The organism is Streptomyces sp. NPDC057445, from assembly GCF_042802855.1.
Taxonomy (GTDB): domain Bacteria; phylum Actinomycetota; class Actinomycetes; order Streptomycetales; family Streptomycetaceae; genus Streptomyces.
In genome coordinates, this window is sequence record NZ_JBHVDH010000007.1 from 184,330 (window position 1) to 295,442 (window position 111,113).

General features: G+C 71.1%; 106 protein-coding genes (2 of these 106 only partly in view). 45 read left to right on the plus strand and 61 right to left on the minus strand.

Annotation, left to right across the window (positions count from 1 at the left end; all coding sequences use genetic code 11):
* The 3 genes from ACFU5O_RS18255 to ACFU5O_RS18265 form a co-directional block, all read left to right on the plus strand.
* Positions 1–2,705, plus strand: partial view of a BTAD domain-containing putative transcriptional regulator gene (locus ACFU5O_RS18255; RefSeq protein WP_384241433.1) — the 3' portion only. 277 nt of this gene lie to the left of the window's left edge; the window shows 2,705 of its 2,982 coding nt (coding positions 278–2,982); the start codon falls outside the window, past its left edge; it ends in the stop codon at positions 2,703–2,705.
* Between the two features lie 205 nt (positions 2,706–2,910).
* Positions 2,911–3,138, plus strand: a complete 228-nt coding sequence (locus ACFU5O_RS18260) for a hypothetical protein (protein ID WP_384241435.1) — start codon at positions 2,911–2,913, stop codon at positions 3,136–3,138.
* Positions 3,139–3,231: 93 nt separating this feature from the next.
* Positions 3,232–3,417, plus strand: a complete 186-nt coding sequence (locus tag ACFU5O_RS18265; protein WP_384241438.1) for a hypothetical protein — start codon at positions 3,232–3,234, stop codon at positions 3,415–3,417.
* Between the two features lie 5 nt (positions 3,418–3,422).
* Here ACFU5O_RS18265 and ACFU5O_RS18270 read toward each other — a convergent pair whose 3' ends face one another.
* The gene (locus ACFU5O_RS18270) at positions 3,423–4,982 is read right to left on the minus strand and encodes a FadD3 family acyl-CoA ligase (RefSeq protein ID WP_384241441.1); all 1,560 of its coding nucleotides are present in this window, start codon (positions 4,980–4,982) and stop codon (positions 3,423–3,425) included.
* Between the two features lie 60 nt (positions 4,983–5,042).
* Here ACFU5O_RS18270 and ACFU5O_RS18275 point away from each other — a divergent pair, with 60 nt between their 5' ends.
* From ACFU5O_RS18275 to ACFU5O_RS18285, 3 genes are read left to right on the plus strand one after another with little or no spacing between them, the layout of a single operon-like run.
* On the plus strand, positions 5,043–6,191 hold the full coding sequence (locus ACFU5O_RS18275; protein ID WP_384241443.1) for a lipid-transfer protein: 1,149 nt from the start codon (positions 5,043–5,045) through the stop codon (positions 6,189–6,191).
* Between the two features lie 8 nt (positions 6,192–6,199).
* Positions 6,200–6,649 carry a Zn-ribbon domain-containing OB-fold protein gene (locus ACFU5O_RS18280; RefSeq protein ID WP_384241446.1) on the plus strand — a complete coding sequence of 150 codons (450 nt, stop codon included), beginning with the start codon at positions 6,200–6,202 and terminating at the stop codon, positions 6,647–6,649.
* Complete coding sequence (locus ACFU5O_RS18285; protein ID WP_384241448.1) at positions 6,646–7,419, plus strand: enoyl-CoA hydratase/isomerase family protein; 774 nt, start codon at positions 6,646–6,648, stop codon at positions 7,417–7,419. The genes ACFU5O_RS18280 and ACFU5O_RS18285 overlap by 4 nt, the downstream gene beginning before the upstream one ends.
* Positions 7,420–7,518: 99 nt before the next feature.
* On the opposite strand, the gene ACFU5O_RS18290 is transcribed toward ACFU5O_RS18285, so the two are convergent.
* Entirely contained in the window at positions 7,519–8,067 is a 549-nt protein-coding gene (locus ACFU5O_RS18290) for a hypothetical protein (protein WP_384241450.1), read from the minus strand.
* Positions 8,068–8,242: 175 nt separating this feature from the next.
* Here ACFU5O_RS18290 and ACFU5O_RS18295 point away from each other — a divergent pair, with 175 nt between their 5' ends.
* Entirely contained in the window at positions 8,243–8,968 is a 726-nt protein-coding gene (locus ACFU5O_RS18295) for a hypothetical protein (RefSeq protein ID WP_384241452.1), read from the plus strand.
* Positions 8,969–9,096: 128 nt separating this feature from the next.
* Here the strand turns inward: ACFU5O_RS18295 and ACFU5O_RS18300 are convergent, their stop codons facing one another.
* The 3 genes from ACFU5O_RS18300 to ACFU5O_RS18310 all read right to left on the minus strand — a co-directional run bounded on the left by ACFU5O_RS18300 (position 9,097) and on the right by ACFU5O_RS18310 (position 12,896).
* Positions 9,097–9,297, minus strand: coding sequence for a hypothetical protein (locus tag ACFU5O_RS18300; RefSeq protein ID WP_384241453.1), 201 nt, complete (start codon positions 9,295–9,297; stop codon positions 9,097–9,099).
* A 186-nt stretch (positions 9,298–9,483) separates the two neighbouring features.
* A complete protein-coding gene (locus ACFU5O_RS18305) occupies positions 9,484–11,919 on the minus strand; it encodes a PQQ-binding-like beta-propeller repeat protein (RefSeq protein WP_384241456.1) in 2,436 nt (811 codons plus the stop codon).
* Between the two features lie 110 nt (positions 11,920–12,029).
* Positions 12,030–12,896, minus strand: coding sequence for a VOC family protein (locus tag ACFU5O_RS18310; RefSeq protein ID WP_384241458.1), 867 nt, complete (start codon positions 12,894–12,896; stop codon positions 12,030–12,032).
* Between the two features lie 208 nt (positions 12,897–13,104).
* On the opposite strand from ACFU5O_RS18310, the gene ACFU5O_RS18315 reads away from it, so the two are divergent.
* Positions 13,105–13,752 (plus strand): TetR family transcriptional regulator, encoded by a 648-nt coding sequence (locus ACFU5O_RS18315; RefSeq protein WP_384241460.1) that lies wholly within the window; start codon positions 13,105–13,107, stop codon positions 13,750–13,752.
* 165 nt (positions 13,753–13,917) lie between these two features.
* Here the strand turns inward: ACFU5O_RS18315 and ACFU5O_RS18320 are convergent, their stop codons facing one another.
* The 3 genes from ACFU5O_RS18320 to ACFU5O_RS18330 form a co-directional block, all read right to left on the minus strand.
* Complete coding sequence (locus ACFU5O_RS18320; RefSeq protein ID WP_384241708.1) at positions 13,918–14,388, minus strand: nitroreductase family deazaflavin-dependent oxidoreductase; 471 nt, start codon at positions 14,386–14,388, stop codon at positions 13,918–13,920.
* Positions 14,389–14,459: 71 nt separating this feature from the next.
* Positions 14,460–15,671: an acyl-CoA dehydrogenase family protein gene (locus ACFU5O_RS18325; RefSeq protein WP_384241462.1), complete on the minus strand. Its 1,212-nt coding sequence runs from the start codon at positions 15,669–15,671 to the stop codon at positions 14,460–14,462.
* 71 nt (positions 15,672–15,742) lie between these two features.
* A complete protein-coding gene (locus ACFU5O_RS18330) occupies positions 15,743–16,114 on the minus strand; it encodes an iron chaperone (RefSeq protein ID WP_384241465.1) in 372 nt (123 codons plus the stop codon).
* Positions 16,115–16,171: 57 nt separating this feature from the next.
* Between ACFU5O_RS18330 and ACFU5O_RS18335 the strand changes: the two genes are divergently transcribed.
* Complete coding sequence (locus tag ACFU5O_RS18335) at positions 16,172–17,356, plus strand: acetyl-CoA acetyltransferase (protein ID WP_384241467.1); 1,185 nt, start codon at positions 16,172–16,174, stop codon at positions 17,354–17,356.
* A 66-nt stretch (positions 17,357–17,422) separates the two neighbouring features.
* Here the strand turns inward: ACFU5O_RS18335 and ACFU5O_RS18340 are convergent, their stop codons facing one another.
* Positions 17,423–18,136: a bleomycin resistance protein gene (locus ACFU5O_RS18340; protein ID WP_384241469.1), complete on the minus strand. Its 714-nt coding sequence runs from the start codon at positions 18,134–18,136 to the stop codon at positions 17,423–17,425.
* 249 nt (positions 18,137–18,385) lie between these two features.
* Here ACFU5O_RS18340 and ACFU5O_RS18345 point away from each other — a divergent pair, with 249 nt between their 5' ends.
* The 3 genes from ACFU5O_RS18345 (at position 18,386) to ACFU5O_RS18355 (ending at position 21,430) form a co-directional block, all read left to right on the plus strand.
* Positions 18,386–19,072, plus strand: coding sequence for a pyridoxal 5'-phosphate synthase (locus ACFU5O_RS18345; RefSeq protein ID WP_384241472.1), 687 nt, complete (start codon positions 18,386–18,388; stop codon positions 19,070–19,072).
* 191 nt (positions 19,073–19,263) lie between these two features.
* On the plus strand, positions 19,264–20,847 hold the full coding sequence (locus ACFU5O_RS18350) for an alpha/beta hydrolase (RefSeq protein WP_384241474.1): 1,584 nt from the start codon (positions 19,264–19,266) through the stop codon (positions 20,845–20,847).
* Positions 20,848–21,004: 157 nt separating this feature from the next.
* A complete protein-coding gene (locus ACFU5O_RS18355) occupies positions 21,005–21,430 on the plus strand; it encodes a pyridoxamine 5'-phosphate oxidase family protein (RefSeq protein ID WP_384241476.1) in 426 nt (141 codons plus the stop codon).
* A gap of 14 nt (positions 21,431–21,444) precedes the next feature.
* Here ACFU5O_RS18355 and ACFU5O_RS18360 read toward each other — a convergent pair whose 3' ends face one another.
* Genes ACFU5O_RS18360 through ACFU5O_RS18370 form a run of 3 tightly spaced genes read right to left on the minus strand, consistent with a single transcriptional unit; the run spans position 21,445 to position 22,819 of the window.
* On the minus strand, positions 21,445–21,792 hold the full coding sequence (locus ACFU5O_RS18360; RefSeq protein ID WP_384241479.1) for a DoxX family protein: 348 nt from the start codon (positions 21,790–21,792) through the stop codon (positions 21,445–21,447).
* The gene (locus ACFU5O_RS18365; protein WP_384241481.1) at positions 21,789–22,046 is read right to left on the minus strand and encodes a DUF397 domain-containing protein; all 258 of its coding nucleotides are present in this window, start codon (positions 22,044–22,046) and stop codon (positions 21,789–21,791) included. Before ACFU5O_RS18365 ends, ACFU5O_RS18360 begins: the two co-directional genes overlap by 4 nt.
* Positions 22,043–22,819 carry a Scr1 family TA system antitoxin-like transcriptional regulator gene (locus tag ACFU5O_RS18370; protein WP_384241482.1) on the minus strand — a complete coding sequence of 259 codons (777 nt, stop codon included), beginning with the start codon at positions 22,817–22,819 and terminating at the stop codon, positions 22,043–22,045. Before ACFU5O_RS18370 ends, ACFU5O_RS18365 begins: the two co-directional genes overlap by 4 nt.
* Positions 22,820–22,942: 123 nt before the next feature.
* Between ACFU5O_RS18370 and ACFU5O_RS18375 the strand changes: the two genes are divergently transcribed.
* On the plus strand, positions 22,943–23,353 hold the full coding sequence (locus ACFU5O_RS18375) for a hypothetical protein (protein ID WP_384241485.1): 411 nt from the start codon (positions 22,943–22,945) through the stop codon (positions 23,351–23,353).
* A 22-nt stretch (positions 23,354–23,375) separates the two neighbouring features.
* Here ACFU5O_RS18375 and ACFU5O_RS18380 read toward each other — a convergent pair whose 3' ends face one another.
* Positions 23,376–23,807 (minus strand): Zn-ribbon domain-containing OB-fold protein, encoded by a 432-nt coding sequence (locus ACFU5O_RS18380; protein WP_384241486.1) that lies wholly within the window; start codon positions 23,805–23,807, stop codon positions 23,376–23,378.
* Positions 23,771–24,223, minus strand: a complete 453-nt coding sequence (locus tag ACFU5O_RS18385) for a DoxX family protein (RefSeq protein ID WP_384241488.1) — start codon at positions 24,221–24,223, stop codon at positions 23,771–23,773. Before ACFU5O_RS18385 ends, ACFU5O_RS18380 begins: the two co-directional genes overlap by 37 nt.
* 259 nt (positions 24,224–24,482) lie before the next feature.
* On the opposite strand from ACFU5O_RS18385, the gene ACFU5O_RS18390 reads away from it, so the two are divergent.
* The 5 genes from ACFU5O_RS18390 (at position 24,483) to ACFU5O_RS18410 (ending at position 30,570) form a co-directional block, all read left to right on the plus strand.
* A complete protein-coding gene (locus tag ACFU5O_RS18390; protein ID WP_384241490.1) occupies positions 24,483–24,770 on the plus strand; it encodes a hypothetical protein in 288 nt (95 codons plus the stop codon).
* A 107-nt stretch (positions 24,771–24,877) separates the two neighbouring features.
* Positions 24,878–25,582, plus strand: coding sequence for an RNA polymerase sigma factor (locus ACFU5O_RS18395; protein WP_384241492.1), 705 nt, complete (start codon positions 24,878–24,880; stop codon positions 25,580–25,582).
* Positions 25,579–25,974, plus strand: coding sequence for a hypothetical protein (locus tag ACFU5O_RS18400; RefSeq protein WP_384241495.1), 396 nt, complete (start codon positions 25,579–25,581; stop codon positions 25,972–25,974). Before ACFU5O_RS18395 ends, ACFU5O_RS18400 begins: the two co-directional genes overlap by 4 nt.
* The gene (locus ACFU5O_RS18405; protein ID WP_384241497.1) at positions 25,971–29,207 is read left to right on the plus strand and encodes a CHAT domain-containing protein; all 3,237 of its coding nucleotides are present in this window, start codon (positions 25,971–25,973) and stop codon (positions 29,205–29,207) included. The genes ACFU5O_RS18400 and ACFU5O_RS18405 overlap by 4 nt, the downstream gene beginning before the upstream one ends.
* Before the next feature lie 190 nt (positions 29,208–29,397).
* On the plus strand, positions 29,398–30,570 hold the full coding sequence (locus tag ACFU5O_RS18410) for a flavin-containing monooxygenase (RefSeq protein WP_384241499.1): 1,173 nt from the start codon (positions 29,398–29,400) through the stop codon (positions 30,568–30,570).
* Here the strand turns inward: ACFU5O_RS18410 and ACFU5O_RS18415 are convergent.
* A complete protein-coding gene (locus ACFU5O_RS18415; protein ID WP_384241502.1) occupies positions 30,562–32,016 on the minus strand; it encodes a M1 family metallopeptidase in 1,455 nt (484 codons plus the stop codon). The genes ACFU5O_RS18410 and ACFU5O_RS18415 overlap by 9 nt on opposite strands.
* A 392-nt stretch (positions 32,017–32,408) precedes the next feature.
* Here ACFU5O_RS18415 and ACFU5O_RS18420 point away from each other — a divergent pair, with 392 nt between their 5' ends.
* Positions 32,409–34,631, plus strand: a complete 2,223-nt coding sequence (locus tag ACFU5O_RS18420; protein WP_384241503.1) for an acetate--CoA ligase family protein — start codon at positions 32,409–32,411, stop codon at positions 34,629–34,631.
* Positions 34,628–35,455, plus strand: a complete 828-nt coding sequence (locus ACFU5O_RS18425; RefSeq protein WP_384241505.1) for an enoyl-CoA hydratase/isomerase family protein — start codon at positions 34,628–34,630, stop codon at positions 35,453–35,455. Before ACFU5O_RS18420 ends, ACFU5O_RS18425 begins: the two co-directional genes overlap by 4 nt.
* 81 nt (positions 35,456–35,536) lie before the next feature.
* On the opposite strand, the gene ACFU5O_RS18430 is transcribed toward ACFU5O_RS18425, so the two are convergent.
* Positions 35,537–36,148, minus strand: coding sequence for a phosphoribosylanthranilate isomerase (locus tag ACFU5O_RS18430; RefSeq protein WP_384241507.1), 612 nt, complete (start codon positions 36,146–36,148; stop codon positions 35,537–35,539).
* Between the two features lie 199 nt (positions 36,149–36,347).
* Between ACFU5O_RS18430 and ACFU5O_RS18435 the strand changes: the two genes are divergently transcribed.
* The gene (locus ACFU5O_RS18435; protein WP_384241710.1) at positions 36,348–36,953 is read left to right on the plus strand and encodes a flavin reductase family protein; all 606 of its coding nucleotides are present in this window, start codon (positions 36,348–36,350) and stop codon (positions 36,951–36,953) included.
* Between the two features lie 291 nt (positions 36,954–37,244).
* Here ACFU5O_RS18435 and ACFU5O_RS18440 read toward each other — a convergent pair whose 3' ends face one another.
* Positions 37,245–38,585: an MFS transporter gene (locus tag ACFU5O_RS18440; protein WP_384241509.1), complete on the minus strand. Its 1,341-nt coding sequence runs from the start codon at positions 38,583–38,585 to the stop codon at positions 37,245–37,247.
* Positions 38,586–38,644: 59 nt separating this feature from the next.
* Between ACFU5O_RS18440 and ACFU5O_RS18445 the strand changes: the two genes are divergently transcribed.
* A complete protein-coding gene (locus ACFU5O_RS18445) occupies positions 38,645–39,643 on the plus strand; it encodes a GlxA family transcriptional regulator (protein WP_384241511.1) in 999 nt (332 codons plus the stop codon).
* A gap of 138 nt (positions 39,644–39,781) precedes the next feature.
* On the opposite strand, the gene ACFU5O_RS18450 is transcribed toward ACFU5O_RS18445, so the two are convergent.
* From ACFU5O_RS18450 to ACFU5O_RS18465, 4 genes are all read right to left on the minus strand, one after another.
* Positions 39,782–40,399: a hypothetical protein gene (locus tag ACFU5O_RS18450; protein ID WP_384241514.1), complete on the minus strand. Its 618-nt coding sequence runs from the start codon at positions 40,397–40,399 to the stop codon at positions 39,782–39,784.
* Between the two features lie 168 nt (positions 40,400–40,567).
* Positions 40,568–41,617: a Zn-dependent alcohol dehydrogenase gene (locus tag ACFU5O_RS18455; protein WP_384241516.1), complete on the minus strand. Its 1,050-nt coding sequence runs from the start codon at positions 41,615–41,617 to the stop codon at positions 40,568–40,570.
* Positions 41,614–42,738: an acyl-CoA dehydrogenase family protein gene (locus ACFU5O_RS18460; protein WP_384241518.1), complete on the minus strand. Its 1,125-nt coding sequence runs from the start codon at positions 42,736–42,738 to the stop codon at positions 41,614–41,616. Before ACFU5O_RS18460 ends, ACFU5O_RS18455 begins: the two co-directional genes overlap by 4 nt.
* A 167-nt stretch (positions 42,739–42,905) precedes the next feature.
* Positions 42,906–43,811, minus strand: coding sequence for an SDR family oxidoreductase (locus tag ACFU5O_RS18465; RefSeq protein WP_384241520.1), 906 nt, complete (start codon positions 43,809–43,811; stop codon positions 42,906–42,908).
* A 99-nt stretch (positions 43,812–43,910) separates the two neighbouring features.
* Between ACFU5O_RS18465 and ACFU5O_RS18470 the strand changes: the two genes are divergently transcribed.
* Positions 43,911–44,846, plus strand: coding sequence for a cyclase family protein (locus tag ACFU5O_RS18470; protein ID WP_384241522.1), 936 nt, complete (start codon positions 43,911–43,913; stop codon positions 44,844–44,846).
* A 78-nt stretch (positions 44,847–44,924) separates the two neighbouring features.
* Here ACFU5O_RS18470 and ACFU5O_RS18475 read toward each other — a convergent pair whose 3' ends face one another.
* The 4 genes from ACFU5O_RS18475 to ACFU5O_RS18490 all read right to left on the minus strand — a co-directional run bounded on the left by ACFU5O_RS18475 (position 44,925) and on the right by ACFU5O_RS18490 (position 49,034).
* Positions 44,925–45,413 carry an ATP-binding protein gene (locus ACFU5O_RS18475; protein WP_384241524.1) on the minus strand — a complete coding sequence of 163 codons (489 nt, stop codon included), beginning with the start codon at positions 45,411–45,413 and terminating at the stop codon, positions 44,925–44,927.
* 377 nt (positions 45,414–45,790) lie between these two features.
* Positions 45,791–46,678, minus strand: a complete 888-nt coding sequence (locus ACFU5O_RS18480; RefSeq protein ID WP_384241526.1) for an acyl-CoA dehydrogenase family protein — start codon at positions 46,676–46,678, stop codon at positions 45,791–45,793.
* Position 46,679: 1 nt separating this feature from the next.
* Positions 46,680–47,813 carry an acyl-CoA dehydrogenase family protein gene (locus ACFU5O_RS18485; protein WP_384241529.1) on the minus strand — a complete coding sequence of 378 codons (1,134 nt, stop codon included), beginning with the start codon at positions 47,811–47,813 and terminating at the stop codon, positions 46,680–46,682.
* A 27-nt stretch (positions 47,814–47,840) separates the two neighbouring features.
* Positions 47,841–49,034, minus strand: coding sequence for an amidohydrolase family protein (locus ACFU5O_RS18490; RefSeq protein ID WP_384241531.1), 1,194 nt, complete (start codon positions 49,032–49,034; stop codon positions 47,841–47,843).
* 130 nt (positions 49,035–49,164) lie between these two features.
* Between ACFU5O_RS18490 and ACFU5O_RS18495 the strand changes: the two genes are divergently transcribed.
* A complete protein-coding gene (locus tag ACFU5O_RS18495; RefSeq protein WP_384241533.1) occupies positions 49,165–50,730 on the plus strand; it encodes a class I adenylate-forming enzyme family protein in 1,566 nt (521 codons plus the stop codon).
* On the opposite strand, the gene ACFU5O_RS18500 is transcribed toward ACFU5O_RS18495, so the two are convergent.
* Positions 50,714–51,226: an EF-hand domain-containing protein gene (locus ACFU5O_RS18500; protein ID WP_384241535.1), complete on the minus strand. Its 513-nt coding sequence runs from the start codon at positions 51,224–51,226 to the stop codon at positions 50,714–50,716. The genes ACFU5O_RS18495 and ACFU5O_RS18500 overlap by 17 nt on opposite strands.
* Before the next feature lie 55 nt (positions 51,227–51,281).
* Positions 51,282–51,656 carry an STAS domain-containing protein gene (locus ACFU5O_RS18505; protein ID WP_384241713.1) on the minus strand — a complete coding sequence of 125 codons (375 nt, stop codon included), beginning with the start codon at positions 51,654–51,656 and terminating at the stop codon, positions 51,282–51,284.
* Positions 51,657–51,836: 180 nt separating this feature from the next.
* Here ACFU5O_RS18505 and ACFU5O_RS18510 point away from each other — a divergent pair, with 180 nt between their 5' ends.
* On the plus strand, positions 51,837–52,415 hold the full coding sequence (locus ACFU5O_RS18510) for a sigma-70 family RNA polymerase sigma factor (protein WP_384241538.1): 579 nt from the start codon (positions 51,837–51,839) through the stop codon (positions 52,413–52,415).
* Positions 52,412–53,689, plus strand: coding sequence for a maleylpyruvate isomerase N-terminal domain-containing protein (locus ACFU5O_RS18515; protein ID WP_384241540.1), 1,278 nt, complete (start codon positions 52,412–52,414; stop codon positions 53,687–53,689). Before ACFU5O_RS18510 ends, ACFU5O_RS18515 begins: the two co-directional genes overlap by 4 nt.
* Before the next feature lie 29 nt (positions 53,690–53,718).
* On the opposite strand, the gene purU is transcribed toward ACFU5O_RS18515, so the two are convergent.
* Together purU and ACFU5O_RS18525 are read right to left on the minus strand one after the other, a co-directional pair.
* Complete coding sequence (gene purU / locus ACFU5O_RS18520; protein ID WP_384241542.1) at positions 53,719–54,570, minus strand: formyltetrahydrofolate deformylase; 852 nt, start codon at positions 54,568–54,570, stop codon at positions 53,719–53,721.
* 46 nt (positions 54,571–54,616) lie between these two features.
* Positions 54,617–55,063, minus strand: a complete 447-nt coding sequence (locus ACFU5O_RS18525; protein ID WP_384241715.1) for a hypothetical protein — start codon at positions 55,061–55,063, stop codon at positions 54,617–54,619.
* Between the two features lie 220 nt (positions 55,064–55,283).
* Between ACFU5O_RS18525 and ACFU5O_RS18530 the strand changes: the two genes are divergently transcribed.
* Positions 55,284–56,576 (plus strand): ABC transporter substrate-binding protein, encoded by a 1,293-nt coding sequence (locus ACFU5O_RS18530; protein ID WP_384241545.1) that lies wholly within the window; start codon positions 55,284–55,286, stop codon positions 56,574–56,576.
* A gap of 838 nt (positions 56,577–57,414) precedes the next feature.
* Here ACFU5O_RS18530 and ACFU5O_RS18535 read toward each other — a convergent pair.
* Both ACFU5O_RS18535 and ACFU5O_RS18540 read right to left on the minus strand, forming a co-directional pair.
* Entirely contained in the window at positions 57,415–58,824 is a 1,410-nt protein-coding gene (locus ACFU5O_RS18535; protein WP_384241547.1) for a hypothetical protein, read from the minus strand.
* Positions 58,825–58,979: 155 nt separating this feature from the next.
* Positions 58,980–60,362 carry a transcriptional regulator gene (locus ACFU5O_RS18540; RefSeq protein WP_384241548.1) on the minus strand — a complete coding sequence of 461 codons (1,383 nt, stop codon included), beginning with the start codon at positions 60,360–60,362 and terminating at the stop codon, positions 58,980–58,982.
* Between the two features lie 268 nt (positions 60,363–60,630).
* On the opposite strand from ACFU5O_RS18540, the gene ACFU5O_RS18545 reads away from it, so the two are divergent.
* The 4 genes from ACFU5O_RS18545 (at position 60,631) to ACFU5O_RS18560 (ending at position 64,756) form a co-directional block, all read left to right on the plus strand.
* Positions 60,631–61,332 carry a bifunctional DNA primase/polymerase gene (locus ACFU5O_RS18545; protein WP_384241717.1) on the plus strand — a complete coding sequence of 234 codons (702 nt, stop codon included), beginning with the start codon at positions 60,631–60,633 and terminating at the stop codon, positions 61,330–61,332.
* A gap of 40 nt (positions 61,333–61,372) precedes the next feature.
* Positions 61,373–62,200, plus strand: coding sequence for an ABC transporter ATP-binding protein (locus ACFU5O_RS18550; RefSeq protein WP_384241551.1), 828 nt, complete (start codon positions 61,373–61,375; stop codon positions 62,198–62,200).
* Positions 62,197–63,801: a transporter gene (locus ACFU5O_RS18555; RefSeq protein ID WP_384241553.1), complete on the plus strand. Its 1,605-nt coding sequence runs from the start codon at positions 62,197–62,199 to the stop codon at positions 63,799–63,801. The genes ACFU5O_RS18550 and ACFU5O_RS18555 overlap by 4 nt, the downstream gene beginning before the upstream one ends.
* Positions 63,802–64,324: 523 nt before the next feature.
* Entirely contained in the window at positions 64,325–64,756 is a 432-nt protein-coding gene (locus ACFU5O_RS18560) for a subtilase-type protease inhibitor (protein ID WP_384241555.1), read from the plus strand.
* 357 nt (positions 64,757–65,113) lie between these two features.
* Here ACFU5O_RS18560 and ACFU5O_RS18565 read toward each other — a convergent pair whose 3' ends face one another.
* Together ACFU5O_RS18565 and ACFU5O_RS18570 are read right to left on the minus strand one after the other, a co-directional pair.
* Positions 65,114–65,977, minus strand: a complete 864-nt coding sequence (locus tag ACFU5O_RS18565) for an alpha/beta fold hydrolase (RefSeq protein ID WP_384241558.1) — start codon at positions 65,975–65,977, stop codon at positions 65,114–65,116.
* A gap of 532 nt (positions 65,978–66,509) precedes the next feature.
* Positions 66,510–67,202, minus strand: coding sequence for a metal-dependent transcriptional regulator (locus ACFU5O_RS18570; RefSeq protein WP_384241560.1), 693 nt, complete (start codon positions 67,200–67,202; stop codon positions 66,510–66,512).
* Positions 67,203–67,374: 172 nt separating this feature from the next.
* On the opposite strand from ACFU5O_RS18570, the gene ACFU5O_RS18575 reads away from it, so the two are divergent.
* Positions 67,375–68,163, plus strand: a complete 789-nt coding sequence (locus ACFU5O_RS18575) for an SIS domain-containing protein (RefSeq protein ID WP_384241562.1) — start codon at positions 67,375–67,377, stop codon at positions 68,161–68,163.
* Positions 68,164–68,249: 86 nt separating this feature from the next.
* Here the strand turns inward: ACFU5O_RS18575 and ACFU5O_RS18580 are convergent, their stop codons facing one another.
* Together ACFU5O_RS18580 and pdxH are read right to left on the minus strand one after the other, a co-directional pair.
* Positions 68,250–69,638, minus strand: a complete 1,389-nt coding sequence (locus ACFU5O_RS18580) for a PAS domain-containing protein (RefSeq protein ID WP_384241563.1) — start codon at positions 69,636–69,638, stop codon at positions 68,250–68,252.
* A 576-nt stretch (positions 69,639–70,214) separates the two neighbouring features.
* Positions 70,215–70,883: a pyridoxamine 5'-phosphate oxidase gene (gene pdxH / locus ACFU5O_RS18585; RefSeq protein ID WP_384241565.1), complete on the minus strand. Its 669-nt coding sequence runs from the start codon at positions 70,881–70,883 to the stop codon at positions 70,215–70,217.
* Between the two features lie 348 nt (positions 70,884–71,231).
* Between pdxH and ACFU5O_RS18590 the strand changes: the two genes are divergently transcribed.
* A complete protein-coding gene (locus ACFU5O_RS18590) occupies positions 71,232–72,332 on the plus strand; it encodes a citrate synthase 2 (RefSeq protein WP_384241567.1) in 1,101 nt (366 codons plus the stop codon).
* Here ACFU5O_RS18590 and ACFU5O_RS18595 read toward each other — a convergent pair.
* The 11 genes from ACFU5O_RS18595 to ACFU5O_RS18645 form a co-directional block, all read right to left on the minus strand.
* Positions 72,311–73,390: an isopenicillin N synthase family dioxygenase gene (locus tag ACFU5O_RS18595; protein WP_384241568.1), complete on the minus strand. Its 1,080-nt coding sequence runs from the start codon at positions 73,388–73,390 to the stop codon at positions 72,311–72,313. The two genes, ACFU5O_RS18590 and ACFU5O_RS18595, sit on opposite strands and share 22 nt — an antisense overlap.
* A gap of 442 nt (positions 73,391–73,832) precedes the next feature.
* Complete coding sequence (locus ACFU5O_RS18600) at positions 73,833–74,411, minus strand: TetR/AcrR family transcriptional regulator (protein ID WP_384241571.1); 579 nt, start codon at positions 74,409–74,411, stop codon at positions 73,833–73,835.
* Positions 74,399–75,133, minus strand: a complete 735-nt coding sequence (locus ACFU5O_RS18605) for an enoyl-CoA hydratase family protein (protein ID WP_384241573.1) — start codon at positions 75,131–75,133, stop codon at positions 74,399–74,401. Before ACFU5O_RS18605 ends, ACFU5O_RS18600 begins: the two co-directional genes overlap by 13 nt.
* Positions 75,130–76,749, minus strand: a complete 1,620-nt coding sequence (locus ACFU5O_RS18610) for a 4-coumarate--CoA ligase family protein (RefSeq protein ID WP_384241574.1) — start codon at positions 76,747–76,749, stop codon at positions 75,130–75,132. Before ACFU5O_RS18610 ends, ACFU5O_RS18605 begins: the two co-directional genes overlap by 4 nt.
* 49 nt (positions 76,750–76,798) lie before the next feature.
* Complete coding sequence (locus ACFU5O_RS18615; RefSeq protein WP_384241577.1) at positions 76,799–77,977, minus strand: acyl-CoA dehydrogenase family protein; 1,179 nt, start codon at positions 77,975–77,977, stop codon at positions 76,799–76,801.
* A 21-nt stretch (positions 77,978–77,998) separates the two neighbouring features.
* The gene (locus ACFU5O_RS18620; RefSeq protein WP_384241579.1) at positions 77,999–79,870 is read right to left on the minus strand and encodes a biotin carboxylase N-terminal domain-containing protein; all 1,872 of its coding nucleotides are present in this window, start codon (positions 79,868–79,870) and stop codon (positions 77,999–78,001) included.
* A 7-nt stretch (positions 79,871–79,877) separates the two neighbouring features.
* Positions 79,878–81,488 (minus strand): acyl-CoA carboxylase subunit beta, encoded by a 1,611-nt coding sequence (locus tag ACFU5O_RS18625; protein ID WP_384241582.1) that lies wholly within the window; start codon positions 81,486–81,488, stop codon positions 79,878–79,880.
* A 78-nt stretch (positions 81,489–81,566) separates the two neighbouring features.
* A complete protein-coding gene (locus ACFU5O_RS18630; protein WP_384241584.1) occupies positions 81,567–83,258 on the minus strand; it encodes an acyclic terpene utilization AtuA family protein in 1,692 nt (563 codons plus the stop codon).
* A gap of 2 nt (positions 83,259–83,260) precedes the next feature.
* Positions 83,261–84,049 (minus strand): TIGR03084 family metal-binding protein, encoded by a 789-nt coding sequence (locus tag ACFU5O_RS18635; RefSeq protein WP_384241587.1) that lies wholly within the window; start codon positions 84,047–84,049, stop codon positions 83,261–83,263.
* 155 nt (positions 84,050–84,204) lie between these two features.
* Positions 84,205–84,891 (minus strand): DUF429 domain-containing protein, encoded by a 687-nt coding sequence (locus tag ACFU5O_RS18640; protein WP_384241589.1) that lies wholly within the window; start codon positions 84,889–84,891, stop codon positions 84,205–84,207.
* 517 nt (positions 84,892–85,408) lie between these two features.
* A complete protein-coding gene (locus tag ACFU5O_RS18645) occupies positions 85,409–86,350 on the minus strand; it encodes a DMT family transporter (RefSeq protein WP_384241590.1) in 942 nt (313 codons plus the stop codon).
* 157 nt (positions 86,351–86,507) lie between these two features.
* Between ACFU5O_RS18645 and ACFU5O_RS18650 the strand changes: the two genes are divergently transcribed.
* The 3 genes from ACFU5O_RS18650 to ACFU5O_RS18660 all read left to right on the plus strand — a co-directional run bounded on the left by ACFU5O_RS18650 (position 86,508) and on the right by ACFU5O_RS18660 (position 89,029).
* Positions 86,508–87,365, plus strand: coding sequence for a LysR family transcriptional regulator (locus ACFU5O_RS18650; RefSeq protein WP_384241593.1), 858 nt, complete (start codon positions 86,508–86,510; stop codon positions 87,363–87,365).
* A gap of 221 nt (positions 87,366–87,586) precedes the next feature.
* Positions 87,587–88,090: a hypothetical protein gene (locus ACFU5O_RS18655; RefSeq protein ID WP_384241595.1), complete on the plus strand. Its 504-nt coding sequence runs from the start codon at positions 87,587–87,589 to the stop codon at positions 88,088–88,090.
* Between the two features lie 129 nt (positions 88,091–88,219).
* Positions 88,220–89,029: an HAD family hydrolase gene (locus ACFU5O_RS18660; RefSeq protein ID WP_384241597.1), complete on the plus strand. Its 810-nt coding sequence runs from the start codon at positions 88,220–88,222 to the stop codon at positions 89,027–89,029.
* 30 nt (positions 89,030–89,059) lie between these two features.
* Here ACFU5O_RS18660 and ACFU5O_RS18665 read toward each other — a convergent pair whose 3' ends face one another.
* On the minus strand, positions 89,060–89,719 hold the full coding sequence (locus ACFU5O_RS18665; RefSeq protein WP_384241600.1) for an HAD family hydrolase: 660 nt from the start codon (positions 89,717–89,719) through the stop codon (positions 89,060–89,062).
* Between the two features lie 208 nt (positions 89,720–89,927).
* Positions 89,928–92,768, minus strand: coding sequence for an FAD-binding and (Fe-S)-binding domain-containing protein (locus tag ACFU5O_RS18670; protein WP_384241602.1), 2,841 nt, complete (start codon positions 92,766–92,768; stop codon positions 89,928–89,930).
* 138 nt (positions 92,769–92,906) lie between these two features.
* Here ACFU5O_RS18670 and serC point away from each other — a divergent pair, with 138 nt between their 5' ends.
* Together serC and ACFU5O_RS18680 are read left to right on the plus strand one after the other, a co-directional pair.
* Positions 92,907–94,025: a phosphoserine transaminase gene (serC, locus tag ACFU5O_RS18675; RefSeq protein WP_384241604.1), complete on the plus strand. Its 1,119-nt coding sequence runs from the start codon at positions 92,907–92,909 to the stop codon at positions 94,023–94,025.
* 385 nt (positions 94,026–94,410) lie between these two features.
* Positions 94,411–95,067 (plus strand): DUF4360 domain-containing protein, encoded by a 657-nt coding sequence (locus ACFU5O_RS18680; RefSeq protein ID WP_384241607.1) that lies wholly within the window; start codon positions 94,411–94,413, stop codon positions 95,065–95,067.
* Positions 95,068–95,649: 582 nt separating this feature from the next.
* Here ACFU5O_RS18680 and ACFU5O_RS18685 read toward each other — a convergent pair.
* Positions 95,650–96,657: a WD40 repeat domain-containing protein gene (locus tag ACFU5O_RS18685; RefSeq protein WP_384241609.1), complete on the minus strand. Its 1,008-nt coding sequence runs from the start codon at positions 96,655–96,657 to the stop codon at positions 95,650–95,652.
* A gap of 69 nt (positions 96,658–96,726) precedes the next feature.
* On the opposite strand from ACFU5O_RS18685, the gene ACFU5O_RS18690 reads away from it, so the two are divergent.
* Positions 96,727–97,413 (plus strand): GDSL-type esterase/lipase family protein, encoded by a 687-nt coding sequence (locus ACFU5O_RS18690; protein ID WP_384241611.1) that lies wholly within the window; start codon positions 96,727–96,729, stop codon positions 97,411–97,413.
* A 16-nt stretch (positions 97,414–97,429) separates the two neighbouring features.
* On the opposite strand, the gene ACFU5O_RS18695 is transcribed toward ACFU5O_RS18690, so the two are convergent.
* Together ACFU5O_RS18695 and ACFU5O_RS18700 are read right to left on the minus strand one after the other, a co-directional pair.
* The gene (locus ACFU5O_RS18695) at positions 97,430–97,735 is read right to left on the minus strand and encodes a DUF2087 domain-containing protein (protein ID WP_384241613.1); all 306 of its coding nucleotides are present in this window, start codon (positions 97,733–97,735) and stop codon (positions 97,430–97,432) included.
* 482 nt (positions 97,736–98,217) lie between these two features.
* A complete protein-coding gene (locus ACFU5O_RS18700; protein ID WP_384241615.1) occupies positions 98,218–98,673 on the minus strand; it encodes a carboxymuconolactone decarboxylase family protein in 456 nt (151 codons plus the stop codon).
* Positions 98,674–98,849: 176 nt separating this feature from the next.
* Between ACFU5O_RS18700 and ACFU5O_RS18705 the strand changes: the two genes are divergently transcribed.
* The gene (locus ACFU5O_RS18705) at positions 98,850–99,053 is read left to right on the plus strand and encodes an antitoxin (protein WP_384241617.1); all 204 of its coding nucleotides are present in this window, start codon (positions 98,850–98,852) and stop codon (positions 99,051–99,053) included.
* A 17-nt stretch (positions 99,054–99,070) separates the two neighbouring features.
* Complete coding sequence (locus tag ACFU5O_RS18710) at positions 99,071–99,511, plus strand: CBS domain-containing protein (RefSeq protein ID WP_384241619.1); 441 nt, start codon at positions 99,071–99,073, stop codon at positions 99,509–99,511.
* 356 nt (positions 99,512–99,867) lie between these two features.
* On the opposite strand, the gene ACFU5O_RS18715 is transcribed toward ACFU5O_RS18710, so the two are convergent.
* The 3 genes from ACFU5O_RS18715 to ACFU5O_RS18725 form a co-directional block, all read right to left on the minus strand.
* Entirely contained in the window at positions 99,868–100,626 is a 759-nt protein-coding gene (locus ACFU5O_RS18715; RefSeq protein ID WP_384241621.1) for a class F sortase, read from the minus strand.
* 122 nt (positions 100,627–100,748) lie between these two features.
* On the minus strand, positions 100,749–101,867 hold the full coding sequence (locus ACFU5O_RS18720) for a hypothetical protein (protein ID WP_384241624.1): 1,119 nt from the start codon (positions 101,865–101,867) through the stop codon (positions 100,749–100,751).
* A 228-nt stretch (positions 101,868–102,095) separates the two neighbouring features.
* The gene (locus ACFU5O_RS18725; RefSeq protein ID WP_384241719.1) at positions 102,096–102,560 is read right to left on the minus strand and encodes a carboxymuconolactone decarboxylase family protein; all 465 of its coding nucleotides are present in this window, start codon (positions 102,558–102,560) and stop codon (positions 102,096–102,098) included.
* A 65-nt stretch (positions 102,561–102,625) separates the two neighbouring features.
* Between ACFU5O_RS18725 and ACFU5O_RS18730 the strand changes: the two genes are divergently transcribed.
* The 3 genes from ACFU5O_RS18730 (at position 102,626) to ACFU5O_RS18740 (ending at position 104,839) form a co-directional block, all read left to right on the plus strand.
* Positions 102,626–103,168: a MarR family winged helix-turn-helix transcriptional regulator gene (locus ACFU5O_RS18730; RefSeq protein ID WP_384241627.1), complete on the plus strand. Its 543-nt coding sequence runs from the start codon at positions 102,626–102,628 to the stop codon at positions 103,166–103,168.
* 212 nt (positions 103,169–103,380) lie between these two features.
* Positions 103,381–104,370, plus strand: coding sequence for an aldo/keto reductase (locus ACFU5O_RS18735; protein ID WP_384241629.1), 990 nt, complete (start codon positions 103,381–103,383; stop codon positions 104,368–104,370).
* A gap of 184 nt (positions 104,371–104,554) precedes the next feature.
* Complete coding sequence (locus tag ACFU5O_RS18740; RefSeq protein ID WP_384241631.1) at positions 104,555–104,839, plus strand: hypothetical protein; 285 nt, start codon at positions 104,555–104,557, stop codon at positions 104,837–104,839.
* Between the two features lie 110 nt (positions 104,840–104,949).
* On the opposite strand, the gene ACFU5O_RS18745 is transcribed toward ACFU5O_RS18740, so the two are convergent.
* The 4 genes from ACFU5O_RS18745 to ACFU5O_RS18760 all read right to left on the minus strand — a co-directional run bounded on the left by ACFU5O_RS18745 (position 104,950) and on the right by ACFU5O_RS18760 (position 108,430).
* Positions 104,950–106,236 carry a CHAP domain-containing protein gene (locus ACFU5O_RS18745; RefSeq protein ID WP_384241634.1) on the minus strand — a complete coding sequence of 429 codons (1,287 nt, stop codon included), beginning with the start codon at positions 106,234–106,236 and terminating at the stop codon, positions 104,950–104,952.
* A 161-nt stretch (positions 106,237–106,397) separates the two neighbouring features.
* Positions 106,398–107,582, minus strand: a complete 1,185-nt coding sequence (locus ACFU5O_RS18750; protein ID WP_384241636.1) for a tachylectin-related carbohydrate-binding protein — start codon at positions 107,580–107,582, stop codon at positions 106,398–106,400.
* Positions 107,583–107,697: 115 nt separating this feature from the next.
* Positions 107,698–107,865 (minus strand): hypothetical protein, encoded by a 168-nt coding sequence (locus ACFU5O_RS18755; RefSeq protein ID WP_384241638.1) that lies wholly within the window; start codon positions 107,863–107,865, stop codon positions 107,698–107,700.
* A gap of 253 nt (positions 107,866–108,118) precedes the next feature.
* Positions 108,119–108,430 carry a hypothetical protein gene (locus ACFU5O_RS18760; protein WP_384241641.1) on the minus strand — a complete coding sequence of 104 codons (312 nt, stop codon included), beginning with the start codon at positions 108,428–108,430 and terminating at the stop codon, positions 108,119–108,121.
* Between the two features lie 140 nt (positions 108,431–108,570).
* Here ACFU5O_RS18760 and ACFU5O_RS18765 point away from each other — a divergent pair, with 140 nt between their 5' ends.
* Positions 108,571–109,569: a helix-turn-helix domain-containing protein gene (locus ACFU5O_RS18765; protein WP_384241643.1), complete on the plus strand. Its 999-nt coding sequence runs from the start codon at positions 108,571–108,573 to the stop codon at positions 109,567–109,569.
* 57 nt (positions 109,570–109,626) lie between these two features.
* On the opposite strand, the gene thpR is transcribed toward ACFU5O_RS18765, so the two are convergent.
* The 3 genes in view from thpR to ACFU5O_RS18780 are tightly spaced (each overlapping or abutting the next) and all read right to left on the minus strand, a layout consistent with a single transcriptional unit that may run on beyond the window.
* Positions 109,627–110,190, minus strand: a complete 564-nt coding sequence (thpR, locus tag ACFU5O_RS18770; RefSeq protein WP_384241645.1) for an RNA 2',3'-cyclic phosphodiesterase — start codon at positions 110,188–110,190, stop codon at positions 109,627–109,629.
* Positions 110,187–110,393 (minus strand): hypothetical protein, encoded by a 207-nt coding sequence (locus tag ACFU5O_RS18775; protein ID WP_384241647.1) that lies wholly within the window; start codon positions 110,391–110,393, stop codon positions 110,187–110,189. The genes thpR and ACFU5O_RS18775 overlap by 4 nt, the downstream gene beginning before the upstream one ends.
* A protein-coding gene (locus ACFU5O_RS18780) for an MFS transporter (RefSeq protein ID WP_384241650.1) crosses the window boundary here: on the minus strand, positions 110,390–111,113 show its 3' portion. The gene runs 638 nt beyond the window's last position; the window shows 724 of its 1,362 coding nt (coding positions 639–1,362); its start codon lies beyond the right edge, outside the window — the gene reads right to left on this strand; it ends in the stop codon at positions 110,390–110,392. The genes ACFU5O_RS18775 and ACFU5O_RS18780 overlap by 4 nt, the downstream gene beginning before the upstream one ends.

Consider the following 111,113-nt stretch of genomic DNA (forward strand, 5'->3'; position numbering starts at 1 on the left):
CGGCCGTGCGGACGTACGCGTCCCGGCTGCGCAAGGTGCTCGGCCCCGGCGTCCTCGTCAGCGAGTCCGGGGGCTATGCCATCCGCACCCCGTCCGACGCGCTCGACCTCCATGTCGCCCAGGAGCTCGTGTCCGAGGCGGAGAAGGCACGCGCGGGCGGCGACCGCTGCCAGGCACGGGTACTGCTCAACAAGTCGCTGGGCCTGTGGGACGGTGAGGCACTCGCCTCCGTACCCGGGCCGTACGCCGACTCCCAGCGGGTCCGCCTGGAGGAGTGGCGGCTCCAACTGCTCGAGACGCGGCTGGAGCTGGATCTCGACGTGGGCTGCCACGCGGAGGCGGTGTCCGAGCTCACCGCCCTGACGGCCGCGCATCCGCTGCGGGAACGACTGCGGGAGTTGCTGATGCTCGCGCTGTACCGCAGCGGCAGGCAGGCCGAGGCGCTGGCGGTCTACGCCGACACCCGGCGGCTGCTTGCCGACGAGCTGGGCGTCGACCCGCGGCCCGAACTGTCCCAGCTGCAGCAGCGCATCCTGCAGGCCGATGCGGAACTCGCCCGTCCGGTTGAGGAACCGCCGCCGAACGCACCCCAGTTCACCCGTCCCGCTCAACTTCCTGCGACCGTGCCCGACTTCACCGGCCGGGCGGCATTCGTGCGGGAGCTCGGCGAACAGCTCGTCACCACCGAAGGCTCCGTGATGGCCGTCTCCGCGCTCGCGGGCATCGGAGGCGTCGGCAAGACGACGCTCGCCGTGCACGTCGCGCACACGGCCCGGCCGCAGTTCCCCGACGGACAGCTGTACATCGACCTCCAGGGCGCCGGTCCACGGGCGGCGGAGCCGGAGACGGTCCTCGGCGCCTTTCTGCGGGCGCTCGGCACGGCGGACTCGGCGATCCCCGACACGCTGGACGAGCGCGCGGCGCTCTACCGCTCCACGCTCGACGGCCGCCGGATCCTGGTCCTCCTGGACAACGCCCGTGACGCGGCCCAGGTCCGGCCCCTGCTGCCGGGCACGGCAGGCTGCGCGGCGCTCGTCACGAGCCGCATCCGCATGGTCGACCTGGCGGGCGCGCATCTGGTGGACCTGGATGTGATGTCCCCCGAGGAGGCACTCCAGCTCTTCACCCGGATCGTGGGCGAGGAGCGGGTCTCGGCCGAGCGCGAGGCGGCCCTGGACGTGGTCGCCGCGTGCGGCTTCCTCCCCCTCGCCATCCGTATCGCGGCCTCCCGCCTCGCGGCCCGCCGCACCTGGACGGTCTCGGTGCTCGCGGCCAAACTCGCCGACGAGCGGCGCCGGCTGGACGAGCTCCAGGCGGGCGACCTCGCGGTCAAGGCCACCTTCGAGCTCGGCTACGGCCAGCTGGAGCCGGCTCAGGCCCGCGCCTTCCGCCTCCTGGGCCTCGCCGACGGCCCGGACATCTCGCTGGCCGCGGCGGCGGCCGTACTGGATCTGCCGCCGCATGAGACCGAGGGCCTCCTGGAGGCGCTCGTCGACACCTCCCTGGTGGAGTCGGCCGCTCCTGGCCGCTACCGGTACCACGACCTCGTACGGCTCTACGCGCGTGCGTGCGCGGAGAGGGACGAACAGCCGCCGGCGGAAAGGGAGGCGGCCCTGTCGCGGCTGCTGGACTTCTACCTGGTGACAGCGGCGCGGGTGTTCGCCATAGAGCGCCCCGGCGACCGGCTCGTGAACCACCTGGAGGCCACGACGTACGACGGTCTCGGATTCTCCGACCGTCACGAGGCACTGGACTGGCTCTACACCGAGGCGAACTGTGTGCTGGCGTGCGTGAGGCAGTCGACGGTCACAGGCCGACTGCGGAGGGCCGTGGATCTGCTCTGGGCGGCGAAGGACCTGGGCGAGTCCGGTGCCAACTCCAAGCAGTACGAATCTGCTGCGATCGCCCTGCGCGAGGCCGCCGGGGCGGCGGGCGACCGCCACGCCGAGGCTCGTGCGCGCACCGTCCTCACCAATGTCCACCTGGTGGCGGGCCGTTACGCCGAAGCGGACGAGGAGGCGCGTATCGCCAGGGCGCTGGCGGTGGCGACGGGGGACGTGGCGCCGGTGTACTGGGCGGACAACGACCGGGGGATCATCGCCGCCAGCCGGGACCGCTACGAAGAGGCAGAGGATCATCTGCTCAAGGCGGCGGAAGGCTCACGTGCCGACGGAAACCTGCCCGGGGAGGCAAGTGCTCTCTGCAACCTCTCCCGTGTTCATCAGCTCATGGGCCGCACCGCCAGTGCCATCGAACTCGCCCAACAGGGCGTCGACCTCTACGTCGGTCTGGGACCCACGGTGCGGCTGGCCAACGCCCGGTACGCCCTCGGAGTCGCCCTCACCCAGGCGGGGCGCCACGTGCAGGCCCTGGAGCAGTTCTCCGAAGCCCTGCAGATGTTCACGAAGGACCGCCAACGACTCTGGGAAGGAACGACGCACTACCGCATCGCCCTTGCCCATTTCCAGGCCCGGCAGCCGGCACGAGCCGCGCAGCACGCGGAACAGGCCCTCGCCACGGGGTGCATCGGCGGCGACAAGATGCGGGGCAACGTCCTCAAGGCATTGGGGCAGGCGCTCGACGCACTCGGGCAGACCGACCGCGCTCGCGCCTGCTGGCGCGAGGCCCTCGCTCTGTACGAAGAAGTGGGCGCTGGTGAAGCGGACGAGGTCAGGGCCCTTCTGACCCCGCTCGCGGCCGCCTGATCACCCACCTGAGCGGCACGTTCAGCGTTTGTTTATGACCGCGCGCCACTATCTACTCATCGGTCCGTCGCGTCGGGGGGCAGACGGGTCGCCGGGGGATCGTCGCTAAGGTGAGCGGTCCCCGCAAACGCCCGTTCGGCGACCCTCGGGGGAGTTGCCGAACGGGCGTTACCGACTGACGTCGACGTTTCAGGAGCTGACGACGATGAGCGACGCCAACGAGAACGAAGAGATCACCACCATGGGCGACAACCACATGCCCACCCCGCCCAAGGACGGCGTCATCACGACCCTTGGCGACAACCACATGCCCGTCCCGCCCAAGGACGGCGGCGCCACCACTCAGAGCGACAACCACATGCCCGTCCCTCCCAAGGACGGCGCCATCACCACCATGGGCGACAACCACATGCCCACCCCGCCCAAGGGCTGAGACTTACATTCGACGGGGTGCGGCCGCGGCGGCGCGGAGGGGGAGCCGCCGCGGCCGCGGCATGTCCGCACTCGATTCGAAGCAGGAGGGGAAATGACGCGCACCAGGCACATCCTCGCCACGGCCGCCATCGTGGTCGCCGCGACCGCAGGGGCCACGGCCCCCGCCGTGGCCGGAGACAACCACACGCCCGTCGCACCGCAGCACACCGGCCTGTCCGCCGGCGGCGAGGGGACGACGTGGGCGGGCGGCATCGCCCAGGTCCGCGACCGGAACTGAACCGCTCAGCCTCGCCGCGTCCGCAGCTCCGTCTTCAGCACCTTCCCGCTCGCGTTCCGAGGCAGTTCTTTCACGAACTCCACCTCACGCGGCACCTTGTAGTTCGCCATCTCGCGCCGTGACCACGCGACCAGATCGTCCGCCGTGAGCGTCGAGCCGGGCCGCCGGACCGCGTAGGCCTTGCCCACCTCGCCCAGCCGCCCGTCCGGGACGCCGATCACCGCCACGTCCGCGATGTCCGGGTGGAGACCGAGGAGTTGCTCGATCTCCGCCGGGTAGGCGTTGAAGCCGCCGACGATGAACATGTCCTTGATCCGGTCGGTGATCCGGAGATTGCCCGACTCGTCGAGCACACCCACGTCGCCCGTGTGGAGCCACCCGTCGGCGTCCAGGACCTTGGACGTGCCGTCCTCGTCCTCGAAGTAGCCGCGCATGACGTTGTGGCCGCGGACCAGGATCTCCCCCGGTTCGCCCGGGGCGGCCAGGACGCGTACCTCGGTGTCCGGGATCGCGCGGCCCGAGGTCGAGGCGATGGTCTCCGGGGCGTCACCACGGCGGCACATCGTGACGATGCCCGATGCCTCCGAGAGGCCGTACGCCGTGAGGACGGTCGCGATGCGGAGTTCGCCGCGGAGGCGTTCGACGAGGCGGAGGGGCACGACGGCTGCCCCCGTGACGACGAGGCGCAGCGCGGAGAGGTCGTGGGCGTCGCGCGCGGGGTGGTCGAGCAGGGACTGGTGCAGGGTCGGTGGACCCGGGAGGACCGAGATGCGTTCGGAGGCGATGTTCGCCAGGACCGTGTCCACGCCGAACACCGGTTGCGGCACCATCGTCGCGCCGCGCATCAGGCAGGCGATGATGCCCGCCTTGTAGCCGAAGGTGTGGAAGAACGGGTTCACGATCAGATAGCGGTCGCCCTCGCGCAGGCCGGCCAGCTCGCTCCAGATGTCGTAGCAGCGCAGGGTCTGGGCATGGGTGATGACCGCGCCCTTCGGGCGGCCCGTCGTTCCCGAGGTGAAGACGAGGTCGGAAGGGGCAGAGGAGGCGACGGCGTCCGCGCGGGCCCTGACCTCGGAGGCGGGCACCCCGTCGCCGTCCGCCAGGAAGTCCTTCCATGTGCGGTAGTCCTCCGGCGCGCTGTCGGCCAGCACCACCACCTGTTCCAGGTGCGGCAGTTCGACGTCCGCGCGGCGCAGCGAGGCGACGTAGGACGTGCCGAGGAACGCGCCCGTGATGAAGAGCAGCCGGGCACGGGAGCGCTCCAGGATGTACGCGGCCTCCGTGCCCTTGAAACGGGTGTTCAGCGGGACGAGCACCGCCCCCGCCGTGACGGCGCCGAGCGCGGAGACGATCCAGTCGAGCGTGTTGGGCGCCCACACCGCGACCCGGTCCCCCGGCTCCACACCCGCCGCGATGCACGCCGCGGCCGCCCGCTCGACGCGCGCGCCGAGTTCGGCGTACGAGACCCGGGTGCGGCCCTCGACGACGGCTTCGCGCTCGCCGTACCGCTGCGCGGCACTCCGTACCAGCCTCGGGATGGATATCCATTCCAGGTCGCCGCGCATAGCCGAACCCTCCCGTCACGGTTGCTGACTGTCCGTCAGATTAGCTGTACCCTCCCCCGCATGGCGAGCCTCAAGGACGCGACAGCGATAGCCGGGATAGGACAGACCCCCTTCGCGAAACACCTCCCCGAATCCGAGAAGGCCCTGGCCTGCCGTGCGATCGTCGCGGCGCTCGACGACGCGGGCATCGCGCCCGCCGAGGTCGACGGCTTCGCCTCCTACACCATGGAGGAGACCGACGAGGTCGAGATCGCGAAGGCCATCGGCGCGGGGGACGTCACCTTCTTCAGCAAGGCCGGCTACGGAGGCGGCGGTTCCTGCGCGACCGTCGCCCATCTCGCCGCCGCCGTCGCGACCGGGCAGGCGAACGTCGGGGTCGCCTGGCGCTCCCGCAAGCGGGGGTCCGGGCCACGGCCCTGGAAGAACACCGCCGTGCAACTGCCCACTCCGGGACAGTGGACGCGGCCCTTCGGGCTGCTGCGGCCCGCCGACGAGATCGGCATGCTGGCCCGTCGCTACATGCACGAGTACGGCGCCACTCGCGACCACCTCTTCAATGTCGCCCTGGCCTGCCGCAACCGCGCCAACCAGAACCCCGCGGCGATCATGTACGAACGACCGCTGACCCGCGAGATGTACATGACCTCGCGGTGGATCAGCGAACCCCTCTGCCTCTTCGACAACTGCCTGGAGACGGACGGGGCCCTCGCCTGTGTGATCGTCTCCGCCGAGAGGGCCCGGGACTGCCGGCAGAGGCCGGTGTACGTCCACTCCGTCGCCCAGGGCCTGCCCGCCCAGCACCACGGAATGGTCAACTACTGGAACGACGACCCGCTCACCGGCCCCGCCTGGACCGCCGCCCGGCACCTGTGGAAGACCGCCGACTTCGGCCCCGAGGACGTGGACGTCGCGCAGATCTACGACGCGTTCACGCCGCTGATCCCGCTGTCCCTGGAGGGATACGGATTCTGCGGGCGGGGAGAAGGGGCGGCGTACACCGAGGGCGGCGCGCTGGAGCTCGGCGGGCGGCTGCCCGTCAACACCGGCGGCGGCGGGCTCAGCGAGGCGTACGTCCACGGCTTCAACCTCATCAACGAGGGCGTGAAGCAGCTCCGCGGCGCCTCCACCGCACAGGTGCCGGGAGCGGCGACCTGCTTGGTGACGGCGGGCGAGGGCGTCCCGACTTCCGCGGTGCTTCTGAGGAGTTGAGCTGACAGATGACAGATCCCGTCATTGGTTGTCTGACGCCCGTCGTCGATGACGACGGTGCGCCCTTCTGGGAGTACGCCGCCCGCGGCGAACTCCGCGTCCAGGCCTGCGCGTCCTGCGGCGAGCTGCGGTTCCCGCCGCGTCCCTGCTGCCCGCACTGCCAGTCGTTCGACAGCGAGTGGCGGCGGATGAGCGGGCGCGGCCGTATCTGGTCGTACGTACTGCCCCACCCGCCGCTGCTGCCCGCCTACGCCGAGCAGGCCCCGTACAACGCCGTCGTCGTCGAGCTCGTCGAAGCGCCGCGGATCAGGCTCGTCGGCAACGTGGTGTCCGGTCCCGGCGCGGCGCTGAACTCGGTCGATCCCGCGCGGCTGCGCATCGGGGCGGCGGTGAAGGCGGTGTTCGCCGAGCTGGGCGGCGGTGTGACCGTACCGCGCTGGCTGCTGGAGCGGTCATGACCGTGAGGGTGGAGCGGGACAAGGAGAGCGGCGTCGCCGTCGTCACCCTGGACCGGCCCGAGAAGCACAACGCCGTCGATCTGGTGTCGGCCGGTGAACTGGCGGCGGCCTGGCGCGAGTTCCGCTTCGACGACACCGTCCGGGCCGTCGTCGTCACCGGAGCGGGCGAGAAGGCGTTCTGCACCGGCATCGACCGGTCCGTCGACGTGCGGCAGCCCTCGTCGCCGTACTCGATCGACGATCCGCTGATCGCGATCGGGCCGAAGGCGAACGACCTGTGGAAACCGGTCGTCGCGGCGGTGCGCGGGCTGGCGTGCGGCGGGGCGTTCTATCTGCTGGGCGAGGCCGAGTTCGTGATCGCGGCCGAGGACGCGCTGTTCTTCGATCCGCATACGACGTACGGAATGGTCAGCGCGTACGAGTCCGTCCACATGGCGATGCGGATGCCGTTCGGGGAGGTCGCCCGGATGGCGCTGATGGGGACGGCCGAGCGGGTCTCGGCCCGGCGGGCGTACGAGACGGGGCTGGTCAGCGAGGTGACGGCGCCCGGTGAAGAGCTGTCCGCGGCGGTGCGCTGCGCCGCCGTCATGGCCTCGTACCCGACGGCGGCGGTCCAGGGGACGGTCCGGGCGCTGTGGTCCGCGAAGGAGGCGGCGAGGACTCAGGCGCTCGCCCATGCCCCGCATCTGATCACGCTCGGCAACCTGCCGCCGGAGCGGCAGGCCGAGCTGTTCACCGCGCGGGGCCGGGGCGGGTACCGGGTGCGTTAGGACGGGTCCGAGGGCGCTGGGAGGTCCGGGTGCGTCAGGACGGGTCGGGGGGCGCCGGGAGGAGTCCGGGGCGTCGGGACGGGGGCGGGGGCGGGGGCGTCAGGAGACGTCGGTGGTGCGGGTCGCGCTGACGACCTTGCAGTCCCGGCTGTCGGTTCCCTTGCCGGTCCCGGTGTAGGGGACTTCCACATCCATGGTGTGGTTGCTGACTGCGGCGACCGTCAGATCGTCGATCGTCTCGACGACCGGCGCCGCGCTCGGGCTGTCGCCCTCGAACTGCACCGTGATGTCGTAGGTCTGGTCCGTCGAGGCCGAGTTGGTGATGTAGAGGTGGCCCCTGAGGTGGGCGGCCGCGGGATCGATGGAGCAGTACTTGAACTCCACGTCCCCCGTGGCGTCGGCGGAGCCGGTCGCGGTCCCGCCGGTGGGGGTTGCCGTGGCGTCACTGCCGCCGGAACCCGATCCGCCGCTCGTGCCGCCGTCGTTGCCGTCGTCATCGTCGTAGTGGCCGCTGCCGCCGCCGCTGGAGCTGCTGGAACCGGAGCTGTGGTCGTTGTCGCAGCCGCCGCCGCGCGAACCGCGCGCGCCGGTCAGCGTGATCACGACGAGGCCGAAGACGGCGATCGCACGGACATGACGCATCTTCACGATTCAACCCCCCTTGAACGTGTGGACATGGCCCGAGCGTACGTATGTATGTGGCGTGAAAGAGGCCCTACTTGACGGGCGCACGTCACCCTAACAGCGCAGCGCAACACTCAGGAGCGCGCAGTCGCGCACCCGGACCGCCGGGCGTAGCGTCTGCTGCGAGAGGAGGCCGGGAATGGTGCGGAACGTCATCGGCACGGTGCTCGCTCTCGCCGGTGCGGCGGCCGCCGTCCTGAGCCCCTTCCGTGCCTGGTACGACGGCCGTCTCGGCAGCGACTACCGGGTCCAGGACCTGTTCCGGGGGATCACCGACGCTTCGGCGGGGTCGGTCACGGCATCGATCCTGCTGCCTTTCGCGTTCGCCGCACTGGTGACGCTGGTCGGCGTGCTCCTGCGATCACGGCTGCTGGTGGCGCTGGCCGGGCTGATCGTGCTCGGCTTCACGGTCCTGTGGACGGTGCGCCAGGGACAGGCGATCGGCAGCCTGACGGTCGGCGGTCGCGGGCCGGCGCTCGGGGAAGGGGTCGCGGGCGCGTTCGCGGGCGGCGTGCTTCTGCTGCTGGCCTCCGCCGTGATGAGAGGACGCGCCCCCAGGGTCGAGCCCTTCGAGGAGCCCGAGCCCGAGTACCTGCCACCGGGGTACGTGCCGCCGGAGTACCGGTCGCCCGCGTATCCGCCGGAGGCACAGCAGGGGGACCCGTACGGGTGGGCGCCGCCGCCCGAAGACACGCAGCCGCTGCCGACGACGGAGCCGGGCGCTACGCGCCGCCCGCGCCGGGACCCGTACGGAGCAGGCCCGGAGCAGGATCCGTTCCGGCCGCAGGACCCGTACCCCTACCAGCGACCGCAGGACCCGTACGGACCGCAGGATCCTTACGGGGACGACTGGCAGCAGCGCTAGGGTTTCGGAGCCCACGCGGTGGGGGCACCTCCCAGCGGTAGCTGGGGGACGTCGGCGCCCGACGACAACGCAGCGAGGTACAGCGCCAGGGACGCGTGCCCGGAGAGATCCGAACGAGAGGTCCTGGTTCAGTCGTCCGCGTCGCCGCGTTGGCCCAGGCCCGGGCTGCGGCCCGTACGTCCCGCCCGGCGCACCAGCTCGCCGGCCGTCAGGGTGACCACGGCCGCCGCGCGCACCCAGCGCGGGCCACCCCGCGCCGCCCACACGACGCAGACGCACCCTGCGACGGCAAGCACGAGGACGCCGGACAACAAGATGAGCACGGTCATGCTCATCCCCCTTCTTCTGTTGCGGTCCGCGCCATCGTCCCAGGCCGCGAAACAGGCCGTCGCAGTGGCCCGGACCGTGTCCGGCGGATGATGCCCGGGCCGCAGGGCCCGATACGCGCATCCGCGGCGTTGCGGCCGGCCCTGTCCCGCTCGGCCACCCGGCGAAGACCCCGCTTCGGCCTGAGCCTATGCCGCCGGTGCGCCCCGCCCCGTCGCCGTGCCCTTGACCGCGTCCAGGGCGTAGACACAGCGGTCCTTGGAACAGGCGTACACCACACCGTTCCGTGCGACCGGCGAACCGGTGATCTCCCCGCCGGTCGCGAGCTTCCAGCGCAGTTGTCCCCCGTTCGCGTCCAACGTGTACAGCACATGGTCGGCGGAGCCGAAGTGCACCCGGCCGTCGGCGGCGACCGGTGCGCCGATGACCTCGCCGCCCGCCGCGAACCGCCACTTGGGAGTGCCGGTGACGGCGTCCAGCGTGTAGAGGGCGCTGCCGCTGCCGACATGGATGCTGCCGTCGGCGACCAGCACCGGCTCGATCGACTGGCGGGACTCGGTGGCGATCCGCCAGCGGTCCTTGCCGGTCGTGGCGTCGAGCGCGTACACGGTGCCGAGATAGTCGGCGAGGTACACCCCGCCGCCGGTGACGGCGGGCCCGGGCGCGTAGGCCGGCGGCGAGAGGAAGACCGCGGGCGCCTCGAAGTGCCAGCGGACATGGCCGCTCGCGGTGTCGACGCACAGGACACGGGTCCCGGCGGAGACATAGGTGCATCCGTCCGGCGCCTGGTTCACCCGGACCGGTACGCCGCCGCAGGACGCGGCGTCGCCGACGGGGTACGACCAGCGTTCCGCTCCGGTGCGGGCGTCCAGGGCCTGCAGCCGGGCGCTGCGCCAGACGTAGACGGTGTCGTCGAACAGCGCGGGTCCGGCCTCGGACGTCTCGAAGTCGGTCTGTGCGCCGGTGATCTCCCAGAGCTTCTCGCCGTTCGACGCCTCCCAGCCCTGGACGCCGCCGCCCCGGGTGCCGGTGACGACGGTGCCGCGGCCGACTTTGAGCGAGTACACCCAGGCGTCGGTCTGGTGCCGCCACCGCTCGCCGCCGTCGGCGGCGTCGAGGGCGTAGAGGGTGGGCCCGTCCGATGCGTGGATCCGGCCGCCCGCGACGGCCATCGCCCAGGCCACGTCGCGCGTCTTGAACTGGCGCCGGCCGCTGGCCACGTCCAGGGCGTGCACCTCGAACGAGGTGACGTAGAGCAGATCGCCGTCGACCACGGGGGTGCCCCAGACGTCGTTGGACATCCGGAACCGCCAGGGCCGCCAGCGCGCCGGGCCGCTTTCCGGGGGCGGCGCGGGGGCGGGAACGGGCGGGACGGTGGGGGCGGCCATGGCGCTGGTGGCCGCCTCGTTGCCGCCGCCGGGGGCGCGGACCCAGCCGGTTGCGGGGCCCGCGTCCCCGGCGACACCGCTGCGGGTGTCGGCGACGCGCGGGCCCGGGCCGATCGGGACGTGGGCGCCGGGGAGGCGTACGGGACCGTCCTGCGCGTGCTGCGGGTGCGGGGTACCGCCGCCGGGGCGGGCCTGTCCGGTGCGGGGGTCGTTGCCGCCGCGCCAGGCCGCGTCCCAGTCGGGGGCGGCATCGGGCACGCGTTCCGGTCGCGGCGGCACCGGCGCCGGTTCCGGGCGGCGTCCGCCGGCCGCGGCGCCCCCGCCGTTGGCCTGCGGCATCCGTCCGCCCCGCCGCTGCTCGATCATCGACACGGCCCTGCCGGGCAGCCATGCCGACGCCGTGCCGCTGTCGTCGTCGCCACCGGAGGAGAACAGATGCGGGGCGAGCTGGGCCTGCAGGTCCTCGGGCGAGGGGCGTCCCGTGGCCTCCATCTTCATGCAGGACTCGATGAGCGGCCGCAGCTCGTCGGGCAGCCCTTCCAGGTCGGGTCCTTCGCGCAGCAGCATGAACACGGTCTCGACGGGGTTCGCGCCGTGGAAGGGCGCGTGACCGGTCGCCGCGAAGACGAGGGTCGACCCGAGCGAGAAGACATCGCTCGCGCCGGTCACGCTGCGCGAGTCGCGCGCCTGCTCCGGCGACATGTAGGCGGGCGTGCCGACGGCGACGTTCGTCATGGTCAGCCGGGTGTTGGACACCCCGGACGCGATACCGAAGTCGATCACGCGGGGTCCGTCCTCGACGACGAGGACGTTCGACGGCTTCAGGTCACGGTGGACGAGCCCGGCGCCGTGGATGGACTGCAGCGCCTCGGCGATGCCGGCCGCGAGCCAGCGCACCGCCTGGGCCGGGAGCGGCCCGCACTCATTCACTATTTCCTCGAGCGAGGGCGCGGGGACGTACGCGGTGGCGAGCCACGGCACGGCGGCGCGCGGGTCGGCGTCGACCACGGCCGCGGTGTAGAAGCCGGAGACCGCCCGCGCGGCCTCCACCTCACGCGTGAAGCGCACGCGGAACAGCTGGTCCTCGGCGAGCTCTGTGCGCACCGTCTTGATCGCCACGCGCCGGCCGGACGCCGACCGTGCGAGATAGACCAGCCCCATGCCGCCGGCTCCGAGCCGTCCCAGCACCTCGAAGGGGCCGATCCGCCTCGGGTCGTGCTGCGTCAGCTGCTCCACTTCGCCTGCCACCTCCCCGTACGGGCCATGTAGGTACGGCCCCGTCGCCCCTGATTGTTCCTGCCGGACAGCACGGTTGCTAACCCGGGGGCGTTCCGGGGTGTCTCAGGTTATTTTGGGGCCTCTCGGGGTTCGCCGGGCTCCGCTTCCAGGTTCTGAGACCTTTCGGGCTCCCTGGACCTCCCGGGTTCGGCGAGGACCGCGAAGGACGCGCCCTGGTTGTCCGTGAGGACGGCCATCCGTCCGTACGGAATGTCGAAGGGGTGCGTGGTGACGCGACCGCCGAGGCCGGCCACCGTCTCCGCGGTCCGGTCGCAGTCCGCCACGGCGAAGTAGACGAGGAAGTGGCCCGGCATCTCGGCCGGGAAGGCGTCGGTGATCACGCTGCGTCCGCCGATCGCGGTGTCCTCGCCCGGCTCCGTACCTGCCGGTGACCACATCAGATAGTCGATCGCCTCGTCGGGCAGCGGGGTGCCCTGGAAGCCGAAGACCTCCTCGTAGAAGCGGTCGACGGCCTCCTTCTCCCTGGTGTAGACCTCGGTCCAGCAGAACGATCCCGGGGTGCCCTGGATCTCGAAGCCGGACCGTTCCCCCTTCTGCCAGAGCCCGAAGACGGCGCCGCCGGGGTCCGCTGCCAGCGCCGTCGTCCCGAGGCCGCCCAGGGGCATCGGGGCCGTGATCACCTGACCGCCGGCCTCGCGGATCCTGGCGGCGGTCCTGGCGGCGTCGTCGGTGGCGAAGGAGACGCCCCAGGTGGTGGGCATACGGCCGTCCCGCTTGGGCGCGAGGGAGGCGACGAGCTTTCCGTCGAGGAAGGCCTCGGTGGAGCGGCCGCGCTTCTCGACTGTGTCCCTTTCGGTCTTTTCGTCCCGACCGTAGGTCCAGCCGAAGAGTTCGCCGTAGAAGCGCTTGCCCGCTTCGAGGTCCGGCAGCTGGGCGTCCACCCAGCAGGGCATGCCCTCCGTGAATGCGGCCATGGTCCGGCCCCTTCCTCAACAGAGAGTGTGACTCCAGTCACAGTCAAGCCGAGAGTGCGGCGCGCCGCACGCAGAAGGGGGCTGTTCGTTGAGTTGTCCACCGAAGTTATCCACAGGCTGTTGATAACACTATTGCTCCGCACGGGCGACGCACCCCATTTGCAGTCGGCCGAATCGCGCGCCGATCACCCCTCGGTAAGCTGACGGCATGACAGGACAAGTACGCACCGTCGACGGCCGCGTGGCCGGTCGACGCGGACAGGCGACGCGGCAGAAGCTGCTCGACTGCCTCAGGGAGATGCTCAGCTCCTCGCCGTACCGGGACGTCAAGGTCATCGACGTGGCCCGCAAAGCGGGTACCTCACCCGCGACCTTCTACCAGTACTTCCCCGACGTGGAGGGCGCGGTCCTCGAGCTCGCGGAGGAAATGGCCAGCGAGGGCGCCGGGTTGACCGAACTCGTGGCCGGCCGCTCCTGGGCGGGCAAGGCGGGCTGGCAGACGGCGCAGGAACTCGTCGAGGGCTTCCTCGACTTCTGGCGCAAGCACGACGCGATTCTGCGTGTGGTGGACCTCGGTGCCGCGGAGGGGGACAAACGGTTCTACAAGATCCGCATGAAGATCCTCACCTCGGTCACCAACTCCCTCGCGGACGCGGTGAAGGACCTCCAGTCCAAGGGCAAGGTCGACAAGGACGTGCACCCGGCGGCGGTCGCCGGCGCGCTGGTCGCGATGCTCGCGGCGGTGGCCTCGCACCAGAAGGGCTTCCAGGCCTGGGGCGTCAAACAGACCGAACTCAAGCCCAATCTGGCGCTGTTGGTGCATCTGGGCCTCACCGGCAGGAAGCCCACGAAGTAGCGACAGGACGCGAACACGGGCGCGCCCGCGCCAAGTCCTGTCACCATCGGCGCGCGCCCGCGGTTCCCGGCGCACCGCAGCAGAACTCGGGCCTCTCGTTCGGATCCTGCCGGGCTCGCATGCCCTGGGCCACTCACCGATCCGGCCTGATCCAAACGAAAGTCCCTAGCCCGCCCGGCGCACCAGCCGGAACAGCCGTATCTCCCTCTCCACCCTTGCCTGGTACGTCGCATACGGCGGCCAGAACGCCAATGCCGCCTGCCATGCCGCATCCCGCTCCGCTCCGGTGAGGAGCAGGGCGCGTACGGGTATGTCCTCGCCCTTCCAGCTCACCTCGGCATCGGGATGCCTCAGCAGGTTCCCCGTCCACGCGGGATGGCCGGGGCGCCCGAAGTTGGAGCCGACGAGGATCCAGGTCCCGGCGCCTTCCTCGGGCATGCAGGCAAGCGGGGTGCGGCGCGCCAGCCCCGACTTCGCGCCCCGCGCCGTGAGCACCACGCCCGGCAGCATCTGGGCACTGAGCAGGACTTTTCCACGGGTGAGGTGATGGACGGCACGGTCCATGGCCGGGATGAAGTGCGGTGCGGTCCTGGCGAAGAAGCGGGTCGACGACATCTTCTGCACCACGTTCCGCATCGCGCCCCGCACCGCGTTCCGTATCCCGTTCGGCATCCCGTTCGGCATCCCGTCACGCACCGCCTTCCGCGTCATGCCGGTTCCGCGGGGCATGGGACGGCCACCGCCTCCTGGGCGTACGGGCCCGCGAAGAGCCCCTCCGCCTCCGCCGCGCGGGCCCGCAGCCGGTGGACCGGCCCGAAGAGCAGCTCGTCGGATGCCGCCCGCTTGAAGTAGAGGTGCGCTTCGTGTTCCCAGGTGAAGCCGATGCCTCCGTGCAGTTGGATGGCCTCGCCGGTGACGTTACGGAGCGCTTCGAGGCACTGGGCGAGCGCGAGCCCGCCCGCCTCCGGGTCCCATGCCGCGTAGTACGCCGCGGAGCGGGCCGTCTGGACGTGCACGTACAGATCGGCCAGGCGGTGTTTGACGGCCTGGAACGAGCCGATGGGGCGGCCGAACTGCTCGCGCTCCTTCACATGGGCGACGGTGCGCTCCAGCGCGGACGCGGCCGCCCCGACGGCTTCGGCGGCGAGCAGCGCGGCGACGGTACGGCCCGCGGCGGCCAGGGCCGCGGGGATGTCCGCGCTCGGGTCCTCCCCAAGCAACTCGGCGCGGGTGTCGCGGAGTTCGATACGGGCCTGGGGCCGTGTCCCGTCGAGGGCGGTCCAGCGGGTACGGGTCAGACCGTCCGCCCCGGCGTCGGCACGCACGAGGAAGAGGAGGGCGCGGCTGCGCGCGAAGCCGCCGGTGTGCGCGGCGACGAGGAGGAGCCCGGCGCTGTGCCCGTCGAGGACCTGGCCGGCCTCCCCGTACAGTCGCCAGCCCCCGTCGTCGGGCAGGGGCCTCGCCTGTATGCCGCCGGCCCGCCCGCCCCCGGCCCAGGTCCCGTCGGCGTTGTCGCCGGTGAGCCCCAGGGCGGTGGCGAGGTTCCCGCCGGGCACGGCGAGGGTGGCGGTGAGCGAACCGTCCGCGAGGCGCGGCAGGAGCCCGGCCCGCTGCCCTCGCGTCCCGAGCGCGGCGATCAGGGGTGCTGCCAGTGCGGAGGTCGCGAGCAGGGGCGAAGGGACGAGCGCCCGTCCGGCCTCCTCGAAGGCGAGCGCGAGCTCCACGGTGCCGCCGCCCACTCCTCCGTACTCCACGGGCAGTGCGAGGCCCGGAAGCCCGAGCTCCGCGGCGAGCAGCGACCACAGCCGGGGGTCGTATCCCTCGTCGCACGCCGGAGGTCCGGGAGACGCGCCCCGGGAGAGCGCGTCGCGCAGGGTGCGGCGGATTGCGGACTGCTCGGCGGTGAAGGCGGCGTCCATGGGCAGGCTCCCCTCCATGACTGACGGGGCGTCATGTTAGGGGCGGGGACCCCAGAAACACAGAGCCTCGTTCAGCAAACCTCGCCGGTTCCGGCCGCGGTGGCCTTCAGCAGATCCCGTACGAGAGCGAAGTCGACCTTCTCGGTGCGGCGGAAACGCAGACACCCCTTGCCCATGTCCTGGTCCGCGAGCCGGGCCTCGAACCCCTCCCGGATGTCCGGGCGCATCAGATAGAAGGAGACGTACTGCTTCTGGTTGGCGAAGGCGATCTCGGGCTCGCCGCCCGGGCGGCGATAGGCGGGCATGCCGTACGCCATCACCTCGTCGTAACCACCGAGCTCGGTGCGGCACAGTTCACGGATCCTGACCAGCACCGTCAGCCGGTCGGGCTCCGCCACCTCCGCGAGGTAGCCGTCGACGTCTTCCGCAGTGGACCTGGGCACACCCCGAGCCTACCGCCGCACCTTCCGACCCCGCAGATCTGATGTACCGTCAGATTCATGCCCACCAGTCAGCGCACCCCTCGCGCCCCCCGCAAGGTCGCCGTCGTCGGCATATCCCTCTCCGACTGCGGCCGCGTCGACGGCCCCACCCCGTACGCCCTGCACGCCCAGGCCGCCCGTCGCGCCCTCGCCGACTCCGGACTCGACCGCGGCGTCGTCGACGGGTTCGCCTCGGCCGGGCTCGGCACGCTCGCACCGGTCGAGGTCGCCGAGTATCTGGGACTGCGGCCCCGCTGGGTGGACTCCACCAGCGTCGGCGGCGCCACCTGGGAGGTCATGGCCGCGCACGCCGCCGACGCCATCGCCGCGGGCCGTGCCGACGCCGTGCTCCTCGTCTACGGGTCCACCGCCCGCGCCGACATCAAGGCCGGGCGCCGCACCTCCGACCTCTCCTTCGGCGGGCGCGGGCCGCTGCAGTTCGAGGTGCCGTACGGGCACACCCTGATCGCCAAGTACGCGATGGCGGCCCGCCGCCATATGCACGAGTACGGCACCACCCTGGAGCAGCTCGCAGAGGTCGCCGTCCAGGCGAGGGCGAACGCGGCGCACAACCCCGAAGCGATGTTCCGCGACCCGATCACCGTCGACGAGGTGCTCGCAGGACCGGTGATCGCCGATCCGTTCACCAAGCTGCACTGCTGCATCCGCAGCGACGGCGGCTGCGCGGTGCTGCTGGCGGCCGAGGAGTACGTACCGGACACGGCGAAGGCTCCGGTCTGGATTCTCGGTACGGGCGAACACGTCTCGCACTCCACGATGTCGCAGTGGGAGGACTTCACTGTCTCCCCGGCGGCGGTCAGCGGGCGGCTGGCCTTCGAGCGGGCGGGAGTGGGGCCGCAGGACATCGACATCGCCGAGATCTACGACGCCTTCACCTACATGACGCTCGTGACGCTGGAGGACCTCGGGTTCTGCGCGAAGGGAGAGGGCGGGGCGTTCGTGGAGAAGGGGCGGTTGCGGCTGGACGGCGAGCTGCCGGTGAACACCGACGGGGGAGGACTGTCGGCCTGTCATCCCGGAATGCGCGGACTGTTCCTGCTGGTCGAGGCGGTACGGCAGTTGCGTGGCGAAGCGGGCGGACATCAGGTGCGCCGGGCCGACGGCAGTCTTCCGGAGCTGGCGGTGGCATCGGGGACGGGCGGCTGGTTCTGCTCGGCGGGGACGGTGGTGCTGGGCCGCTGAGCCGGCCGCCACCCGGTGCACCGGGACCGCGGCCCCGCGCCGCCGGGTGGAGGCGCCGACGGCCCGTCACGGTGAGCTGTCGGTCCGCAGGTCCTTCAGCCGCTCCAGGTCGTCGTGGGCCGACTCCCGTTCCTCGGCGGTGAGCTGGATCGAGGCGGCCTCGGCGAGCGCCGACGTCGTCGCCCCCTCGTCGCCGAGGCGCCGGGCAACGTCCGCCCGCAGCGCCAGGAGACGAAGCCGCTGCAAACCTGTGGGCTGCTCGCCCTCGAGGCGCAGCACCCTGTCGATGATCTTCACGGCTCCTGCCGGGTCGTCCTTCGAGTCCGCGAGGAGGGAGGCGTGGTGGAGGGCCCGGGAGAAGGTCTCCTTGGGCGCGGCCCTGTGGCGCGAGTCCTCGCTCGTCCGTTGGCCGACGCGGACACAGTTCCCCCCGGGGTCGGTCATGAGGAACTGCCGTACGCCGTGCGACGTGTCCCGCAGGGGTCCGATGCGCGGCAGCCCCCGGGTCGGTATCCGCCCGTACGCCGCCTTCAGCCGCGCCCGGAACGCCTCGTACAGCCCGTCGACGTCATCGGTCTGCAGGTAACACGTGCTGTACGACTCGGTCGGCTCGTAGTGCTTCATACCGAAGAAATGGAGCTGGACGGCCCCACGTTCGACGACCGCGTACGGATTGGGACTCTTCTGCTCGAAGACGACTTCGAAGCCGAGAGAGCTGTAGAAATCGAGGACCGGCCGGACGGACCGGCACGGCAGGATCGGAATGGTCTTCTCAGCCATGCCGAGCAGTCTAGTCAAAATTGACTAGAAGCGCTGCAGGTCGTCCTCGATCCGTCCGAGGACGCGGAGATGAGATGAGCCGAACAAGGCGGCCGACCGCCGGTGCAACCCACGGCGCGACCACTCGTCCCCCGCTGCACGGCTCCGCACGTCCGTGACGGACCGGGGCGATCGGTGTACGGCGTGGTGGTCCACACGCACCCGAGCGGTGGGTTTCGTCGGCCTGGGCAGGATGTGAGGATCGGGCCCATGAAAGACGAGCACAACGGCATGGACACAAACGCCGACGATTTCCACGAGCTGCTGCGATCACTGCGGGTCTGGGACACCGAACTGCCCACCTTCGTCCCGGAGGCCGCCCCCGGCGAACCGCTCCCGCTGTTCCGGGAGTGGCTCGTCGAAGCGGCGGCGGCAGGCCAGCCGGAGCCGCACACGATGCACCTGGCGACCGTCGACGAGGCAGGCCGGCCCGACGTACGGACGCTGATGCTGCACGACGCGGACGAGCGCGGCTGGCACTTCGCCTCGCACGCCACCAGCGCGAAGGGCCGTCAGCTCGCCACGCACCCCGAGGCTGCCCTGGGCTTCTACTGGCCCGCGCAGGGGCGGCAGATCCGGATCCGCGGGCGAGTGGTGCGGGGTACGGCAGAGGAGGCGTACGCCGACCTCCACGCCCGCTCGACGGGCGCACTGGCCGCCGCGCTGGTAGGGCGTCAGAGCGAAGTACTGACCTCGTACGACGAGTTGGTGCGGGCGAACGAGGACGCCTGGTCGCGCGCGAGCGCCGAGCCGGAGTCGACGGCCGAGACGTGGACGGTCTATGTGCTCGAACCGTCCGAGGTGGAGTTCTTCCAGGGCGACGCACGACGCAGGCACCTCCGGCTGCGCTACCGGCGTGAAGGCGACTGTTGGGCAAGGGAATTGCTCTGGCCGTAGGGCGGTCCGCAGGCCAATTGAGCAAGACGCGACGGAGCCGGTCGTGGGTGTACGACTCCGGGACCATCTGTCACACCGGTCTCTCCACCCACGGTCGGACAAATCCTGCCCCGTCGAAGGATTCGCCCTAACTGCATGGCACGAAAGGGTTGGTGCGTCCCACACGCACTGATCCGAAGGACCTTCCCCACGTGCGAAGCAGACGAATAGCTCCCTTCCTCGCGGCAAGTGCCGTCGCCACCCTGGTTCCGGCCCTCACCCCGGCCACTGCCTCGGCCGCCGAGAACCCCCTGCAGCAGTACTTGTCGCAGAGGCCCGCGTGGCACCGCTGCGACAGCGGAACCCCCGCCACCTACCAGTGCGCCACGATCAAGGTGCCGCTCGACTACAACCGCCCCGGCGGCAAGAAGATCGACGTCGCGATCTCGCGCATCAAGGCGACTTCCTCCACCGAGCGTCGCGGCGTGCTGCTGCTCAACCCCGGTGGGCCCGGCGGCTCGGGCCTCGACATGCCGCTGTTCATGGGGCCCGAGCTCCCCAAGTCCGTGACGAAACGTTACGACCTCATCGGCTTCGATCCGCGGGGCATCGGCCAGAGCTCTCCCGTCGGCTGCGGCCTGACCACCAAGGAGCTCAACTCGGACCGCCCCTACAAGGCCGAGACGTTCGCCAAGGACGTGAAGTGGGCCCGGACCTTCGCCGAGAAGTGCAACACCAAGGTGGGTGACAAGCTCCGTCACATCACCACCCGCAACACCGCCCGCGACATGGACGTGATCCGCGCCGTCCTGGGCGAGAAGAAGATCTCGTACCTCGGGTACTCGTACGGCACCTACCTCGGAGCCGTCTACACCCAGATGTTCCCGCAGCGCGCCGACCGGTTCGTGCTGGACAGCGCCGTCGACCCCGCGCGGGTCTGGCGCGGCATGATCCAGATCTGGGCGGAGGGCACCGAGCCCGCGTTCACGCGGTGGACCAAGTGGACCGCCCAGCGGAATTCCACGTACAAGCTGGGCGACACCCCGGACAAGGTCCGCAAGACCTTCTACGACCTGGTCGCCCAGGCCGACCGCAAGCCGATCGACCTCGACGGCACGCGCCTCACCGGCGACGACATCCGAAGCGGCAGCCGGCCCATGTTCTTCAGCGTGCGCGATGCCGCCGAGTCGGTCGTCGAGCTGAAGAAGGCGGCTGCCGGCCGGACCCCGACCCTCGGCCGGGAGCCCAGGGCGCCGCGTCCGGTTACACCGTCGTTCGGCCGCGCCGTCCCGTCGGACAACGGCGACGCCGGTTTCTGGACCGTCGTCTGCGCCGACACCCGCAACTGGCCGCGCGACCCCGAGCAGTACCGTCGCGACGCGATCCGAGACAAGGCGAAGTACCCGCTGTACGGCGACTTCGCGTCCAACATCAAGCCGTGCGCGTTCTGGAAGAAGAACGGCAGCGAGCCCGCCACCAAGATCGACAACAAGGTCGGCACGCTGATCCTGCAGAACGAGTGGGACTCCCAGACGCCCCTGACCAGCGGTCAGGGCCTGCACCGGGTCATGAAGGGCTCGCGAATGGTCACGGTCGCCGGAGGTGTCGGACACGGCATCTACGGTTCCAAGTCCTGCGCCGACAAGACGGCCACCGCGTACCTGACCACCGGCAAGCTGCCGGCCCAGGACGTGACCTGCCAGGCCGCCCCTGCCGCGCGTGAGCGCAGCGTCGCCCCCAAGCTGCCGCTGCCGACGCCTCCGGGTATCCCGGGGCTGCACGCGGCTCGCTTCTGACGCTCTCTGTCAGTCCTTCGGACGTGACGGGGCCCCCGGTTGCCGGAGGGCCCCGTCACGGTCGGCGCGTCCGGGGCGGCCCGGGGCGGCGCCTGCGGCACAGTGGAGAGCGGTCACGTGACCCGCAGACGCCTGCACCCGTGCGAAGGAGAATCCGGTGGCCCTCACTCGCGAAGAGCGTGAGCAGTTCCTGGCGCAGCCCCATGTCGCGGCGATCGCGATCGACGCCGGCGACGACCGCGCGCCCCTGAGCGTCCCGATCTGGTACCAGTACGAGCCCGGCGGTGAGGTCTGGATCCTCACCGGGCGGGGCTCCCGCAAGCAACGGCTGATCGAGGCAGCGGGACGGTTCTCCCTGCTGGCCGACCGCGTGGAACCCACTGTCCGGTACGTCCACGTCGAGGGCCCGGTGACGCGGACGGAATCCGGGACCCCCGAGGCGCTGCGGGAGCTCGCCGCCCGCTACCTCCCGGCGGAGAAGGTCGACGGCTACGTCGAGTTCGCCCTGAAGGACCACGGCGAGAGTGTCGTGATCCATATGCAGCCGCAGCACTGGCTGTCGTCGGACCTCGGCCGGCTGTAGGCGCGTCGTCCGCGTCAGCGTTCCGCGAGAAGAGCCGCCGCCGTCGCCACGACCAGGGCGAGCACGAGCGCGTCGGCGAGCAGCATGAGCGCCGGGTCGCGGACCTTGAGCCGGGAGACGATCGCGCCGACCATCAGCAGGGCCAGCCCCGCGAGCGCGAGCCCTCCGAGGGGCGCGAACGCGATTCCGAGCAGCACACCCACACCACCGGCGGACTCCAGCACGCCGATCACGCGCCAGGTCATCGGCGCCATGCCGAAGTGGTCGCGAATGGCGAGACTCTGGCGCAGCCCGACGACCTTCACGCCGCCGGTCACGACGAAGAGCACCCCGACGACGACGGACAGCGCCGTCGCGGTCACGCCGACGTGTCCCGCGACGCGCAGGCGGCCGTGACGAACGCGGTCCAGGCGGCGGGCGCGACGGCGAAGGCGGGACCGTCGGGGACCTTGGAGTCACGGACGTGGACGGTGTGGGGGCAGGTGGCGATCTCGATGCAGTTGCCGCCCTCGTTGGTGCTGTAGCTGGACTTGCGCCAGTCATAGGCGACTTCGAGGCAGTTATCGCCCTCATTGCCGCTGTAACTGCTCTTGAACCAGACCAGGTCGGGGGTCATAGCTTCGCCGCCATTCTCTCGATCAGTTCCACGGACTCCCAGGGGGTGAGGGCCTGGGCCCGCAGGACGCCGAATCGGTCGATGAGCCGGTTCACCTGTTCGGGCTTGGAGATCAAGGTATCCCCGCCGTGGCCGGCCGTATACCCCAGATTGCGTCCATCTCTGGTGCTCAGCAGTTGCAGCGATCCCATCAAGCCCGCGTGTACGGACCGCTCGGTCGGCATCACCTGCACGGTCAGATGCTTCCTGGTGCGCACGGACTCCAGCAGATGCCCGAGTTGCTCCTTGAGTACCGCCTCACCGCCGATCGGACGTAGAAACGCCGCCTCCTCGACGACGTAGCTCACAGTCGGCCTCGGCTTACGGTCAAGCACTGTCTGCATCTCAAGCCGCGCCTCGACGTGCCGGTCGATCTCCTCCAGCTCGTACGTCGGCACCCGCACCTCGTACAACGCCCGTGCATACGCAGGTGTCTGGAGCATGCCCGGGACGACCATGGTCTCGTACGCGTTGATACTCGCCGCCTCAACCACCGTCCGCACCCAGCTGAGGAACTTCGGCGAGTACTTCTCCTCCTCCATCATCTCCACGCACGACGCCAGCACCCCCTTCGCCTCCAGCGCCTTGTCCGCCTCGACCAGGAACGCCGTCGTCGGGATGCGCTCGGCACGCTCGTACGCCCCCACCAGTGACTCCGACATCAGGAGCCGGTCCGCGAGGTCCCGCTGGGTCATGTCCGCCAGACCACGCAGCAACTTGATCAGCTCGCCCACATGCCTCCGCGCGGGCGACGGCTCCTTCCCCGACCCCACAGCATCCACCGCCCTTCCCACATCTGCCCGATGTGGACCGTGTCCCTCTGGTCACGCTACGCAACCATCGCGATCCTCGGAGGCATGACCAGCGAGAAACTCCCCGATTGGGTCCCTGCGTCCGGCCTTCAACTGCACCTGGCGGGAATCCACTTCGACGCCGTCCGCGTGCGCGGCGTCCGCGGCGAGGCCGTACTGCACCACCTCACCGAGGCAACGGACGGGCGCCCCGGGCCTGTCGTGCGCGAGGTGTCGCGCGGGCGGTGGACGTACTTCCTGATCCCGCCCGGCAGCAGCAAGGAGCACACCTGGCCGCCCGGGGCCGCCTGCTTCGGGCCGTGCGCGCGGGACCAGTACGTCGGCATCCCCGCCGCCCACGGCAACACCTACCCGCTGTCGTGGCGCGGAGGCCCGCCCGTGGACGGCGAGTTCGTCGACCCGGAGCTGCTGCACGAGGTGGTGACCGCTCAGCTCTGCCTGGCTCCTGACGACTGAGCCGGGAGAGCGCCACGGCGGGTCATGCGGGCCGGAAGACCGCCACGGCCACTCCCCCGCCCTCCTCGCGGAAGGTGACCTCCAGGTCCAGCCCGATCCGCAGGTCCGCCTCCGCGCACTCCACGATCTCCGTCATCACACGCGGCCCCTCCGCGAGGTCGACGACGGCCGCGGTGTAGGGCGTGCGGGCGTCGAACGGCGGCAGGTCGTTGCGGTGCACGACGGACCAGGTGTACAGGGTCGCCCGGCCGGTGGCCCGCTCCCAGGTGACGTCCTCGCTCCAGCAGTACGGGCAGAACTCGCGCGGGTAGTGGTGGGCCCGCCCGCACGCGCCGCAGCGGCGGATCAGCAGCCGGCCGTCGGCCGCAGCGTCCCAGTAAGGACGGGTGAAGTCGTCGGTCTCGGGGGTCGCGGCGCTCACAGGAAGAGTCCCGTCGCACGGTCGAGCGACCATGTCTGCCAGGACATCGCGAAGAGGGCGACGATCGAGATCAGCGCCATCATCGCGTTCTGCCCCTGCTCGGCCCAGTCGTGGATCATGAGGACCAGGTAGAGGAGGTTGAGGAGCAGACCCCCGACGAGGGCGACCGGGGTGAGGAAGCCGATGATCAGGCCCAGCCCGAGGGCGAGTTCGGCGTAGACGACGACGTAGGCCATGGTCTTCTGGCGCGGTGCCACGACCGCGTCGAAGCCGGACTTCACGAACGCCCAGCGGTGCTTCCCGGCGACATCGGCGGCCCACGCTATGCCCGTGCCCCGTTCGAACCAGCCCTTCTTGTCCTTGTGCCGCCAGCTCTCCAGCCACCACAGGCCGAGGCCGATACGCAGGACGGCGAGCCATTCGGCACCGGTGAGCCAGATGGTCTGCATTCCGGGCCCTCCCCTTCACGTCCGACGTATCTGACGGTACGTCAGTTCAGCGGATGGGAAGGCGCCGCGCAAGGGCGTCAGCGGCGAAACCTGGTACTCCGGCCCTGTGACGGGCCCAGTGGGGCGCAAGACAGAGCCGGGCGCCCCGGGCGGGCCCTCGAAGGTGTGGGAGCCTCCGAAAAATCCCGTGAGCGTGCAACGCTGCGGAGCCGAGAAGACTTAAGAAGGTGACACCATCCACATCCCGAAAGGGAGCAGCATGGACATCCCTTCGGTGCTTGCGGCGGTCGGCGCTCTCATAGGTGTGATCAGCACTTCGGTCGTGGTTGTTCTGCGACAGACGCAGCTGCTCGCCACATGGGAGCGGCTGCGTCACGAGCGCACCGTGATTCGGAGCATCAGGGAGCAGCGCCGTATGGCTGAGATGTCTCTGACTCCGGGATCCCACTTCACCCACCTCACCCCTGATGGCGGCCGCTTGAGCATCCGCACCGCGCCTTCGCCTGTCGCTCCGGGTGACGCGTCGAGCGGGGGCGACGTCCAGTGACCGACGAGAACCGGCCCGCGGACGCACAGGACCCGGGCAGTGAGCCGGACGGGGCCAGGGCCGGTGAGGCATGGCCCCCTGTGGACGGTGGCGCGGCCTACCGGGACATGGCGCTCGCAGCCCCATCCCTCCCGGGTTCAGGGCTACGGCCGGACGATGAACTGCCGACGGCCGTTGAGGAGCCGGTCATCACCTTTGCGCTCGGCGGTCTCGGCTGGTCTGCTGCGCCGTCCAGTGGTGCCGGGGTGGTGCAGGACCACACCCCGGAGTCAACCCTGCCCCTCACGGACCAGAGCGATACCCGGGGCCTGGATGCGTTCTACGCCGCTCACTTCGACCGGATGTGCCGCAAGCTGGCGGTAGCGGCGTTCCGGGGTGACCTCACCCAGGCCGAAGACATCACCCAAGCCGCCTTCGTCGTGGCGTACCGCAACTGGTCGTCCATCGCGAAGAAGGAGAACCCGTACGGCTATGTTGCCAAGATCGCCTGGAACCTCGCGATGAAGTGGCACGACGCCCAGAAGAAGGAGCGTCGCAGTGTTGCCCTGTTGGCGGCGAACCCCCGGAGCGCCGCCGGCGTCACCGATCACAGCCCGCTCATGGACCTGGAGGTCGACGTGGCGCGAGCTCTGAGTGAGTTGCCCGAGCATGAACGCATCGTTGCCGGACTCTCCTTGCTGCTGGGCTACTCACCCAAGGAGATCGCCAGTCAGCTGGGGGAGAAACCGGCCACCGTCCGCTGCCGTCTCAAGCGGGCCCGCGAACGTCTGAAGGCTCTCCTGACGGACTCCGAAGGAGGTCCAAGCGCATGAGCACCGCACCGGGCTTCCCCACACCACGGCGTCAGCAGTCGGACAACACCGACCGCACCGACGCGCGCCTGGCCGAGATCAAGCGGTTGGCAGCGGCCGGCCCCGAGGCCACCGGAGTGGTGACCGACGAAGGCCTGTACAGCGAGGCAGCCATCGTTCTCGCAGGAAAGCGGGCAGAGCGTGGCGACCTTGTCGGTTCCCTGATCTGGGAGGTGGTCGCTCACCAGGAGGCGACCATGCGAGAGCGGACCCGGACTCGCGTGCAGGGTGGTGCGAGTCGCGATGACGATGCGTCCGCACAGCCCGCCTCGGCAACCGGGACAAGCCCGGATGCCGACGGCGAGGACGTCCCCTTCTGCCGGACGCGCCCTGAGGGACGAGGTGGCGAGTGAGTGCTGGCTCGCTCGACGCGTTGGAGGCACGACTGGCCGCGCTCGCCTGTGACGGCGATGCGGGACCGGTCCTGGACGACGACGCGTTGGCCGAGGCGCAGCAAGTGCTCGCCGACCGGACTCACGTTGATCCTGGGGATCCGCTGTTCGACGTCGTGGCCACCCGCGCGGTCGCACTCCTGCACTGGTACCGCTACGTCGCTTCCGACGACGGAGGGCAAGGTGACTTCGAAGCCGCTGTCGCCTTGTTCTCCAAGCTCTACCAGCATGATCCATCGATCGTGCCCGAGCCGTTGTTACCGCTGGTGGACCAGGCGGAGGACGTCGATGGTGCGGAAGAGGAGGAAAGCGGCGGCGGCCTGACTTGGCTGGGCCTGGCCCACGACTTTCTCGCACGTTTCCAGTCCGCAGGGAGTCCGGCGGATCTGCGCCTGGGCGCAGGGCTCCTCCGCACCGCGCTGGCAGCCGACGCCGGCACGCCGGTGGAGTACGCGGCACTGGCTCATCAGCTGAGTGCCACGCTCCTCACGCTCTACGAGCGAACCGGTGTTCTCGATGCTGTGGTGTCGGCGATCGACGTCGTCCGACACGCCGTGGCGCAGCTCCGACCGTCGGAGCCGGAGTATGTCGTCGCTCTTACCGACCTCTCCTTCGTCCTGCTGGCTCGGCATCACGCCACCGGCAGTGCGGTCGATCTGGACGAGGCGATTGCCGCCGCGAACACAGCGGTGGCCTCTTGCGCTCCGGGGCGTACGGCGGACCGGGCCATGGCGCTTACGGCCTTGGGCACCGCTCAATGGGCGCGTTACCGGGTCGGTGGGGGCGCCGATGCCCTGAACCGAGCCGCTGACCTCTTGCGTGCCGCGACGGAGGAGACGCCGGCAGGAAGTCCACAAAGTGCGGTGGCACTGGGCAATCTGACGGCCGTGCTCGGCGCGCTCCACCAAATGTGGGGTGACACCGAGGTGTTGGAAGAAGCCCTCGCCGTGGGCGAGGCCGTACTGCGGGAGATCGGCCCCGACCACTTCAACCACTCGGCCGCGCTGGCGAACAGGGCATCACTGTTGCGCGCCTGGTATGCCAGGACCGGGGACGTCAAGGCACTGCACGAGGCGATCGACACGGATCGCCGCGCTGTCGAACTCACTCCTGCCGACCACCTCCGGCACGCTGGTGCTCTGAATGGCCTGGCAGTCGATCTGCGGATGTTGTTCGAGGCGAGCGGTGACGTGCCCGCGCTGACGGAGGCGACAGAACACCTCCGGCGAGCCCTGGACGCGACGCCGACGGACCACCCCAGCCACATGGTCTACTCCAACAATCTCAGCGTTGCCTTGCGGATGCGGTTCGAGGCGAGCGGTGACGTGCCCGCGCTGACGGAGGCGACGGAACACCTCCGGCGAGCCCTGGACGCGACGCCGACGGACCACCCCGACCTGGCCGGCCGGGCTGCCAATCTGGGAACGGCGCTGCTGCTGGCCCTCCGACGGAGTGGAGACGATGCTCTGCACGAGGAAGCGCAGAGCTGTTTCAAGGTCGCCTATACCTCGTCCATGGCACCAGCACGGCTGCGTGTTCGGGCGGCTCGCATCTACGGCGACCGCGCGCTTGCCGTGGGACACGCTGAACAGGCTTTGGACGCCTTCGAAGCCGCGATCGGGCTCCTTCCCAGACTGGCGCCGCGCTCCTTGTCCGACGCGGACCGGCAGTACGGTTTGGCGCCCGGTGACGGAGTGGGAGCGGACGCGGCTGCTGCCGCGCTGACGGCGGGACGTCCCGGTCACGCCGTGGAGTTGCTGGAGCAGGCCAGGGGAATCCTTCTGGCCGAAGTGCTGGACGGGCGAAGCGACCTCAGCGGCCTGCGGGCACGTGCTCCCGAGCTGGCCTCTGAATTCGAGCACCTGCGCATGGCGTTGGACAACGTCGGTGATACCGGCGGCGTCGCCGCCGGTATCACCGAGGACGCGCAGACGTGGTCCCAGTCACGCAGTGCCTCCCGATCGATCGAGCGACAGCGGCTGGTCGAGCGATGGGGTCGACTCCTTGAGGTGATCCGCGACGTGCCTGGTTGCCATGACTTTCTCAAACCTCCCACGTTCACGGAGCTGAGCCGACAGGCTGTGGAGGGTCCGGTGGTCGTCCTCAACGTGAGCAAGTACCGCTGCGACGCTCTCGTCCTCACCCACGACAGCGCGCAGCCGATCGTGGTCGAACTGACCACCACGTATGACGAGGTGACCGAACAGGCCGACCGTCTGATCCGCTCCGGTCCGCAGGCGGCGGCGCTGGAGATCGGCTCGCCGCCGTCGCGCGACGCTCGCCCCATTCGTTGGCACGCCGCCCACGAGATGAATGAGGTGCTGGCCTGGCTCTGGGACAACATCACAGGCCCTGTGCTCGATGCGCTCGGCATTGACGGGCCGCCGCACGATGGCTGCTTGCCGCGGATCTGGTGGTGTCCTGTAGGGCCGATGGCGGCTCTGCCACTGCACGCAGCAGGCCACCACCAGGACTCGGGGAGAGCGGACGCCCGCTCCGTCCTCGACCGAGCCGTCTCCTCGTACACCCCCACCATCCGGGCCCTCGCTCACACCCGCCGACACGCCGACACGCCGCCTCCCCACGCGCCGGCCCGCGCCCCCCGGGTGTTGGTCGTGGGCATGCCCGAGACCCCTGGGATCGGTCTCCTGCCCGGTGTGAACCACGAAGTCTCCGTGCTGGAAGCGTTGATGCCCGGAGCAGACACTCTGACCGGCGCCGAAGCACGACGCGACATCGTGCTGGACGCCCTGTCGTCCCACACGATCGCTCACTTCGCGTGTCATGCCACCAGCGACTGGAACGATCCCACCGAGGGGCGTCTGATGCTCCACGACGAACCCTTGACCATCCAGCAGATCTCCCGCTCACGCCTGGACGTCGGTGAGCTCGCCTTCCTGTCCGCCTGCGAGACAGCCCGGAGCAGCATGACCCTGCCTGACGAAAGCCTGCACCTCACCTCTGCTTTCCAACTCGCCGGCTACCGCCAGGTCATCGGCACACTCTGGCCCTTGTCCGACCATCTCGCCCCTCGCGTGGCCGAGCGCATCTACCGCTTCCTCACCGACGACGGGGCAACCGCACCGCAGCCGGAACACGCGTCACTCGCACTCCACCGCACGCTCCTGGAGCTACGCGAGGCGTATCCCGGCATGCCGTCCCTGTGGGCCTCTTTCATCCACGTCGGCAAGTAGGCACACGCGGCTGTCCGGTCCACCGCAAGCGTGGTGACCGGTGCGGTGGTCCGTTTGCGTCACCTTGGGCCCGCACATTCGGCCACCACCCCAGCAGGCGTGCAGAGCGGCCGGTGCCGTGACCGATTTGCAATCGATTCCCTTCTTGCCCGAGACCCAACAAGTGAACGGGCAATTACGCTCAGCTGTCATGGCCGATGACAGACCTACCGACCCCGCCGCCGACGTCCCGGGAGACCTCACGAACGACCGCCCCGTCTACGTCATAGGCGCCGGACCCGGCGGCCTCGCCGCCGCCGCGGCCCTGCGGGAGCGGGGCGTACGGGCGGTGGTGCTGGAGAAGTCCGAGTCGGTCGGCGCGTCCTGGCGCGGGCACTACGACCGGCTGCACCTGCACACCACCCGCCGGCTTTCCGGGCTGCCCGGGCTCCCGATGCCCCGGAAGTTCGGGCGATGGGTGTCACGGGACGATGTGATCCGCTACCTGGAGAAGTACGCGGACTTCCATGAGCTGGAGCTGGTCACGGGAGTGGAGGTGTCCCGGATCGAGCCCGCGGGCGCCGACTGGGTGCTCCACGCGAGCGGCGGCCGGCGACTCACCGCACGGGCGGTCGTCGTGGCGACCGGCTACAACCACACCCCGCGCCTGCCGGACCTGCCGGGCCGGGACAGCTACACGGGCGAGCTCCTGCACGCCTCCGCATACCGCAACCCCGCCCCGTACGCGGGCAAGGACGTTCTGGTCGTCGGCGTCGGCAACACGGGCGCCGAGATAGCCGCCGACCTGGCCGAGGGCGGTGCCGCGCGGGTACGCCTGGCCGTACGCACCGTCCCCCACATCGTCCGGCGCTCGACCGCAGGCTGGCCCGCCCAGCGGACGGGCATCCTGGTCCGTCGCCTCCCGGTCCGCCTGGTGGACCTGGCAGGGGCCCTGATGTGCCGGATCTCCGTACCCGATCTGTCGGCACACGGACTGCCCCGCCCCGACAGCGGCCTCTACTCCCGCGTGAGGCAGGGTGCCATCCCTGTCCAGGACGTCGGCCTGATCGAGGCGGTCCGCGCGGGCCGTGTCGAACCGGTCGCCGCGGTCGAGTCCTTCGACGACGGCAAGGTGGTCCTGACCGACGGCTCGCGCATCGCCCCGGACACGGTCATCGCGGCCACGGGCTACCACCGGGCACTGGAGCCCCTGGTCGGCCACCTCGGCGTCCTCGACGACCGCGGCCGGCCCGTGGTCCACGGGGGCCGGACCCCGCGCGAGGCCCCGGGCCTCTACTTCACGGGCTTCACCAACCCGATCAGCGGGATGCTCCGCGAAATGACCCTGGACGCCCGGAAGATCGCGAAAAGACTGTCACGCTGACGGGGAGGGAGGCTTTCCCTCGCCGAAGAGCCAGACGTCGAAGAGTGCCTTCAGGTCCTTCCCCGACATCGCTTCGCACAGCTTGATGAAGTCGGCGGTGCCGGCGTTCTTGTGGCGGTGCTGCTGCGCCCACGCCTTCAGAAGGGCGAAGAACGTCTTGTCACCGACTGCCTCGCGTACTTTGTGCAGCGCCATGGCCGCCCGGCCGTAGACAGGAGCGTCGGACACACGGCCGGCATCCGGCGGGGCCGCCGGCGGGAAGGCCCATATGCCCTTGCTCTCCGGGTGGGTGCCGTCGTGGAAGGCGTCGAAGGTCTCGCGCGCCGACTTGCCGCCCCGCTCTTCCTCCCAGAGCCATTCGGCGTAGGTCGCGAACCCTTCGTTCAGCCACATGTCCTTCCACGACCGTGGCGTCACGGAGTTGCCGAACCATTGGTGAGCGATCTCGTGGACCACCAGCTTGTCGCCGGGGGCCCCCGCGAAGTACGGCTTGGTCTGCGTTTCGAGCGCGTACTCGAGTTCGGGGAAGTGGTCGACGATCGCCCCGGTGGAGGCGAACGGGTACGGGCCGAACCGCGAAACGCCCCAAGCGGCCACTTCTCCCACCAGCGCAGGCAGGTTCCTTGCCTCGTCCGCTTCGTCCGGGTCCGTCGCCACGTACACGGGCAGGCCGTCACCGGCGGTCTCGCTGATGTCGAAGTCGCCGACCGCTACCGTCGCCGCGTAGCTGGGCATGGGTTCCGGGCTGCTCCACGCATAGGTCGCCCGGCCCCCTTCGACGGTACGGCTTTTCAGTACGCCGTTGGAGATGGCCTTCAATTCCGCGGGGACCGTGACGGTGATGTCGTACCCCGCCTTGTCCGACGGGTGATGGTTTCCGGGGAACCAGGCCATGGACCCCGTGGGCTCTCCGAGCCCCACCGCGCCGTCGTCGGTCTCCATCCAGCCTTCCACCGCGCCGTCTTCGCCTTCGATGGTCGCCGGCACTCCGTCGTAGGAGATCTCCGTGGTGAATTCCTGCCCCCGGCCGACCGCGGCGGAGGGCGTCACCACCAGCTCGTCCCCGCGGCGCTCCGTGCGTGCCACATGCTCGTTCACGGTGGTCCGGCGGACGGAGAGGCCGTGCAGATCCAGGTTGAAGGAGCCGAGAGGCCGGGTGGCCCGCGCGGTGATCACTGCTGTGGCCTTGAGCCTGTTCTCTTCCGGCTCGTAGCTGAGGGTGAGGGCGTAATGGGAAACGTCGTATCCGCCGTTGCCCAGCTTCGGAAAGAGCGTGTCGCGGAGGCCCGCCGCACCGGCTGAGGCGGTGGCCGGTCGCCCGGATCCGCCTGAAGAGGCCGGGCCCGTACAGGCCGAGCACGCCAGCAGCGCGGCGGCGGCCGGCAGGGCGATCTGCCGGAGGACGCGTGGCACCCGGTCTCCTTCTCGCAGATGTGGAGTCGTCATTCGGGTCGGGTCGGGTCGGGCCGGGCCGGGGAGGAGAGGGAGAGGGAGAGGGCGCCTGCCCGGCATCTGCTGGAGATCGACCGGCACATGGCCGCCGGGGCCCGCCCTGTTCACCCCCGTCCGTCCGATCATGACTCACCGAGGGGGACGGCGCTACAAAGAGTGATCTCCCTCTCTCCTGACCACCGAGAAGCAACCGTGCGAGCAGCCGGAACCTCGCCCCCGGGGCCCGGCGTCGGCGGACCCCGGTTCGGGGCCGGTCCCCCTGCGCGTACCGGCCGGGCCGGGCCGTTTGCAGGCTCGTGCCTGCACACAGCTTCCTGACTGCACGTCAGCTCAGTAATCTGACTATGCGTCAGTAACCTGGCCGACGAGCAAGGAGCGGGCGGAAGATGCTTGGATCGACCCACGGCACCCTCACCACCGATCTCCGCGCCCGAGTGGTGGCCTGCGGAGAGCAGCCCGGACCCGCTGTCCACGGCGTCGCCGCGAGCGAGGGCGATCTGGACGTCAGCGGCCGGTCGCTGTATGCGCCCGTCCCCGACCTCGACCGGTTCTTCCGGCCCGAGTCGGTCGCGGTCGTCGGCGCCTCCGACGCCGAAGGCAGGCCGAACACCGGGATCACCCGCCAACTGATCCGCTGGGCAGAGCGGGTCGGCGCGAGACTGCATCCCGTGCATCCGGCCCGGGCCGCCGTCTTCGGGCTGTCCTGTGTCCCGTCCGTGGCGGACCTGCCGGAGCCGGTCGACCTGGCCGTACTGCTCGTCCGCGATCCACTGCCGGTGATCGAGGAACTCGCCCAGGCGAAGGTGAAGTTCGCCGTGGCCTTCGCTTCCGGGTTCGCAGAGACGGGCGAGGAAGGCGCGGCCGCCCAGCGGCGGCTGGCGGCGGCCGTGGAGCGCTCCGGCCTGCGGCTGCTCGGGCCGAACACCAATCTCAACGCCTTCGAAACGTTCCGCGACGACCTCGAAGGCCCCGCCATCGCGCTCATCACCCAGTCCGGCCACCAGGGCAGGCCCGTCTTCACCATGCAGGAGCTGGGCGTACGGCTCTCCCACTGGGCGCCCACCGGCAACGAGGCCGACCTGGAGACCGCCGACTTCATCTCGTACTTCGCGGGACGGCCCGAGGTCGGCGCGATCGCCTGCTACATGGAAGGGCTCAAGGACGGACGCTCCTTCCTGCTCGCCGCCGACCGGGCCGCACGGCACGGCGTGCCGGTCGTGGCCGTGAAGGTCGGGCGGACCGAGACCGGTGCACGGACGGCCGCGTCGCACACCGGCAAGCTCACCGGAGCCGATCAGGTGGTGGACGCGGCGATGCGGCAGTACGGCGTGATCCGCGTCGACGGACTCGACGAACTCCAGGACACCGCCGCCCTGTTGGCGCGGGCCCGTAAACCGCTGGCGGAAGGCGTCGTCGTCTATTCGATCTCCGGCGGCACGGGCGCGCACTTCTCGGATCTGGCGACCGCGGCCGGGCTGCCGCTGCCGCCGCTGTCGGAGGCCAGGCAGGCCGAGCTGCACCAGTGGATACCGGAGTATCTGAACGTCGCCAATCCCGTCGACAACGGCGGGCACCCGGTGGGCGACTGGCGCGGCCGGAAGATCATCGATGCGATCCTCGCCGACCCGCTGGTGGGGGTGCTGGTCTGCCCGATCACCGGCCCCTTCCCTCCCATGAGCGACAGGCTCGCGCAGGACCTCGTGGACGCGGCGGAGGCGACGGACAAGCTGGTGTGCGTGGTGTGGGGCTCGCCCGTCGGTACGGAGGACGCGTACCGCAGGACGCTGCTCGGCTCGTCGCGGGTCGCCACCTTCCGTACGTTCGCCAACTGCATCACCGCGGTGAAGGCGTACCTCGGCCACCACCGGTTCACCGCCGGCTACCGCTCCGCCTTCGACGAGGCACCCCGCACCCTGTCCCCCTCCTTCCGCAAGGCCCAGGCCCTGCTCCGCCCCGGCCACCGGCTGAGTGAGCACGGGGCGAAGCAGCTGCTGCGGGCGTACGGCATCCGCGTGCCGCGCGAGCAGCTCGTGACGAGCGCGGCCGCGGCGGTGCGCGCCGCGGGGCTGGTGGGCTACCCCGTGGTGATGAAGGCGTCAGCGCCCCAGCTCGCGCACAAGACCGAGCTGGGCCTGGTGAAGATCGGGCTGACCTCGGCCAGCCAGGTCCGCGACGCCTATCGCGAACTGACCGACATCGCCCGCTACGAGGACATCGGCCTCGACGGCATCCTGGTCTGCCAGATGGTCGAGCGGGGCGTCGAGATGGTCGTCGGTGTCACACAGGACGACCTGTTCGGGCCCACGGTGACGGTGGGCCTCGGCGGGGTGCTGGTGGAGGTGCTCCAGGACGTGGCGGTGCGCGTCCCGCCGTTCGGCGAGGACCAGGCCCGCTCCATGCTCGCCGAACTGCGCGGGCGGGCGCTGCTGGGCGGGGTCAGGGGCCGCCCGCCGGCGGACGTGGACGCACTCGTCGAAGTCGTCCTGCGGGTCCAGCGGATGGCGCTGGAGCTCGGCGGTGACCTCTCCGCGCTCGACATCAACCCCCTGATGGTGCTGCCCCGCGGACAGGGCGCGGTGGCGCTGGACGCGCTGGCGGTGTGCCGATGACGACGGGGACGGGCGCGGGGACGGGCGAGGGCGCCGGCGGGCCGACCGTGCTGCACCGCACGGAGAACGGCGTCTCGTGGATCACGCTCAACCGTCCCGAGGCCATGAACGCCGTCACGTGGGACCAGCGCGAGCAGATCATCGCGCTCCTGGCGGAGGCCTCCGCCGACCCGGAGGTCCGGGCCGTCGTGATCACGGCCACCGGCAGGGGCTTCTGCGCCGGGGCCGACCTGCGCGGGGCGCACTCCGGGACGGAGCGGGTTCCGGGTGACGTGGCCCGTACGATCCGGCTCGGCGCCCAGCGTTTCGTCGCGGCCGTGCTCGACTGCGAGAAACCGGTGATCGCGGCGGTGAACGGCGTCGCCGCGGGAATCGGCGCCCATCTCGCGCTCGCCTGCGACCTGGTCCTGGCCGCCGAACCCGCCCGGTTCGTCGAGGTGTTCGTACGGCGCGGGCTGGTACCGGACGGCGGCGGGGCGTATCTGCTGCCTCGGTTGATCGGGCCGCAGCGCGCCAAGGAGCTGATGTTCTTCGGGGACGCGCTGTCGGCCGTGGACGCCGAGCGGCTGGGACTGGTCAACCGGGTCGTGGCGGCGGACGAGCTGGAGAAGACGGCCCGCGAGTGGGGCGAGCGCCTCGCCCAGGGCCCGACCCGCGCCCTCGCCCTCACGAAGCAGCTCGTCAACGCCTCGCTCGACACCGACCGCGCCACGGCGTTCGCGGCCGAGGCGGCGGCGGTCGAGATCACCATGACGACGCGCGACGCGAACGAGGGCGTGTCGAGCTTCGTGGAGCGGCGCGATCCGGAGTACCGGGGAAGGTGAGTTCCGGCGCTGCACGGCACCGCCCGCCGGGCTGGACGGCGGTGCCGCTCCCGGGTCGGTGAGTCGATGAACCGGTCCTGCCTACCCGGCGGCTCGCGCGGCCGCGATGAACGCGGCGATCAGCTCCGGGCTCTTCACGCCCCGGCTGATCTCGATCCCGCTGGACACGTCAACTCCCCACGGGCGGGCCAGACGTACCGCCTCGGCGACATTCCCCGGGCCGAGTCCCCCGGCGAGCAGCCACGCCCGTCCGGGCTCCGGCAGCCGCTTCCCCGACCGGTCCCATGTCTCGCCCGCGCCCGGCACCGGCGCGTCGAGCAGCAGGATGTCCTCGCCTCGCTCCCCGTGGGGCGGCACGTCGTCCCGTACGGCGACCCCACGGATGAGGGTCCGCCCGTCCGGCCGGAGCGCGTCGTAGAACGCGAGGTCCTCGCTCCCGTGCAGCTGTACGGCGCGCACGGCGCTCGCGTCCAGCAGCTCCCTGACCTCGGCCAACGGCTGATCGCGGAAGACGCCGACCGTCATGACGCCCTCCGGCACGCGCCGCACCAGCCGTCGCGCGCTGTCGGCGTCGATACGGCGTGCACTGGCGGCGAACACGAAGCCGATGGCGTCGGCGCCGGCCTCGACGGCCGCGTCCACGTCCTGTTCGGTCCGCAGACCGCAGACCTTGATGAACAAGGGGGTGCTCACTTCTGCTGCTCCGTAACTGCCGATGCCGCCGGTCCGTCCCCACGCTACTGGGCGGCGGCGCGCGTATCCGCCGTCGTGCCAGGCGCGAGCGTCAGGAAGCGTGCCGACCGCCGTACGATCCCGGCCACTCGGTTCACGCCCGGGACTTACAATCTGACGGGACGTCAGTTTCAATGGGGAGGTGATGGGACACGCAGCGATGGCGGCCACCGCCGTCCGCTACCTCAGGTCCGTCGGCGCCGCCACGGCCGCCGAGCCGTTCGACGCCCTGCCGCGCCCCGAGCTGCGAACCGTCGGCGAGGACGAGCGACCGCCGGTCGACGCCGCTGAATTCCGCCGCGTGCTGGGCCACTTCGCGAGCGGCGTCACCGTCATCACGGCGTACGACACCGAGGGCGGCGGTCCCGCCGGCTTCGCCTGCCAGTCCTTCGCTTCCCTGTCCCTCGACCCGCCCCTGGTCGCCTTCATGGTGGCGCGTACGTCGACGACCTGGCCCCGCATCGCCCGCGCGGGGGCCTTCTGCGTCAACATCCTGGGCGTGGACCAGGGCGAGCTGTGCCGGGCCTTCGCGGTGAGCGGGGCCGACAAGTTCGCGGGCGTCACCCACGCGCCCGCCCCGGTGACCGGCTCCCCGCGGCTGGCCTCCGCCCCGGCCTGGATCGACTGCACGATCCGGACCGTTCACACGGGCGGCGACCATCTGATCGTGGTGGGACGGGTGGAGGCGCTGGGCGCGGAGGAGGACGGCGACCCTCTGCTGTTCCACCGCGGACGGTTCGGACGGTTCGGACGGTTCAGCGCCTGACCGGCCGTAACGGCGAAGCCGCACGCTTCCACCTCGCCGGTGATGCCATGCGCATCACCTACTGGATCGCGAGCGGGCGCCGCATCGTCCTGCTCACGGTCTTTCGCAAGCTTCGAGGCCGGCGGGACCATGCCGGTGCGCGCCCTGCGCGGCATGAGGCGCACAAGACCGCAGCAGGCGACCACAAGGACGCCGACGACGGTCGTGCTGAGAGCGGTGCCGCCGTCGGAACGGAAGGAGGCCCTTGGATCTGCACGAGGGCAAGCTGCCAGAGCACGCCGGTCCGTACGATCAGGCCGCCGCGCCCACCGCCGGAGGCGACGGGACGGGCCGGTGCCGCCTGATCACCAGGGCCATCAGCGCCGCCGCCGCGCACAGCGCACCCGACGAGTACCAGACCACGTCGTACGAGCCGAAGACGTCCCGGGCCAGGCCGCCCGCGAAGGCCACCACCGCCGCGCCCACCTGGTGGGACGCCAGCACCCAGCCGAAGACGATCGCGGAGTCGTCGCCGTAGCGCTCACGGCACAGGGCGATGGTCGGCGGGACGGTCGCCACCCAGTCGAGGCCGTAGAAGACGATGAAGAACACCATCGGCGGATGGACGGACGGGGCGAGCAGTATCGGCAGGAAGAGCAGCGAGACACCGCGCAGCGCGTAGTACACGGCGAGCAGACGGCGGGCGTCGAAGCGGTCGGTGAACCAGCCGGAGGCGATCGTCCCGACGATGTCGAAGACGCCTATCACCGCGAGGAGCGAGGCAGCGGCCGTGATGGGCATGCGGTGGTCATGGGCGGCGGGGATGAAGTGCGTCTGGACGAGACCGTTCGTCGAGGCGCCGCAGATCGCGAAGGTGCCGGCCAGCAGCCAGAACGGCCCGGTACGGGCGGCCGAGAACAGCACGTTCACCGCGCGGCGGGCCGCGCCGGACACCGGCGGGGGCTTCGGGACGAACTCCTCTGCGCCGTACGGGGCGAGACCCACATCCGCGGGGTGGTCGCGCAGCAGCAGCCAGACGAAGGGGACGACCGTGACGGCGGCCAGGGCGACCGTGACGGCGGCCGGGCGCCAGTGGTGCTCCTGGACGATCCAGGACAGCAGCGGCAGGAAGATCAGCTGCCCGGACGCCGCGGCGGCCGTGAGAATGCCGGTGACCAGGCCGCGCCGCTCGGTGAACCAGCGGTTCGTCACCGTCGCCGCGAACGCCAGCGCCATCGACCCGGTGCCGAGCCCGACGAGCACTCCCCAGCAGAGCAGCAGCTGCCAGGCGGCCGTCATCCACACCGTCAGGCCCGAGCCGACCGCGATGACCGTCAGGGCCACCGCGACGACCCTGCGGATGCCGTATTTGTCCATCAGCGCGGCGGCGAACGGCGCGGTGAGCCCGTACAGCGCGAGGTTGACGGAGACCGCGAGCCCGATCGTGCCCCGCGACCAGCCGAACTCCTGGTGCAGCGGGTCGATCAGCAGCCCGGGCAGCGAACGGAAGGCGGCCGCGCCGGTGATCGTCACGAACGCGGCGGCGGCGACGAACCACGCCCGGTGGATCCTCCGGGGCCGGGGCGTCACGTCCTGAGTGGGGGCTTCCGAAACTGCGGGGAGATCGCTTGTCTGGGTCACGTCATCAAGCATCCGGAGACCGCCGTGAGCGAGCGAGTGGCCCGAAGGACAGCATTCGATACGATCGGGCCATGACCTCCTCCGGGCAGCCGCGGCCGCATCGCGTCGTCGTCCTCGCGCTCGACGGCTGCATCCCCTTCGAACTGGGCATCCCGCAGCGCATCTTCGGCCGCGCCAGGGACTCCCGGGGCCAGGAGGCGTACGAGGTCGTCACCTGCTCGATCCGGCCACCCGGACCGGTGCGTACCGACGCGGACTTCGCCGTCCTCGTCGAGCACGGCCCGGAGGCGCTCGCCACGGCGGACACGGTCGTCGTACCCGCGTCGTACGAGCTCGGCCCCGTCTTCGAAGAGGGCAGGCTCACCCCGGAGCTGGCGGGCGCCTTCATGTATCTGCGGCCCGGCACCCGGCTGGTCTCGATCTGCACCGGGGGCTATGTCCTCGCCGCGGCGGGTTTCCTGGACGGCCGCCCCGCCACCACGCACTGGTCGTCCGCGGACCACTTCCAGCGCACGTTCCCGGACGTCAAGGTGGACGCGGACGTGCTCTTCATCGACGACGGCGACGTCCTCACCTCCGCGGGGGTCGCCGCCGGTATCGATCTGTGCCTGCACATCGTGCGCCGCGACCACGGTACGGCGGTCGCCAACGACGTCGCCCGCCGTACGGTCGTCCCGCCCCATCGCGACGGCGGCCAGGCGCAGTACGTCCAGCGCCCCCTCCCCGAAGCGCAGCTGGCGACGACCTCGGCCGCGCGTTCCTGGGCGCTGGACCGCCTCCATGAGCCGATCCAGCTGCGCGATCTGGCCGGGCAGGAGTCCATGTCGGTGCGGACCTTCACCCGCCGCTTCCGCGAGGAGGTCGGGGTCAGCCCGGGCCAGTGGCTCACCCAGCAGCGCGTGCAGCGCGCCCGGCACCTCCTCGAGAGCACGGACCTGTCGATGGACCAGGTGGCGCGGGACGCGGGCTTCGGCACGGCCCAGTCGATGCGCCAACATCTGCAGAGCGTGCTGGGCGTCTCACCGACGGTCTACCGACGCACCTTCCGCGCGACGGCGAGCCCGCGCTGATCCACGGACCGGGAGCCGGACGGGATCGCCGGCGCTCGGAGCGGGGGCGGGGGGCCCGCGCTCGGGGCTGGGGCGCGGATTGCCGGCAACCCGCGCCCCAGCCCCGCCTCACGGCTTCACCGGGACCTCCCCGGCCCTTCAGGAAACGACGGCCAGCTTGCCGCGGACCGCCGTACCCGCCCGGTGGTACTGCTGGTACTGGGCGGCGAGCGCCTTGACGTCGGTGGGGTTGAGCTTGATGCAGCCCTGGGACAGGTAGTCGTTGGGGTTGCGGTCGGTCCAGCGCTGTGACTCGATGCCGCCCTGGCCGCCCGTGCGTGTCATCTCACTGTGGATGAACAGCTCCGTGCGTGTGGCGGTGCCGGCCGCGCACTTCTTGTCGCTCAGCTTGAAGACCACGCCCTTGATGGCGCTGCCGTTGTACTGCATGTACAGGGTGACGTCGTAGTAGCCGTTGGGCAGCCAGCCCCTGTTCTTCGTGCACTCGTTCTTGACGCCGAGTCCTGATCCGGCCCGCCAGGAGACCTCGCGGACCTTGACCTGCCGGCCGGACTCGTAGGTGCGGAAGACCCGCCAGTACAGACGGGAGTTGGACGGGTCGGAGGGGTTCTTGTCGAAGGTCAGCGTCGTCGAGTACGCGTACGGCTCGGCGGCGTGGGCTGCCGTGGATCCGGCGCCCGCAAGTACCAGTGCCCCGAGGGCCGTGGATGTCGCGACAAGACGGGTGGCGGAGCTGTGTATGTGCGTTCGTCGCATGATGTCGATCCCCCGATGTTCCGTTGCGAAGACCACCTTCAGTGGGCCGTTCGCAAGGCCGATGTGGCGAACTTGGTCTGATACACGCGCCAAGTCCCGCTGCGGTTGCGCCATTTGAGGGACTCCTGCGGGAAGTGCGCGCCACGGGGCTCCCGGGGACCGACCGCCTCAGAACGTCAGCACGCCACGCGCCACCCGCCCCTGCTCCGCGTCCTCCACCGCCTCCGCGAAGTCCTCGACCGGGTACGTCCCGGTCACCAGCTCGTCGAGCAGCAGCCGCCCGTCCTGGTACAGCCGTGCGTAGAGGGCGATGTCCCGCTGCGGGCGCGAGGAGCCGTAACGGCAGCCCAGGATCGACTTGTCCAGGAACATCGACGCGGGCAGGAACGTCGCCTCCGCCGTCGGGGCGGGCATGCCGAGCAGGACCGCCTGGCCGTGCCGGTCGAGGAGGTCGATCGCCTGCCGGACGAGCCCCGTGTGGCCGACGCACTCGAAGACGTGCCGTGCCCCCTCCGGGAGGATCTCCCGCACACCCTCGACCGACGTGAGGAAATGCGTCGCGCCGAAGAGCCGCGCCGCCTTCTCCTTCGCCGGGTTCGCGTCGACGGCGACGATCGTGAGCGCGCCCGCGAGCCGCGCGCCCTGCAGCACATTGAGGCCGACGCCGCCGGTCCCGATGACCACGACGGTGTCGCCGAGCGCGACCTTCGCCCGGTTGAGTACGGCGCCGACGCCGGTAAGGACACCGCAGCCGATGAGCGCGGCCGAGGTGAGCGGGAGGTCCTGAGGGATCTTGACGGCCTGGACGGCCTTCACCAGTGTGCGTTCGGCGAAGGCGGAGTTGGACGCGAACTGGTACAGCGGTCGCCCGCCGCGCGAGAACGGACGTCCCGGCCTGCCGATCGCCTTGCGGCACATCGTCGGCCGCCCCCGGTCGCACTCGGAGCACGCCCCGCAGTTGGCGAGCGTGGACAGCGACACATGGTCACCCGGCTCGACATGGGCGACGCCCGGGCCGACCGCCTCGACGACACCCGCGCCCTCGTGACCGAGCACGACGGGCACGGGGAACGGGATCGTGCCGTCGATCACAGAAAGATCGCTGTGGCACAGCCCTGCCGCGGCGACGGCGACCAGCACCTCGCCCGGACCGGGGTCCCGTATCTCCAGGTCGTCGACCACCTCGACCCGCTCGCCGTCGAAGACGACACCTCTCACCGCGACTCCCTGGGTAGGCCGAGCACGCGCTCGGCGATGATGTTGCGCTGGATCTCGTCCGAGCCGCCGTAGATCGTGTCGGCGCGGGAGAAGAGGAACAGCCGCTGCTGTTCGTCGAGTTCGTACGCCGGTGACCAGGCGCCCGGGCCGCCCGCGGCAGCCGCGCCCCGCACCTGCATCGCCAGTTCCCCGAGCCGCCGGTGCCAGCCGCCCCACAGCAGTTTGGCGACGCTCGGGGCGCCGGGGTCGTCCCGGCCGCCCAGGGTGCGCAGCGCGTTCCAGCGCATCGTGCGCAGCTCGGCCCACTGGCGTACGAGCCGTTCGCGGAGCACGGGATCACCGATCGCGCCGCTGCGCACGGCCCGGGCGACCACGCGGCCCAGTTCCTCCGCGAATCCGATCTGCTGGGCGAGCGTCGACACGCCGCGTTCCAGGGCGAGCAGTCCCATCGCGACGTGCCAGCCGTTGCCCTCGCCGCCGACGACCTCGACGGCTTCGGCGCCGTCGAGGAAGACCTCGTTGAACTCGCTGGTGCCGGACATCTGCCGGATCGGCCGTACGTCGATGCGTCCCGGCTGGTCCATGGGCACCAGGAGGAACGACAGCCCGTGGTGGCGGCGCGAACCCGGCTCGGTGCGGGCCAGGACGAAGCACCAGTGCGCCTCGCGCGCGAGTGAGGTCCAGATCTTCTGTCCGGTGACCCGGTAGCCGTCGCCGTCCTTGACCGCGGCGGTACGGACCGACGCCAGGTCCGAGCCCGCGCCCGGCTCGCTGTACCCCTGGCACCACAGCTCCTCGCCTCGCGCGATGCCCGGCAGGAAGCGGCTCTGCTGCTCCTTGCCGCCGTACGCGATCAGGGTGGGCGCGAGCAGGTTCTCGCCGATGTGTCCGACGCGGGCGGGTGCGCCGGCGCGGGCGTACTCCTCTGCCCAGACGACCTGCTGGGTGAGCGTGGCCCTCCGGTTGCCGTGGTCCGCCTCCCAGCCGAGCCCGATCCAGCCGTCGCGCCCGAGCTCCCGTTCCCAGCCGTGTCCGGTGAGCCCCGTTGCCAGGTGCTCGCCGAGCCATGCGCGGGCGTCCCGCCGGAAGGCCTCGTCCTCCGGTCCGAACTCGAAGTCCACGTGAGCCTCCTCGTGTGGGGGATGTTCCGCACGTCCCCTTCCGGGGCGGACGGGTCGGGGTCGCGGCGCCGCCCCGGGCCGGGCGCCCAGGGCCTCTCGTCCGGATCCTGCCGGGCTCGCGCGCCCAGGCCCCGCTCACTGATCCGGCCTGAGCCGGGCGAAGGACCCTAGGTGTTCGGGCGCTCGCCCGACGCCGCGGCCTTCGCCATCGCCTCCAGCCGGTCCAGCATCGGCATCGGGTCCGTCCCCACCGTGCCCGGCAGGAAGTCCGCGATCCTCTCCGGTGTCCAAGACCCTTCCGCGTAACCGGCGCGCAGTTCCCGCGGCTGGGCCCACACCGCGATCTTGGGGCCCGCGATCGTGTAGACCTGACCCGTGATCTCCCGGGCACGGTCGGAGAGCAGATAGACGACGAGTGCCGCCACGTCCTCCGGCTCGCCGATCTCCTTCAGTTCCATCGGCACGTTCGCCGACATACGGGTACGGGCGACCGGGGCGACGGCGTTCGCCGTGACCCCGTACTTGTGCAGCCCGAGTGCGGCGCTGCGCACCAGCGAGATGATTCCGCCCTTCGCGGCGGAGTAGTTGGCCTGCGCCACCGAGCCCTGGTGGTTGCCGCTGGTGAAGCCGATGAGCGTCCCGCCGCCCTGCTTGCGCATCACGGCCGACGCCGCGCGGAAGACGGTGAACGTGCCCTTCAGATGGGTGGCGACGACCGGGTCCCACTCCTCCTCCGACATGTTGAAGAGCATGCGCTCGCGCAGGATGCCGGCGACGCAGACGACCCCGTCGATCCGCCCGAACCGTGCGAGTGCCGTGTCGACGACCCGCTGCCCGCCCGCCATCGTCGAGACGTCGTCGGCGACGGCCACGGCCCGGCCGCCCGCCGCCTCGATCTCCTCGACCACGGCCTCTGCGACCTCCGACGTGGGCTCACCGCCCTCGACGGAGACGCCGTAGTCGTTGACGACGACCTCCGCTCCCTGCGCGGCGCAGGCGAGGGCCACGGCGCGTCCGATGCCCCGCCCGGCGCCCGTCACGGCGACGGCCTTGCCTGCCAAGAAGTTCCCCACGTCCGGCCCCTTCCCGCGATATCTGACGGACCGTTAGATTCTATGGTCGGTCGGACACCCGAGCACAAGACCCAGGACCCCGGGACCTCAGGAGGACCGATGTCACTGCCGACTCTGCCGCCGGAATTCCACGACATCGCCAAACGTGTGAACAACTGGGGGCGTTGGGGCGCCGACGACGAGATCGGGACGCTGAACCTGATCACCGACGAGGTGGTGCGCCGGGCCGCCGCGGAGATACGCACCGGCCGCCGCGTGCCGCTCGCCCTCCCTCTCCGGCAGGACGGCGTCCAGACCGGCCTGATCCCGGGCCGGGTCAACCCTCTGCACACCATGGTCCAGATCAACCAGGAGCTGTTCGGCCCCGGCACGGTGGCCACCAGCGACGACGCCGTGACGATGGGGCTGCAGGCGGCGACCCACTGGGACGCCCTCACCCACGCCTCCCACTCGGGAAAGATCTACAACGGCCGTCCGGCCGGCACCATCACCGCGCACACCGGGGCCCGCTTCAGCGGCATCGACAAGGTCCGGACGCTCGTCAGCCGGGGCGTGCTGCTCGATGTGGCGCGGGCGAAGGGCGTGGACCGGCTGCCCGGCGACCACGCGGTCACGCCCGAAGACCTGTCGGAGGCGGCCGAGTTCGCCGGTGTACGCGTGCGGGCCGGGGACGTGGTGCTCGTACGGACCGGACAGATACAGGTGTATCTCGGCGGCGACAAGCACGGATACGGCTATCCGTCACCGGGTCTCTCGGTCCGGACGCCCGAGTGGTTCCACGCCCGTGATGTCGCGGCCGTCGCCAACGACACGCTCACCTTCGAGATCTTCCCGCCGGAGAACGAGAATCTGTGGCTGCCCGTGCACGCCCTGGATCTGGTGGAGATGGGCATGCTGCAGGGCCAGAACTGGGATCTTGAGGAGCTCTCCGCGGCCTGCTCGGAAGAAGGGCGGTACGCCTTCCTCCTGTCGGCGACGCCCGAGCCGTTCGTGGGCGGCACAGGGACGCCGGTCGCGCCGGTGGCGGTGCTGTAGGACTGTCCTACCGGGGTCCCGCCCGGCCGGGCGGGACCCGGCGGCACAGCGCCGGTGCGGAAGCGCGCCGGTGCGGCGTCACGCGGTGTACGCGCCGGGCGCGAGGCCCAGCGTGACGGCCGGAACCGCCGGTGCCACCGCGGAGGTCGCGGGCGCGTGGGGCGCCACGCACCGGTCAACCTCGCACCAGATGCTCTTGCCCGCCCCTTCGGGCTGCCAGCCCCAGCGGTCGGCGAGCCCGTCCACCAGCTCGAGGCCACGGCCGTTGGTGTCGTCACCGTCCGCGTGGCGCGGCCGCGGCGGGCGGGCGCTCGTGTCGGCGACCTCCACCCGTACCGTTCCCGCTTCCGCCGCGCCCGCCCCGAAGAGCATGCGCAGCACGGCGGGACAGCCCGTGTGCACCACCGCGTTGGTGACCAGTTCCGAGATGAGCAGCACCAGCGTCTCCGCCAGCGGCTCGTCGTCCCCTATCCCGGAACCGGCGAGCCGCGAACGTGCCCACCTGCGGGCCCGTCCGACCTCCGCGGGGTCCGGGCCGACCTCCAACTGAACCAGAAGCACCTGCACCGCTCACACCATCCGAACCGGCGGACACATCGCCTCGCGCCTCAAAGCCATCACGGAACGTGATTTCCTTGCCACACAGCATGGTTGACGTACAGTCACCGCAACAAGCGCTTCGGGCATATTCCAGCGCGAAGGAGTATGCGTGGTGCATACTGTGCGACGCACGCTGCGGGGAGTCGAACACCCTGTGCGAGCGGCACATTCTTCCCCGGTGGCCACACCGGTGGCCCTCCGGAGGTTCGGGGCTCCTACCCCGGGGCAGCACACATCTCGCACCCCACGGAGCGTACCGGAGGGGGACCCCGACTCCGGCCCGTGACGAGTCCGCGAAGGACACAACCCGATATCAACGTTCGGCGCGCACGGACGGTGACTCCTCAGAGCGCCGCGGCCAGAACCTCCCCCGCCTGGGCCGCCGTCTGCCACAGCCGGGCCCGCACCCAGGCACGCTTGAGATGCAGATGCACATCGGCCTCCCAGGTGAAGCCCATGCCGCCGTATACCTGGAGGCAGTCGCGGGCGCCCTGGACGGCGGCTTCGTCGGCGAGGAGCTTGGCTCCCGCGATCTCCACGGGGTCGGCGGTGACGGCGGCGGCGTAGACGGCGGTACGGGCCAGTTCGGACCGTACGAGCATCTGCGCGCAGAGGTGCTTGACCGACTGGAAGCTGCCGATGGGCCGTCCGAACTGCTCGCGCTCCTTGGCGTACCCGACGGCCAGCTCGGTGGTCCGGACGGCGGAGCCGACCTGTTCCGCGGCGGTCAGCAGGACCGCCGCGGGCGGCGCGGCCGGGCCCGCCGCCGGAACGGTCCGCCCCGGCAGCCGGTGCAGCGGTGTGAGCGGGTCGACGGACCGTACCGGCACGGCGTCCGCCGATTCCCCCAGCACCGTGTCGGCCTCGGCGAGCCATGCCACGAGCACACCGTCCGTCATGGTCACCACGCTCTCGCCGGTGGCCGCTCCGGGCACCGTCCCGGCCGCGAGATGGGTGGCCACCAGCGGCCCCGGCAGCAGCACCCGCCCGGCCTCCTCGAAGACGAGGACGGCCTCGGGCAGGCCGAGCCCGACCCCGCCCTCCGCCTCCGGCAGCCGCAGCGCGAAGAATCCGGCGCCCCCGAGCTCACGCCACAGGGCCCGGTCCAGCCCTGCGGCCGGCCCCGGTGCGTCGGCCGCGGCGCGCAGCGCTTCGCGCGGGAAGCGGGCCGCCAGGAGCTCGCGTACGCCCGTGCGCAACGCGCGCTGGTCGTCGTTGAGTTGGAAGTCCACGTCAGTGGCCCTTCGGCAGACCGAGGAGGCGCTCGGCGACGATGTTCCGCTGGATCTGGGAGGTGCCGGCCGCGATCGTGTACGACAGCGAGGAGAGGCGGTCCAGGCTCCACTGCCGGGACAGGTCGAGGGCGTCCGGACCGAGCACGTCCGCCGCCGTGTCGTACAGGTCCTGACGGGCGTGGGAATAGCGGAGCTTGAAGACGGACCCACCGGTGCCGGGTACGCCGCCCGTCCTCGCCGACTCGCTGACGTTCCACTGGATGAGCCGCCACAGGGCGCCGAACTCCGCGTTCAGACGACCGAGCCTGCGGCGCAGCTCCGGGTCGTCCCACCGGCCGTTCTCCCGGGCCGTACGGGCCAGCTCGCCGAGGGTGCGGCGGCAGGCGACGACCTCGCCGACGAAGGCCGTGCCGCGCTCGAAGGAGAGGGTGACCATCGTGACCCGCCAGCCGTCGTTCTCGGCGCCGACCCGGTTCGCGACCGGCACCCTGACCTCGTCCAGGAACACCTCGGCGAACTCGGTGGAGCCCGCGAGCGTCCGCAGCGGGCGCACGGTGACGCCGGGCGTGTCCATCGGCATGGCCAGCCAGCTGATCCCCCGGTGCTTCGGGGCCCCGGGGTCCGTCCGGACGAGGAGCTCGCACCAGTCCGCCACCTCCGCGTGCGAGGTCCAGATCTTGGAGCCGGTCACGACGTAGAAGTCGCCGTCCCTCACCGCCCGCGTGCGCAGCGACGCCAGGTCCGAACCGGCGTCCGGCTCGCTGAAGCCCTGGCACCAGATCTCGTCGCCGCGCAGGATCGGCGGCAGCCACCGTTCACGCTGCCCGGCCGTCCCCTCCGCGGCGATCGTCGGCCCGGCGTGCAGCAGACCGACGAAGTTGGCGCCCACGTAGGGCGCTCCTGCCCTCTCCGTCTCCTCCAGGAAGATCAGCCGCTTGGTGGGGGGCGCGTCCCAGTGGAGATCCGCGTACCCGGCGTCGTACAGCGCCCGCTGCCAGCCCGCGTCGTACGCCCGCCGCCCCGGCCAGTCGTCCGGCGAGGGCTTCGGCGGCAGCTTCGGCAGCACGACGGCCAGCCACTCCCGCAGCCGCGCCGCGAAGGACTGTTCCTCTTCCGTGTACGCGAGATCCATCAGTCGAGGTCCATCAGTCGAGGTCCATCAGTCGAGGTCCAGACCCAGCATGCGGATCGCGTTGCCCCGCATCAGCTTGTGGACGGTCTCGTCGTCGAGGCCCTTCACATGGTCGAGCGCGACCTCCTTCGTGTGCGGGAAGGTCGAGTCGACGTGCGGGTAGTCGGTCTCGAAGGTCGCGTTGTCCCGCCCCACCACGTCCAGCGACGCGATGCCGTGCTTGTCGCGGAAGAAGCAGCAGAAGATCTGCCGGTAGTAGTACATGGACGGCGGTTCGGGGATCAGGTCCCGTACCCCGCCCCACGCCCGGTGCTCCTCCCACACGTCGTCCGCCCGCTCCAGCGCGTACGGGATCCAGCCCATCTGGCCCTCGCTGTAGGCGAGCTTGAGCGCCGGGTACTTCACCAGCACCCCGCTGAAGAGGAAGTCCATCATCGACGCCATCGCGTTGTTGAAGGACAGCGACGCCTGCACGGCCGGCGGCGCGTCCGGTGAGGCGGCGGGCATCTGGGAGGACGACCCGATGTGCATGTTGACGACCGTCCCGGTCTCCTGGCAGACCGCGAAGAACGGGTCCCAGTGGCCGGAGTGGATGGACGGCAGCCCCAGATGGGTGGGGATCTCGGAGAACGTCACGGCCCTGACGCCGCGCGCCGCGTTGCGCCGGATCTCCGCGACCGCCAGGTCGATGTCCCAGAGCGGGATGATGCAGAGCGGGATCAGCCGGCCGCCGCTGTCGCCGCACCACTCCTCCACCATCCAGTCGTTGTAGGCGCGGACACAGGCGAGCGCGACCTCCTTGTCCTTGGCCTCGGCGAACGTCTGTCCGCAGAAGCGGGGGAAGGTGGGGAAGCACAGCGACGCCTCGACATGGTTGAGGTCCATGTCCTTGAGCCGCTCCACCGGGTCCCAGCAGCCACGGCGCATCTCGGCCCGGGTGATGCCCTCCAGGGTCATGTCGTCGCGGTCGAAGCCGACGGCGGCGATGTTGCGCTTGTACGGGAACTTGAGGTCCTCGTAGATCCACCAGTCGGTCGGCGGCCCGTCCGGGTCCATCGTGATCCGGTACCTGCCGCCGGTGTACACGAGCTCGCCGATGCCGGCGGTGAGCGGCTGGGGCCCGCGGTCCCGGTACTTCGCCGGCAGCCATCTCTCGAAGAGATGCGCGGGCTCGATCACATGGTCGTCGACGCTGACGATCCGGGGCAGTTCCTGTTCCATCGGGACCTCCGCTTCTGACGGGTCGTCAGATAGCAGGCTAGCCCCGCACCCCTGGACCGACAAGGCGAAGGGCCCTACGCTCCCTCACTGATCTGACTATCCGTCAGTTATGTCCGGAGCCGGAGGGGACATGAACGACACCGCACACGCCCTGAGCGCCTCCCGCACCCTCTGGGAGCTCATCGACCGCCGCGCCTCGCTCACCCCCCGCGCCCCGGTGCTCGTCCAGGACGACCGGCGCCTCACCTTCGGCGAACTGCGGGACGGCTGCGAACGGGTGGCCGCAGGGCTGTACGGAATCGGGGTCCGCCCGGGCACGGTCGTCGCCTGGCAGCTGCCCACCCGGATCGAGACGGTGCTGCTGGCCGGGGCCCTGGCCAGGATCGGCGCCGTCCAGTCCCCGGTCATCCCCTTCTACCGGGACCGGGAGGTGGGCTACGCCCTGCGCGCGTCGGGGGCGGAGTTCTTCGCCGTTCCGGGCGAGTGGCGTGGCCACGACCATACGGAGATGGCGCGGCGGCTCGGCGCGCGCGGCGTCTTCGAGGCGTACGACGAACTGCCGGACGGCGACCCGTCGGCACTGCCGGACCCTCCGGCCGAAGGCACCTCCGTGCGCTGGATCTACTGGACCTCCGGCACCACCTCCGACCCCAAGGGCGTGCTGCACACCGACCGTTCGCTGATCGCGGGCGGCTCCTGCCTGGCGCACGCGCTGCGGCTCGCAGCGGACGACGTCGGCTCGATCGCGTTCCCCTTCGCGCACATCGGCGGCGCGGACTATCTGGTGATGCTGCTGCTCTACGGTTTCCCCGCCGTCCTCTTCGAGAAGTTCTCGATGCCCGACGCGCTGGAGACCTACCGCAAGCACGGGGTCACCACCGCCGGCGGCTCCACGGCCTTCTACTCGATGTTCCTGGCCGAACAGCGCAGACAACCCGGGACACCGGTGGTCCCCAGCCTGCGGCTGCTGGCGGGCGGAGGCGCGGCGAAGCCCCCGGAGCTCTACCACGCCGTCGTCCGTGAGATGGGGGTGCAGCTCACCCACGGCTACGGCATGACCGAAGTGCCGATGATCACCATGGGGACACCGGACGACACCGCCGAGAATCTCGCCACGACCGAGGGCCGGCCGCCGGAGGGCATGGAGATCCGGATCGTCGACGGAGAGGTGCGGCTGCGCGGCGAGGCCGTCTGCCGCGGATATCTGGACCCCGAGCAGACCGCCGCCGTCTTCGACGCGGACGGCTTCCTGATCACCGGGGACCTCGGACACCTCACCGGGTCCGGCCATCTCGTCCTCACCGGCCGCCTCAAGGACGTCATCATCAGGAAGGGCGAGAACATCTCGGCCAAAGAGGTCGAGGACCTGCTGCACGAGCACCCGGGCGTCGGCGACGCGGCGGTGATCGGCCTGCCCGACCCCGAGCGCGGCGAGCGGGTCTGCGCGGTGATCGAGCAGCCCGGCGGCGCGGAGCCGCTGACGCTGGACGAGGTCACGGCGTTTCTGCGCGGCACGGGCCTCGCCGTCCACAAGCTTCCGGAGCAGCTGGAGGTGGTGGAGGCCCTGCCGCGCAACGAGACGCTGCGGAAGGTGCTGAAGTACAAGCTCCGTGAACGGTTCGGCGGTGCCGACGGCACCGCCGAAGCCGCAGCCGGAGCGGACGGGGAGCCAGGCGCTCCTAGGGCTCAGGAGTGACGTAGTACGCGGCGAAGGCGGCCAGGATCTGCTCCTCGCCGATCCTGCCGTCACCGTCGGCGTCCAGCGCGGCGGCCACCGCCTTGCAGCGCTCCGCCTCCACACCGAGGACGCCGAGCACCCGCTCGGCACCGGTCGGGGTGACGCCCTGGCCGTCCTCGTCGGCGATGGCGATCACCGCGTGGAGGAAGGGGCGGGCGATCTCCGCGAAACGGTGCGGGTTGTCACGCAGACGCTTCACCGCGCCCGTGACGAACTCCTGTCGAGTGACCCGCTGATCGCCGTCCACGTCGGCGATGCCCGCCATCCCCTGCCAGAACGCCTCGGCGCCCGAATAGAGGGCCTGACCCTTGTCGGAGCGTGCCGTCGTGCCGAACTCGGCGAGGAGCGCCGCGGCGGCCTGGCTGAAGTCCGCGCGATCGATGTAGCCGTTGCCGTCCTGGTCGAACTCGGCGAACCGGTGCGCGATCTTGCGCTCGTACTCTGCGCTGTCCATGCGGGGAGAGTACGACGCCGGGACCCCATCGCGCTCATGTTCCGGGCACAGGCGGCTAGGCCGAGAGGGGTTGCGCCTCGTCGTCGACGGCCGCGGCCACGTCCCCGTACACGTCGAAGAGCCGCCGTACGCCCAGCGCCGCGAGCACACGGTTCACATGGGATCCCTCCTCGGCGCCCCTCGCCGGAAGGATCAGCCTCAGCCGGCCCCGGCAGGAGCGCATCAGCCTGCGGGCGGCTATCAGCACACCGACCCCGCTGGAGTCGCAGAACAGCACCCCGGACAGGTCCAGCACCACGTCGCGGCGGCCCGCGGCGACAGCGTCATGGACATGGCGGCGAACCAGAGGCGAGCTGACCAGGTCGAGCTCGCCCTGTATGCGCAGCACGGTCCAGGGACCCTGCTTGCCCTCTTCGACCTTGACCATCACACATCCCGCGATCCGGAGGGTTTCCTTCCAGGCGCCGCTGCCCAGCCGGGCAGGCGTCAAACCCGGGTGGGCGTACTTGCCGCAAAGATGCGTGATCCCGGGGAGGGCCCACTACATTCGAAGGAACGACGGCACGGCAGGCAGAGAGTCGGGCGAGAGTGCGGAGGCTGGGGGCGCCGGATGGCAAAGGACACACCACCCCGCTGGGACCGGAAGATGCAGCAGCGACTGGCGCGGGGCGAGGCCGCCGCGCTCGGCGAGCTGTACGACCGCTTCGCCGCGCTCGTGCACAGTCAGGCCCACCGGGTGCTGGACGACGACACGGCGGCGGACCAGGTCACCCGTGAGGTCTTCGGCTACGTGTGGGAGAACCCCGACGCCTACGACCCCAAGCAGGGCTCCATGCGGTCCTGGGTGGCCCGGCTCACCCACCGGCAGGCCGTGCGCAGGCTGCGTGAGCAGGAGTGCGCGGCGCACGAGGAGAGCGGCGGTGGCACCTCCGACGAACTGGAGCAGAAGGTGCGCCGTGCGTCGGTCGCCGCTCACGCGGACTACATCGTGACGTCGATGCCGGCACCGCTGCGGGCCGCGCTGGAGCTCGCGTACTTCCAGCGCAGGGACTACCGGCAGACGGCGGCGGACCTCGGCGTCACGGAGGACGAGGCCCGGCGGCGGCTCCGGCTGGGCCTGCAGCTGCTGTCGACGGCGAACACCCGCCCGATCCTCGAGGGCTCGCCCCCGTCCGGACGCACACGGTGAGCGGCCCCCTGGACGGAGGCCGCGGTCCGGACGAGCCCGAGGACACACCCGGCGCGGACACACCGGGCGCGGCGCCGCGCATACCCGGACCGCGGGCGGCGGGCGACGACCTGGAGCCACCGCTGGTGCTGCCGTCGCCTCCGCCCACGGACCAGGCGGCGGGCGCAGGCGTCCGCCGACTGCCCCACGGCGTACTGAAGTCCCTGCTCGGCGCGTGGGCGCTGACCGCTTGCTCCGCAGAGGAGACCGCGGCGGTCGAGGCGCACCTCACCGAGTGCGCCATGTGCGCGGACGAGGCGCTGCGGCTGCGCGACGCGGTCGGGCTGCTGCACACCGACCGCGATCTGGACCTGGACCCGCTGCTGCGGTCCCGGGTGCTGGAGAACTGTCTGGGCCGCCGGCCCGCCCGCATCCCGGTGCCCGCCTGGGCGACGCCGTACGACGCGGAGACCGCGCGGCTCGACGCGCTGCTGCGGGACATCGGGGACTCGGAGTGGCACACACCACTGCGCCTGAAATGGTTCGACGGCCGGGAGGCGGTGAGCCGCCGGACGACCGTCGCGGGCGTGATCGGCCACCTGATGTCCGTGGACGGGCTGGTCGCATCGGCCCTCGGCCTCGACGACCCGGCCGGCGACGCCTCGCCCCGCTCCCCGTCCGAGCGCACCGAGCAGTACTGGCGCTCAGGGCACTTCCCGCCCACCCGGGCGATCCGCGGGCCCTGGCGCGACCAGAGCCACACGCTCGTGCGGACCGTGTCCTTCGCCGGCCGCGGGGCCGCCGATCTTTCCGTCTCGTACGGCGACTTCGCGCTGCCGCTGCGGGACTCGCTGCTCGACCGTGCCTTCGAGTGCTGGGTGCACGCGGAGGACATCGCGGACGCCGTGGACTATCCGTACGACCCGCCGAGCGCGGCCCATCTCCGCCACATGATCGACCTGGCGGCGCGACTGCTCCCGGTGGCCCTGGCCGCCCGCCGCCGCGCCGGTCTCGCGGGACCCGCCGGCCGTCTGGTCTCGGCAGGCTCACCCGGCCGCTCCCTCCACCTGGAGGTGGAAGGCGCGGGCGGAGGCCACTGGTACATCGCCCTGGACTCCCCCGCCGCCCTCGGCGACCCCGCCCACGCGGTGGCCCAGGTCGCCCTCGACTCGGTCGAGTTCTGCCGGCTCGTCGCCGGTCATGTCTCCCCCGCCGAAGCGGCGGCGGGCCAGGACGGCGACCGCGAGGCCATCCGCGATGTGCTGTTCGCGGCGGCGTCGCTGTCCCGGATCTGAGCGCGGCCGACGCCTTCCGGCAAGAGGCGCTACGCGAAGACCACCGTGCGGCGCCCGTTCAGGAGGATCCGGTGTTCCGCGTGCCACTTCACCGCACGTGCCAGCGCCTGGCACTCCACGTCACGACCGATCGCCACCAGCTGCTCCGGCGTCATGTCGTGACCGACGCGCTCGACCTCCTGCTCGATGATCGGGCCCTCGTCCAGGTCGGCCGTCACATAGTGGGCGGTCGCACCGATCAGCTTGACGCCACGCGCATGGGCCTGGTGGTAGGGCTTCGCGCCCTTGAAGCTCGGGAGGAAGGAGTGGTGGATGTTGATGATCCGGCCGCTCAGCTCCTTGCAGAGGTCGTCGGAGAGGACCTGCATGTAGCGGGCGAGCACCACCAGCTCCACCCGCTCCTCGCGCACCAGCTCCAGCAGCCGGGCCTCCGCCTCGGCCTTTGTGTCCTTCGTCACCGGAATGTGGTGGAAGGGGATGTCGTACGACGCGACCAGTTCGGCGAAGTCGGTGTGGTTGGAGACGACCGCCGCGATCTCCACCGGCAGCGCGCCGATCCTGTTCCGGAAGAGCAGATCGTTCAGGCAGTGGCCGAACTTGCTGACCATCAGCACGATCCGCATGCGCTCCTCCGCGCGGTGGATCTGCCAGTCCATCCCGAACGAGTCCCCCACGGCGGCGAAGCCGGCCCGCAGTTTGTCCACGGTCACGGGCGCATCGGCCGAGAAGTGGACCCGCATGAAGAACAGACCCGTGTCCCGGTCCCCGAACTGCTGACTGTCCTCGATGTTGCAGCCGGTGATGAAGAGATAGCTGGAGACTGCGTGCACGATGCCCTGCTTGTCGGGGCAGGAGAGCGTGAGGACGTACTGGTCGGTCATCCTCGTAGGGTGCCACACCCCACGGGGCTCGAACGGCCCGCGTCCGTCAGGCGGACCGGGTCATTATCCGCAGCACTTCCAGCGTGCGCGGCGGCGCATCCGGGTCCTCCCCGTCGTTCGTCGCCAGGCGTACGTGCGCCTCGCGCGCGGCCCGCACCGCCTCCGGCCATCCGTGGTGCTCCATGTACGCCGACACCCGCGCGTCCGGGCCCACCTGGTGCATGATCCTCAGCACCCGCAGCACGGCCACGTCCACGAGGGCGGCCTCCCCGGAGTCCCGGAAGATCGTCCCGACGTACTTCTCGGCAGACCAGTTGTCCAGCCAGGTGTCCTCGACCAGCCGGTAGACGGCGTCGGTGACATCGCCGTACCCCTCGTGACCTGCCAGCCAGGTTTCCTGGTGGAAGACGGGGTCGGAAAGCATGTGCAGCGCCGAGCGCACATTGCTGCGCCAGCGCCACCAGGGCATGTCGTTGAGCGGCATGTCGCCCATGGTGGGGGAGCGACGGCCACGGCGGGAAGAGTTCATTGACGTTCACCTCGTGAGCTCGGTCGTTGCGAGCTCCGCCAGAGGACGTTTTCCGAGCTTGCAGGCTCGATCGTACGTTCTCCACATCCCGACGATCCCAGACGCCCGCAATTCACCTTGCCGTCACCCCGTGTTGAACTCTGCACACTGCAGCGTTACCCCTGGGACGGAAATGTACGGGGTCATGACCGGCTGGCGACGCTCCTCCTCCCCCCGCCCCTACAGGACCAAAACGGCCCTCTCCATATCCATGGCGGCCTGTATGGCGGCGGTCGGAGCCTCGCTCGCCGGCTGCGGTGTGCTCCCTGGTACCTCGGGGGATTCCAGGGAGCCCGTCACCGTGATGACTTTCGCCCCGGATGAAACCAAGGCGACCAACATGCCGGGAATGCCCGCCATGGCGCAGGCCTACGCCCGGTACGTCAACTCACGTGGCGGCATCGACGGCCACGAACTGCGCATCCTCACCTGCAACGAGCACAACTCCCCGGCGGGAGCCGCCGCGTGCGCCCGGCGGGCGGCGAAGGAGAACGCCGCCGCGGTCGTCGGCTCGTACAGCCAGCACGGCCGGGCCTTCATGGCGCCGCTCGAGGCGGCGGGCATCCCGTACATCGGCGGCTTCGGCGTCTCCGAGGAAGAGTTCACCAGCTATCTCTCCTACCCCGTCAACGGCGGGCAGGCGGCGCTCCTCGCAGGCAACGGCAGGCAGCTCTCCAACAGCTGCCGGAAGGTGTCCCTGGTCCGCCCCGACACCGTCACGGGCGACGATCTGCCCCTGCTGCTGAACGCCGGACTGTCCGAGGGCCGGGGCAAGCCCTCCACCGACATCAAGGCGGCGGAGGACTCCACCGAGTACACGGCGAAGGCGGAGGAGGCGCTCAACGACGCGGGGAACGCGGACGGCTGCGTCACGGCCGTCCTCGGCGAACGCACGGAGACGTTCTTCGACTCCTTCCGGCGGCTCCGGGACAGCGAGGGTGAGGACGTCCGGATCTCCTCGGTCCTGAGCTCCGTCGGCCAGCCGCTGATCGACCGGACGGGCGGGGCGAACGGTCCCTTCGAAGGCGCGTACATGACCGGCTGGTACCCGGACGCGGGGGACACCCGGTGGGGGATCATGCGCGACGTGATCCGTGAACACGCCTTCGGCGACAACCGGATCGACGCGGCGGACGCGGGCGTGCAGACCACGTGGATCGCGTACACCGTCCTGAGGAAGGTCATCGAGTCCCTGCACCGGCCGGAGATCACCCCCGGCGCGGTCGCCCACGCACTCGACGGCGGTGTCCGCGTCGACACCGGCGGCCTCACGCCGACCCTCCGGTGGCGCTTCGAGGACATGCTGGGCACGCCGGGCTTCCCTCGCGTGGTCAACCGTAGCGTCACGTTCCAGGTCGTGCGGGAGGGACGGCTGGTGGCTCAGAAGCAGGGCTTCGTGGACGTCACGACGACCATGCGGGACACGCCTACGGCGTGAGGCTTTCGGTTGTCGTGGTTGACGGTGCGGGTCCGCTGCGCGGTGCGGGCGGGGTTGTCGTGGTTGGCCTGTGCCGTGTTGGTTGGCCGGTGTGTCCGTCCTCAAACGCCGGACAGGCTGGGTGTACGGGGTTGGCCTGTGCCGTGACCGCGGCCGGGGTGTCCGTCCTCAAACGCCGGACAGGCTGGGTGTACGGGGTTGGCCTGTGCCGTGACCGCGGCCGGGGTGTCCGTCCTCAAACTCCCCCAGACTTCGTCCGGGGGGACCCCCAACAGGCTGGGGGTGGTGGGGCGGGGCCCCTCCGGGCTCGACTCCTCGGGGACGGCGGCGTACCGCCCACCTCGCAGGCAACCAGCAGTTCCGCCGTCCCCTGCGGGGCCGACCCTGCACGGCCCCGCCCCGGCAGCGTTGCCGACTGCCGCCCGGTGGATGGTTCACCCGACACACGGCGATCGGCCCACCACCACCCGCCCCGAGGGGGGCCGTGGAGGGGTCGTGTCCGGGACACTAAAGCGTGATTTGTGGCGCGGCGCGGGCGCTGTCCTTTGAGGTGCCGGTCAGCGCGCCGTAAATCATGCCGTCCCGGATGCGAGCCCCGGAACGGCCCCCAACGCCCACCACCCGGTCCGGGCCGACCCCGACCACCTGAGCCCGTTGGGGGTCCCCCCGGACGAAGTCTGGGGGAGATTGAGGACGGACACACCGGCCGCAGTCACGGCACCGGCCCGCACACCAAGCCCGTCCGGCGATTGAGGACGGACACACCGGCCAACCAACACGGCACCGTCAACCACGACAACCTCACCCGAACCGCCCGCGCACGCGAACACGCGGACCGTCAGAGCTGCGTGGCCTCGCGCTTCGTCAGGCCGTACGTGCCGGCGATCGTGTTCCAGAGGCCCGCCGCCTCCCGCTTGGCCGTGGTCGCATCGCCGCTCGCCCGGTTGCCGGCGGCCGACTGGCCCGTCTGACGCGCCTTGCCGCCGCGGCAGCCCTTCTTGCCGTCCACCTGGCCCGCCCACTCCGCGTAGTGGTCGTCGGCCCGCGCGGAGGCCTCCCATGCCTTGGTGAGCGCGCCGGTGAGTTCCTCGTTGTCGGCGAGCTTGTCGACGGTCAGGCCCTCCAGGCGGGTCACAAGGCCCCGCCGCTGCTCCGCGGCGCCGCGGAGATCACCGGCCGCCTGGTCGAGGTTCTTGCAGCTCTTGATCGACTCGACGGAGCGGATCACCGCGGCGCGGCTGTCGTTGCTGTCCGCGAGGAGCTTGTCGAGCGCCTCGGCCTGGGCCTTCGCCGGGTCGGCGGCGCCCTGCGTCGTGGCACCGGGCGCGGGCGACGTCGCTGCGGCGACCGTCTTGTCGTCGCCCTTGCTCTCGTCCCCGCCGCCGAACATCAGGGCGCTGACGCCGAGACCCAGTACGGCACACCCGACGACGACCGCCGCGATCAGCGGTACCCGGCTGGGACGGCGCTGTGGCCCGTCCGACGCGGGGGCGTAGTGCGCCGGCTCGGGCGCGGGCGCGTACTGCTGCTGTCCGTACTGCTGCTGCCCGTACTGCTGCTGAGGCGCCGACGCGGGCGCGGGCGCGGCCGCGAATCGCGGCAGATGCTGGGTCGCGCCCGGCGGGTTCGTCGGGCCCTCGCTGCGGAAGAGGTTGTCGAACTCCGCGGGAGGCTGCCGGTCGCCCGGCGCGCCGGGGCGGAGCCCGTACGGGGCGCCGTTCGGCTGGGCGGGCACCTGCCCGGCGGGCACGGGGGGCAGGAACTGGGTGGCGTCCGCATCGCCTCCCCCGGCGGAAGGCCGCAGTCCGAGGAACTGCGTCGACTCGGCGGGGGTCTCGGGCGGAAGGGCACCCGCGGTGGGCGGGACCGGGGCGATGTACTGCGTGGCGTCCGCGTCGGCCGGCTGCGCGTACGGGGGCTGCTGCCCCGGCTGCCCGTACTGGACCGGTGGGGCTCCGGCCCCGGACCCGTTGTCGTAGGGCGGCAGCGGCTGCGCGGCCTGCTGCGGCGGCAGGGGCTGCGCGTACGGCGCGGGCTGCCCGGGAACCTGCTGCTGTCCCTGCCCCCCGTGCGCCCCCTGCGCCGGGCCCCACGGGTCTCCCCAGGGCGTTCCGCCCGCCGGGGCGACCTGTTCTCCGCTGACACCGGGGATCCAGGGCTCGCTGCCGTCTGCGGGCAGCACGACACCTTCGTGCGCGGGCCGCGCAGCGGGAAGCCGCGCCTCGTCACCCTGTCCGCTTCGTGTCACCGGGACTCCTAGACGTGAACCTACGGGAACGTCGGTTCACGCTACCGGGTGGGTGAGCGCATCCGCACACACGTGTGGTGCCCGTAACAAGAACACCTCCCAAGACGCTGTTGAGGGGAGCCCGGTGCGCCGAGGGCCCCGGGCCGGGCCGTCGCCTATGCCGCCTGCAGCTCCACCCTCGCCCCGAACTCGCGTACCGCCGGCTCGTCCACGAACGGCTCGAGCCGGTGCTGAAGGTCCTCCAGGTACTCCACGCTCCGGCTCGAGCGCAGCGTCCCGAGCAGTTCGACCGCGCGTGTGCCGGTGTGACAGGCCTCCTCGACCTCGCGCTGCTGCACCTGGGCCGTCGCCAGCAGCAGCAGTCCGATGGCGCGGCGCCGGGTGCGGGACTCGGGGTGGCCCTCCAGGGAGTCGGCGGCGCGGCGGGCCGCCGCGTCCGCCTGGCCCAGGTCGCGGTGGCAGTGCGCCAGCTCGTCGGCGAGATACGCCTGGTCGAAATGAGCGATCCAGGCCGGGTCGTCCCCGGACTCCGGGTCGGCGAGGTCCAGTGCCACCACGGCCTTGCCGGCGACCTCGTGGCAGGCCCGGGCGTCGCCCAGCAGGGCGTGGCCGCGCGCCTCGGCCGCGTAGAACATCGCCTCCGCCCGTGGTGTCACCTGCCCCCGCGCCCCTTCCTGGGCGGCCCGCGCGAGCTGCGCGATCTCCCTCGGGTTGCCGAGCTGCGCCGCGAGGTGGCTCATCGAGGCCGCCAGTACGTATCCGCCGTACGCCCTGTCCCCGGCGGCCTGCGCCAGCCGCAGGGCCTGGATGTAGTAGCGCTGCGCGAGCCCGGGCTGGCCGGTGTCCACCGCCATGTATCCGGCGAGTTCGGTCAGACGGGCGACGGCCGCGAAGAGCCGGCGGCCCACCGGCTCCCGATAGGAGCCGGAAAGCAGCCCGGACACCACGCTGTTGAGGTAGTGGACGACGACCGGGCGCACATGCCCGGAGCCGAACCGGTGATCCAGTGTCTTCAGCGCCTGCGTCATCGCCTCCACGGCTTCGACGTCCGAGACGCCCACCCGCGATCCCGCCGTACGCGCGACCTGCGCGTCCGCGCCGGTGATCAGCCAGTCCCGGCTCGGCTCGACGAGCGCCGACGCCGCGACCGTCGAACCGGACAGGAAGTCGCGTCGGCCCACGTCGCTGCGCCACAGCTCGCAGACCTGCTCGATCGCCCCGAGCACGGTCGGCGCGAACTGCAGCCCGACGCCCGACGCGAGGTTCTTGCCGTTGGCCATGCCGATCTCGTCGATCGTCACCGTACGCCCCAGTTTGCGGCCCAGTGCCTCCGCGATGATTCCTGGGGCCCGGCCGCGCGGCTGCTGCCCGCGCAGCCAGCGCGCCACGGATGTCTTGTCGTAGCGCAGATCCAGCCCGCGCTCCGCACCGACCATGTTGACCCGGCGGGCCAGCCCGGCGTTGGAACACGCGGCTTCCTGGATGAGCGCCTGCAGCCGTTCGTTCGGCTGACGGGCGACAAGTGGCCTCGCTGCCATGACTACCCCCTGTACCGGACCGTTCGGACCGTGATCTTGGACTGATCACTTCCCGGTGGTAATCCGGAGAATGCCGATGAGCTCGGACGTTTACGGGTGAATGCCGCTACATCGCAAGGAGCTACCCGCCCACCGGGCACCGGCCGCACGCGCGCCCCCGCCCATGCACCCATGCGCCCCAAATGCAGGATCGATGCGCCACGCCGCCGCCCGTGCGCGCCCGTAACCCGCACCCTCGGCGGGAGTTGAGTTCATCGTGGACGAGACCATCGAAGAGACGATCGAAGCGTCAACCGGCGGATCCATCGGGATTCCGGAAACCGGACTGATCCCCAAACAGCGTGGCGAGCAGCTGCTGGACAGTGCCGTGCGGTACGCGGAGGAGCGCCACTGGGACGTGTTTCCCGGCACCTGGCTGGAGGCCGTGGAGGGCGCGGAGCGGTGCTCGTGCGGCGCGTCCTCGTGCGAGGCGCCGGGGGCGCACGCCGCGCGCCCGGACTGGGCGAGCCAGGCGACCGGCAGCGCCGTCGCCGCGCGGCGGCTGTGGGCGAAGCAGCCGAAGGCCTCGATCCTGCTGCCCACGGGGCGGACGTTCGACGCGCTGGATGTCCCGGAATCCGCCGGTTTTCTCGCCCTCGCGAGGATGGAGCGGATGGATCTGACGCTGGGGCCCGTGACCTGCACCCCGGATCGCCGCATGCTGTTCTTCGTCCTGCCGGGCGCGGCCGTGAAGGTCCCGGAGCTGGTCAGGAAGCTGGGCTGGGCGCCCAGTTCGATCGATCTGGTGGCGCGTGGCGAGGGCCACTACGTCGCGGCGCCGCCCACCCGGATCGGCGGCCGTGGCGCGGTGCAGTGGGCCCGCCGCCCGACCGTCGCGAACCGCTGGCTGCCGGACGCGGAGGAGCTCATCAGCCCGCTGGCCTACGCGTGCGGGCGGGACGCCGCCGCCGGGCGGATCCGCCGCTCGTAAGGTTGTCCCGCAGAACGGGGACAACGGAAGGCGGCACACCATGCCGGACCAGACATCGGGCCACGGTGCACAAGGGGCGGGCGATACGCCGGAACCGGCGCCGCCCGCCGTTGTCGTCCAGGGACTCTGGAAGCGGTTCGGTGAGCAGGTCGCCGTCGCGGGCATCGATCTGACGCTGCCGGCGGGCAAGTTCATCGGCCTGGTCGGGCCGAACGGCGCCGGCAAGACGACGACGCTTTCGATGGTGACCGGACTGCTCCGCCCCGACCAGGGCCGCGTCGAGGTCGTCGGCCACGACGTGTGGCGGGACCCCGTCGAGGTCAAGGCCAGGATCGGCGTACTGCCCGAGGGACTTCGGCTCTTCGACCGGCTGTCCGGTCGCGAACTGCTCGCCTACACGGGCCGGTTGCGCGGCCTGCCGGGCGAGGAGGTCGACAGGCGGGCGGCGCAGCTTCTCGGAGTACTCGATCTCGCGGGCGCGCAGCACAAGCTGGTCGTCGACTACTCGACCGGTATGCGCAAGAAGATCGGTCTGGCGGCGGCTCTGCTGCACAACCCCCAGGTGCTGTTCCTGGACGAGCCCTTCGAGGGTGTGGACCCGGTGTCGGCGCAGACGATCCGCGGGGTCCTCGAGCGGTACACCGCGTCGGGGGCGACCGTCGTCTTCTCCAGCCATGTGATGGAACTGGTGGAATCGCTGTGCGACTGGGTCGCGGTGATGGCGGCCGGCCGGATCCGGGCGCAGGGCACGCTGGAGGAGGTACGGGGTACGGCGTCGTCGCTGCAGAACGCCTTCCTGGAGCTGGTCGGGGCGAGCGGCCGCGACGCCGGGCACTCGCTGGACTGGCTGGGCGGCGGTGCCCGATGACGACTGCGGCCACCGGTTCCCTGACCGCCGTGTTCGTACGGCTCAAACTGTCCTTGCTCGCCAACGGGTTGCGTCAGTCGTCGGGCCGCAGGGCCGCCTTCATCGCCTCGGCCGTCGTGGCGCTGCTCTTCGCGGCCGGACAGCTCTTCGGGCTGATCATGCTGCGCGGCGAGGAGAGCGCCGCGACGCTGGTGGTGCTGCTGGTCGGTGTGCTCGCCCTGGGCTGGGCGTTCATGCCGCTGTTCTTCCCGAGCGGCGACGAGACCCTCGACCCGACCCGGCTGGTGATGCTGCCGCTGCGACCGCGTCCACTCGTCTCCGCGCTGCTGGTGGCCTCGCTGGTGGGGATCGGCCCCCTGTTCACGCTCTGCCTGGCGGTGGGCGGCGCGCTGGCGCTCGCGCACGGGGCGGGCGCGGTGCTCGTGGCGGTGGTCGCCGTACCGCTGGCGCTGCTGGTGTGCGTGGCCCTGGCGCGAGCGGTCGCAGCCGCCAACATCCGGCTGCTGACGAGCCGCAAGGGCCGGGACCTTGCGGTGCTGAGCGGTCTGGTGATCGCGGTCGGCATCCAGTTCGCGAACTTCGGCGCCCAGCGGATCGGTGCGGCCGGCGGGCTGGAAGCACTGGAACCGGTGGCCTCGGTGGTGCGCTGGATCCCGCCGGCGTCCGCGATCGGCGCCGTCGACTCGGCGAGCGCGGGCTCGTACGGTACGGCGCTCGCGCAGCTGGCGCTCGGCGTGGCCGCGCTGGGTGTCCTGCTGTACGTCTGGCAGCACAGCCTGACGCGGCTGATGACCAGTCCGGACGGTTCGACGCTCGCCGCCGCGTCGGAGCCCGACCGCCGCGCGTCCTCCACCGGACTGCACCGGCTGCTGCCGGGCGGCCGTACCGGCACGGTCATGCAGCGCAGCCTGCGCTACATCTGGCGCGATCCGAAGACCAAGACGGCATGGGTGACCGCACTGGTCATCGGCATGATCGTGCCGCTGTTCAACGCGCTGCAGGGGACGGGCTCGGTCTACTTCGCGTGCTTCGCCTCCGGGATGCTCGGCATCCAGATGTACAACCAGTTCGGGCAGGACACCTCAGCGTTCTGGATGGTCGCGCAGACGATCTCGACGTCCCGGGACGCCTACCTCGAACTGCGTGCCCGCGCGCTGGCGTTGCTGCTGATCACGCTTCCGTACACCGTGCTGGTCACGATCGTCACGGCGGCCGTGCTGGGCAACTGGAAGGCGCTGCCGGAGGCGCTCGGGATCGCGGTGGCGCTGCTGGGGGCGATGCTGGCGACGGGTGCGGTGGCGTCGGCGCGCTTCCCGTACTCGATCCCGCAGGACAGCGCGTACAAGAACGTCGCGCCCGGGCAGGGCGGGCTGGCCTGGATCTCCGTCTTCGGCGGAATGATCGCCTCGGCTCTGCTCTGCGCGCCGGTGATCGCGCTCACGATCTGGCTGAACGCCTCCAACGCGGAGTCGGCGCTGTGGAGTCTGCTGCCGGCCGGGATCGCCTACGGCGGGGTCGTGGCGTGGGGCGGCCTGCGGGTGGCCGCGCCGCAGACGGCGCAGCGACTCCCGGAGATCCTGACGGCGGTCAGCAAGGGCTGAACCGCCCGGCGTTCGCGACCACCCGGCAGCGGTCGGCCGGTGCCGCCTCTCAGGGAGATGACGTGAAGGTCGCGTTCCCCATGTGTGCGCGGGGAACGGCCCGTACGGACTTCGAACCGGCGGGGGCCTGCCGGAGAGCAGGCGGTGAAGCCCGCATTGCAATCGCCCCCGTCCGCCGCGGCCGCGAACACGCTGAATATGCGCGGGTCATTCAGAACCCTGAACGGATGAGGCACAGGCCGACACTTTCCGGTCGAACGGGCCTACGAGCGAGTGCTCCAAGATCGAACCAGATTCGGAAACATGCAGGTCATCTGATCGTTCCCCATTGGACCAATGAAGGCTGTCCATATACCGGACACCTGCACATCCGCCCTGCACACCCCCCGCGAGCTGCCCGAACGACCATTCGGTCCATCAATCGGATCGTATGCGGCCGGAAACTTCCCCTCGATGTGCGATCACTGTACGCATCAGCAAGACTCCCGAGCGCAATCGCACTCACGGACAAGGGGATTCACTCATGCGTTACATCGTCACCACAATCGGCGCGGCGGCTTCCGCGGCGGCCCTCCTCCTGAGCACGGGCGCCGCCAACGCGGCACCCGCGGCCCCGGCCTCGCTCTACGCGCCCTCGGCGCTGGTGCTCGGGGTGGGCAAGGGCGAGTCGGCCGCCACGACCACCGTCGAGCGTGCGGTGACTCTCAGCTGTGCGCCCACGCCGAGCGGCACCCACCCGGCGCCGAAGGCCGCCTGTAAGGAACTGCTCGCGGTGGAAGGCGAGTTCGGCCTTCTCTCCAAGGCCCCGACCGGCCCGTGCACCCGCCAGTGGGACCCGGTCACGGTGACCGCGAGCGGCGTCTGGCAGGGCAAGTACGTCAACTGGTCGACCACCTACGGCAACGCCTGCGAGATGAGGGCGAGCCTGGCCGGTGGCGCGGTCTTCTCCTTCTGACGGGCCACCTGGTGCCGCGGCGGACCGGCGCGACGACGGTGGGGCGCCGGTCCGCCGCACTCAAGGCCGGCCGGGGCGGCTCCCCCTGCCCCGGCACCGGCCGCCACCCGGAGCTCCTGCCCGAACAGCCGCTGCACGGCGGGCTTCCGCCCGCCGACGACCGCGTCAGCGCGTCGCGCTGTTCGACTCCCTCACCTATGTGAGGGGAAAGCCCCCCTGCCGAAGCGGCGCAGGGGGAGCACGACGGCCCGTCGGCACCGTTCCACCTGGTGCCGGCGGGCCACTCGTCTGTCGCGATCGGCGAGCCGCCGGACCCGGACCCGGTCATGGCCCCCATGCCTCCCACGGCGGTTCGCGTCACGTCGTCAGCACGCCGTCCAGGAAAGGCTCGACAGCACTGCGCCACGCCGCCGGCTGATCGTAGTGGACGAGGTGACCGGCGTCCGCCACCTCGGCGTACTCGCCGCGGGGGAGCACGCGGACCATCTCCTGGGCCTCCGCGCGGCCCAGTTCGCCGTCGAGGCCGCGGACGACGAGCGTGGGGCACTCGACCTGGGCGAGGGATTCCCAATGTGCGTCATGGACCCAGGTCTCGCGGGAGACGAGCATCTGACGCAGGGAGAAGACCGGGCGCCAGCCGTCCGCACGCTCGGCCATCACCTCGGCGAAGAACTCACCGCGAGCGGGGCTCGGGCGCTCGACCCAGGGGTCGTCCTCGCCGAACCACTTACGGACGTCCGCGAGAGTCGCGAAGGGGACGGGCCAGGTGCGGAACCAGTCCTCCCATTCGCGCTGCGAGGCGGCCCCCAGCGCGGAGGCGCGCATGTCGCAGATGACCAGGGCCTGAACGAGGTCCGGCCGCTCTGCGGCGAGCTGCCAGGCGGTGAGGGCACCCATGGAGTGGCCGATGAGGGTCACCGGTCCGAGGCCGAGCTGCTCGACCGCGGCGGCGGCATCGGCCACATACGCCTCGCGCGTGAACGAACCTTCCGCCGGCTTCTCGCTGCGTCCGTGCCCCCGCTGGTCGAGGGCGACCGCGCGGTGCCGCTCGGCGAGCCAGCGGGCCGTGGCGGCCCAGTGCGAGGCGCGGCCCATGAGCCCGTGGAGCAATAAGACTCCCGGCGCGCGGTCCGCGTCACCGCGCCCTTTGGGCGGGTCGGCGAACTCCCATGCGGCGAGGCGTACGCCGCCCGCTCCGGTCACGTCGATGCGTCGCACCATGGTCCTGGCACCCCCTTCTGTCCCCCGCGGGTCTCGAAGCGATCAAGAGGTGATCGACGAGCGATCGGTCACGCCAGACTATCGAACTTCTATTCGAAAGCCCGGATTCCGCACCCAACACCGCTCGTTCGAGTGACCATGCTCAAGGATTGATCGTCCTCGCCGAGGGGAGATCTTCAGCGGGAGGCGGACCGCTCGGGGAAAACGGTCCGAGGGGAATGACCCTGGGAGCTCGGGGCTCCGGGTCAGCAAAGGGGAGGACAGGCCCCGGCGCCCTTGGGCGCCGGGGCCTTCCGTCTGTCCGTACGGCATGTCTGTGCGCGACATGTGCCCACCCCCAGTCATATGCCTCAGCCACAGCGTGGCACGCGATCCGCACGGGCGCTGCCGTTCCGGCCGGAAAGCGCGGTCCCGCCCGCCCGGCGATTGGGCAGGTCCCGGGGCTCATGAAGACGTGCCCGCACCACGGTTGCGGTGCGGGCACGTCGGAAAAACGTCCGAATGAGACCCTGTGGCGTCAGCGTCCGCGACGTCAGCGCTTCGCCACGAACACGTGCGACGCCACTTCCGACTCCAGCTCCGCGGCCTCTCCGCCGCTCCCCACGAGCACCCCGCCCGCGGACTCCGTCACGCTCACCACAGAACCGGGCTGCACGCCCGCCCGCCGCAGCGTGTACATCAGCTGGGCATCCGTCTGGATCGGCTCACCGATCCGCCGGACCACGACCGTCTTGCCCTCCGCACCCGCGTCGAGCTCGGCGAGGCTCACCATGGAGTCGTCCAGGAACGGATCGGCCTCCGCCTTCTCGCCCAGCTCCTCCAGGCCCGGGATCGGGTTGCCGTACGGGGACTCGGTCGGATGGCGCAGCAGCTCCAGCACACGGCGCTCGACGGCCTCGCTCATCACGTGCTCCCAGCGGCACGCCTCGGCGTGGACCTGCTCCCACTCCAGGCCGATCACATCGACCAGAAGGCACTCCGCCAGCCGGTGCTTGCGCATCACGCGCGTCGCCAGCCGACGGCCCTCCTCCGTGAGCTCAAGATGCCGGTCGCCCGCCACCGTCACCAGTCCGTCGCGCTCCATGCGCGCAACGGTCTGGCTGACCGTCGGGCCGCTCTGGTCGAGCCGCTCCGCGATCCGGGCGCGCATGGGGACCACGCCTTCCTCTTCGAGCTCGAGGATGGTGCGGAGGTACATCTCCGTGGTGTCGATCAGTCCGGACATACGTGCCCCTCGATGCTGTGACAAAAAGAATCGTGCGATGGCCCTGGCTCAATTCTGACGCATCGCACTGTCAACCGGGCCCGCCCCGGGGAAGCCGTATTGACAGAGCAATGGTCCAGACCGCAACGTGATCCGCGACACGACGACCAGAGGCCACGAAAGGGACCACGCGATGGGCGAGAGCAAGCTGGCGGGTCAGTTCCTCGACGCCGCGATCGGTCTGCTGGAGCGGGTGCGTGACGAGGAAGCGGCCGGCATCGCGGCCGCGGGCGCCGCCATCGCGGACACGGTCGCGGCGGGCGGACGGCTCTTCGCGTTCGGCGCCGGGCACTCCTCGCTCGCCGCCCAGGACGTCGTCTACCGCGCCGGCGGCCTGGCCCTGATGAACCTGCTCGCCGTCCCCGGCGTCGTCGGCGTCGACGTCATGCCCGCCACGCTCGGCTCCGCACTCGAGCGCGTGGACGGCCTCGCGAGCGCCGTCCTCGACTCCAGCCCCGCCCGCTCGGGCGACGTACTGATCGTCATCTCCCTCTCGGGCCGCAACGCCCTCCCCGTCGAAATGGCCGTCAACGCGCGGGCCCTCGGTCTCAAGGTCATCGGCGTGACGTCGGTGGCGTACGCGACGGGGACCCTCCCCCGTAGCCCTTCCGGCACGGGAGGCACCCCCTCGCGGCACGCTTCCGGCACCTATCTCAAGGACCACTGCGACATCGTCCTCGACTCCAAGATCGCGGTCGGGGACGCGGAGCTGACCGCCGAGGGCATCGAAGCCCCCTTCGCTCCCGCCTCCACGGTCGTCACCAGCGCACTCATGCAGGCGACGATGGCCGCCGCCGCGGGCGAGCTCGCCGCGCGCGGCATCGAGCCGCCGCTGCTGCGCTCCGGAAACGTCGACGGCGGCCACGAGTGGAACGGACGCGTGATGACCGAGTACGCCGACCGGATCTTCTACCGGCGCTGACCCGTCACCGGGGACCACGGCGACGCGTCCCGCGGGCCGTACTCCCCGGCCGCGCTCACCGGCCGGATCCTCTGCGCCGCCCGCGCTCACTTCCCCTCCGGCCGCTCCCGGCACGCCTCGTACAGATCCAGCGCCGCCGCCACGCGCATGGCCACACTCTCCGCGTACACCGCGTCCGCGCCCTCGAAGGGCGGACGGTTGGACGCCCGCAGGAACGTCAGCACTCCGAGCGTACGACCGCGGCTGCGCAGGACCGTGCACAGCGCATGCACCGAGTCGCGGGGCCACTGACGCTCGGCCGCCCACGCCTCGCCGTTGTTGTTCGCACTCGTCCGCACCGAGCCGATGCGGTCCCTCGCCTGCAGCGCCGGATGACCCTGTGCGTAGCGCACCGGAATCCCCGCCCCGGCCACCCGCGCGACCGGCCCCGGCGCACCCGAGGGCGTTGCCGCGGCCCGTACCAGCCGCTCCCCCGAGCCTTCCGGAACCCGCGGGGCCCCCGCGACCACATCGATCAGCGCATGGTCCGCGAAGCCCGCGAGCGCGAAGTCCACCTGGGCGGTCGCAGCCTCCATCGGGTCCTCGCACTCGGCCGCGGCCCGCGCCGCCCGGTGCAGCTGGCTGTACCGGAACCGCAGTCGGTCCGCCTCCTGCTCCTTGAGCTTCGCCTCCGTCACGTCCTGGAACAGCCAGCCGACACCCAGCGGCACCGGCTCCTCCGCCAGCGGCGAGGCCAGCCGCAGGAACCCGCTGCGCCAGCAGCGCCGCCGCTCGCCGTCTCCCGTACGCACCGTCACCCACAACTCGGCGAGCGTCCCCGGCGCCCCCTCGGCGAGCACATGGTGCAGCGCGCCCTCCAGCTCCTCCACGCCCTGGACGACCAGCTCACCGAGCGGCCGGCCCAGCAGCGCGGTACGCCCGCCGGAGCCGAGCATCCGTGCCGCGCGCCCGTTGACGACGGTCGGGCGCAGATCCACGTCCACCAGGACGACACCCCACGAGGCGTCCTCGAACAGCGCCTCGCTCAGCGCGATGGACCGCTCCAGATCGATCTGCGCATGCACCTCGCTGAACGCGCAGTACACCCCGGCCGGTCTGCCGTCCGCGCCGCGCACACCGGCCGACTGCGTGCGTACGAGCACCCGCCCGCCGTCCTTGCGCAGCAGCGCGAACTCGTGGACCTGCCGCCCCGGCGCATGCATCGCGGCCATCAGCCGCCCCTGCACCTCGTCCGCGTCGGCGGTCCGCACCGCCCATCCCGCGAACCCGCGGCGTCCGACCGCCTCCTCCGGGGACCAGCCGAGAATCCGTTCGGCCTCCCGGTTCCAGTGCGTGATCACACCGTCCGCGTCGAACGCGCACAGCGCCGCGTCCATCCCGTCCAGCAGCGCAGCGAGCAGATCCGACCCCGGGCCGTCCCGCTCCGGCTCGTCCGGACCCAGCGCGCTCGTGGTCTCACTCCTGGAAGCACTCATCCTGGCACCCCCTGCAGGACGCGTCCTCGGTATGTGCCGCTCCGCAGACGGCACCCGGTCATTCAACTGGAACGTGACGCAGGACACACGAATTTCCCAGAAATCAGTGTGCGCTGCAGTGGGTCGAAAAAAGGGGTTGAGCCCGTCCCTGAAGGTTCCTAGTGTGTGCCACATCGGGAAAGGAGGTGATTCGGAAGATGATTTCATTCCGGACGCGAGAGGTGGCTGCGGGCTGACGGCCTGTTGTCGCACTCTGTGCACCTCGGCAGGCCATCTGCCGAAATCCAAAGCAGTCACCGACCCGCGGGCTCGCCGGTAAGTCCGGCCGGCCCCCTCCTCGGAGGGGACCAGAGCCCGCGGGTTTCTGCGTTTCCGGGTGCGTTCGGACCAGGCCCGTGTGCGTTCGGACCAGGCCCGGGCTGCCCGTGCGCCGGGCACGGCACTCCCCCGCGCGCAGGACGACCACGGTCGCTGCGAGGAGCAGGGCGCTCAGGGCTCCCAAGGCGGTCGGATCCGGTGCCAGGCCGGACAGGGCGCGTGATTCCGGGGCGGCTTCCGCCAGGGTGACGGATTCCGTCAGGGCGACAGGCGCTCCAGCCGCCACCCGTCCGGCACCTCGTCCGTCCGTACGTACAGAAGCCGGTCGTGCAGCCGGTTCTCATGGCCCTGCCAGAACTCGACCGTCTCGGGCGTGACCCGGTAGCCGCCCCACTCCGGCGGGACCGGTACCTGTTCGCCCGCCGGGTAGCGGGCCGCGAGTTCCTCGTAGCGGCGCACCAGCTCCGCCCGGGAGGGGATCACGGAGGACTGGGCGCTGGCCCAGGCGCCGAGCTGGGAGCCGTGGGGGCGGGTGCGGAAGTAGGCGGCCGTCTCGTCGCGGCCGACGCGGGCCGCGGTGCCGGTGACGATGACCTGGCGGGTCAGCGCGTGCCACGGGAACAGCAGCGAGACGTGCGGGTTGGCGTCGAGCTCCCGGCCCTTGCGGGAGCTGTAGTTCGTGTAGAAGACGAAGCCGCGGTCGTCGAAGTGCTTCAGCAGCACGGTCCGGGACGAGGGGCGCCCGTCGGGGCCGGCCGTGGAGACGATCATGGCGTTCGGCTCGTGCAGGTGGCCGGCCGCGGCGTCCTTGAACCAGTGGACGAACTGTTGCATCGGCTCGGCGGGCAGGTCCGCCTCGTCGAGGGGCGTCGAGCGGTAGTACTCGCGCATGGCAGCAGGGTCGAAGGCGTCGGTCACGGGAGTCATCCTGCCCTAGGGACTCCCGTTCGGATCTTGCCGGGCTCGCGGTGCCCTGGCGGGTCCCCGCGGGCTCCCTCCGGGCGATCTTGCGGGCCGGATCGCGGGGCAACAGAGACGGCCGGAGTCTGCCCGGCACGCAGTGCCGCTAATCCATACCGGCCGGATCGGCGGACTGTGCCGGATGTCACGCTTCCCCGCATCGTCGGAACCCGCCAAAATCAGGCGCTGGGCCGCTGTGGCCTCCCTACGACGCGGATGGGGTGACCACCCCCCGCACGGGGCATCACCGGGGTGGCGGATCCGACCGATCCGGTTCCGCCGGTGGACCCGACCGAACTCACGAGGAGCCGCCTGATGTCCGACTTCGTACCCGGACTCGAAGGAGTCGTCGCGTTCGAGACGGAGATCGCCGAACCGGACAGGGAAGGCGGTTCGCTCCGCTACCGCGGCGTCGACATCGAGGATCTCGTCGGTCACGTCTCTTTCGGGAACGTATGGGGGCTGCTGGTCGACGGGGCGTTCAACCCCGGGCTTCCGGCCGCCGAGCCCTTCCCCATCCCGGTCCACTCCGGTGACATCCGTGTCGACGTCCAGTCGGCGCTGGCGATGCTCGCGCCGGTGTGGGGTCTGAAGCCGCTGCTCGACATCGACGAGGCCCAGGCGCGCGACGATCTCGCGCGGGCCGCCGTGATGGCGCTGTCGTACGTGGCACAGAGTGCCCGCGGCCAGGGGCTGGCGATGGTGCCGCAGCGGGAGATCGACAAGGCGCAGTCCGTCGTCGAGCGGTTCATGATCCGCTGGCGCGGCGAGCCCGACCCGAAGCACGTCAAGGCCGTCGACGCCTACTGGACGTCGGCCGCGGAGCACGGCATGAACGCCTCCACCTTCACCGCCCGCGTCATCGCCTCGACCGGCGCCGATGTCGCGGCGGCGCTCTCCGGCGCCGTCGGCGCCATGTCGGGCCCGCTGCACGGCGGCGCGCCGTCCCGTGTCCTGGGCATGATCGAGGAGATCGAGCGCACGGGTGACGCGGTCGCGTACGTGAAGAAGGCCCTGGACAAGGGCGAGCGGCTGATGGGCTTCGGCCACCGCGTGTACCGGGCCGAGGACCCGCGCGCCCGCGTCCTGCGGCGCACGGCGAAGGAACTCGACGCGCCGCGCTTCGAGATCGCGGAGGCGCTGGAGACGGCCGCGCTCGAGGAGCTGCACAACCGCCGCCCTGACCGGGTTCTGGCGACGAACGTGGAGTTCTGGGCCGCGATCATGCTGGACTTCGCGGAGGTTCCGGCGCACATGTTCACGTCGATGTTCACGTGCGCGCGCACCGCCGGCTGGTCGGCGCACATCCTGGAGCAGAAGCGCACCGGGCGGCTGGTCCGCCCCTCCGCCCGGTACGTGGGTCCGGGATCGCGCGACCCCCGCGACATCGTGGGTTACGCGGGCATCGCTGACTGAGTCCGGTCCGGACCGTCCGCCGTACGGCCCGCCCGCGTCGCCGTCCGCTCCACCAGATCCGCGTGGTGGCGGGCGGCGACCAGCGGGTGCGCCCGCAGCTTGCCCTTGAGCTCGTTGCGGCCGTACTCCGCGAACAGCGGATTGGCCGGGTCCGCGGTGACGCCGGGCGCGTGTGCCGCGTACGGGAACGGCAGCGGGGCGATCCGGGCGTCCAGGCGCGGGTTGTAGAAGAACGGCACGGAGTAGCGCTCGACCGCGGCGGGCGGGCTGACCACGCGGTGGTTGGTGGCGACCAGATAGCCGTTGGTGGCGACCTCGAGCAGCTCGCCCAGGTTCACGACGAACGCGCCGGGCAGCGGCGGTACCTCGTGGAAGTCCCCGTCCTCCCGCTGCACCTGGAGTCCGCCGATCCGGTCCTGGTGGAGCAGCGTCAGGAAGCCGTAGTCCTTGTGGGCGCCGACGCCCTGGTCGGCGCCGTCCCCGGAGCTGCCGGGATAGCGGACCAGCTTCAGGTGCAGATGCGCGCGGTCGCCGAAGATGTCGTCGTAGAACTCCGGCGGGGCGCCGATCGCGGCGAGGAGCTCGTGCAGGAGCCGGGCGGCGACGGCGCTGAGCCGGTCGATCCAGGCGAGCGCGGCGGTACGGAGCTCGGGCAGCTCGGCGGGCCACTGGTTGGGGCCCTCAAGCCACCAGTACGCGGGCTCGCCGGGACCCGGGATGCGGGCGGGCCGCTCGGCGCCTATGTCGAGCTGGTCGCGCCAGTCGCGGCTGCCGCCGGTGCGCTCGTCGCCTATGCGCGTGTAGCCGCGGAAGTGCGGGGAGTTGACGTTGTCGATGGCGAGCCGGTCGGCCTCGGGCAGTGCGAAGAAGGCCCGCATGGCGGTCATCAGGGCGTCGGTCTCCGCCTGGGTGACCCCGTGGCCGACGAGCTGGAAGAACCCGACGTCATGGGCCGCGCTGTGGAGCCGGGTGTGCAGCTCCGCGCGGGCCGCCGGGCCGCGGTCGGCCGCCGAGAGATCGACGATCGGGAGCTGCGCGTAGTTCTGCGTCTGAGACATGGGTGCGTCCGCTGTGTCTTGTCCCGGCCGCCGGTCCCGGTGGTGACCGGGGACTCGTACCGCCGACAACCGCCTGGGTGGGGCGGGGCCGGAGGACCGGGTGGGGTGGAGTGGGGGCTTGCGTCAGGCGTAAGCCCGACAGCCCATACTCGTGACGCGGAGGAAGTCCACGTGGCGGCGGCGTACGAGCGGAAGCATGCGCCAAGCGTACGCCGGGGACCGCAGGATTTGCGGTGACGGGTGTCACAGACCAGGTCCGGACGCCGGGGACCGGACATCGTGCACGTGTCCGGACCGCACCTTGACCCCCGCGGCACCGTGCGCTCGCCGCGCCGGGAGCGGCCCCTGACGACAGCGCGCCCGCGCCCGGTGGGAGCGGGCGCTGTCAGGGGCCCCCTACGGTGGGGACCCACGGGCGCGGCGCCCGTGCGGAGGCGGGACGTCAGCCCAGCGCCTCCTCCAGCAGCCGCGCCCACTGGGCCACCACTCGGCCACGCCGTGCGGCGTCGTCGGTGAGCAGATTGGCGAGGCCGAGGCCCCGGGCCATGTCCAGCAGGCCCTGGACCGTCTCCCGCACACCCGGCGCCGACTCGTCCGCACCCAGCAGTTCCACGGCGATCCGGTGGGTCTCCCGGCCGACGCGGGCCTCCAGTTCGGTGACCCTGCCCCTCAGCTGCTCCTCGTTGGAGGCGGCGACCCACAGATGGAGGGCGGCCCTGAAGAGGGGGCCGGTGTAGAGGTCGACCAGCGCCCTGACGACGGCCGCCCGGTTCTGCACGGGGAGGGCGCGCAGCGCGCTGGAGCGTTCCTCCGCGACGTACTCGACGGCCGCCGTGAACAGGTCCTCCCGTGTCGGGAAGTGGTGCTGTGCCGCGCCCCGCGAGACCCCGGCCCGCTCGGCGACCACCGAGACGGTCGAGCCCGCCCAGCCGCGTTCGGCGAGGCAGGCCACCGCGGCCTCCAGGAGCCGCTGCCGGGTGACACGGCTGCGGTCCTGTTTGGGGGAGGTCACAACACCCATGCGGCGTCCCGTCGTTCGAGGAAGGCGGTCATCCCCTCGCGTGCCTCCGCCGAGGCGAAGAGCGACGCCGAGCGCTGCACAAGATCCTCCGCGTCGCGCTCGAAGGTCTCCCGCACCCTAGCCGTGAGCAGCTGTTTCGTGGCGTCCAGGGCCACCGGTGAGGCCTTGCGGAAGCCGTCGAGCACGGGCTCGAGCGCCGCGTCCACCTCGTCGGCGACGGCCGTCACCAGCCCGATACGGGCCGCCTCTGCCGCGTCGAAGCGCTCGCCGGTGAGGTAGTAGCGGGCCGCCGCGCGCGGTTCCAGTCGCGGCAGCAGCGGCAGCGAGATGACGGCGGGGGCGACCCCGATCCGTACCTCCGTGAACGCGAAGTCCGACGCCGACGACGCGGCGGCGACGTCGCAGGCGCCGACGAGGCCGAGGCCCCCGGCGCGCACATGGCCCGCCACCCGTGCCACCACCGGCTTGGGCATGTCGACGATCTGCCGCAGCAGCGCGACGAAGGTGTACGGGTTCGGCGGCTCCTTGAGGTCGGCGCCCGCGCAGAAGGTGCCCCCGGTGTGGGTGAGGACGACGGCCCGCACGGCCGGGTCCTTGCCGCACTCCGTCAACGCGTCGGCGAGCTCCCCGACGAGGCCCGCGGACAGCGCGTTGCGGTTCGCCGGGGAGTCCAGCGTCAGGGTCGCGATTCCGCGCTCGGACGCCGTGGCGACGAGTGTCATGTGTTCTCCTTCTCGAGGTCGCGCCCGCGACCGCCTTCGCTCTCACGGTCGCGCAGTTCGCGACGGAGGATCTTCCCCGACGCGGCACGCGGCACTCCGTCGATGAACTCGACGCGCCGGATCTTCTTGTACGGGGCGACGCGCTCGGCGACGTACGCCATGACGTCGTCCTCCGACAGGCCGTCCGCGGAGGGCTGCCGTACGACGTACGCCTTCGGGATCTCGTTGCCGTCGGCGTCGTTCACGCCGATCACCGCCGCGTCGGCGACGCCCTCATGGGTGAGGAGCAGGGCCTCCAGCTCGGCCGGGGCGACCTGGAAGCCCTTGTACTTGATGAGTTCCTTGACGCGGTCGACGACGAACAGCCAGCCGTCGGCGTCGACGCGCCCGATGTCGCCGGTGTGGACCCAGCCGTCCGCGTCGATCATGTCGGCGGTGGCTTCGGGGCGGCCGAGGTAGCCCTTCATCACCTGCGGGCCCCGGATCGCGATCTCGCCCTCCTCGCCGGCTGCCGCGTCCTGTCCCGGGCCGTCGAGCGAGAGGATGCGCATCTCGGTGTTCGCGATCAGTTTCCCGACGGCGCCCGGCGGCGGGTCGGAAGCGGCAAGCGGAACGACATGGGTGCCGGGTGACAGCTCGGTCATCCCGTACGCCTGCCGCACCGGCGGCATCTTCAACCGTGCCGAACAGGCCTGCGCGAGCCGCGCGTCGAGCGGGGCGGCGGCGCTGACGATGTACTCCAGCGACGAAAGGTCGTACTGCGCGACCGCCGGATGCTTGGCGAGGGCGAGGACGATCGGCGGGGCGACGTACAGACCGTTGATGCGGTGCTTCTGTATCGCCGTGAGGAACTGGTCGAGGTCGAAGCGGGGCAGGACGACCACCGTGGCGCCGTGCCGCAGCGGGGCGTTCATCAGGGCGGTGAGGCCGTAGATGTGGAAGAACGGCAGCACGGCGAGGATCCGGTCGCCGTGCCGCATCGGTATCGCGGGCTCCAGCTGGGCCAGGTTGGTCGCGATGGAGCGGTGGGTGAGCATGACCCCCTTGGGGACGCCGGTGGTGCCCGAGGAGTACGGGAGGGCCGCGATGTCCTCTGCGGGATCGATGGGTACGTCGGGCTCTGGCGCGGTGGAGCCGAGCATCCCGAGGATCGAGCGATGCCCTTCCGCCTGGTCGCAGACGAAGATCTCCTCGATGCCGCCCACGAGTTCGGCGGCGCGGCGGGCGGCTTCGAGGAGCGGCGAGACGGTGACGATCCAGCGGGCGGAGGAGTCGTGGAGCTGCTTGGCGAACTCCTCCGCCGTGGCGAGCGGGTGGACCGTGGTGACGGACGCCCCGGCGCGGGTGGCGCCGTAGAAGACCGTCGGGTAGGCGACCGTGTTGGGGCTGTGCAGCGCGAGGACGTCGCCCTTGCGTACGCCTGCGTCGGCGAGGGCTGCGGCGATACGCCGGTGGAACGCGTCGAGCTGGGCGTACGTGATCGTCGTGTCGCCCGCCCCGTCGATCAGCGCGACGGTGTCGCCGTACTCGGCAGCGCGGCCCAGGACGGCGTCGTGGATGGGCAGGGAGACGATGGGGACATCCGCGTACTCGCTGTGGAACACCTGTGACGGCATGGTTCCAGCCCCTTCGGCGATGGAGTGATGGTCGCCAGAATCGCGCCTGTCAGTACGATTTGGGGAGACCCAGGGACTGATGGGATACGTAGTTCAGGATCATCTCCCTGCTGACCGGGGCGATCCGGGCGACCCGGGCGGCGGTGACGAGGGAGGCGAGACCGTACTCGCGGGTGAGGCCGTTGCCGCCGAGCGTGTGGACGGCCTGGTCGACGGCCTTCACACAGGCCTCCCCGGCCGCGTACTTGGCCATGTTGGCCGCCTCGCCCGCGCCCACGTCGTCGCCCGCGTCGTACAGGACCGCGGCCTTCTGCATCATCAGACGGGCGAGTTCGAGCTCGATGTGGGCCTGGGCGAGGGGGTGGGCGATGGCCTGGTGGGCGCCGATGGGGTCCTTCCAGACCTGCCGGTCCTTCGCGTACTCGACGGCGCGGGACAGTGCGTAGCGTCCCATGCCGATCGCGAAGGCCGCGGTCATGATCCGCTCGGGGTTGAGCCCGGCGAAGAGCTGCAGCAGTCCCGCGTCCTCTCCCCCACAGCCTTCGGCGTGGGAGGTGCCCCCACCGACCAGGGCATCGGCGGGGAGCTCCACGTCGTCCAGGACGAGCTCGAACTGCTTCTCCTGGGCCTGGAGCTCCATGTCGATCCGGGAGCGGCCGAAGCCGGGTGCGTCGCGGGGGACGATGAACAGGCACGGCTTGAGGCGGCCGGTGCGCGCGTCTTCGGTGCGGCCGACGATGAGCGTCGCCTCCGCGATGTCGACACCGGAGACGAAGACCTTGCGGCCGGTCAGCCGCCAGCCGCCGTCCGCGGTGCGCCGGGCCGTGGTGGTGATCCGGTGGGAGTTGGAGCCGGCGTCGGGCTCGGTGATCCCGAAGGCCATGGTGCGGGTGCCGTCGGCGAGACCGGGGAGCCAGGCGCGCTTCTGCTCCTCGGTGCCGAAGCGGGCGATGACGGTGCCGCAGATGGCGGGCGACACGATCATCATCAGCAGCGGGCAGCCGGCCGCGCCGAGCTCCTCCAGGACGATGGACAGTTCGGCCATGCCGCCGCCTCCGCCGCCGTGCTCCTCGGGGAGGTTCACGCCGAGGTAGCCGAGCTTGGCGGCCTCTGCCCACAGTGTCTCGCGGTCGTAGCCTCGGCCGTGCCGCTGCCCCAGGGCAGAGACGGCGGCGCGCAGTGCGGTGTGTTCTTCGCTCTCGATGACGCTGCTGGTGACGCTGCTCATGGAACTTCGTCCTCCTGTCGGCTACGCCATGTCCTCGTTGACGACGGCGAGAAGGGCACCGACCTCGACCTGGCGGCCGGGGACGGCGTGGAGCGCGGTGAGCGTGCCGGTGGCGGGAGAGGAGATCCTGTGCTCCATCTTCATCGCCTCCAGCCAGACGAGCGGCTGCCCTGCGGTGACCGTCGCCCCTGGGGCCAGGCCCGCGGCGACGCGTACGACGGTGCCGGGCATGGGTGCGAGCAGCGAGCCGGGCTCGTGCTGCGCGGCGGGGTCGGGGAAGCGGGGCAGCGAGGTCAGGGCGGTGTTCCCGACGTACACCCGGTCCTCGCCGTACGTCGTGACGTCGAACTTCCGCTGCACACCGTCCACTTCGAGTACGACGAGGTGGGCCGCGACCTCGACGACCCGTACGCCTTCGGCGGTGGGACCACCGCGGGTGTGGCGGTAGCGCACCTCGTGTTCGGTGCCGTCGGCGTCGGTGCGGTAGCGCTTGGTCTGCGGCTGCGAGTGCAGATTGCGCCAGCCTCCGCCGAAGCGGGAGCGGCCGTGCGCGTCGGCGAGCGCCGCGGCGAGCGGTGCGCAGGGGTCCGGCTCGGCGGCGGTCAGCTCCGGAAGACGGCGGTCGTAGAAGCCGGTGTCCATCCGGGCCTCTGTGAACTCGGGGTGCCGCAGCGACCGTACGAGCAGCTCGCGGTTGGTGACCGGGCCGTGCACGCGGGCCCGTTCGAGCGCCCCGGCCAGCTTGCGCACGGCCTCTGCGCGGGTGGGCGCCCAGGCGATGACCTTGGCCAGCATGGGGTCGTAGTGGACTCCGATGGCGTCGCCGTCCGTGAAGCCGGTGTCCAGGCGCACGCCGGCCCCGGCCGGCACCGACAGCCGGTGCAGTGTGCCGGTCTGCGGGGCCCAGCCGCGGGACGGGTCCTCCGCGTAGAGGCGGGCCTCGACCGCGTGGCCCCGGAGGGTGGGCGGGCCGGCGGGGAGGGGCGCTCCTTCGGCGACCCGGATCTGCAGGGCGACCAGGTCGATGCCGAACACGGCCTCGGTGACGGGGTGTTCGACCTGGAGGCGGGTGTTCATCTCCAGGAAGTGCGCCTTGCCGTCGGCGACCAGGAACTCCACCGTGCCCGCGCCCCGGTAGTCGGTCGCACGGGCGGCCCGCACGGCCATCGCATCCAGCGTTCCGGCGAGCTCCGGGCTCAGCCCCGGGGCCGGGGCCTCCTCGATCACCTTCTGGTGGCGGCGCTGGAGGGAGCAGTCGCGGGTGCCGAGCGCCCATACGGTGCCGTGGGCGTCGGCGAGGATCTGCACCTCGACATGGCGGCCGTTCTCGACGTACGGCTCGACGAAGACCTCTCCGTCACCGAAGGCGCTGAGCGCTTCCGCACCCGCAGCCTCCAACTCGTCCGTGAGGTCGCCGAGTTCGCGCACGATCCGCATTCCGCGCCCGCCGCCGCCCGCCGCCGCCTTGACCAGGACGGGCAGATCGTCCTCGGTGACATCGGCCCCGTCCAGGGGCGCGACACCCATGAGCTCCTTGGCGCGCGTCTTCGACGCCATGGCCTCGATGGCCTCCGGGGGCGGCCCGATCCAGACCAGTCCCGCGTCGATGACGGCACGCGCGAAGTCGGCGTTCTCGGAGAGGAATCCGTATCCGGGGTGCACGGCGTCCGCGCCGGCCGCGAGCGCCGCCTTCACGATCAGGTCCCCGCGCAGATACGTCTCGGCGGGCGCCGCGCCGGGAAGCCGTACGGCGGCGTCGGCCTCCCGCACATGCAGGGCGTGGGCGTCCGGGTCCGAGTACACCGCCACCGTCGCGATGCCCAGTTCACGGCAGGTGCGGAACACCCGGCAGGCGATCTCGCCCCGGTTGGCGACGAGCAGGGTTTCGATCATCAGGGCCTCACATCCTGAAGACGCCGAAGCCGCCGCGCGCGCCTTCGACCGGGGCCGTGTGGATGGCGGACAGACACATGCCGAGAACCGTGCGGGTGTCGCGCGGGTCGATGACGCCGTCGTCGTAGATCCGTCCGGACAGGAACATCGGCAGCGACTCCGTCTCGATCTGCTGCTCCACCATCGCGCGCAGGGCGGCGTCCGCCTCGGCAGCCTTGTCGTCGTACGGCTGTCCCTTGGCGGCGGCCGAGGCGCGGGCGACGATCGACAGGACTCCGGCGAGCTGCTGGGGGCCCATGACGGCGGACTTGGCGCTGGGCCAGGCGAAGAGGAAACGCGGGTCGTAGGCCCGGCCGCACATGCCGTAGTGCCCGGCGCCGTACGACGCGCCCATCAGGACGGACAGATGCGGGACCTTCGAGTTCGACACCGCGTTGATCATCATCGCGCCGTGCTTGATGATCCCGCCCTGCTCGTACTCCTTGCCGACCATGTAGCCGGTGGTGTTGTGAAGAAAGAGCAGCGGGATGTCGCGCTGGTTGGCGAGCTGGATGAACTGTGCCGCCTTCTGCGACTCGGCGCTGAACAGCACTCCCTGCGCGTTGGCGAGGATGCCGACCGGGTAGCCGTGCAGCCGCGCCCATCCGGTGACCAGGCTCGTCCCGTACAGCGGCTTGAACTCGTCGAAGTCCGAGCCGTCGACGATCCGGGCAATGACCTCGCGCGGGTCGAAGGGGGTCTTCAGGTCCTCGGGGACGATGCCGAGCAGCTCCTCCTCGTCGTACTCGGGTGGTTCGGCGAGGGCTTCCGGACCGGGATGCGCCTTGCGGTGGTTGAGGCGGGCGACGATACTGCGGGCATGACGCAGGGCGTCGTACTCGTCGAGCGCGTAGTGGTCCGCGAGGCCGGACGTGCGGGCGTGCATCTCCGCGCCGCCCAGCGACTCGTCGTCGCTCTCCTCGCCCGTGGCCATCTTCACGAGCGGCGGCCCACCGAGGAAGACCTTCGACTGCTCCTTGATCATGACCGTGTGGTCGGACATTCCCGGCACATAGGCCCCGCCGGCGGTCGAGTTGCCGAAGACGACGGCGACGGTCGGGATCCCGGCCGCGGACAGCCGGGTCAGGTCCCGGAAGAGCGCTCCGCCCGGGATGAAGATCTCCTTCTGGCTGGGCAGATCCGCACCGCCGGACTCGACGAGACTGATGACGGGCAGACGGTTGGCGAAGGCGATCTCGTTGGCGCGCAGGGCCTTCTTCAGCGTCCAGGGGTTGCTGGCGCCGCCGCGTACGGTCGGATCGTTGGCGGTGATCAGGCACTCGACGCCTTCCACGGTGCCGATGCCGGTGACCATGGATGCCCCGACGGGGTATTCGCTGCCCCATGCGGCGAGCGGCGACAGCTCCAGGAACGGGGTGTCGGGGTCGAGCAGCAGCTCGACGCGCTCGCGGGCGAGCAGTTTGCCGCGTTTGCGGTGCCGGGCGGTGTACTTCTCCCCGCCTCCGGCCAGCGCCTTCGCATGCTCGGCGTCGAGCTGGTCCAGCTTGGTGAGCATGGCGGCACGGTGCGCGGCGAAGTCGGGGGACGCGGTGTCGAGGGCGCTTGCGATGACGGTCACGGGGTCACCTCCGATGAGGGGCGGTGCGGGTGTGAAAGGGCGATGGCCGGGACGCGGGAGGCGGCGCGGGCGGTGATGTCACAGCAGCCGCTCCGGCACCTCGACGTACCGCGCCCGCAGCCACTCCCCGAGCCCCTTCGCCTGCGGGTCGAAGCGGGCCTGCGCGGCGACGCCCTCGCCGAGGAGCCCCCCGACGACGAAGTTCAGCGCACGCAGATTCGGCAGGACGTGCCGCGTGACGGTCAAGCCGACGGTCTCCGGAAGGAGTTCGCGGAAGCGGTCGACGGTCAGCTCATGCGCCAGCCACCGCCAGGCCTCGTCCGTGCGCACCCACACCCCCACATTCGCGTCCCCGCCCTTGTCGCCGCTGCGGGCGCCCGCCACGAGTCCGAGCGGCGCGCGGCGCACCGGGCCGCCGACGGGAAGCGGCGCGGGCAGGGACGCGTCCGCGACCGGCTCCAGCGCCCGGGTACGACCGGCCGGCGCCACCGTCACCCGCTGCCCGTCGGGCAGTACGGCGATGTGCGCGACCGATCCGGCGTCGACGTACGCCGCCTCGAAGACCCCGTACGGCGCGCCCTTTCCCGGCGGTGCCGTCACATGGAAGCCGGGGTAGCTGCCGAGTGCGAGCTCGATCGCGGCGCCGCTGACGACCCGGCCCACGGCCTGAGCGTCCCGGTCCCGCACCACCAGCCGCAGCAGCGCGCTCGCGGTCTCCTCCGTGTCCGCGTCCGGGCGGTCGGTGCGGACCAGCTCCCAGCGGACCTCCTCCGGCCGGGACTTGGCCCGTGCGAAGGCGTCCTCCAGCTGGTCGCGCACGAGTTCCGCCTTGGCCTCGACGTCGAGGCCGGTGAGAACGAAGACGACCTCGTTGCGCCAGCCGCCGAGCCTGACCAGACCGGTCTTGAGCACGGGCGGCGGGGCCTCGCCGCGTACCCCCGCGACACGGACCCGGTCGGGCCCCTCCTGCGTCAGCCGGACCGAGTCGAGGCGGGCGGTGACATCGGGACCTGCGTAGCGCGCGCCGCCCGTCTCGTACAGCAGCTGCGCCGTGACCGTGCCCACGTCCACGAGCCCGCCGGTGCCGGGGTGTTTGGTGATGACGGACGAGCCGTCGGCGTACAGCTCGGCGACCGGGAAGCCGGGGCGCCGCATGTCATGACCGCCCGTGGCGAAGAAGGAGTGGTTGCCGCCGGTGGCCTGCGTCCCGCACTCCAGTACATGCCCGGCGACGACGGCGCCCGCGAGCGCCTCGTACTCCTCCGGGCCCCAGCCGAAGTGCCACTGGGCGGGCCCGGTGACCAGCGCCGCGTCCGTGACACGGCCGGTGACGACGATGTCCGCCCCGGCGCGCAGGCATGCGGCGATCCCGCCGCCACCGAGGTAGGCGTTCGCGGCGAGCGCGTCCGGGAAGCGGGCCGCGAGGTCGTCGCCCTCGACGTGCGCGACCCGCACGGGCACCCCCACCCGGTCCGCCAGCTCCCGTACGGCGTCGGCCAGTCCGGCCGGGTTGAGTCCGCCGGCGTTGGCGACGATCCGCACCCCGCGCTCATGGGCGAGCCCGAGGCCCTCCTCCAGCTGCCGCAGAAAGGTCTTGGCATAGCCGAGGCGCGGGTCCTTCATCCGGTCCCTGCCGAGGATGAGCATGGTGAGCTCGGCGAGGTAGTCGCCCGTGAGGACGTCGAGTTCACCGCCGGTCAGCATCTCGCGCACGGCGTCGAACCGGTCACCGTAGAAGCCGGAGGCATTGCCGATCCGGAGCGGGTCCACGGTCAGGCCCCCTTCGGTGCGCGGCCCGCGCCCGCCGGCCCCGCGAAGGCCTGGGCGATGTCCAGCCACCGGTCGGCGTCGGCGCCGTGCGCCCGTACGGCGAGGTCGTCGCGGTGCGCCCGCTGGGTCACCAGCAGGCAGAAGTCCAGCGCGGGGCCGGTGACCGTCTGGGCGGCGCCCTCCGGGCCATAGGTCCACAGGTCCCCGGCCGGCCCGGTGAGTTCCACCCGGAACTCCTCCTCCGGCGGCTCGGTTCCGCGCACGAAGTAGGCGTAGTCGCGGGCCCGTACGCCGATGTGCGCGACGTGCCGCAGGCGGGCGGTCGGTTCGCGGACGGCTCCGAGGGCGTCCGCGACGTCCTGGCCGTGGGCCCAGGTCTCCATGAGCCGGGCGGTGGCCATCGAGGTGGCGCTCATCGGCGGCCCGTACCAGGGGAAACGGGATCCGGGTGGCGCGGCGCGCAACGCCTGCTGAAGCCGGTCGCGACCGCCGCGCCAGTGGGCGAGCAGTTCGTCCGGCGGCTGCCACGCCCCGGCCTCTGCGGCCCGGTCGACAAAGGTGTCCGGCTCGGTGAGTGCCTTCTCGACCTCCTTGCCGAATGCCGCAGCGTCGGTGACGGCGAGCAGTGCGACTTCGTCGGTCCAGGCGAGGTGGGCGATCTGATGGGCGACGGTCCAGCCGGGGGCGGGGGTCGCCGCTGCCCACTGTTCGTCGCTCAAACCGGCCACCAGCCGGTCGAGTTCCTCGCTCTCTGCACGCAGGTCGTCGAGCACGACGGCAGGGTCGGACACGGTGCGCTCCCCTCGGGACACGGCTGTGTGTCCCGGAGCATGGCAGCGTCCACAGAAACAAGCAAGCGTGCTTGCTTTACTTTTTCTGTTCTCTTCGCCCACCAGGGGCTTTCCGCGTGCCGTCTGCCGCCATGGCGGCGTTCGGCCGGACCGCGTCAGTACCAGATCGCGATCGGCCGGCCCCGGGGATCGCTCTCGGGAGGGTCCGGGAGGGGCCGCGCGAGCCCCTGGGCGATCCGGTGCGCGCTCCAAGCCGCTGCCGCCGCGTCCAGCACGTCGTCCGGCGGCACGCGTCCCGCGTCCCCCAGGTCGTCGGGGAGGACGACACCTGCGGCCTCGAGGAGTGAGCGCCGGGCCGTCTGGCCCGCCCAGCTCTTCTTGCGGTGCGGGAGCGGAACCTTCCCGGCGAGCGCCCAGAACGACACCTCGGGGTGCACCTCGAAAAGGCGATCGCCTCCCGGGTCCGCCAAGCAGCCGTTCGCCTCGCGGAGTTTGGCGGCGAGGCCCCAGCTCTGGCGGCTCAGACCGGCTCCGGTGAGTTCCCGGCAGCGGTGGTTCGCGGCCTCGTAGTGCTCCTCCTGCCACACCGCGTGCGGGGGCACCCGGAAGACACTGCCCCTCAGCCGGCCCAGCAGGGCCGCCGCCTGCGCGTCCGCCCGTCGCCACCCCGCATCGAGGAGCCCCAGCGGCATGTCCACGGCCACCACCTCGAAGCGCTCTGCGCCCTCGCGCAGCAGGGAGCGGAGGTCTGTATCCGTGCGGGCCCCCGCGAACCGGCCGTCACGAAGCCCGACCGCCACCCATCCGGCCGGGCACGCGTCGACACCGAGAACCGCCACCATGTGACCCAGCATGTCGGGACGGGGCCATCGATGGGTACCCGTGGTCCTCGTTCAGTCGGACGAAGCAGGCGGGTACGACGGTCGGGCGGCGCACAAGGCCGGGCCGTCCGCCCGTACAGCACGACCCGTTCCCGGCCGCCGGGCCCGATCGGCTGGACCAGACGCCCTCCGGTCCGCAGCCGTCAGGCGCCGGCGGCGGCACCTCCGGGAAGGCGGCACGGACGACGACCGCGTCGTACGGCGCGCGGGCCGGGACCCGAGGGTGCCATCCCCGCCGTCGTTGCCCCCGGCCTTCTCCGCCAGGTCCGGCCACGGCTCGACGCTCACCACGGAGAGCGGGAAGCGGGCCGGGCGGGAAGCGGGAAGCGGGAAGCGGGGACGAACGCCGCGCGCGGGGTGACGCGGATGGCCTCCAGCAGCCGACCGTCCGTCACCCGGCCATACGGGCGGCCATATTCCAGGTCATCCTGCGCCCTCCTTGGACCGCGGCGGTCGGCCCACCGCGCCCGCCTGCTGGTCACTTGGCGCCGGCGCGCCCCACCTGCGTCCGGACGGCACCCATGCTGGCCGCGACGACCAGCGCGATCGCCAGCGCGTCGGCCGCGGACAGGGCCTGGTGCAGCACCAGGAACCCGGCCGTCGCCGCGATGGCGGGCTCCAGGCTCATCAGCACGGCGAACGTCGGCGCGGGCAGCCGGCGCAGGGCGAGCAGCTCCAGCGTGTACGGCAGTACGGACGACATCAGCGCGACCCCGAGGCCGAGGCCGATCGTGGACGGCACGAGCAGCTTGCCGCCCGCCTCGACGATGCCGAAGGGCAGGCTGAGCAACGCACCCACCGCCATCGCGAGGGCCAGCCCGTCGGCCTGCGGGAAGCGGCGTCCGGTGCGCGCGCTGAAGACGATGTACACGGCCCACATCGCGCCCGCGCCGAGGGCGTAGGCCGCGCCGACCGGATCGAGCCGGTCGAAGCCACCGCCGCTCAGCAGGACGACGCCCACGAAGGCCAGGCCCGCCCATACGAGGTTGATCAGCCTCCGCGAGACGATCACCGAGAGCGCGAGCGGCCCGAGCACCTCCAGGGTGACGGCCGCGCCCAGCGGGATACGGTCCACGGACTGGTAGAAGAGCATGTTCATGCCCGCCAGGGCCGTGCCGAAGGCGAGGACCGTGCCCCAGTCGGCGCGGGAGTGCCCGCGCAGCCCGGGACGGCAGACCACCAGCAGCACGACCGCGGCGAGCACGAGCCGCAGGGTGACGACACCGAGGGCACCCGCGCGGGGCATCGCCAGCACCGCGACGGCGGCACCGAACTGCACGGAGAGTCCGCCCGCGACGACGAGAGCGACCGGCCCGAGCGCCCCGGACCCCCGGCGTGGGGCCCCTTCGAGCGCGGCCGACGCTTCAGGCAGGGCGACGGCGCAGGCGGCCGCCCGCTCCGTACTCGGGGTGCTGCTCACCGGTTCCGCCCCTTGCCCATGTCACTGACACCTTCGTCCATCTCACTAAACTTCGAGTCCAACATAGTGCACTGGATGTCCGTGCTCCACTTATTACGCTACGGAACTCCGCGCCACCCGTGAAATGCCGTTTGGTCTGCGGTTATGCTCCACGCGCATGAACATCGAGCTGCGCCACCTCCGCTGCTTCCTCGCCATCGCGGAGGAACGGAGCCTGACGAGGGCGGCCACGGCGCTGCATCTCACGCAACCGGCCGTCTCCCGCACCCTCGCCGCACTGGAGCGCCACCTCGGTGTCCGCCTCGCCGACCGCTCCACCCACCATCTCGAGCTGACACCCGAGGGCCGCGCCTTCCGCGACAAGGCCGCGGCCGCCGTCGCCGCCTTCGACGAGGCCCTCGACGCGAGCCGTCTGCAGCGACGTCCCCTCCGGCTCGGACACTCCTGGTCGGCGTTCGGCCCGTACACCACCCCGCTGCTGCGCCGCTGGCAGCACGAGCACCCGGACACTCCGCTGGAGCTCCTCCGCATCGACGACCGCACGGCGGGTCTCGCTCGCGGCGAGGTCGACGCGGCGGTCCTGCGCGGCCAGGTGAACACCCCCGGCCTGGTGACCGAACTGCTCTTCACCGAGCCGCGCGTGGCGGCCATCACCTCCGACGGCCCGCTCGCGGCCCGCGCCCGTCTCACGCTCGCCGACCTCACCGCGGAGACGATCGTCCTGAACCCGGTCTCCGGTACGACGACTCCCGACCTCTGGCCCCCGCACGCCCGCCCCGCCTCCACCATGACCGTCGGCAACACCGACGACTGGCTCACGGCGATCGCGGCGGGCAGGGGCGCGGGCGTCTCGTCCGCGTCCACGGCGTCGATGCACCCCCACCCGGGGGTGACGTACCGCCCCCTCACCGACGCCCCGGTGGTCCCGGTCCTGCTGGCCTGGCGCGTCACCGCCCCCCATCCGGCGGTGGGGGCGCTGGCGGAGCTGGCCCGTGAACTCAGCGGGCAGCGCTGAGCCGTGACGCCCCGGCATGGGCCGAAAGTGGCCGGCCGGAGCACTGAGTGGCAGTCAGGGCGACTCGCCACGCCGGAGCCGGCTCCGTCGTTCACCTGGATGGCCAGCCGGAGTCGCGATGCCGGGCCGCCCACCGGAAGCTGACGAAGCAACCGGTATCAACCGGTACTTCACATGACACATGGTCAGTGAACCGCTCTTATCCCCACAGGAGACACATCGTGCCTCGCATCAAGCATGCCGTCCCGAGCGCTGCCGTCGGACTGGCCGCACTGCTCCTCTGCGCCTACCCCGCCTCGGCCACCGGCGACACCGACCCCTCGACCAAGCCCGGCCGGGAGGAAATCATCGAGCTGGTCGCGAAGACGACCCAGAACCGCTTCATCGATGTGGACCCGTCCGGGCCCAGCCAGGGCGACCAGTTCATCAACAGCGGGGACCTCTTCCGCGACGGCGAAGAGGTCGGCACCTACGGCGAGGTGTGCACGCTGACCCGGACCGCCCCGGGCGACGAGTTCGACCTGCAGTGCCTGGCCACCTTCTCCCTTCCCAAGGGTGACCTCACCGTGCAGGGCCGGTTCACCGTCACCGGCGACGGGCCCGAGGACGACATCAACTTCGCGATCACCGGGGGTACGGAGAAGTACCGCACGGCCCGTGGCTTCGTCCGCGCCGACAACACCAGCGAGACGGAGTCGGAGCTCACCGTCCATCTCGTCTACTGACCGGACGGCGTAGCCACCCCGACCGGTCGCCGCCGGCCCTGACGGTGCGCGCGGTGCGTCGCACCGTCAGGGCCGGCGAGCGCCGGGGACGTGAGCCCGCGCCCGGCGGCGACTGCATACCATGGGCCGATGCCGCTGCCCCGCGTGATCGCCACGGACCTGGACGGCACGCTCCTGCGTCGCGACGGCACCCTCTCGACGCGCACCTTGCGTGCCCTGCGCACCGCGACCGACGCCGGCACGGAGGTCGTCTTCGTCACCGCCCGTCCGCCGCGCTTCGTCGACGCGCTCACCACGGCGACCGGACTCGCCGGAACGGCGGTGTGCAGCAACGGTGCGCTGGTGTACGACCTCGCGACCCGCACCGTGGCCACCTCCCGGTCCCTGCCCGTACCCGTCGCCCGCGACGTGGCCACCGCGCTGTCCGCCGCAGCACCTGGCCTGGGCTTCGCCGTGGAGACGGGCCACCACTTCCTGTACGAGCCCGCGTACGGCCTGCGCTTCACCGGGGCCCCGGAGGCCGAACGCGCCGTCGCGTCCCTGGCCGACCTGTGGTTGATCGACGTGCCCATCGTGCAACTGCTGGTCCACTCGACTCGGTTCGACGCCGACATGCTGCTCGCCCTCGCGACACAAGCCATGGACGGCGCGGCCCAGTTCACCCACTCCGGCGGGCGCGGCCTGCTGGAGATCAGCGCTGCGGGCGTCACCAAGGCCACCACGCTCTCGGCCCTGTGCGACTCACGCGGCATCACCGCCGCCGAGGTCATCGCCTTCGGCGACATGCCCAACGACCTGACCATCCTGAACTGGGCAGGCACGGGCTACGCGATGGGCAACGCGCACCCGGCGGTGCTCTCGGCCGTTCCGCGGCGGACGGTGTCCAACGAGGAGGACGGGGTGGCGGCGGTCCTCGAGCAGGTCTACGGCGGGGACTGAGCCGGTGCTGCCTGCAGCCCGGACCACGTCTCAGTGTCCTGCGGCCCCCAGCAACTCCGGCAGCGCCCGCATGTCGTCGAAGACGACCGTACCGGGACCCGCCGGCCGGGCCGCCGGTGTCGGCCCGCCGCAGTACCCGAAGGCACGCATCCCGGCGGCGCGCGCGGCCTGGACGCCGTAGGCGCTGTCCTCGACCACCGCACACCGTGACGGGTCGATGCCCAGGGACCGGGCGGCATGCAGGAAGAGGTCGGGCGCCGGCTTGCCCCGGGAGACGTCCGTGGCACTGAAGACGCGGCCCTCGAAACGCTCGCTCAGCCCGGTGAGTTTCAGACTGTGCCGGATACCGTCGTGGTCGCCGTTCGACGCCACGCAGAAGGGCGCGGTGAGAAGGTCCAGGGCCTCCTGGATCCCGTCGACCGCGGTGAGTTCGGCCGCGAAGGCCTCCTGGTAGAGGTGCTCGTACTTCCGCTGCCAGCCCTGCTCCAGGTGCCGCCCCAGACGTTTCTCGATCTCGGCCGTATAGACCTCGGTGGAGGATCCGACGAAGAGCTCGACGATCTCGGCCTCGGTGAACGCACACCCGAGTTCGGCCGTGATCACGGCATCCACCTTGACGCATATCCGCTCGCTGTCGACGAGCACGCCGTCACAGTCGAAGATCACCAGTTCGACGGGGGGTGGGGTCATGAGGAGCAGCGTAAGGGGGCGGGCTTCGGCCCCCGACGGCACCTCACGCCGGGCGAGGGGAGCCGATGCGCCCGGATGGCCACGACATCCGCGAGGACTCCGCCAGGTGCCGCCCGCTCCTGCCCGGCGTACCTGCGAGGCTCAGGCCCGGGCGAACTCGTGGGTGGCAAGCGCCCGCCATGAGCCACGCCCTGTCGTCGAGAGCCGTTCACCGGACGTCCGCCGCCCCCGCCGGGCCCTCGGCCCCGTCCTCCGCAGGCCCCCCGGTCAGCGCCTCCGCGAGGACTTCCGCCAGATGCCGCCCGCTCCTGCCCGTCAGTTGTTCAAGCTGTGTACGGCAGGAGAAACCGTCCGCCAGGACCACCGCGTCCTCCCCCGCCGCCCGGACCGACGGCAGGAGCTGGTCCTCGGCGCAGGCCACCGACACCTCGTAGTGGCCTCGTTCGAAGCCGAAGTTGCCCGCGAGGCCGCAGCAGCCGCCGCTCAGGTCGCCGGTGAGGCCCGCGCGTTCCCGCAGGCGGCGGTCCGGGACGTCGCCCAGGACCGCGTGCTGGTGGCAGTGGGTCTGGCCGACGGCAGGGCGGTCGATGCGGGGCGGGGTCCAGGAGGGGGCGTACTCCTCGAGGGCGCCCGCGAAGGTCCGTACGGAGTCGGCCAGGGCGCGCGCCCGTGGGTCGTCCGGCAGCAGCTCCGGGAGGTCCGTCGTCAGCGTCGCCGCGCAGCTCGGTTCGAGGACCACGACCGGGGCTCCGCCCTCGAGGACGGGCGTCATGACGTCCAGGGTGCGGCGCATCACCGTGCGGGCGCGGTCGAGTTGGCCGGTCGAGACGTAGGTGAGGCCGCAGCAGACCCGGCCCGGGGGCAGAGCGACCCCGAGGCCCGCGGCGGCGAGGACCGTCACCGCCGCGCGGCCCACCGACGGGGAGAGACGGTCCGTGAAGGTGTCGGGCCACAGCACGAGCGGTGAGCCGGGCGTGCCGTTGCCGCGCCACCAGGACGTGAAGGTCCGGCGTGCCAACCGCGGGAGGGTCCGCTCAGGGGCGATGCCGCCGACCCGTTTGGCGAGCGCCGCCAGGGGCCCGGGCCGCGCCGCCGCGTTCAGCACCCCTGCGAACGGGGTGGCCAGGCGCAGCCACACCGGCAGCAGCCCCATCGCATAGTGCGAGACCGGCCGCAGCCGGCCGGCGTAGTGGTGGTGGAGGAACTCCGCCTTGTACGTGGCCATGTCGACGCCCACCGGGCAGTCGCTCCTGCATCCTTTGCAGGACAGGCAGAGGTCCAGCGCGTCCCGGACCTCCTGCGAGCGCCAGCCGTCCGTCACCACCTCGCCCGCGAGCATCTCGTGCAGCAGCCGGGCGCGCCCGCGCGTGGAGTGCCGTTCCTCGCCGGTCGCGCGGTACGAAGGGCACATCACGCCCGAACCTGAACTCGGCCCGTCCACCCGGCACTTGGCGACTCCCACACATCGCCGCACGGCCCCTGCGAAGTCCCCGCCGTCGTGCGGGTAGCCGAACTCCACATCGACCGGCGTACGCGGCAGGACGTCGAAGCGGAGGTTCTCGTCCAGGCGCGCGGGGCGCGTGAGCATCCCGGGGTTCAGACCCCCCGCCGGGTCCCACAGGTCCTTGAACCGGCCGAAGAGGCCGACCAGTTCGTCCCCGTACATCCTCGGCAGCAGCTCCGCCCGCGCCTGCCCGTCCCCGTGCTCGCCCGACAGCGAACCCCCGTGTGCCACGACCAGGGCGGCCATGCCCTCCGAGAAGGAGCGGAATCGCCGCACACCCTCCGGGCTCAACAGGTCGAAGTCGATCCGGACGTGGACACAGCCGTCCCCGAAGTGCCCGTACGGCGTCCCCCGCAGCCCGTGCTCCGCCAGCAGCGCCCTGAAGTCCCTCAGATACGGGCCCAGTCGGGCCGGAGGCACCGCGCAGTCCTCCCAGCCGGGCCAGGCCTCGGTGCCGTCCGGCATCCGGGTGGCGGTGCCGGCCGCGTCCTCCCGTACCCGCCACAGCGCCCGCTGCCCCGCAGGGTCGGTGACGACGGTGCCGTCGAGGGCGTCGGCGCCCCGCACGATCTCCTCCGCACGCGCCCGGGCCTCCGCTCCCGTCGTACCGCCGGTCTCCACGAACAGCCAGGCGCCACCGCGCGGCAGGCCGCCCGGCTCGGGCACCAGGTCCTGCGCCATGCCCTCCACCGTGAGCGGGCGGTGGGCGAGCAGTCCGGCCGCGGCTTCCGCGGCGGCGCTCTCGTCGGTGTACCCCAGGACGGCAAGGGCGCGCGCGGGCGGTGACTCCACGAGCCGTACGGTCGCCTCCGTGAGGACGCCGAGCGTGCCCTCGCTGCCGCAGAAGGCGCGGGCCAGGTCGGTGCCGTTCTCCGGCAGCAGGGCGTCGAGCGCGTATCCGGAGATCCGGCGCGGCAGCCCGCCGGGGAAACCGGTACGCAGCAGCGCGAGGTTGCCCTCCACCAGCTCCCGCAGCCCGTCAGGGGCGGTGCCGGGCGCGGCACGACCCTGCCCCAGCCGCAGGTCCGCGCCCCCGTAGGTGATCACCGACAGCGCGCGGACGTTGTCCGCTGTCGTCCCCCACGCGACCGAGTGCGCCCCGCACGCGTTGTTGCCGATCATCCCGCCGATCGTGCATCGGCTGTGCGTGGACGGGTCGGGACCGAACGTCAGCCCGTACGCCCGGGCCGCATCCCGCAGCCGGTCCAGCACGACGCCCGGCTGGACGACGGCCGTGCGGGCCTCCGGGTCCACGGAGACCACGGACCGCATATGGCGGGTGAAGTCCAGCACCACCCCCACCCCGGTCGCCTGACCGGCGATCGAGGTCCCCGCACCCCTGGGCACCACCGGAACACCGTGGCTCCGGCAGACGGCGAGCGTCGCGGCCACGTCGGCCGCGTCGCGCGGCGCGACGACGCCGTCCGGCACCCGGCGGTAGTTGGACGCGTCCATCGTCATCAGCGCGCGGGCGCCGGGCCCGAAGTCCACATCGCCGCGGACGGCCGCCCGGAGGGCGCGTTCGAGCTGCATACGATCGGCCATGGCCTCAGCGTGCCCCGGTCGGCGCGCACGCACCCGCCCGATCGGGTGATGCGAGAACGCGTCCCGAGCTGTGGCCGCTTGTCTCATCCGCCGGACAACGCCCCCGGTGACCTGGCGGAACCGACTAGGCTCCGGCTCGTGGCCGATATCCAGATTCCCGCTGACATCAAGCCCGCCGACGGCCGTTTCGGCGCCGGCCCCTCCAAGGTGCGTACGGAGGCGCTGGACGCCCTCGCCGCCACCGGTACGTCCCTGCTCGGTACGTCCCACCGCCAGGCCCCGGTCAAGAACCTGGTCGGCGAGGTGCGCGCGGGCGTGAGCGAGCTCTTCCAGCTCCCCGACGGCTATGAGGTGATCCTCGGCAACGGCGGCTCCACCGCCTTCTGGGACATCGCGACGCACGGGCTCATCGAGAACAAGTCGCAGCACCTCTCCTTCGGCGAGTTCTCGTCGAAGTTCGCCAAGGCGTCCAAGCTGGCACCGTGGCTGGCCGAGCCGACCGTGATCTCCTCCGAGCCGGGTACGCACCCGGAGGCGCAGGCCGAGGCCGGCGTCGACGTCTACGCCTTCACCCACAACGAGACCTCCACCGGTGTCGCCGCCCCGATCAAGCGGGTCGAGGGCGCCGACGAGGGCGCGCTGGTGCTCGTGGACGCGACCTCCGGCGCGGGCGGTCTGCCCGTGGACATCGCCGAGACCGACGTCTACTACTTCGCTCCGCAGAAGTCCTTCGCCTCGGAGGGCGGACTGTGGATCGGCGTGTTCTCCCCCGCCGCGCTGGAGCGGGCCGCCCGCATCCATGCGTCCGGTCGCCACGTCCCGGAGTTCTTCAGCCTGCCGACGGCGATCGACAACTCCCTCAAGAACCAGACGTACAACACCCCGGCCCTTTCGACCGTCTTCCTGCTCAACGAGCAGCTGAAGTGGATCAACGACCAGGGCGGTCTCGACTGGTCCGTGCGCCGCACCGCCACCTCCGCCCGCGGGCTGTACGGCTGGGCCGAGGAGTCGAAGTACGCGACGCCGTTCGTCACCGACCCGGCCAAGAGGTCGCAGGTCATCGGCACGATCGACTTCTCGGACGACATCGACGCGGCGGCCGTCGCGAAGGTCCTGCGCGCAAACGGGATCGTCGACACCGAGCCGTACCGGAAGCTGGGCCGCAACCAGCTGCGGATCGCGATGTTCCCGGCGATCGACCCGGCGGATGTGCAGGCGCTGACGGCCTGCGTCGACTACGTCATCGAGAAGCTCTAGCAGCTTCCGGCGGCAACGCGGCAAGCACCGCGGAAAGCACTGCGGAAAGCACCGGAACGCCGAAGCAACCTGCGACGCGGCAACGCGGCGCGGCAACGGCAGTACCGGCAAGGCCCGGCGGCATCGCCCGCCGGGCCTTCGTCGTGTGCACGAGGTGCCGGTTCCGTGGAGACCCCGTGGAGCTGTCGTGCATGTACGGCTGATAACCGCCCTATCCGGCACCCTCTTCCGTCCCTACGATCGGCAGCGATCCGATGCGCTTTGACATGTTCACGCCTCAACTGTCTTCGGCAAGTCCTCCGAGGCCGGACATGAGCTCGGCTGGACCCCCCACGGTTCGCCTCACCAGGCCACCGACCACCACCATCGATCGGAGTACGCAATCATGCGCGGTGCATTACGCGCGGGTTCCGCCGCAACGGCGGTCCTCGCTTCCATGTTCGTCGCCGGCACCCCCGGTACCGCCTCTGCCGGGATCGTCGCCCCGCCCGACAAGATCGTCATCGAGATCGCCACGGTGAACGGATCGGGCTGCAAGCCGGGGACCGCCGCCATCGCCGTCTCCCCGGACAACACCGCGTTCACCGTCACCTACAGCGACTATCTGGCCAAGGTGGGCGGCAACGCCGACCCCACCGACTTCCGCAAGAACTGTCAGCTCAACCTGATCGTCCATGTCCCGCAGGGCTTCACCTACGCCGTCGCCAGCGCCGACTACCGCGGCTACGCCAGCCTGCAGCGGGGGGCCAGCGCCATCCAGAAGGCCTCGTACTACTTCCAGGGCTCGCCCGACACGGCCGCCAGGAACCATCTCTTCAGCGGCCCGTACGACGACAACTGGCAGGCCACCGACACGACCGAGTGGGGCCAGCTGGTCTGGGCCCCGTGTGGAGTGAAGCGGAACTTCAACATCAACACCGAGCTGCGGGTGAAGGGCGAGATGTCCAGCCCGTCGAAGACCAGCTTCATGACGATGGACTCGACGGACGGCGAGATCAACACCGTCTACCGGCTCGCGTGGAAGCAGTGCCCGGAGAACTGATCCGGGGATGACCGGGCCCGGACCCCGCGCAGGCCACGGCGCGGGGCCCGGGGCCGGGGGGCCGTGGCCCCGGCCTCGGCCTCGGCCTCGGGGCCTTGCGCACCGACTCACCGGCTGAGCCGCTGGACCGCCGCACCGCGCGAGCGGCAGAAGGACCGCCGTGATCACCAGCGCCCGCACCGGCGCTGGAGGTCCTCGTCGCAGCGCGCCAGGGGATGCCGCAGGTCCCGCGCCGCAGCGCGAGGTAACAGGTGCCGGGCGGGTGCTCCGCCCCGCCGAACCTCAGGCCCCGGGCCAGTACCCGCAGGACACGACGCCGCATCGCCCGGTACAGGTGCCGGGGCGCGTGATCCGCCCCGCCGGACCTCAGGTCCCGCGCCGCAGCGCGAGGTACAGGTGCCGGGCAGGTGACCCGCCCCGCCGGACCCCAGGTCCCGGGCCACTACCCGCAGGACACGACGCCGCATCGCCCGGTACAGGTGCCGGGCAGGTGACCCGCCCCGCCGGACCCCAGGTCCCGGGCCACAGCGGGCCTCAGGTCCGGCGCCGCAGCGGGCCTCAGGTCCGGCGCCGCAGCGGGCCTCAGGTCCGGCGCCGCCGGGACCGTACCGCCAGGCCCAGCACCACCGCGCCTACGACCGCGACCGCCGGCAGCGCGAGGCCGGTGCCGCTCCCGTCGTCCGCCGGGCCGGACGCGCCCCCGCTCGCGGACCCGGAGGGCGCTCCACTCCCCGGGCCCCTTCCGTCGTCCTTGACGACCTCCCGCCGGACGACCTCGCTCTGCTCCCCTTCCGTACCGAACATCAGCGCCTTGCCGTCGGGCGTGTACGTCACCGACTCGGCCTGTCCCTGCAGGGGCGCGCCGACGTGGTGGTCGGCACCGAGCCGCCCGCCGCTCCACGCGTAGCCGCGGGCGCTGAAGTAGGAACGCAGTACGAGCTCCTTGCCGTCGGGGGAGAACGCCCCGTCCGTCACCCACGGCACCTCGCCGATCCGCCGGAACGTGTTCGTCCCGCCCGTCACCAGCCGGGAAGGCCCTTCGTACAGCCCTCCGCCGTCCTCGTTCTTGCTGGCGATGTAGACCCGTCCGGTCTTCGGATGGACCATCATCGCCTCGGCGTTGCGCGGGCCGTCCGCGTATTTCACGACGTACTGCGTGGCGTGGACGGTGACGTCCTGCAGCTTCCGTGGCTCCGGGAAGCGGTAGATCCAGACGTGGTCCCAGCTGCCGTTCGCGTTGTCGCCGATGTCGCCGACGTAGACGTTGCCGTCGGGGCCGACGGAGATCGCCTCCATGTCACGTGGCTTGCCGACACCCTGAAGGGTGACCGTGGCGACGGTCCTGCCGGTCTTCGAGTCGACGGCGAAGACACGCGGCGCGTCCTGGTCGTTGTGCGTCCAGTAGACGCCCGGGTGGGCCCGGCTCGCAGCGAGTCCGCTGGATTCCGTGATCCGGGGGTCCTTGATCGTGAAACCGTCACCGTCGCCGCCGTCGGCGGCAGCGGCAGCGGCAGCGGTGGGCATGGCGGCAGTACCGACCGCGAGCACGGCAGCGGCGGTGGCGATCAGAGTCGTACGCAACGAACGCATGCCCCCAAGTGTCCATCGTCACGTCACCTGCCGGAGCCGCACCCGGCGGGGGTCGGCCATGATTGCCCCATGCGTTTCATGTTCGTCGGTGACTCCATGACCATCGGACGCGCCGGCGACTACACCTGGCGATACCGGATGTGGCAGCACCTCAACCGCTCGTTCGGCGGCCCGTACAAGATCGTCGGTCCGCGCACCGAACTGCACGACACGGTCGCCGGCGCCCCTGTCTCGACCGCCTACGCCGACCCGGACTTCCCCGAACGCGCCCGCAAGCACCTGGCCGGCTGGGGCGAGGGCTGGATGCACATGGCCCCGTTGATCCGTGACACGGTGACCACGACGAAGGCGGACGTGCTGCTCGTCTCGCTGGGGCTGATAGACCTCGGCTTCTACACGAACAGCAGTCAGACCGCCCTGAACGTCCGCGCGTTCATCGGCGAGGCCCGCGCGGCGAACCCCCACGTCCGGGCCGTACTCCTCCCGGTCATCCCCAACGTCCGCGCGATGTCCGACGCGCCGTTCGCGCTCGAGTGCGAGCGTTTCAACGAACTCCTCGCCAAGGCCGTGGCCGACCTCGACTCCCCCGCCGCGCCCCTGCTGCTCGCGACACCACCGGAGTCGTACGACGTCCACTCCGACACGTACGACGGCACGCACCCGGGACCCTCGGGCGAGCACAAGCTGGCGGCGGCCTTCGCCGACGCGATGCACCAGGCGTGGGACGTGGGCGGCCCGTACGAGCCGTCGGCGTGACCGGCCGCCCGGCCGGCTACCCGGTCCGCCGGTAGCTGCGGCCGTCCCTGGTCCTGGTCAGCAGGCCCGCCACGACGAGATACCTGCGCAGCGCCGCCGAGTCCTCGTGCACCGTGAGCAGTGCCTCGTTGACCTCGGGCTCGCTGTAGTCGCGGCCCTGCTCGAAAAGGGTCTCCGCGAGATGGACGAGCAACTGCTCGCGGCGGGCGGGCTTCCGCGGGATCGCCGTCAGCCGGCCGTGGGAGAAGAGGGCGGCCACCCCTCGGGACCCACCGGGTGCGGCGGCACCGGGGCCAGCGGCGGTGGATGCGGTGTCGGACATGGCATGGAAGCCTCGTGCATCGCCTCCTGCGAGGCAACGGAATTTCCCGGACCCGTGCGTGCCCGGTGAGCACGGTCACGCGGACGCCGCGGGCCGACGACGCCCGCGGCGCCCACGGGGACGGTCCGGCGGGTCGTTCGGCCGGCCCGGGACAGAGGCCGAGATGCCCGCGGCGCGTCGGCATCGACGCCGACGACGGACCGGCCGTGCCAGTGGCCGTCGTCGCCGACACCGCGCACGCAACACCGCACAGGGATCGCGGCGGACCTCGTCGGCGGAGATGGCATCCGGTCGATGCCGCGCTCCCGCAGTCGGGCGACGGTGCGCGGGGCGCGGACGGCACGGCAGGCTCTCGTACGCCCCCGACGACGACCCGGCCGGCCGGGTACCGGAAGGCCGGTACCGGAAGGCCGTGGCGTCCGTGATGGCCCACCGCGCTCCCCGCGCACCGTCGCCCGTTCACCGGGCAGGCGGCGGACCGGTCACCATGTGGCGCCTGCGACCTGCCGCGTCGTGGCGTTCAGCCGGTTGAAGAGGTTCGTCGTGCCGATCATCAGGATGATCGCCGCGAGCTGCTGCTCGTCGTAGTGGTCGGCGGCGTCGTCCCACACCGCGTCCGGCACCGGGTCGGACCGGTCACTGAGCCGGGTCGCCGCCTCGGTGAGCGCGAGGGCCGCCCGCTCGGCGTCCGAGAAGAACGGCGCCTCCCGCCACGCCGCCACGGCGGTCAGCTGCTCCTCCGTGAGGCCCGCCTTCCTCGCGCTCTGTGCACCGCCCACCACGCAGTAGCTGCAGCCGTTGATCTGGCTCGCGCGCAGATGGACCAGCTCCAGGGTCGTCTCGGGCACTCCGCCCTTCCTCGTGGCCTTCAGCAGGTCGAGGATGGCCGGCATGGCCTCGGGGATGACCGTGGCGGGATTGTTCATCCGAGCGTGCATGTCTTCTGCCCTCCGGGGTTCTCGTCAGTTACTGCTACGACGGATCGCGCGGAGGGAGTGTGACCGGATGAGGGGACGAATCTTCCGGCTTCCGGCCGCCCCTGCCCGCGGGGATGCGAACGGCACGGAGGAAGGTGACCCTGGAGGGGCGGGGGCACACCTCTAGGAGGTCGTCCATGTCCATGATGGACAAGATCAAGCAGATGCTGAGGGGCCACGAGGACCAAGCCTCGAAAGGCATCGACAGATCCGGAGACATGATCGACGACAGGACTCAGGGCAAGTACGGCGGCCAGGTCGACACCGCGCAGGACAAGCTCAAGGGGCAGTTCGGCGGCGAACGGGGCGGCGAGGGACAGGACAGGCCGCCGCAGGCCTGACGGATCGGAAGGAAATCATGACCGGGAACACCAAGCTCACCTCCCGCGACATCATGACCAGCGGCGTGCAGTGCATAGGCGCACATCAGTCACTGCTGGACGCGGCCAGGATGATGCGCGACCTCAATGTCGGCGCTCTGCCCATATGCGGCGACAACAACAGGCTCACGGGCCTGATCACCGACCGCGACGTCGTCGTCCAGTGCGTCGCGGAGGGCATCGACCCGGCGACGGTCCAGGCAGGCTCCCTCGGCGGCGAGCTCCACTGGATCGACGCGAACGTGCCCGCCGACGAAGCGCTGGCGATGATGGAGCAGCACCAGATCAAGCGGCTGCCGGTGATCGACGTCCTGCAGGGTCACCAGCTCGTCGGCATGATCACGGAGGCCAACCTCGCCAAGAACCTGACAGATGCGCAGATCGCGGAGTTCGCGACGCGCGTGTACGCGAACGCCTAGGTCTTTCGTTTGGATCAGGCCGGTCCTGGAGCAAGCATCGCGAAAGCCGGGAGCAGGCAACAACGCGAAAGCCGGGAGCAACGCGAACGCCTGAAGCGAGGCCCATGCCTGAAGCATCGTCACTCATGGAACGAACCCCGAACCGCGCCCCACGCCGTACCGATCGCGGCCTTGTCGATCGCGGTGATCGTGGCCATGCCGATCGCGGCGTGGGGCGTGGATCAGAGTGGCGGAAGGCGCCGGAGCGACGGCACGGACGACGCCTTCCGTCCCAGGCGCAGAACTCACGTCGGATCAAGAGGCGTTGAGGCGTATTACCGGGCCCTCGGGGCAAGCAGCACTCGGCGCGCGCACTTTCACCGTGGCCGGATGTCGGTGAGGTGAGCGAAGACCACGATGTTCTCCTTGTAGTCCTTGGCCTTCTTGTCGTAGTCGCCCCCACAGGTGATCAGCCGCAGCTGCGCGGTGGGCGCCTCGTCGTAGACACGGTCGTTGGGGAACTTCGCCTTGCTGAACGACTCGACGGAATCGACCCTGAACGTGGCGAGTGAGCCGTCCTGGCGAGTGATCTCGACCTTGTTCCCTCGCTTGAGCCCGCTGAGATCCACGAACACCGCGGGGCCGATCGTGGTGTCGAAGTGACCGGCGACGATCGACGTTCCTCGTTCGCCGGGAGTGGCGCCGTCCTTGAACCAGCCGACCAGGTTCTTGTCGTTGGCCGGTGGCGCGTTGAGCTGCCCGGAGGGGGCGATCGTCAACGGCGTGAACGGCGCGTTGACGGAGATGGCGGGGATGGAGATCCGCTTGGGTTCGGAACGGTGCATGGCGAGACCCGGCCCGGCGGTGGGGCGAGGGGGGCGGGCAGGACGCGGAGGGCGGGCGGGACGGGCAGAGGGTGTGGCGGACTGGCCGGCCGAGGGGCCCGCGGCTTTCGGCGTGATGACCACCACGGGAGGGACCGGTTGCTGGGCCACCACGCCGTGGTCGAGGGAACCGTAGACCAGGAGAGCGCCGACCCCCACCGAAGCGACAGGCCACAGCAGAGCATTCCGGGCGGACCGGAAGGTGTGTGCGAGGCGGTGCGGGGACCGGCCGGACGACTGCCGGAAGATCATGTGAGCATGCCTTTCGGTGCTGAGTGAAGCGGCATGAGGGGTGCGACGAAGTGCCACCGTCGCGGCCACCGTCCGGGAGACGGTGGCCGCGACAACGCGAGACGGCTACAAAAGCGACCGCATCAAACCCGGGCACCACCGGATGCGATGCGGCGACGCAGCTTGTAGACACCGGCGCCGATACCACCGAGCATCAGGATCGAACCGGCAGCCAGGCTGCTGCTGTTCGTGGCGAGACCGCCGCCACCGGTGTGGACGCCACCGTTGGGCTTGTCGTAGTCGTCGTCGCCCTTGTCGCCCTTGTCACCCTTGTCGTAGTCGTCGCCCTTGTCACCCTTGTCGTAGTCGTCGTCTCCCTTGTCACCCTTGTCGTAGTCCCCCTTGTCACCCTTGTCGTGGTCGCCCTTGTCGCCCTTGTCCCAGTCCTTCTTGTCGTGATCCCCCTTGTCACCCTTGTCGCCCTTGTCCCAGTCCTTCTTGTCGTGGTCGTCGTCACTCGCCACGCGGGCAAGGGCGCCGCCACCGGTGTGGACGCCACCGTTGGGCTTGTCGTAGTCGTCGTCGCCCTTGTCGCCCTTGTCACCCTTGTCGTAGTCGTCGCCCTTGTCGCCCTTGTCGTAGTCCCCCTTGTCGCCCTTGTCGCCCTTGTCGTAGTCCCCCTTGTCGCCCTTGTCGCCCTTGTCGTAGTCCCCCTTGTCACCCTTGTCGTAGTCCTTCTTGTCGTGATCCCCCTTGTCACCCTTGTCGCCCTTGTCCCAGTCCTTCTTGTCGTGGTCGTCGTCGCTCACCACGCGGGCAAGGGCGCCACCACCGGTGTGGACGCCACCGTTGGGCTTGTCGTAGTCGTCGTCGCCCTTGTCGCCCTTGTCGTAGTCGTCGTCGTCCTTGTCGCCCTTGTCGTAGTCCCCCTTGTCGTAGTCGTCCTTGTCACCCTTGTCGTAACCCTTGTCGTGGTCGCCCTTGTCCTTCTTGTCGTAACCCTTGTCGTGGCCGCCCTTGTCGTGGCCGCCCTTGTCGTGGTCGTCCTTCTTTCCCCAGTCCTTCTTGTCGTGGTCCTTCTTCTCGTAGTCCTTGTCGCCCTTGTCGTAGTCGTCCCCGTAGTCGTCGGACTCGTAGTCCCGGCTGGAGGGGGCGCCGGCGCCGCGGTCGTCGGCTACGGCGATGGCGTAAGCGGCAGGAGCGGTGACCGAAAGCACCGCGGTCACCGCGGCTGAGATCCACAGGGTGCGGGCAGAGCGCATGGGAGTCCATTCCTTTCGCCGCGACTGCGACGGCCGACACATCGTCAGCTCATCGGATCGCAGCAGCGACTCCCCTCACCGTCAGCCGAATTCCGGGGTCGCACCAACCGGGGACCCTGCATTCGAGCTACACCATGGGCTTTTCGGGTGGCGTTCCGCCCGATAATCACCCGTTGGACGGGCACCCGGACCGCGCGCCGCTCAACGAATGCCGCTCTCGGGCCTGGTTCACGCTCGGACCGCGGCGCGGGTGAGCCGGTTCGCGAACGTCGACATCGTGTAGGTGCCGATGCCGAGCACGACTTCCAGGGCGTTCCGCTCGGTGCGGCCGTACGAGAGGAAGCGCTCGAGCTCCTCGTCACCGACGCCGCCCGCCGTCGCCAGGACGGCGAGCGTGAACCTCCGCACCGCCTCCAGGCTCTCGTCCGGGAGGTCACGCTGCTCGCACAGGGCGGCGATCAGCGCCTCGTCCGCACCGAGCTTGCGAAGCTTTTCGGAGTGCATCTCCACGCATACGTGACAGTCGTTGCGGACGGCGACGGTCATGATGACGACCTCGCGTGCCACCGGCTCCAGGGTGCTCGTCTCGAACACCGCGCTGAGCTGGAGGAAGCCGTTGAGCAACTGGGGCGACTCGGCCAGGCGGGCGACGGCGGCCGGAAGGCGGCCGAGATTCCGTACGACTGCCTCCATCGCCTTCCGGGACGCGGCCGGAGCGGTTTCCAGGGTGTGGTCGGTGAACACGCGAGTCTCCTAGAATGGACAACGTGGTTGACGAAGAGAAGGTAAACCAGGTTGTCGAATCAGACAAGGGCGGGCGCAAGAGCACGGGCACCCCGGTGGGCAGGGGATATGAGCTGCCCCTGTTGCTCTTCGCGGGCTTCCGCACCCTCATCGACCGCCTGCACAGCGAACTGGCCCGGCAGGGACACCCGGACCTGAGGCCCGCGCACGGCTTCGCCATGCAAGCGGTCGGGGTCGACGGCGCCACCGCCAGCGAGGTCGGGCGGCGGCTCGGCGTGTCCAAACAGGCGGCCGGCAAGACCGTCGACCGCCTGGTGTCGATGGGCTACGCGGAACGCGTCGACGACCCCACCGACGCGCGCCGCAAGACCGTTCGCCTCACACCGCACGGCCTGGACGCTCTCGCACGTTCGGTGGCGGTCTTCGACGAGCTGCGGGCGGAGTGGGCCCTGACCCTGGGGGGCCGGCGGCTGGACGCACTGGAGAAGGATCTGCGCGCGGTCGTACCCGCCGAGGCGTTCCGGCTCGACGCCGCGGGCTGGTTCGGCGGCACCTGACCGCTGATCGGGGCCCCTCGCATCCCGGGTGACCGGTGACCGCAGCACGGGGCGCGTCGACGCCACCGCGCCGCGCGTCGCCCGCACGCGCAGCCCGCGCCGCGCGTCGCCCGCACGCGCAGCCCGCGCAGCCCGCGCAGCCCGCGCCCCACGCGGACGGACAGCCATGTCCTCTTGCCTGGAGTGCGCTCCAACGCGTTGGCTTGTCAACCATGAAGTACACGCAGCTCGGACGCACGGGACTCAAGGTCGGCCGACTCGTCCTCGGCACGATGAACTTCGGACCGCAGACCGACGAGCCGGAGAGCCACACGATCATGGATGCCGCGCTCGACGCGGGCATCAACCTCTTCGACACCGCCAATGTCTACGGCTGGGGCGAGAACAAGGGGCGCACCGAGACGATCATCGGCAAATGGTTCGCCAAGGGCGGCGAGCGGCGCGACAAGGTCGTCCTCGCCACCAAGGTCTACGCGAACATGGGCGCAGAGGGCGCGCCCTGGCCCAACCACGACAAGCTCTCCGCCCTCAACATCCGCCGTGCCGTCGAGGCCAGCCTCACGCGGCTGCAGACCGACTACATCGATCTGTTCCAGTTCCACCACGTCGACCGGGACACCCCGGTCGAGGAGATCTGGCAGGCCGTCGACGTACTGATCCAGCAGGGCAAGATCATCTACGCGGGCTCCTCGAACTTCCCCGGCTGGAAGATCGCCCAGACCAACGAGACCGCCCGCCGCCTCGGCTCCTACGGGCTGGTGAGCGAGCAGTGCCTGTACAACCTCGCGGAGCGCCGCGCCGAGATGGAGGTCATCCCCGCCGCACGGGAGTACGGCCTCGGGGTCATCCCCTGGTCGCCGCTGCACGGAGGACTGCTCGGCGGGGTGATCAAGAAGCAGAGCGAGGGAGGCCGACGGACGTCGGGGCGCTCCGCGGACGCGCTCGCCGACTCATCCGTACGGAAGAAGCTGCAGGCCTACGAGGACCTGCTCGACAAGCACGGACTCGCACCGGGCGAGGTGGCCCTCGCCTGGCTGCTCACCCGCCCCGGGGTGACGGGCCCGATCGTGGGGCCGCGGACCACGGATCAGCTGGCGTCGGCGCTGCGGGCGGTCGAGCTCGACCTGAGCGACGAGCTGCTGACCGAGCTGGACGGGATCTTCCCCGGTCCGGGGCCGTCGCCGGAGGCGTTCGCCTGGTAGCCGCGCGTGGCGGCCGCGGTCACCTGCCGAGCACGGCCGCCACTGCGACGATCGCGAACATCAGCACGAGCACACCGGCCATGATCCGGTTCCTGGTCTTCGGGTCCACCCTTTGAGCCTAACGGCACCAGAAGTTGATCTAGCATCCGGTGACTCTCAGGACGACGCCCAGGTGGTCCTGGTCGTGAACAACCACTCGGGCCGGGCGGTCACGATCTCGGGGCAGATCGCGAACGACTTCGGCGATGCGTCGTGCGTGTCGACGGCGCTGCCCACCGGCACCCGGCGGGCGTGCTACGGCCCGACCGCGGCTGTCCCGGACTGCTATGACTGGATCGGCGCGGGCATGTCGGCGGGACCGTACGGAGGCACCGTGCGCTTCACCGTCAACGGTGTGGCGAACGAAACGAGGTCGTCGTCCGTCTGCCTGAAGTACCTGCCCGACCCGTTCGACCCGGTGCAGCCGTAGCCGCAGGTGTCGTCGTGCGCCGAGGCCCTGCCGCTCCTTCCGGAGCGGCAGGGCCTCGGTGCTGCGGGGAGGACCGTGCCGGTCGGCCGTTCAGCGCGGCCGGCTCCCGGTCAGCCCTTCGGGCTGATGAACGCGAGCGCCGGGCCGGCGCCGACCGGGCTGGACGCGGTGTCCCAGTTGAACCAGCCGCTCTTCTGGACCTGACGGCTCTCGTTGCCGCCGACCGTCTGGATCTGCTTGCCGTCGGCGGAGACGGCGACGACCAGGTTGATGTGGTTGGCCTCACCGTCGGTCAGGCTGCCGTCGGTGTCGTAGAGGACCGCGTCGCCGACCTTGGGGGCGGAGGTGCGGTAGGTGCCGTGACGCAGACCGTACTCGCGGAAGCTGATCGCACGCGCGTCGAGCTCACTGGCGTGGTCGACGTCGTTGCCGGCCCAGATGTACTTGCCGAACTCGGCGCACCAGGCGCGGCTGTGGTCGAAGTCGTAGTCGGAGAAGTTGTTGCCGACCTCGTTCAGCGCGTCCTTGGCGATGTCCTGACCGAGGGTGCTGACCGTCTTGCAGCTGACGGTGCGGGGCGCGGCCGAGAGGTGGGTCTGGGTCCAGCCGGACTCGTCGACCGGGTCGTTCAGGTGGTACGTGATGTCGGCGCCGGAACCGTCGGAGATGTTGGCGTCCTTGTACCAGTACATGCCGCCCGTGGACGTGCGGCCGTAGTAGAAGCCACCACCGGACGAGACGAGCTGGTTGAAGCCGGACCAGCCCTCGGTCTTCAGGGTGTCCCGCTTCCAGGAGCCGCCGACGATCTTGTACGAGTACAGCTGGCCGGCCTCGGTCGTGGCGAGCAGCCGGTCCTGGCCGACCGCGGTGAGGGTCTTGAGGACGAAGCCGGAGTCGACCTCGACGCGCTGGGCGATGTGCTGCGAGCCCTGCGGCTTCGCCTGGGAGACGTTGTAGCGCATCAGGATGCCGTTCGCGGTTCCCCAGAGGTGACCGTAGCCGTCATAGGTGAGCTTGTCGTGGGTCCAGCCGCTGTCGGCGATCTTCTCGACGCCGGAGAGCTCCAGGGCGTTGTTGTTGGTGAGCACGTCGACGCGGTACAGCGCACCGGCGGTGGACGTGACCAGCACCGTGTTGAAGTTCAGGGTCGCCATCGCCTTGGGCTCGAAGCCGAGATCGGGGCCGACGAGCGTCTTGAGGCGGTTGCCGGTGGCGGAGTCGATGGCCGAGTACGTCAGGCGGTCGTCCCCGAGGATGCCGTAGACCGATGCCTGGCCCGTGCAGACCGTGTCCGCGGCGGACGCCGCGGGGGCCGTGGCCGTCAGCAGACCGAGGGAGAGGGCGCCGGCGGCGAGGGTGGCGGCGGTGGTGCGCAGGCTCTTGGACGAGGCGAACATGAGGGTTTCTCCTGGCGGAAGAGGGCAGCCCGGAGCAGCACCGGGCCGAAGTCTGGATGTGAGAGGGAGGGGAAGTCCCGGTGTGAGAGGGAGCAACGGCCCTGTGAAGGAGGGGGAGCAGGGCCGGCGGGCGCGGTCGGTGCGCCCGCCGGCCGCGGGGCTCAGTACCAGCCGTGACTCTCGGAGTGGTTCCAGGCGCCGCACGGCGTGCCGTAGCGGCCGTCGATGTAGCTCAGGCCCCACTTGATCTGGGTGAGGGGGTTGGTCCGCCAGTCGTCACCCGCGGCGTCCATCTTGTCGCCGGGCAGGGACTGCGGGATTCCGTACGCTCCGGAGGACGGGTTCTGGGCGTTCCAGCGCCAGTTGCTCTCGCGGTCCCACAGACGCTCCAGGCAGGACCACTGGGTGGCGTTGGCCCAGGCGGACTCGTGCTCGTTCATCATCTGGCGTCCCGCGGCCTTCACTTCGGCGATGTTGTCGCGGTTGACCGTGTCGACGGACGTGGTGCAGGTGTAGGTGTTGGGCTGGGCGGACAGCATCTTCTGGGTCCAGCCCCCGGTGTTGACCGGGTCGTTCAGGTGGTACGAGATGTCGGAGCCGGAGCCGTCGGTGGGGTTGGCGTCCTTGTACCAGTACATGGCGCCGGTGGCGAGGCGGCCGTAGTAGAGGCCGCCGCCCGGGGAGACGAGCTGGTTGAAGCCCGACCAGCCGTCGGCCTTGAGCTGGCTGCCCTTCCAGGCGTTCGCGCCGCTGACCGTGTAGTCGAGCAGCCGGCCGTCCTCGGTGGTGGCGCTGAGGCGGTCGTCCCCGGTCGCGGTCAGGGTCTTGAGGACGAAGCCCGTACCGATCTCGGTGCGGCCCGCGATGTGCTGTGAACCCTGCGGCTTGGCCTGGGAGATGTTGTAGCGCAGCAGCATCCCGGCCGCGGTGGTGCCGTAGAGGTGCCCGTGCCCGTCGTACGTCAGCTTGTCGTGGGTCCAGCCGCTGTCGGCGATCTTCTCGACGCCGGAGAGCTCCAGGGCGTTGTTGTTGGTGAGCACGTCGACGCGGTACAGCGCACCGGCGGTGGACGTGACCAGCACCGTGTTGAAGTTCAGGGTCGCCATCGCCTTGGGCTCGAAGCCGAGGTCGGGGCCGACACGGACCTTGGCGAGGTCTCCGGTGGCCGGGTTGATGGCGCTGTAGCTCAGTCTGCCGTCCGCGAGCACACCGTAGATCGACACGCCGCCGGCGCAGGTGGTGGCGGCCTGGGCGGTGGTCGCGGTGGCCGAGACCAGTCCGGTGGTCATCGCGGCTGTAGCGACGAGGCCGGCGAACGTGCGGCCCGCCTTGCGGAACTTGGGCATGGTTTGTCCCCCCCGGGGCAATACTGTCGGGTCAGTGGGCTGGGTGAGTCGGAAGGTGCGGCACCCGTGCGGCGTCGCATGGATGCTCAGGCGGTGGATCAGGAGCGGCTTTCGCTCACTGCCAGCCCATGTCGGCCTGGACGACCTGCCATCCCATGTCGCCCGTGACGGAGGCGGCGACCGGATTCGTGTGCTCACCGGCGTCGAAGGCCGGGGCGGTCAGGACTGCGCCGGCGACGAGAGCGGCGACCGCGGCGGCCTTGGTGAGTCGGATACGCATCACGTTGATCGGTCCTTCCGGGACTGACGACACTGAACGGCTTGTCTGTCCCGGCCTGTTCTCGCGTCCCGCGGTGACGCTTGCTCCGGCCGGTGATCAATAGCTTCGTCGCAGCTCAGGGGCTTGAGAAGAGCTTTCGTATGGACGGAAGGGGCCTTGGACCATTGCGTCCAGGCGGGCCGGTTCGGGCCAGGGCCGGCGCGCGGCATCCCGGGCCCGCCCGATGCCCGGTGCCATGCGGCGGTCCGCCCGGGCGTCAGTCGAGTGACGCGGCAGGGGAAGCGACCGCCGGCATCAGCGGGACCCCCGCCCCCAGCAGCCGCGCCCCGCGCAACTGCGGTACGTCGCAGAGCAGTCGGCGGCAGACCCGTACCGCATGCGCTTCCGCCTCCTCCAGGTGTCCGGCGAGGAGGTAGAACCCGAGGGTGAGGCGCGAGGGGGAGCGCGGATGGACGGCGAGATGCTCGACGCGATCGGGCGGCGCGATCGATGCACGCATCAACTCGCTTATATACAAGGGCAGTTCGGCGCCCGACGGCAGTTCCAGATGTGCATGGACGAGATACATGGAGCAACGGTCGCAGGAGAGCTCCGGGCAAAACGGGCAGTGGTTTTGGCCCGTTCCGTCCACGGCCTGTTCCGACCAGGAGCAGTCTGAAAAGATCACCTGATCTGTGAATGTTGTGTGGGGGACTGGGGGGACTTGAGATGCTGACCGCTCTCGGCCTGAACACCGTCGCTGAGACGGTCTATCGCGCCATGCTGATGCACCCTCAGGACGGGGTCGCCGATCTCGCCGCGGCCGTCGGACACACCGAGGGCGAGGTCAGGGACGCGCTCGACACACTCAGCGAGCTGTCCCTGGTGCGGCCCTCGGCGGAGAACGCGGGGCGGCTGCGGCCGGTCTCTCCCGAGATCGGCATGGAGATCCTGATGGCCAGGCAGCAGGCCGAACTGGCCGCGCAGCAGCAGCGCCTGGAGGCCTCACGGGCCGCCGCGGCCCAGCTGATCTCCGAGTACACCGACCTGCGCCCGGCCGCGGACCACCCCGGAGTGGAACAGCTCGTCGGCCTCGACGAGATACGCGACCGGCTGTCATCGCTCACCCGCGATGTGACTGACGAGGTCATGACATTCGCACCGGACGGACCGCAGACCGCGGAGAACATGGCCGCGTCCCGGCCGCTGAACGAGCAACTGCTCGGCCGGGGGATCCGGATGCGCACGCTCTACCTGGACAGCGTCCGCACCAACCGGCCCACCGTCGAGCACGCCAACTGGCTGACGGAGCACGGCGCCCAGGTCCGTACCGTGCCGTCCCTGCCCACCCGTCTGATCATCACGGACCGGAGCACGGCCCTGATCCCGGTCAACAGCGACAACTCGGCGGCGGGCGCGGTCGTGCTGACCGGAGCGGGCATGCTGACCGCGCTGTGTGCGCTGTTCGAGACCGCATGGGCGACGGCTCAGCCGCTCGGCGACGAGATCCCCGTCGACCGCCACGGTCTCACCGGCCAGCAGGCCGCCGTGATCCGGCTGCTCGCCGAGGGCCACACGGACGAGACGATCGCCAAGCGGCTCGGGGTCTCCCACCGGACCGCGCGCAGGATCGCCTCCGAGCTGATGGAACGGGCAGGAGCGCGCAGCCGGTTCGAACTGGGAGTGCGCTGCGTCCAGAACGGCTGGCTGCCGGCCACCCGCTGCTGACCCGGCCGCACCGCGGGCGCGGTTCACACACCGGGAGGCCCACCCCCACCGGGAGGCTCACGCGCCGAGAGGCCAGGCACCGACCGTCTCGTAGCGCGGCTGCTCCCCCTCGATACCCCTCGTGGGCAGATTGCTGCGGACCAGGACCAGTTCGGACATCGTCCACGGCGTGCCCTCGAAGCCGTTCAGCTCCTCGGCGTAAGGACGCAGGTCCAGGTCCGTCCTGGCGCGGGCGATCGTCAGATGGGCCTGGTAGCGGCGGTGCTCGTCCATCGGGACGCCCGCCCGTCGTGCCGCCGCGTCCGCGCGCTCTGCGAGCAGGCGCATGGCGTCGAGCCCGCCGGCTGCCCCGACCCACAGGGCGCGCCGCCCGAAGTGCCCGCCACCGTGCAGCCGCAGCCGGAACGCCTCACTCCGGTGAGCGGCCCGTTCGAGCCGCTCCTGGAGCTCGGGTACGAGTGCGTCGTCGACCTCGCCCATGAACGCGAGGGTGAAGTGCCATCCGGGCCGCCCGGTCCAGCGCAGTCCGTCCGAGCCGGGAAGGGCGTGGAGGCGGTCGACGGCGCTTCCCAGTTCCCGTACGGCTTCCTCGGGCGGCAGCACGGCGGCGAAGAGTCTCATACGTCGAGTCTGGCACCCTTACCGCCCGGGCGGAGCCCCGGATCCGCCGGGGCCCAGGACAGGTGGCCGCGCAGCGCCGCGCCCTCCCGGGCACTCGCGAACCGGCAGGCGGCCACACCGCGTTGGCGGTGCCGCAGAGGCAGGCTGGTGGTGCCGTGCCGGGTGTGCGCGCCCTTGCCCCGGGGCGCGCGGCGAACCCTCATGCCGCGGCCGTGATCTGCTCGCGCGGTACGAAGCGGATGTGCGGCCGGCCCGGCCGCAGGTCCACCTTGACGCGCAGGCCGCCCACCCGCACCAGGATCAGGCCGATCGCCCCGGCCGCGACGAGGGCGACCGCGCCGCCCGCCGCGAAGCCGGTACGGGGGCCGTACGTGTCCGTGATCCAGCCGACGACGGGCGCCCCCACGGGCGTACCACCGACGAAGACCATCATGTAGAGGCTCATCACACGGCCCCGCATCATCGGCTCCGTGGCCATCTGGACGGACGAGTTGGCGGTGACGTTGACCGTCAGGCCGACCATGCCGATCGGCACGAGCAGCAGCGCGAAGAGCCAGAAGGACGGCGAGAGGGCCGCGGCGATCTCCAGCGTGCCGAACAGCGCCGCCGCCCCGACCAGCATCCGCAGCCGGGATGTGCCACGGCGTGCGGACAGCAGTGCGCCGACCAGCGAGCCGGCCGCCATCAGCGTGTTGAGCAGGCCGTACGTACCGGCGCCGACGTGGAAGACCTTGTCCGAGAACGCGGTCAGCCAGATCGGGAAGTTGAAACCGAAGGTGCCGATGAAGCCCACGAGCACGATCGGCCAGATCAGCTCGGGCCGTCCCGCGACGTACTTCAGACCCTCCCGCAGCTGGCCCTTGCCGCGCGGCGCGCGCTCGACCTTGTGCAGCTCACTCGTACGCATCCGCAGCAGACTGGTG

Bases quoted from the DNA above. Each gene is read 5' to 3' on its own strand.
- ACFU5O_RS18260 (WP_384241435.1), top strand. From the start codon at position 2,911: ATGAGCGACGCCAACGAGAACGAAGAGATCACCACCATGGGCGACAAC.
- ACFU5O_RS18265 (WP_384241438.1), top strand. From the start codon at position 3,232: ATGACGCGCACCAGGCACATCCTCGCCACGGCCGCCATCGTGGTCGCC.
- ACFU5O_RS18270 (WP_384241441.1), bottom strand. From the start codon at position 4,982: ATGCGCGGCGACCTGGAATGGATATCCATCCCGAGGCTGGTACGGAGT.
- ACFU5O_RS18275 (WP_384241443.1), top strand. From the start codon at position 5,043: ATGGCGAGCCTCAAGGACGCGACAGCGATAGCCGGGATAGGACAGACC.
- ACFU5O_RS18280 (WP_384241446.1), top strand. From the start codon at position 6,200: ATGACAGATCCCGTCATTGGTTGTCTGACGCCCGTCGTCGATGACGAC.
- ACFU5O_RS18285 (WP_384241448.1), top strand. From the start codon at position 6,646: ATGACCGTGAGGGTGGAGCGGGACAAGGAGAGCGGCGTCGCCGTCGTC.
- ACFU5O_RS18295 (WP_384241452.1), top strand. From the start codon at position 8,243: ATGGTGCGGAACGTCATCGGCACGGTGCTCGCTCTCGCCGGTGCGGCG.
- ACFU5O_RS18300 (WP_384241453.1), bottom strand. From the start codon at position 9,297: ATGACCGTGCTCATCTTGTTGTCCGGCGTCCTCGTGCTTGCCGTCGCA.
- ACFU5O_RS18310 (WP_384241458.1), bottom strand. From the start codon at position 12,896: ATGGCCGCATTCACGGAGGGCATGCCCTGCTGGGTGGACGCCCAGCTG.
- ACFU5O_RS18315 (WP_384241460.1), top strand. From the start codon at position 13,105: ATGACAGGACAAGTACGCACCGTCGACGGCCGCGTGGCCGGTCGACGC.
- ACFU5O_RS18320 (WP_384241708.1), bottom strand. From the start codon at position 14,388: ATGCGGAACGTGGTGCAGAAGATGTCGTCGACCCGCTTCTTCGCCAGG.
- ACFU5O_RS18325 (WP_384241462.1), bottom strand. From the start codon at position 15,671: ATGGACGCCGCCTTCACCGCCGAGCAGTCCGCAATCCGCCGCACCCTG.
- ACFU5O_RS18335 (WP_384241467.1), top strand. From the start codon at position 16,172: ATGCCCACCAGTCAGCGCACCCCTCGCGCCCCCCGCAAGGTCGCCGTC.
- ACFU5O_RS18340 (WP_384241469.1), bottom strand. From the start codon at position 18,136: ATGGCTGAGAAGACCATTCCGATCCTGCCGTGCCGGTCCGTCCGGCCG.
- ACFU5O_RS18345 (WP_384241472.1), top strand. From the start codon at position 18,386: ATGAAAGACGAGCACAACGGCATGGACACAAACGCCGACGATTTCCAC.
- ACFU5O_RS18365 (WP_384241481.1), bottom strand. From the start codon at position 22,046: ATGACCCCCGACCTGGTCTGGTTCAAGAGCAGTTACAGCGGCAATGAG.
- ACFU5O_RS18375 (WP_384241485.1), top strand. From the start codon at position 22,943: ATGACCAGCGAGAAACTCCCCGATTGGGTCCCTGCGTCCGGCCTTCAA.
- ACFU5O_RS18380 (WP_384241486.1), bottom strand. From the start codon at position 23,807: ATGGTCGCTCGACCGTGCGACGGGACTCTTCCTGTGAGCGCCGCGACC.
- ACFU5O_RS18385 (WP_384241488.1), bottom strand. From the start codon at position 24,223: ATGCAGACCATCTGGCTCACCGGTGCCGAATGGCTCGCCGTCCTGCGT.
- ACFU5O_RS18390 (WP_384241490.1), top strand. From the start codon at position 24,483: ATGGACATCCCTTCGGTGCTTGCGGCGGTCGGCGCTCTCATAGGTGTG.
- ACFU5O_RS18395 (WP_384241492.1), top strand. From the start codon at position 24,878: ATGGCGCTCGCAGCCCCATCCCTCCCGGGTTCAGGGCTACGGCCGGAC.
- ACFU5O_RS18400 (WP_384241495.1), top strand. From the start codon at position 25,579: ATGAGCACCGCACCGGGCTTCCCCACACCACGGCGTCAGCAGTCGGAC.
- ACFU5O_RS18410 (WP_384241499.1), top strand. From the start codon at position 29,398: ATGGCCGATGACAGACCTACCGACCCCGCCGCCGACGTCCCGGGAGAC.
- ACFU5O_RS18415 (WP_384241502.1), bottom strand. From the start codon at position 32,016: ATGACGACTCCACATCTGCGAGAAGGAGACCGGGTGCCACGCGTCCTC.
- ACFU5O_RS18420 (WP_384241503.1), top strand. From the start codon at position 32,409: ATGCTTGGATCGACCCACGGCACCCTCACCACCGATCTCCGCGCCCGA.
- ACFU5O_RS18425 (WP_384241505.1), top strand. From the start codon at position 34,628: ATGACGACGGGGACGGGCGCGGGGACGGGCGAGGGCGCCGGCGGGCCG.
- ACFU5O_RS18435 (WP_384241710.1), top strand. From the start codon at position 36,348: ATGGCGGCCACCGCCGTCCGCTACCTCAGGTCCGTCGGCGCCGCCACG.
- ACFU5O_RS18440 (WP_384241509.1), bottom strand. From the start codon at position 38,585: ATGCTTGATGACGTGACCCAGACAAGCGATCTCCCCGCAGTTTCGGAA.
- ACFU5O_RS18445 (WP_384241511.1), top strand. From the start codon at position 38,645: ATGACCTCCTCCGGGCAGCCGCGGCCGCATCGCGTCGTCGTCCTCGCG.
- ACFU5O_RS18450 (WP_384241514.1), bottom strand. From the start codon at position 40,399: ATGCGACGAACGCACATACACAGCTCCGCCACCCGTCTTGTCGCGACA.
- ACFU5O_RS18470 (WP_384241522.1), top strand. From the start codon at position 43,911: ATGTCACTGCCGACTCTGCCGCCGGAATTCCACGACATCGCCAAACGT.
- ACFU5O_RS18485 (WP_384241529.1), bottom strand. From the start codon at position 47,813: ATGGATCTCGCGTACACGGAAGAGGAACAGTCCTTCGCGGCGCGGCTG.
- ACFU5O_RS18490 (WP_384241531.1), bottom strand. From the start codon at position 49,034: ATGGAACAGGAACTGCCCCGGATCGTCAGCGTCGACGACCATGTGATC.
- ACFU5O_RS18495 (WP_384241533.1), top strand. From the start codon at position 49,165: ATGAACGACACCGCACACGCCCTGAGCGCCTCCCGCACCCTCTGGGAG.
- ACFU5O_RS18500 (WP_384241535.1), bottom strand. From the start codon at position 51,226: ATGGACAGCGCAGAGTACGAGCGCAAGATCGCGCACCGGTTCGCCGAG.
- ACFU5O_RS18510 (WP_384241538.1), top strand. From the start codon at position 51,837: ATGGCAAAGGACACACCACCCCGCTGGGACCGGAAGATGCAGCAGCGA.
- purU (WP_384241542.1), bottom strand. From the start codon at position 54,570: ATGACCGACCAGTACGTCCTCACGCTCTCCTGCCCCGACAAGCAGGGC.
- ACFU5O_RS18525 (WP_384241715.1), bottom strand. From the start codon at position 55,063: ATGGGCGACATGCCGCTCAACGACATGCCCTGGTGGCGCTGGCGCAGC.
- ACFU5O_RS18530 (WP_384241545.1), top strand. From the start codon at position 55,284: ATGACCGGCTGGCGACGCTCCTCCTCCCCCCGCCCCTACAGGACCAAA.
- ACFU5O_RS18540 (WP_384241548.1), bottom strand. From the start codon at position 60,362: ATGGCAGCGAGGCCACTTGTCGCCCGTCAGCCGAACGAACGGCTGCAG.
- ACFU5O_RS18550 (WP_384241551.1), top strand. From the start codon at position 61,373: ATGCCGGACCAGACATCGGGCCACGGTGCACAAGGGGCGGGCGATACG.
- ACFU5O_RS18555 (WP_384241553.1), top strand. From the start codon at position 62,197: ATGACGACTGCGGCCACCGGTTCCCTGACCGCCGTGTTCGTACGGCTC.
- ACFU5O_RS18560 (WP_384241555.1), top strand. From the start codon at position 64,325: ATGCGTTACATCGTCACCACAATCGGCGCGGCGGCTTCCGCGGCGGCC.
- ACFU5O_RS18565 (WP_384241558.1), bottom strand. From the start codon at position 65,977: ATGGTGCGACGCATCGACGTGACCGGAGCGGGCGGCGTACGCCTCGCC.
- ACFU5O_RS18570 (WP_384241560.1), bottom strand. From the start codon at position 67,202: ATGTCCGGACTGATCGACACCACGGAGATGTACCTCCGCACCATCCTC.
- ACFU5O_RS18575 (WP_384241562.1), top strand. From the start codon at position 67,375: ATGGGCGAGAGCAAGCTGGCGGGTCAGTTCCTCGACGCCGCGATCGGT.
- ACFU5O_RS18580 (WP_384241563.1), bottom strand. From the start codon at position 69,638: ATGAGTGCTTCCAGGAGTGAGACCACGAGCGCGCTGGGTCCGGACGAG.
- pdxH (WP_384241565.1), bottom strand. From the start codon at position 70,883: ATGACTCCCGTGACCGACGCCTTCGACCCTGCTGCCATGCGCGAGTAC.
- ACFU5O_RS18590 (WP_384241567.1), top strand. From the start codon at position 71,232: ATGTCCGACTTCGTACCCGGACTCGAAGGAGTCGTCGCGTTCGAGACG.
- ACFU5O_RS18595 (WP_384241568.1), bottom strand. From the start codon at position 73,390: ATGTCTCAGACGCAGAACTACGCGCAGCTCCCGATCGTCGATCTCTCG.
- ACFU5O_RS18600 (WP_384241571.1), bottom strand. From the start codon at position 74,411: ATGGGTGTTGTGACCTCCCCCAAACAGGACCGCAGCCGTGTCACCCGG.
- ACFU5O_RS18605 (WP_384241573.1), bottom strand. From the start codon at position 75,133: ATGACACTCGTCGCCACGGCGTCCGAGCGCGGAATCGCGACCCTGACG.
- ACFU5O_RS18610 (WP_384241574.1), bottom strand. From the start codon at position 76,749: ATGCCGTCACAGGTGTTCCACAGCGAGTACGCGGATGTCCCCATCGTC.
- ACFU5O_RS18615 (WP_384241577.1), bottom strand. From the start codon at position 77,977: ATGAGCAGCGTCACCAGCAGCGTCATCGAGAGCGAAGAACACACCGCA.
- ACFU5O_RS18620 (WP_384241579.1), bottom strand. From the start codon at position 79,870: ATGATCGAAACCCTGCTCGTCGCCAACCGGGGCGAGATCGCCTGCCGG.
- ACFU5O_RS18640 (WP_384241589.1), bottom strand. From the start codon at position 84,891: ATGGTGGCGGTTCTCGGTGTCGACGCGTGCCCGGCCGGATGGGTGGCG.
- ACFU5O_RS18650 (WP_384241593.1), top strand. From the start codon at position 86,508: ATGAACATCGAGCTGCGCCACCTCCGCTGCTTCCTCGCCATCGCGGAG.
- ACFU5O_RS18660 (WP_384241597.1), top strand. From the start codon at position 88,220: ATGCCGCTGCCCCGCGTGATCGCCACGGACCTGGACGGCACGCTCCTG.
- ACFU5O_RS18665 (WP_384241600.1), bottom strand. From the start codon at position 89,719: ATGACCCCACCCCCCGTCGAACTGGTGATCTTCGACTGTGACGGCGTG.
- ACFU5O_RS18670 (WP_384241602.1), bottom strand. From the start codon at position 92,768: ATGGCCGATCGTATGCAGCTCGAACGCGCCCTCCGGGCGGCCGTCCGC.
- ACFU5O_RS18680 (WP_384241607.1), top strand. From the start codon at position 94,411: ATGCGCGGTGCATTACGCGCGGGTTCCGCCGCAACGGCGGTCCTCGCT.
- ACFU5O_RS18685 (WP_384241609.1), bottom strand. From the start codon at position 96,657: ATGCGTTCGTTGCGTACGACTCTGATCGCCACCGCCGCTGCCGTGCTC.
- ACFU5O_RS18690 (WP_384241611.1), top strand. From the start codon at position 96,727: ATGCGTTTCATGTTCGTCGGTGACTCCATGACCATCGGACGCGCCGGC.
- ACFU5O_RS18695 (WP_384241613.1), bottom strand. From the start codon at position 97,735: ATGTCCGACACCGCATCCACCGCCGCTGGCCCCGGTGCCGCCGCACCC.
- ACFU5O_RS18700 (WP_384241615.1), bottom strand. From the start codon at position 98,673: ATGCACGCTCGGATGAACAATCCCGCCACGGTCATCCCCGAGGCCATG.
- ACFU5O_RS18705 (WP_384241617.1), top strand. From the start codon at position 98,850: ATGTCCATGATGGACAAGATCAAGCAGATGCTGAGGGGCCACGAGGAC.
- ACFU5O_RS18710 (WP_384241619.1), top strand. From the start codon at position 99,071: ATGACCGGGAACACCAAGCTCACCTCCCGCGACATCATGACCAGCGGC.
- ACFU5O_RS18715 (WP_384241621.1), bottom strand. From the start codon at position 100,626: ATGATCTTCCGGCAGTCGTCCGGCCGGTCCCCGCACCGCCTCGCACAC.
- ACFU5O_RS18720 (WP_384241624.1), bottom strand. From the start codon at position 101,867: ATGCGCTCTGCCCGCACCCTGTGGATCTCAGCCGCGGTGACCGCGGTG.
- ACFU5O_RS18725 (WP_384241719.1), bottom strand. From the start codon at position 102,560: ATGGAGGCAGTCGTACGGAATCTCGGCCGCCTTCCGGCCGCCGTCGCC.
- ACFU5O_RS18730 (WP_384241627.1), top strand. From the start codon at position 102,626: ATGGACAACGTGGTTGACGAAGAGAAGGTAAACCAGGTTGTCGAATCA.
- ACFU5O_RS18735 (WP_384241629.1), top strand. From the start codon at position 103,381: ATGAAGTACACGCAGCTCGGACGCACGGGACTCAAGGTCGGCCGACTC.
- ACFU5O_RS18745 (WP_384241634.1), bottom strand. From the start codon at position 106,236: ATGTTCGCCTCGTCCAAGAGCCTGCGCACCACCGCCGCCACCCTCGCC.
- ACFU5O_RS18750 (WP_384241636.1), bottom strand. From the start codon at position 107,582: ATGCCCAAGTTCCGCAAGGCGGGCCGCACGTTCGCCGGCCTCGTCGCT.
- ACFU5O_RS18760 (WP_384241641.1), bottom strand. From the start codon at position 108,430: ATGTATCTCGTCCATGCACATCTGGAACTGCCGTCGGGCGCCGAACTG.
- ACFU5O_RS18765 (WP_384241643.1), top strand. From the start codon at position 108,571: ATGCTGACCGCTCTCGGCCTGAACACCGTCGCTGAGACGGTCTATCGC.
- thpR (WP_384241645.1), bottom strand. From the start codon at position 110,190: ATGAGACTCTTCGCCGCCGTGCTGCCGCCCGAGGAAGCCGTACGGGAA.
- ACFU5O_RS18775 (WP_384241647.1), bottom strand. From the start codon at position 110,393: ATGAGGGTTCGCCGCGCGCCCCGGGGCAAGGGCGCGCACACCCGGCAC.